This is a genomic window from Bradyrhizobium sp. 157 (assembly GCF_023073815.1).
Classification (GTDB): domain Bacteria; phylum Pseudomonadota; class Alphaproteobacteria; order Rhizobiales; family Xanthobacteraceae; genus Bradyrhizobium.
In genome coordinates this window covers 1-114029 of record NZ_JADPKF010000038.1, presented here as the reverse complement: position 1 = coordinate 114029, position 114029 = coordinate 1, and the positions used below count along the sequence as shown (strand labels likewise).

At 62.8% G+C, this 114029-nt stretch carries 110 protein-coding genes, 1 tRNA gene and 1 pseudogene (1 of these 112 running past the window's edge); 49 read left to right on the top strand and 63 right to left on the bottom strand.

The features are described from left to right. From IVA95_RS09030 to IVA95_RS09015, 4 genes are all read left to right on the top strand, one after another. Positions 1-1713, top strand: partial view of a peroxidase family protein gene (locus IVA95_RS09030; RefSeq protein ID WP_247510192.1) — the 3' portion only. The gene continues 309 nt to the left of window position 1, outside the view; the window shows 1713 of its 2022 coding nt (coding positions 310-2022); its start codon lies off the left edge, out of view; its stop codon occupies positions 1711-1713. A gap of 170 nt (positions 1714-1883) precedes the next feature. Continuing rightward, positions 1884-3125, top strand: coding sequence for an MFS transporter (locus tag IVA95_RS09025; RefSeq protein ID WP_247510191.1), 1242 nt, complete (start codon positions 1884-1886; stop codon positions 3123-3125). 282 nt (positions 3126-3407) lie between these two features. Next, positions 3408-4622, top strand: coding sequence for a multidrug effflux MFS transporter (locus tag IVA95_RS09020; RefSeq protein WP_247510190.1), 1215 nt, complete (start codon positions 3408-3410; stop codon positions 4620-4622). A gap of 533 nt (positions 4623-5155) precedes the next feature. Next, on the top strand, positions 5156-5590 hold the full coding sequence (locus IVA95_RS09015) for a hypothetical protein (protein WP_247510189.1): 435 nt from the start codon (positions 5156-5158) through the stop codon (positions 5588-5590). 226 nt (positions 5591-5816) lie between these two features. Here the strand turns inward: IVA95_RS09015 and IVA95_RS09010 are convergent, their stop codons facing one another. The 3 genes from IVA95_RS09010 to arsB all read right to left on the bottom strand — a co-directional run bounded on the left by IVA95_RS09010 (position 5817) and on the right by arsB (position 9891). Then, on the bottom strand, positions 5817-7370 hold the full coding sequence (locus IVA95_RS09010) for a serine hydrolase (RefSeq protein WP_247510188.1): 1554 nt from the start codon (positions 7368-7370) through the stop codon (positions 5817-5819). Positions 7371-7392: 22 nt separating this feature from the next. Then, on the bottom strand, positions 7393-8652 hold the full coding sequence (locus IVA95_RS09005; protein ID WP_247510187.1) for an adenylate/guanylate cyclase domain-containing protein: 1260 nt from the start codon (positions 8650-8652) through the stop codon (positions 7393-7395). A 183-nt stretch (positions 8653-8835) separates the two neighbouring features. Beyond that, a complete protein-coding gene (gene arsB, locus IVA95_RS09000; RefSeq protein ID WP_247510186.1) occupies positions 8836-9891 on the bottom strand; it encodes an ACR3 family arsenite efflux transporter in 1056 nt (351 codons plus the stop codon). 249 nt (positions 9892-10140) lie between these two features. Here arsB and IVA95_RS08990 point away from each other — a divergent pair, with 249 nt between their 5' ends. From IVA95_RS08990 to IVA95_RS08965, 6 genes are all read left to right on the top strand, one after another. Beyond that, positions 10141-10998, top strand: a complete 858-nt coding sequence (locus IVA95_RS08990; RefSeq protein WP_256470175.1) for a helix-turn-helix domain-containing protein — start codon at positions 10141-10143, stop codon at positions 10996-10998. 11 nt (positions 10999-11009) lie between these two features. Continuing rightward, complete coding sequence (locus IVA95_RS08985; protein ID WP_247510185.1) at positions 11010-12053, top strand: ArsJ-associated glyceraldehyde-3-phosphate dehydrogenase; 1044 nt, start codon at positions 11010-11012, stop codon at positions 12051-12053. A gap of 4 nt (positions 12054-12057) precedes the next feature. Further along, positions 12058-13284 (top strand): organoarsenical effux MFS transporter ArsJ, encoded by a 1227-nt coding sequence (arsJ, locus tag IVA95_RS08980; protein ID WP_247510184.1) that lies wholly within the window; start codon positions 12058-12060, stop codon positions 13282-13284. A gap of 91 nt (positions 13285-13375) precedes the next feature. Further along, positions 13376-13693 (top strand): metalloregulator ArsR/SmtB family transcription factor, encoded by a 318-nt coding sequence (locus IVA95_RS08975; protein ID WP_065754777.1) that lies wholly within the window; start codon positions 13376-13378, stop codon positions 13691-13693. A gap of 53 nt (positions 13694-13746) precedes the next feature. Next, positions 13747-15111, top strand: a complete 1365-nt coding sequence (locus IVA95_RS08970; protein ID WP_247510183.1) for an FAD-dependent oxidoreductase — start codon at positions 13747-13749, stop codon at positions 15109-15111. Positions 15112-15231: 120 nt separating this feature from the next. Further along, positions 15232-16395, top strand: coding sequence for an MFS transporter (locus IVA95_RS08965; protein WP_247510182.1), 1164 nt, complete (start codon positions 15232-15234; stop codon positions 16393-16395). A 2-nt stretch (positions 16396-16397) separates the two neighbouring features. On the opposite strand, the gene IVA95_RS08960 is transcribed toward IVA95_RS08965, so the two are convergent. Beyond that, complete coding sequence (locus tag IVA95_RS08960) at positions 16398-17276, bottom strand: DMT family transporter (protein WP_247510181.1); 879 nt, start codon at positions 17274-17276, stop codon at positions 16398-16400. Between the two features lie 265 nt (positions 17277-17541). Here IVA95_RS08960 and IVA95_RS08955 point away from each other — a divergent pair, with 265 nt between their 5' ends. Together IVA95_RS08955 and IVA95_RS08950 are read left to right on the top strand one after the other, a co-directional pair. Then, positions 17542-18273, top strand: a complete 732-nt coding sequence (locus tag IVA95_RS08955; protein ID WP_247510180.1) for a sulfite exporter TauE/SafE family protein — start codon at positions 17542-17544, stop codon at positions 18271-18273. Between the two features lie 164 nt (positions 18274-18437). Further along, the gene (locus IVA95_RS08950) at positions 18438-18692 is read left to right on the top strand and encodes a hypothetical protein (RefSeq protein ID WP_247510179.1); all 255 of its coding nucleotides are present in this window, start codon (positions 18438-18440) and stop codon (positions 18690-18692) included. Between the two features lie 48 nt (positions 18693-18740). Here the strand turns inward: IVA95_RS08950 and IVA95_RS08945 are convergent, their stop codons facing one another. Together IVA95_RS08945 and IVA95_RS08940 are read right to left on the bottom strand one after the other, a co-directional pair. Further along, positions 18741-19970, bottom strand: coding sequence for an MFS transporter (locus IVA95_RS08945; protein WP_247510178.1), 1230 nt, complete (start codon positions 19968-19970; stop codon positions 18741-18743). A 10-nt stretch (positions 19971-19980) separates the two neighbouring features. After that, positions 19981-20553: a hypothetical protein gene (locus IVA95_RS08940; protein ID WP_247510177.1), complete on the bottom strand. Its 573-nt coding sequence runs from the start codon at positions 20551-20553 to the stop codon at positions 19981-19983. A 363-nt stretch (positions 20554-20916) separates the two neighbouring features. Between IVA95_RS08940 and IVA95_RS08935 the strand changes: the two genes are divergently transcribed. Both IVA95_RS08935 and chrA read left to right on the top strand, forming a co-directional pair. Continuing rightward, entirely contained in the window at positions 20917-21735 is an 819-nt protein-coding gene (locus IVA95_RS08935) for a chromate resistance protein ChrB domain-containing protein (protein WP_247510176.1), read from the top strand. An 11-nt stretch (positions 21736-21746) separates the two neighbouring features. Next, a complete protein-coding gene (chrA, locus tag IVA95_RS08930; RefSeq protein WP_247510241.1) occupies positions 21747-23138 on the top strand; it encodes a chromate efflux transporter in 1392 nt (463 codons plus the stop codon). Between the two features lie 100 nt (positions 23139-23238). Here chrA and IVA95_RS08925 read toward each other — a convergent pair whose 3' ends face one another. From IVA95_RS08925 to rpoZ, 12 genes are all read right to left on the bottom strand, one after another. Continuing rightward, positions 23239-24186, bottom strand: coding sequence for a cation diffusion facilitator family transporter (locus IVA95_RS08925; RefSeq protein WP_247510175.1), 948 nt, complete (start codon positions 24184-24186; stop codon positions 23239-23241). Between the two features lie 198 nt (positions 24187-24384). Continuing rightward, positions 24385-26640, bottom strand: coding sequence for a DNA topoisomerase IV subunit A (parC, locus tag IVA95_RS08920; RefSeq protein WP_247510174.1), 2256 nt, complete (start codon positions 26638-26640; stop codon positions 24385-24387). 67 nt (positions 26641-26707) lie between these two features. Beyond that, on the bottom strand, positions 26708-26857 hold the full coding sequence (locus IVA95_RS08915) for a hypothetical protein (protein WP_213251992.1): 150 nt from the start codon (positions 26855-26857) through the stop codon (positions 26708-26710). 79 nt (positions 26858-26936) lie between these two features. Further along, a complete protein-coding gene (gene recO / locus IVA95_RS08910; RefSeq protein ID WP_247510173.1) occupies positions 26937-27686 on the bottom strand; it encodes a DNA repair protein RecO in 750 nt (249 codons plus the stop codon). Between the two features lie 207 nt (positions 27687-27893). Then, positions 27894-28304 (bottom strand): hypothetical protein, encoded by a 411-nt coding sequence (locus IVA95_RS08905; protein ID WP_247510172.1) that lies wholly within the window; start codon positions 28302-28304, stop codon positions 27894-27896. Between the two features lie 118 nt (positions 28305-28422). Next, the gene (era, locus tag IVA95_RS08900; protein WP_247510171.1) at positions 28423-29349 is read right to left on the bottom strand and encodes a GTPase Era; all 927 of its coding nucleotides are present in this window, start codon (positions 29347-29349) and stop codon (positions 28423-28425) included. Further along, positions 29339-30151: a ribonuclease III gene (rnc, locus tag IVA95_RS08895; protein ID WP_213251996.1), complete on the bottom strand. Its 813-nt coding sequence runs from the start codon at positions 30149-30151 to the stop codon at positions 29339-29341. Before rnc ends, era begins: the two co-directional genes overlap by 11 nt. Then, positions 30148-30906 carry a signal peptidase I gene (gene lepB, locus IVA95_RS08890; protein WP_171582013.1) on the bottom strand — a complete coding sequence of 253 codons (759 nt, stop codon included), beginning with the start codon at positions 30904-30906 and terminating at the stop codon, positions 30148-30150. The genes rnc and lepB overlap by 4 nt, the downstream gene beginning before the upstream one ends. A gap of 282 nt (positions 30907-31188) precedes the next feature. After that, positions 31189-31608, bottom strand: coding sequence for a holo-ACP synthase (gene acpS, locus IVA95_RS08885; protein WP_247510170.1), 420 nt, complete (start codon positions 31606-31608; stop codon positions 31189-31191). Continuing rightward, positions 31605-32369, bottom strand: coding sequence for a pyridoxine 5'-phosphate synthase (locus IVA95_RS08880; protein WP_247510169.1), 765 nt, complete (start codon positions 32367-32369; stop codon positions 31605-31607). Before IVA95_RS08880 ends, acpS begins: the two co-directional genes overlap by 4 nt. Positions 32370-32560: 191 nt before the next feature. After that, positions 32561-34852 carry a bifunctional (p)ppGpp synthetase/guanosine-3',5'-bis(diphosphate) 3'-pyrophosphohydrolase gene (locus tag IVA95_RS08875; RefSeq protein ID WP_247510168.1) on the bottom strand — a complete coding sequence of 764 codons (2292 nt, stop codon included), beginning with the start codon at positions 34850-34852 and terminating at the stop codon, positions 32561-32563. A 292-nt stretch (positions 34853-35144) separates the two neighbouring features. Then, positions 35145-35537, bottom strand: coding sequence for a DNA-directed RNA polymerase subunit omega (gene rpoZ / locus IVA95_RS08870; RefSeq protein ID WP_225678536.1), 393 nt, complete (start codon positions 35535-35537; stop codon positions 35145-35147). 354 nt (positions 35538-35891) lie between these two features. Here rpoZ and IVA95_RS08865 point away from each other — a divergent pair, with 354 nt between their 5' ends. Both IVA95_RS08865 and IVA95_RS08860 read left to right on the top strand, forming a co-directional pair. After that, positions 35892-36521, top strand: coding sequence for an NYN domain-containing protein (locus IVA95_RS08865; RefSeq protein WP_028345653.1), 630 nt, complete (start codon positions 35892-35894; stop codon positions 36519-36521). Between the two features lie 137 nt (positions 36522-36658). Next, a complete protein-coding gene (locus IVA95_RS08860; RefSeq protein ID WP_247510167.1) occupies positions 36659-37312 on the top strand; it encodes a uracil-DNA glycosylase in 654 nt (217 codons plus the stop codon). Positions 37313-37590: 278 nt separating this feature from the next. Here the strand turns inward: IVA95_RS08860 and IVA95_RS08855 are convergent, their stop codons facing one another. The 5 genes from IVA95_RS08855 to IVA95_RS08835 all read right to left on the bottom strand — a co-directional run bounded on the left by IVA95_RS08855 (position 37591) and on the right by IVA95_RS08835 (position 40495). Beyond that, complete coding sequence (locus IVA95_RS08855) at positions 37591-38166, bottom strand: peroxiredoxin (RefSeq protein ID WP_247510166.1); 576 nt, start codon at positions 38164-38166, stop codon at positions 37591-37593. Between the two features lie 120 nt (positions 38167-38286). Further along, positions 38287-38760, bottom strand: coding sequence for an SsrA-binding protein SmpB (gene smpB, locus IVA95_RS08850; RefSeq protein ID WP_247510165.1), 474 nt, complete (start codon positions 38758-38760; stop codon positions 38287-38289). Position 38761: 1 nt separating this feature from the next. Further along, positions 38762-39175, bottom strand: a complete 414-nt coding sequence (mscL, locus tag IVA95_RS08845; protein WP_247510164.1) for a large conductance mechanosensitive channel protein MscL — start codon at positions 39173-39175, stop codon at positions 38762-38764. 42 nt (positions 39176-39217) lie between these two features. Next, positions 39218-40108 carry a 4-hydroxy-tetrahydrodipicolinate synthase gene (gene dapA, locus IVA95_RS08840; RefSeq protein ID WP_247510163.1) on the bottom strand — a complete coding sequence of 297 codons (891 nt, stop codon included), beginning with the start codon at positions 40106-40108 and terminating at the stop codon, positions 39218-39220. Between the two features lie 96 nt (positions 40109-40204). Then, positions 40205-40495 (bottom strand): hypothetical protein, encoded by a 291-nt coding sequence (locus tag IVA95_RS08835; protein ID WP_247510244.1) that lies wholly within the window; start codon positions 40493-40495, stop codon positions 40205-40207. Between IVA95_RS08835 and IVA95_RS08830 the strand changes: the two genes are divergently transcribed. Continuing rightward, positions 40395-42620 carry a lytic transglycosylase domain-containing protein gene (locus tag IVA95_RS08830; protein WP_247510240.1) on the top strand — a complete coding sequence of 742 codons (2226 nt, stop codon included), beginning with the start codon at positions 40395-40397 and terminating at the stop codon, positions 42618-42620. The genes IVA95_RS08835 and IVA95_RS08830 overlap by 101 nt on opposite strands. 198 nt (positions 42621-42818) lie before the next feature. Here IVA95_RS08830 and IVA95_RS08825 read toward each other — a convergent pair whose 3' ends face one another. Further along, a complete protein-coding gene (locus IVA95_RS08825; RefSeq protein ID WP_247510162.1) occupies positions 42819-44348 on the bottom strand; it encodes a porin in 1530 nt (509 codons plus the stop codon). Positions 44349-45237: 889 nt separating this feature from the next. Between IVA95_RS08825 and IVA95_RS08820 the strand changes: the two genes are divergently transcribed. From IVA95_RS08820 to IVA95_RS08810, 3 genes are all read left to right on the top strand, one after another. Further along, a tRNA-Ser gene (locus IVA95_RS08820) sits at positions 45238-45331 on the top strand. Positions 45332-45587: 256 nt separating this feature from the next. Continuing rightward, entirely contained in the window at positions 45588-46025 is a 438-nt protein-coding gene (locus IVA95_RS08815; protein WP_346657990.1) for a DUF1186 domain-containing protein, read from the top strand. A 151-nt stretch (positions 46026-46176) separates the two neighbouring features. Next, on the top strand, positions 46177-46590 hold the full coding sequence (locus IVA95_RS08810; RefSeq protein WP_247510161.1) for an SEC-C metal-binding domain-containing protein: 414 nt from the start codon (positions 46177-46179) through the stop codon (positions 46588-46590). An 18-nt stretch (positions 46591-46608) separates the two neighbouring features. Here the strand turns inward: IVA95_RS08810 and IVA95_RS08805 are convergent, their stop codons facing one another. The 7 genes from IVA95_RS08805 to gatC all read right to left on the bottom strand — a co-directional run bounded on the left by IVA95_RS08805 (position 46609) and on the right by gatC (position 52379). Then, the gene (locus tag IVA95_RS08805; protein ID WP_247510160.1) at positions 46609-46875 is read right to left on the bottom strand and encodes a hypothetical protein; all 267 of its coding nucleotides are present in this window, start codon (positions 46873-46875) and stop codon (positions 46609-46611) included. A 1212-nt stretch (positions 46876-48087) separates the two neighbouring features. Beyond that, positions 48088-48213 (bottom strand): hypothetical protein, encoded by a 126-nt coding sequence (locus IVA95_RS38745; protein ID WP_256470174.1) that lies wholly within the window; start codon positions 48211-48213, stop codon positions 48088-48090. 352 nt (positions 48214-48565) lie between these two features. Then, positions 48566-50050 (bottom strand): Asp-tRNA(Asn)/Glu-tRNA(Gln) amidotransferase subunit GatB, encoded by a 1485-nt coding sequence (gene gatB, locus IVA95_RS08800; protein WP_247510159.1) that lies wholly within the window; start codon positions 50048-50050, stop codon positions 48566-48568. Continuing rightward, a complete protein-coding gene (locus tag IVA95_RS08795) occupies positions 50047-50340 on the bottom strand; it encodes a hypothetical protein (RefSeq protein ID WP_247510158.1) in 294 nt (97 codons plus the stop codon). Before IVA95_RS08795 ends, gatB begins: the two co-directional genes overlap by 4 nt. Position 50341: 1 nt before the next feature. Further along, a complete protein-coding gene (gatA, locus tag IVA95_RS08790) occupies positions 50342-51817 on the bottom strand; it encodes an Asp-tRNA(Asn)/Glu-tRNA(Gln) amidotransferase subunit GatA (protein ID WP_247510157.1) in 1476 nt (491 codons plus the stop codon). Next, positions 51814-52020, bottom strand: a complete 207-nt coding sequence (locus IVA95_RS08785; protein ID WP_171582027.1) for a hypothetical protein — start codon at positions 52018-52020, stop codon at positions 51814-51816. Before IVA95_RS08785 ends, gatA begins: the two co-directional genes overlap by 4 nt. Positions 52021-52091: 71 nt before the next feature. Continuing rightward, the gene (gene gatC / locus IVA95_RS08780; protein WP_247510156.1) at positions 52092-52379 is read right to left on the bottom strand and encodes an Asp-tRNA(Asn)/Glu-tRNA(Gln) amidotransferase subunit GatC; all 288 of its coding nucleotides are present in this window, start codon (positions 52377-52379) and stop codon (positions 52092-52094) included. 371 nt (positions 52380-52750) lie between these two features. Between gatC and IVA95_RS08775 the strand changes: the two genes are divergently transcribed. Then, positions 52751-52930 carry a hypothetical protein gene (locus IVA95_RS08775; protein WP_213252013.1) on the top strand — a complete coding sequence of 60 codons (180 nt, stop codon included), beginning with the start codon at positions 52751-52753 and terminating at the stop codon, positions 52928-52930. Between the two features lie 14 nt (positions 52931-52944). On the opposite strand, the gene IVA95_RS08770 is transcribed toward IVA95_RS08775, so the two are convergent. Further along, positions 52945-54021 (bottom strand): nitronate monooxygenase family protein, encoded by a 1077-nt coding sequence (locus IVA95_RS08770; RefSeq protein WP_247510155.1) that lies wholly within the window; start codon positions 54019-54021, stop codon positions 52945-52947. 126 nt (positions 54022-54147) lie between these two features. After that, complete coding sequence (locus IVA95_RS08765) at positions 54148-55179, bottom strand: nitronate monooxygenase (RefSeq protein WP_247510154.1); 1032 nt, start codon at positions 55177-55179, stop codon at positions 54148-54150. Between the two features lie 102 nt (positions 55180-55281). Between IVA95_RS08765 and IVA95_RS08760 the strand changes: the two genes are divergently transcribed. Continuing rightward, positions 55282-56163 (top strand): LysR family transcriptional regulator, encoded by an 882-nt coding sequence (locus IVA95_RS08760; RefSeq protein WP_247510153.1) that lies wholly within the window; start codon positions 55282-55284, stop codon positions 56161-56163. Positions 56164-56175: 12 nt separating this feature from the next. Here the strand turns inward: IVA95_RS08760 and IVA95_RS08755 are convergent, their stop codons facing one another. Then, the gene (locus tag IVA95_RS08755; RefSeq protein WP_247510152.1) at positions 56176-58338 is read right to left on the bottom strand and encodes a DNA/RNA non-specific endonuclease; all 2163 of its coding nucleotides are present in this window, start codon (positions 58336-58338) and stop codon (positions 56176-56178) included. 166 nt (positions 58339-58504) lie between these two features. Next, positions 58505-58726 carry a hypothetical protein gene (locus tag IVA95_RS08750; protein WP_247510151.1) on the bottom strand — a complete coding sequence of 74 codons (222 nt, stop codon included), beginning with the start codon at positions 58724-58726 and terminating at the stop codon, positions 58505-58507. Between the two features lie 199 nt (positions 58727-58925). Between IVA95_RS08750 and IVA95_RS08745 the strand changes: the two genes are divergently transcribed. The 3 genes from IVA95_RS08745 (at position 58926) to IVA95_RS08735 (ending at position 61361) form a co-directional block, all read left to right on the top strand. Further along, positions 58926-59861: a cyclase family protein gene (locus IVA95_RS08745; RefSeq protein ID WP_247510150.1), complete on the top strand. Its 936-nt coding sequence runs from the start codon at positions 58926-58928 to the stop codon at positions 59859-59861. Positions 59862-59946: 85 nt separating this feature from the next. Beyond that, complete coding sequence (gene ruvX / locus IVA95_RS08740) at positions 59947-60429, top strand: Holliday junction resolvase RuvX (RefSeq protein WP_247510149.1); 483 nt, start codon at positions 59947-59949, stop codon at positions 60427-60429. Positions 60430-60431: 2 nt separating this feature from the next. Further along, entirely contained in the window at positions 60432-61361 is a 930-nt protein-coding gene (locus IVA95_RS08735) for an AEC family transporter (RefSeq protein WP_247510148.1), read from the top strand. On the opposite strand, the gene IVA95_RS08730 is transcribed toward IVA95_RS08735, so the two are convergent. The 3 genes from IVA95_RS08730 to IVA95_RS08720 all read right to left on the bottom strand — a co-directional run bounded on the left by IVA95_RS08730 (position 61358) and on the right by IVA95_RS08720 (position 64737). Then, positions 61358-62140, bottom strand: coding sequence for a type II CAAX endopeptidase family protein (locus IVA95_RS08730; protein WP_247510147.1), 783 nt, complete (start codon positions 62138-62140; stop codon positions 61358-61360). The two genes, IVA95_RS08735 and IVA95_RS08730, sit on opposite strands and share 4 nt — an antisense overlap. Before the next feature lie 187 nt (positions 62141-62327). Then, positions 62328-63968: an isovaleryl-CoA dehydrogenase gene (locus IVA95_RS08725; protein WP_247510146.1), complete on the bottom strand. Its 1641-nt coding sequence runs from the start codon at positions 63966-63968 to the stop codon at positions 62328-62330. A gap of 22 nt (positions 63969-63990) precedes the next feature. Beyond that, positions 63991-64737: a M15 family metallopeptidase gene (locus tag IVA95_RS08720; RefSeq protein ID WP_247510238.1), complete on the bottom strand. Its 747-nt coding sequence runs from the start codon at positions 64735-64737 to the stop codon at positions 63991-63993. Positions 64738-64981: 244 nt separating this feature from the next. On the opposite strand from IVA95_RS08720, the gene IVA95_RS08715 reads away from it, so the two are divergent. The 3 genes from IVA95_RS08715 to plsY are packed head-to-tail and all read left to right on the top strand — an operon-like array spanning position 64982 to position 67868. Beyond that, a complete protein-coding gene (locus tag IVA95_RS08715; protein WP_213252022.1) occupies positions 64982-65935 on the top strand; it encodes an aspartate carbamoyltransferase catalytic subunit in 954 nt (317 codons plus the stop codon). A 4-nt stretch (positions 65936-65939) separates the two neighbouring features. Further along, a complete protein-coding gene (locus IVA95_RS08710) occupies positions 65940-67241 on the top strand; it encodes a dihydroorotase (protein ID WP_247510145.1) in 1302 nt (433 codons plus the stop codon). Between the two features lie 33 nt (positions 67242-67274). Next, a complete protein-coding gene (plsY, locus tag IVA95_RS08705; protein ID WP_247510144.1) occupies positions 67275-67868 on the top strand; it encodes a glycerol-3-phosphate 1-O-acyltransferase PlsY in 594 nt (197 codons plus the stop codon). A gap of 60 nt (positions 67869-67928) precedes the next feature. Here plsY and IVA95_RS08700 read toward each other — a convergent pair whose 3' ends face one another. Then, entirely contained in the window at positions 67929-69182 is a 1254-nt protein-coding gene (locus IVA95_RS08700) for an amidase (RefSeq protein ID WP_247510143.1), read from the bottom strand. Positions 69183-69267: 85 nt separating this feature from the next. Between IVA95_RS08700 and IVA95_RS08695 the strand changes: the two genes are divergently transcribed. Beyond that, positions 69268-69477, top strand: coding sequence for a GDCCVxC domain-containing (seleno)protein (locus IVA95_RS08695; RefSeq protein ID WP_247510142.1), 210 nt, complete (start codon positions 69268-69270; stop codon positions 69475-69477). 67 nt (positions 69478-69544) lie between these two features. Beyond that, positions 69545-70660: a DNA-processing protein DprA gene (gene dprA, locus IVA95_RS08690; protein ID WP_247510141.1), complete on the top strand. Its 1116-nt coding sequence runs from the start codon at positions 69545-69547 to the stop codon at positions 70658-70660. Here dprA and IVA95_RS08685 read toward each other — a convergent pair. Then, positions 70657-71057 (bottom strand): annotated as a pseudogene (locus IVA95_RS08685) (helix-turn-helix domain-containing protein). The gene dprA and the pseudogene IVA95_RS08685 overlap by 4 nt on opposite strands. Before the next feature lie 97 nt (positions 71058-71154). Here IVA95_RS08685 and IVA95_RS08680 point away from each other — a divergent pair. After that, positions 71155-71763 (top strand): FMN-dependent NADH-azoreductase, encoded by a 609-nt coding sequence (locus IVA95_RS08680; protein ID WP_247510140.1) that lies wholly within the window; start codon positions 71155-71157, stop codon positions 71761-71763. A 63-nt stretch (positions 71764-71826) separates the two neighbouring features. On the opposite strand, the gene IVA95_RS08675 is transcribed toward IVA95_RS08680, so the two are convergent. After that, positions 71827-71967, bottom strand: coding sequence for a hypothetical protein (locus tag IVA95_RS08675; protein ID WP_213252031.1), 141 nt, complete (start codon positions 71965-71967; stop codon positions 71827-71829). Between the two features lie 183 nt (positions 71968-72150). Then, positions 72151-72924, bottom strand: a complete 774-nt coding sequence (locus IVA95_RS08670; RefSeq protein ID WP_247510139.1) for an SDR family oxidoreductase — start codon at positions 72922-72924, stop codon at positions 72151-72153. A 113-nt stretch (positions 72925-73037) separates the two neighbouring features. Between IVA95_RS08670 and IVA95_RS08665 the strand changes: the two genes are divergently transcribed. Further along, complete coding sequence (locus IVA95_RS08665) at positions 73038-73514, top strand: helix-turn-helix domain-containing protein (protein ID WP_247510138.1); 477 nt, start codon at positions 73038-73040, stop codon at positions 73512-73514. A 70-nt stretch (positions 73515-73584) separates the two neighbouring features. Here IVA95_RS08665 and IVA95_RS08660 read toward each other — a convergent pair whose 3' ends face one another. Next, on the bottom strand, positions 73585-73989 hold the full coding sequence (locus tag IVA95_RS08660) for a hypothetical protein (protein ID WP_247510137.1): 405 nt from the start codon (positions 73987-73989) through the stop codon (positions 73585-73587). A gap of 74 nt (positions 73990-74063) precedes the next feature. Between IVA95_RS08660 and topA the strand changes: the two genes are divergently transcribed. The 6 genes from topA (at position 74064) to rpmG (ending at position 82243) form a co-directional block, all read left to right on the top strand. Then, complete coding sequence (topA, locus tag IVA95_RS08655) at positions 74064-76832, top strand: type I DNA topoisomerase (RefSeq protein ID WP_247510136.1); 2769 nt, start codon at positions 74064-74066, stop codon at positions 76830-76832. Then, positions 76833-79187, top strand: coding sequence for a ribonuclease R (rnr, locus tag IVA95_RS08650; protein ID WP_247510135.1), 2355 nt, complete (start codon positions 76833-76835; stop codon positions 79185-79187). After that, positions 79175-79612 carry a DUF983 domain-containing protein gene (locus tag IVA95_RS08645; protein ID WP_247510134.1) on the top strand — a complete coding sequence of 146 codons (438 nt, stop codon included), beginning with the start codon at positions 79175-79177 and terminating at the stop codon, positions 79610-79612. Before rnr ends, IVA95_RS08645 begins: the two co-directional genes overlap by 13 nt. Positions 79613-79651: 39 nt before the next feature. Beyond that, positions 79652-80389: an NUDIX hydrolase gene (locus IVA95_RS08640; protein ID WP_247510133.1), complete on the top strand. Its 738-nt coding sequence runs from the start codon at positions 79652-79654 to the stop codon at positions 80387-80389. A 236-nt stretch (positions 80390-80625) separates the two neighbouring features. Next, positions 80626-81951: an LLM class flavin-dependent oxidoreductase gene (locus IVA95_RS08635; RefSeq protein ID WP_247510132.1), complete on the top strand. Its 1326-nt coding sequence runs from the start codon at positions 80626-80628 to the stop codon at positions 81949-81951. Positions 81952-82075: 124 nt separating this feature from the next. After that, complete coding sequence (gene rpmG, locus IVA95_RS08630) at positions 82076-82243, top strand: 50S ribosomal protein L33 (RefSeq protein WP_007603295.1); 168 nt, start codon at positions 82076-82078, stop codon at positions 82241-82243. A gap of 198 nt (positions 82244-82441) precedes the next feature. Here rpmG and IVA95_RS08625 read toward each other — a convergent pair whose 3' ends face one another. Then, on the bottom strand, positions 82442-83674 hold the full coding sequence (locus IVA95_RS08625) for an MFS transporter (protein ID WP_247510131.1): 1233 nt from the start codon (positions 83672-83674) through the stop codon (positions 82442-82444). Between the two features lie 132 nt (positions 83675-83806). Between IVA95_RS08625 and IVA95_RS08620 the strand changes: the two genes are divergently transcribed. Together IVA95_RS08620 and IVA95_RS08615 are read left to right on the top strand one after the other, a co-directional pair. Further along, entirely contained in the window at positions 83807-84424 is a 618-nt protein-coding gene (locus IVA95_RS08620) for a TetR/AcrR family transcriptional regulator (protein WP_247510130.1), read from the top strand. A 171-nt stretch (positions 84425-84595) separates the two neighbouring features. Further along, positions 84596-85822: a serine hydrolase domain-containing protein gene (locus IVA95_RS08615; protein WP_247510129.1), complete on the top strand. Its 1227-nt coding sequence runs from the start codon at positions 84596-84598 to the stop codon at positions 85820-85822. 151 nt (positions 85823-85973) lie between these two features. Here IVA95_RS08615 and IVA95_RS08610 read toward each other — a convergent pair whose 3' ends face one another. Together IVA95_RS08610 and IVA95_RS08605 are read right to left on the bottom strand one after the other, a co-directional pair. After that, positions 85974-87347, bottom strand: a complete 1374-nt coding sequence (locus tag IVA95_RS08610) for a PleD family two-component system response regulator (protein WP_247510128.1) — start codon at positions 87345-87347, stop codon at positions 85974-85976. A gap of 11 nt (positions 87348-87358) precedes the next feature. Next, complete coding sequence (locus IVA95_RS08605) at positions 87359-87724, bottom strand: response regulator (RefSeq protein ID WP_027538546.1); 366 nt, start codon at positions 87722-87724, stop codon at positions 87359-87361. A gap of 231 nt (positions 87725-87955) precedes the next feature. Here IVA95_RS08605 and IVA95_RS08600 point away from each other — a divergent pair, with 231 nt between their 5' ends. Both IVA95_RS08600 and IVA95_RS08595 read left to right on the top strand, forming a co-directional pair. Continuing rightward, positions 87956-88255: a DUF3572 domain-containing protein gene (locus tag IVA95_RS08600; RefSeq protein WP_247510127.1), complete on the top strand. Its 300-nt coding sequence runs from the start codon at positions 87956-87958 to the stop codon at positions 88253-88255. 173 nt (positions 88256-88428) lie between these two features. Next, on the top strand, positions 88429-89724 hold the full coding sequence (locus tag IVA95_RS08595) for a DNA polymerase IV (RefSeq protein WP_213252043.1): 1296 nt from the start codon (positions 88429-88431) through the stop codon (positions 89722-89724). Between the two features lie 143 nt (positions 89725-89867). Here the strand turns inward: IVA95_RS08595 and IVA95_RS08590 are convergent, their stop codons facing one another. The 5 genes from IVA95_RS08590 to IVA95_RS08570 all read right to left on the bottom strand — a co-directional run bounded on the left by IVA95_RS08590 (position 89868) and on the right by IVA95_RS08570 (position 94895). Beyond that, positions 89868-90269 (bottom strand): RidA family protein, encoded by a 402-nt coding sequence (locus IVA95_RS08590; RefSeq protein ID WP_247510126.1) that lies wholly within the window; start codon positions 90267-90269, stop codon positions 89868-89870. Positions 90270-90450: 181 nt separating this feature from the next. Beyond that, a complete protein-coding gene (locus IVA95_RS08585; protein ID WP_247510125.1) occupies positions 90451-91551 on the bottom strand; it encodes a dihydrolipoamide acetyltransferase family protein in 1101 nt (366 codons plus the stop codon). Positions 91552-91570: 19 nt separating this feature from the next. Further along, on the bottom strand, positions 91571-92551 hold the full coding sequence (locus IVA95_RS08580) for an alpha-ketoacid dehydrogenase subunit beta (protein WP_247510124.1): 981 nt from the start codon (positions 92549-92551) through the stop codon (positions 91571-91573). Then, a complete protein-coding gene (gene pdhA / locus IVA95_RS08575; RefSeq protein ID WP_247510123.1) occupies positions 92544-93746 on the bottom strand; it encodes a pyruvate dehydrogenase (acetyl-transferring) E1 component subunit alpha in 1203 nt (400 codons plus the stop codon). Before pdhA ends, IVA95_RS08580 begins: the two co-directional genes overlap by 8 nt. 282 nt (positions 93747-94028) lie before the next feature. Further along, entirely contained in the window at positions 94029-94895 is an 867-nt protein-coding gene (locus IVA95_RS08570) for a cell envelope integrity EipB family protein (RefSeq protein ID WP_247510122.1), read from the bottom strand. Between the two features lie 253 nt (positions 94896-95148). Between IVA95_RS08570 and IVA95_RS08565 the strand changes: the two genes are divergently transcribed. From IVA95_RS08565 to IVA95_RS08550, 4 genes are all read left to right on the top strand, one after another. Next, a complete protein-coding gene (locus IVA95_RS08565; RefSeq protein WP_065732774.1) occupies positions 95149-95616 on the top strand; it encodes a RidA family protein in 468 nt (155 codons plus the stop codon). Positions 95617-95631: 15 nt separating this feature from the next. After that, positions 95632-96384, top strand: coding sequence for a glycerophosphodiester phosphodiesterase (locus tag IVA95_RS08560; protein WP_247510121.1), 753 nt, complete (start codon positions 95632-95634; stop codon positions 96382-96384). 107 nt (positions 96385-96491) lie between these two features. Then, positions 96492-97730 (top strand): GNAT family N-acetyltransferase, encoded by a 1239-nt coding sequence (locus tag IVA95_RS08555; protein ID WP_247510120.1) that lies wholly within the window; start codon positions 96492-96494, stop codon positions 97728-97730. 54 nt (positions 97731-97784) lie between these two features. After that, positions 97785-98207: an HIT domain-containing protein gene (locus IVA95_RS08550; protein ID WP_247510119.1), complete on the top strand. Its 423-nt coding sequence runs from the start codon at positions 97785-97787 to the stop codon at positions 98205-98207. 100 nt (positions 98208-98307) lie between these two features. Here the strand turns inward: IVA95_RS08550 and tsaA are convergent, their stop codons facing one another. The 5 genes from tsaA to IVA95_RS08525 form a co-directional block, all read right to left on the bottom strand. After that, complete coding sequence (gene tsaA / locus IVA95_RS08545) at positions 98308-98799, bottom strand: tRNA (N6-threonylcarbamoyladenosine(37)-N6)-methyltransferase TrmO (protein WP_247510118.1); 492 nt, start codon at positions 98797-98799, stop codon at positions 98308-98310. Between the two features lie 80 nt (positions 98800-98879). Then, complete coding sequence (locus tag IVA95_RS08540) at positions 98880-99224, bottom strand: AzlD domain-containing protein (RefSeq protein ID WP_213252053.1); 345 nt, start codon at positions 99222-99224, stop codon at positions 98880-98882. Continuing rightward, the gene (locus tag IVA95_RS08535) at positions 99221-99964 is read right to left on the bottom strand and encodes an AzlC family ABC transporter permease (RefSeq protein WP_247510117.1); all 744 of its coding nucleotides are present in this window, start codon (positions 99962-99964) and stop codon (positions 99221-99223) included. The genes IVA95_RS08540 and IVA95_RS08535 overlap by 4 nt, the downstream gene beginning before the upstream one ends. A gap of 83 nt (positions 99965-100047) precedes the next feature. Beyond that, complete coding sequence (locus tag IVA95_RS08530) at positions 100048-100548, bottom strand: dual specificity protein phosphatase family protein (RefSeq protein WP_247510116.1); 501 nt, start codon at positions 100546-100548, stop codon at positions 100048-100050. Positions 100549-100605: 57 nt separating this feature from the next. Then, positions 100606-101556, bottom strand: a complete 951-nt coding sequence (locus IVA95_RS08525; protein ID WP_247510115.1) for a lytic transglycosylase domain-containing protein — start codon at positions 101554-101556, stop codon at positions 100606-100608. Between the two features lie 238 nt (positions 101557-101794). On the opposite strand from IVA95_RS08525, the gene IVA95_RS08520 reads away from it, so the two are divergent. After that, positions 101795-102151 (top strand): PilZ domain-containing protein, encoded by a 357-nt coding sequence (locus IVA95_RS08520; RefSeq protein ID WP_247510114.1) that lies wholly within the window; start codon positions 101795-101797, stop codon positions 102149-102151. A gap of 84 nt (positions 102152-102235) precedes the next feature. Here the strand turns inward: IVA95_RS08520 and clpA are convergent, their stop codons facing one another. Both clpA and clpS read right to left on the bottom strand, forming a co-directional pair. Beyond that, positions 102236-104647, bottom strand: a complete 2412-nt coding sequence (gene clpA / locus IVA95_RS08515; RefSeq protein WP_247510113.1) for an ATP-dependent Clp protease ATP-binding subunit ClpA — start codon at positions 104645-104647, stop codon at positions 102236-102238. Between the two features lie 263 nt (positions 104648-104910). Further along, positions 104911-105243: an ATP-dependent Clp protease adapter ClpS gene (gene clpS, locus IVA95_RS08510; protein WP_028345585.1), complete on the bottom strand. Its 333-nt coding sequence runs from the start codon at positions 105241-105243 to the stop codon at positions 104911-104913. 500 nt (positions 105244-105743) lie between these two features. Between clpS and IVA95_RS08505 the strand changes: the two genes are divergently transcribed. Then, positions 105744-107141: a pilus assembly protein gene (locus tag IVA95_RS08505; RefSeq protein WP_247510112.1), complete on the top strand. Its 1398-nt coding sequence runs from the start codon at positions 105744-105746 to the stop codon at positions 107139-107141. 79 nt (positions 107142-107220) lie between these two features. Here the strand turns inward: IVA95_RS08505 and IVA95_RS08500 are convergent, their stop codons facing one another. After that, positions 107221-107559 (bottom strand): phasin family protein, encoded by a 339-nt coding sequence (locus IVA95_RS08500; protein WP_213252073.1) that lies wholly within the window; start codon positions 107557-107559, stop codon positions 107221-107223. A gap of 397 nt (positions 107560-107956) precedes the next feature. On the opposite strand from IVA95_RS08500, the gene IVA95_RS08495 reads away from it, so the two are divergent. Continuing rightward, a complete protein-coding gene (locus IVA95_RS08495) occupies positions 107957-109801 on the top strand; it encodes a D-alanyl-D-alanine carboxypeptidase (protein WP_247510111.1) in 1845 nt (614 codons plus the stop codon). A gap of 253 nt (positions 109802-110054) precedes the next feature. Here the strand turns inward: IVA95_RS08495 and IVA95_RS08490 are convergent, their stop codons facing one another. From IVA95_RS08490 to IVA95_RS08475, 4 genes are all read right to left on the bottom strand, one after another. Further along, entirely contained in the window at positions 110055-110780 is a 726-nt protein-coding gene (locus tag IVA95_RS08490) for a DnaJ domain-containing protein (protein WP_247510110.1), read from the bottom strand. Between the two features lie 67 nt (positions 110781-110847). Further along, on the bottom strand, positions 110848-111612 hold the full coding sequence (locus tag IVA95_RS08485; protein ID WP_247510109.1) for a VWA domain-containing protein: 765 nt from the start codon (positions 111610-111612) through the stop codon (positions 110848-110850). Between the two features lie 184 nt (positions 111613-111796). Next, positions 111797-112612 carry an alpha/beta hydrolase gene (locus IVA95_RS08480; RefSeq protein ID WP_247510108.1) on the bottom strand — a complete coding sequence of 272 codons (816 nt, stop codon included), beginning with the start codon at positions 112610-112612 and terminating at the stop codon, positions 111797-111799. A gap of 325 nt (positions 112613-112937) precedes the next feature. Continuing rightward, entirely contained in the window at positions 112938-113723 is a 786-nt protein-coding gene (locus IVA95_RS08475) for a helix-turn-helix transcriptional regulator (RefSeq protein WP_247510107.1), read from the bottom strand. Positions 113724-114029 lie beyond the last annotated feature (306 nt).

Genomic DNA, 114029 nt, shown 5'->3' with positions numbered 1-114029 from the left:
CCGCGCACCATCAGCAATCTTGTCGTGGGCGCCGGCGACCCGGACGTGGCAAACCCGGAAGGCGTCTCCGCGTTCATGTACGCCTGGGGTCAATTCATCGATCATGACATGACGCTGACCCGAACCGATGGCGTCAACGATATCAGCGTCGCGGTCCCCGCGGGCGATCCCGTGCTTCCCGCCGGCACCATCATCCCGATCACCCGCGCCGTCGTCGATCCCACGACCGGCGCCGGCACGTCCAATCCCGCCATGGCACTCAACTCCAATACCGCCTGGCTGGACGCCTCGATGGTCTATGGATCCAACGCCGCGACCGCCGCCAGCCTGCGCACCGCCGACGGCCACATGTTGACGTCGGCCGGCAACAACCTGCCGATCGTTGACGGCATGGTCGTCGCCGGCGATGTCCGCGCCGCAGAAAATCCGGCGCTTACCGCCCTGCACACGCTGTTCGTGCGCGAACACAATTATTGGGTCGACAGACTGCACCTTGCGCACCCGAAATGGAGTGGCGACCAACTCTACAATCACGCCCGCGCCATCGTGACGGCGGAAATCGCCAACATCACCTACTCGGAGTTCCTGCCCAACCTCGTTGGCAAGAATGCGCTGACGCCCTACGACGGCTATGACCCCAGTGTCGATCCCCACCTGACGCTGGAATTCGTCGCCGCGGCGTTCCGCTTCGGACATTCGATCGTGTCGGGAGAAACCGAAGGGCTTGCGGAAAACGGCGAAGTCATCGCCGGCTCCGAGGAAGACCTGAAAGACGTATTCTTCCAGCCGGCGGCAAACTTCAATGACGATGGCGGTGCCGACGGACAATTGCGCCACCTGGCGGCCGATCCGTCACAAGCACTCGACGCGCGCATCGTCGACGACCTGCGCAATTTTCTTTTCGATCCGCCGGTATCTCTCGATCTCGCCGCGATCAACATCCAGCGCGCGCGCGATCTTGGCCTCGGCACGCTCAACCAGACCCGTGAAGCACTCGGCCTCGAGCCCTACACGGATTTCAGCCAGATCACGAGCGACCCGGAAACGCTGGCCGGACTGAAAGCAGCATACGGCAATGTCAACAATGTCGGCCTGTGGACTGGTGGCCTGTCGGAAAATCATGTGCCTGGCGCGCTCGTCGGCGAAACGTTCCAGGCCATCATCGCGAGGCAGTTCGAGGCCTTGCGCGATGGCGACAGGTTCTGGTTCGAGAATCAGGGGTTTGATTCCAAGACCTTGTCCGAAATCAAAGGCACGACGCTGGCAGATATCATTCTGCGCAACACCGACACCGAGCATATCCAGGACGATGTCTTCGTCACCTATGCGCGGCACACCGGCCTTGCCGGCGGCGTGGAGTCCGAAGATCCCGAAGCGCGCCAGATCGTCATCGGCTCCGACGGCACCGACACGCTGATCGGCGGTCCGCAGAGCGACTATCTGTTCGCCGGGACCGGCAAGCAGACCATGACGGGGAACGGCGGCGCGGATCGCTTCGTGTTTGATTTCGGATCCACCAAAGCTGAGATCACCGACTTCGATCCAGGCATCGACATGCTGGTGTTTGAGAATGCCGGCCGTCTGAACTTTTGTGATGTGAGGATCTGGGGCGACCACGGGAACACGGTGGTCCAGGTCGGCGACGACCGGATCGAACTGACCAGCGTGCGGCCCCATGAACTCACAAAGCACGATTTCCTGTTCGACGTTTGATCCTTCTGCTTGCCGGGCATCCACGCTCTGCCAGCACCCCGACGGAAGTTGACACCTCCATACGTTCGCGTGTGGAGGTTTTTGTTGCAGGGACTTGTCGGGAAACGGGTGGGTTCGATCGTCCTTGGGCCGGACAATGCGGTCAGATCGAGTCATCAGGGAATTTCGTCATGTCCACCGCTACGCCCCCTAACCTGCCCACGACCTTCAACCGTCTGGCCTGGTCGAACCTCGCCGCCCAGTCAGCCGAGCAGATCGCGCTGGCCGCAGCGCCCATCGTCGCGGTGCTCATGCTCGGCGTCGGCGAAGGCCAGACCGGATTATTGCAGACCGCGTTGACATTGCCTTTCATCCTGTTCGCGATCCCCGCAGGTCTCCTTGCCGACCGCATCTCGCGGCGCTGGGTGATGGCGGCCTCCGAAGCGCTGCGCGCGGCTGCGCTTGCGGCGACGCTGCTGCTGATCTGGCTTGGCACAATAACGCTGCCGCTGCTCTCGCTGCTCGGCTTCATCGCGGTTTGCGGCACCGTCGCCTACAGCGTTGCTGCGCCAGCCCTCGTGCCATCGCTGGTCAATTCGGCGCAATTGCCTGCGGCGAACGCGCGGATCGAACTGGCGCGCACGGTCGCGTTTGCGAGCGGTCCGGCGCTCGGCGGCGTGCTGGTCGGATGGGTCGGGGCCGCGCCCGCCTTCGGCTTTGCCGCCGCCTTGTCCGTGATCGCCGTCGTGCTGCTGTCGGGCATCCATGAACCGGTGCGCGCCCCTGCCCCGCGCCGCCATCCCCTGCAGGAGATCAGGGAAGGCGCCGCGTTCGTGTTGCATCACGCTCTGCTGCGGCCCGTGTTCATCACGCAGTTCATCTTCAACACGGCGTCATTCCTGCTGCTGGCCGTGTTCGTGCCCTACGCCGTTCGCCATCTCGGCCTATCGGCCACCGGCGTCGGCCTGACGCTTGGCATGTACGGCGTCGGCATGGTGGTCGGCGCGCTCGTGGCCACGCGCGTGATGCAGCGGCTTGCCTTCGGCACCGTGATCGGGCTCGGACCCGTCACTGGTTTTGTCGCCGCCGCCGTGATGGCGCTGACGACGGTCGTGCCGACGCCGTGGCTGGCAGGCCTGAGCTTCTTCCTGCTCGGCGTCGGTCCGATCCTCTGGGTGATCTCGACCACCACGCTGCGCCAATCGGTGACGCCGCCCTCGCTGCTCGGGCGTGTCTCCGCCATCAACATCATGAGCTATGGCGCTCGCCCGCTCGGCTCGGCGTTGGGCGCCATCGTCGGCGGGCTCTATGGCGCGGAAGCCTGCCTCTATCTGGCAGCCGCGATCTTCGCGGCGCAGGCGCTGGTAATCCTGCTATCGCCCGCCGTCTCGCTCGCGCGCCAGCCGGAGATGGTGGGGGAGCCGGTATGTTAGCCGGCTGATTCATGTGCGAACCGAGGGCGTCATTGCGAGGAGCGAAAGCGACGAAACAATCCATTCTCTCCGCGGAGCAATGGATTGCTTCCGCCTTCGCGCTAAAGCGCTTCGGCGGACTGAAGCCCTGCGAAGCTGCGCAGCAAGCGTAGAAGGGTCGCTGCGCTTGCAATGACCGGGCGAACAGGTGTTTTGTTCCAAAATGTTCTTCGAGGGGCAATTACCGCTTTCCGGCCCCGCTTTGTATGATATACATCATTTCATATAGAAGCGGGAACCCTCATGGCCGACCAGACTGCAGCAATAGACACCCGCCCTCGTTCGGAAGCTTCCTCCACTGTCCTGCAGATCGCGGTGCTCGCGGGCCTCGCAGCCACCGGCACGCTCGCCACCAACATCCTGCTGCCGTCGTTGCCGCAGATGGCTATTTCGCTGAAGGTTTCGAGCGCGGCGGTCACCGCAGCGATCACGGTCTTCCTCGCGGTGTTCGCAGTCGGGCAACTCGTGGTCGGGCCGATCTCGGACCGCTATGGCCGCCGTTGGCCGGTCTTGACCGGATTTGCAATCTTCTTCGCCGGCAGCGTCTGGTGCGGCCTCGCCAGTGATTTGCCGAGCCTGCTGATCGGCCGTGTCATCCAGGCGGCCGGCGCCTGCGCCACCTCCGTGCTGTCCCGCGCCATAGCCCGCGACCTGTTTTCCGGCGCGGCCCTCGCCCGCGCGATGGCGCTGATCATGATCGCGATGTCGGCAGCGCCGGGCTTTTCGCCGCTGCTCGGCGGTGGGCTCGATCACATTTTCGGCTGGCGCTCCGAATTCGCATTCCTCGCAGCTTTCGCCGGGCTCGGCGCCCTCGCCTACGCCGTGGTGTTCGGCGAGACCCACCTCGCGACACGCACCCCGCTCGATCCGTGGGCCATCGCAAAGACGTACCTCGCCCTGCTCCGCGACCGCCGCTTCGTGGTGCCGGCAGCAACCGTCAGCCTGATCCTGGGCGCGCTGTTCTCGATTTTCTCGGCCGCGCCCCGCGTACTGATCGAAGCGATGCATTTTACGCCGATTCAACTCGGCCTGTTCTTTGCGGGCACGGTGCTGATCGTGTTCGCCGCCGGTATGCTCGCGACCCGGTTGGCGCCACGCTATGGGCTCGATCGTTCGATCCGGGGCGGACTGTTCACCGCCGCCGCCGGCAGCCTCGCGATGCTGCTGGTCTCGCTATACAACCCCTCCTTCCTGCCCTTTCTTGCGGCCATGAGCGTATTCCTGCTCGGCATGGGCATCGTCAGCCCGTTAGGCACGGCGCAGGCGCTGTCCCCGTTCGGCGACAAAGCGGGCGCAGCATCGGCGCTCATCGGCTTCTCGCAGATGATGACGGCCGCAATCGGCGTCTGGCTCGCGGCGACGATCTCCCATGACGCGCTGTTTGCGCTCGGCGCGGTGCTGACGGTGTTTTCACTGCTGGCTGTTGGGCTCTACACGCGGCGGCCACCGCCGAGCTAGATCCGGGGCTCGTTAGTGCGCCGTCGCAACCATTCGCCCCAGTTGGATGAGTGCGAGAAACCCTTCAGTTTCCAAATTTCGCAGAGACAAAGAAGCCGGTACACCTTATCATCTGCCGCGCAGGAGCTGGGGGGCCGCCCGATGAGCGAAGCGCACTGGCAGTTAGAGGGATCTGCAGCGGAGCTCTATCAGCGCTACCTCGTGCCCGCGATCACCACCAAATGGGCGGAGGATCTGGTCGCGCGCGCGCAGCCCCGCGTGGGAGATGCCGTTCTGGATGTTGCCTGCGGCACCGGTGTGGTGGCTCGTCTCGCGGCTCACCGTGTGACGGCTGGACAAGTGACAGGTCTCGACCTGAATGCTGGAATGCTGGCGGTCGCCCGAAGCCTCCCGAGCGAGGTGTCGCCGATCAGTTGGGTAGAAGGTAGCGCGCTCAATTTACCGTTTCGCTCGGAAAGTTTCGACGTCGTTCTTTGCCAGCTCGGCCTTCAATTCTTCCCGGATCAGTCCAAAGCGCTCAACGAATGCACCGCGTGCTGCGCAACATGGGACGTGCCGCGCTTAGCGTCTACAGCGCGATCGAGCACACACATGGAGCCGATGCATTCGTGGGCGCGCTGGACGAAGTTCTCGGCAAAGACGCATCCCGGATCAAGCGTGGCGAGCATTCCTTCTCCGACCCTGCGCAGCTCGAAGAACGTTTACGCGAAGCTGACTTCGATGTAGTTGAAGTGCACACCGTCGTGCAAACTATCGTATTTCCCTCCGTACTGGACTATGTTCGGTTCCAACTCCTCGCAACACCAATGACGATCCTGCTTAAAGACAGAACCGAGTCCGAGCGCCAGGCGATTATCTCATCCGTTTCGGCCGGGACCGCGAGCCGATCCACGCCGAAGATGCTCGGCGATGGCAAGTTCACATTTCCGCAACAGGCGTATGTCGCGCTCGCGCAAAAACTGCGTTGACCACATGACGGCGGCTCTGAATGCCTGCCTTTATGCTCGCCAACTTATGAAATGGCTTACCCTGCCAGATACCGCTCGTACTTCCCCCGCCATGATCTCGTCCGCCGTAATATCCGGATCGAGCGTATAAAGATCCTGCGCGCGGCTGATGCCGCGCAGCGCGTAGCGGCCGGTGGAAACCAGATAGTTTCGCCCGACGCATCCAGGCCGGCACAATCCTGCGTGGCTAATCGCCCGACTCTCCGACGGTCGAAACTTCAAGGCCGGCCCTGTCATTGCCACGAAGATTGACCGTCTCGCCGTCGAACCTCAGGGTCCATTTTTGTAGCGGGGCGTCCGCACCCAACATCCGGCGTTCGATCACGAATGTTTGGCCATCCAGCCACCTTCCCTTGGTCGCAGCGACGCCGAAGGCCGTCGGGTCGCTTTTACGAAACAGCCCGTCTAACCCGATCGGGCCAGTAAACTTGAGTGATGGCCTTGCTGGATCCCGGTTATTTAGCTCCAGTTCATAGTGCGGATTCGGACCGGTAAGGGTCAACGAAAGCGACCGCACATTCAGAGCGTTGCCAAGGAACTTGTATGTCTTTCCGGAGATGAAAGACGCGATCTCCGGCGTTGCGCCGACCTCGGTCGGTTTCTCGGTTGATATCTCGTGGATCACGCCGGCAAGCAGATTTGTGCCGGCCGGGTCCGGCGGCAGCGCCGTCTCGGATTTCACGGCGCCGGAAATATCATCAGCCATTTTGCTGAACGGACAAAAGTCTCTGGCCGTCGTCACCGCAACGATATCCAGCTTGGGAAACACCATGATGACCTGGCAATGGTATCCGACCGCCATGTAAACCTGCTTCTTGGGTAGCGCCCAGAAGAAGTTGGAATATCTTAGCTCCGGCTCCCGCTTCGAATTCATGTTCACCGTGGCGTCGCTTGTCCTTTCGACCCAGCCTCGTGGAACAAGCGGCTTACCTTCCCATTCGCCATGCCGCAGATATAGATAGCCGATCTTCGCCATGTCGCGAGGCAGCAACGCCAGACCGTATCCTCCGGTTGAGATACCCTGCGGGTCGCGCCGCCAATTCCACGTGCTGATTCCAAGCGGACCGAAAAGCCTGGCCTTGGCGTAGTCCGACGCATTCAACCCTGTCAGCTTGGTAATGATAGCGGAAAGCAAATGCGAATTGCCGCTATTGTAGTTGAAGATGTCTCTAGGTGCGCTCGACATCTGACGGTCGAGAATGAACTTGATCCAGTCCGGGCTACGCTCCATCGCGATCATCGAAACCGGCCGCCCGCTCAATGACTCTTCCCAGTCTATTCCGGACGTCATGTCCAGCAGGCTCTGGACCGTAATTGCCTTCTTCCTTTCATCCACGTTCGCGACGCTTCTGTCTGCAAAGAAGTCTAACATCCGACGATCCGTGCTATCCAGCAGCCCGTCCTTGGAGGCGATCGCCATTAAGGTGCCGATGACAGCTTTGGTGGCAGAGTTGGTGATGTGGGGAATATCCGCCGCATACGGCGCGTAATAGGCATCGAGAACAATTTTGCCATGCCGGACGATCAGCAAACTGTCGAAGCTGCGGCTTGTTCCGAACTCGACCAGTTTGGCAAGCGCCGCTGGGTCCATGCCCTGCTCTTCCGGCGTGGATGTTGGCCATTGCCTGGTCGGCCAGACAGACTCCGCTGCGCCTTGGGCGTATGCGGCAGCGCTGCAGGTCGAAACCAGCATGATCGCACCGAGAAAAATCCCGGAGACGGCAAACCTTTGATTTTGCATCAGCGCCCCGTGTCGTTGCGAGCTAACCCGCCAGATATCGCTCGTACTTCCCCGCGACCACCTCGTCCGCGGCAATATCCGGATCGAGCGTATAGAGATCCTGCGCGCGGCCGATGCCGCGCAGCGCGTAGCGGCCGGTGGAAACCAGATAGTTTCGCCCCGCCGCATCGAGGCCTTCGCGGAACGCCGAGGACATCAGCAATTCCCGGTCGACCGAGCGGCACATCGAGGCGATGCGGCTGACCTCGTTGACGGCAGGTCCCACCACCGTGAAGTCGAGCCGGTCGTCGCTGCCGATATTGCCGTAAAAGACTTCGCCGACATGCAGGCCGACATGGGCTGATGTGACCGGGCGGTTCTCGGCTGTGCGGCGGGCGTTGAGCGTCCTCATGTTGCGGCGGAAGCGATGTTCGGCGCGCAGCGCCGCGCGATTTGCTTTCGCCATGTTCTCGTGGGTGAACATCGCCAGCACACCGTCGCCGATCAGCTTCAGCACCTCGCCGCCGGCATCATGGATGGCGTCGATCGAGGCCTGCGCATAATCGTTGAGGAACGGGATGATCTCGCCGGGATCGATGCTTTCGCTGATCGCGGTCGAGCCGCGCAGGTCGGAGAACCACAGCACCGTATTGATGCGCTCGGTGACGCCGCGCGTGATGCGGCCGCGCAGCACCTGCTCGGCGGTGTCGCGACCGAGATAGACCCGGCCCAGCGTCTTGGTGATATCAGCCTGCGCCGCAGATTTGATCGCTAGCCCCAGCGTCGGCACGAGCTCGCGGAGCGCCGCGAGCCCCTGCGCGCCAAATCCCTCGTCGCGCCGTGTCACCCAATAGGAATAGACGCAGTCCATCTGTCCCATGGTGCCGGCCTCGCCGAACTGGTGCACATAGGCGACCAGATGCTTGTGACCTTTCTCGGCAAGCTCGCCCATGAATTTGAAGTTGTGTGAGGTGCGATTGGCGAGATCGAGCGGCAGCTCTTCATGGCCGTTTTGGAGCATGTAGTAGAAGATCGAACTCCGCCAGGCCTCCGCGGCTTCGCCCTCGTTGGTCGAGCCGTATTCGAACACGTCGCTTTCGTTGGTCTCGGCGTCGTTCCAGCGAAAACCGCGGCCCTCGAAAATCGGGTGCAGCGTATCGATGAAGACCATGCCGCGCGACAGGCCAAGCCCCTCGGCGCAGCAGCGCTCGCAGAAACCGCGGATCAGGTCGTTTTGAGGCAAGCCGGTGAGGCCCTGGCCGACCAGCCAGTTCATCAGGCGCAGACGGGGTGTGAGTTCCATGCATGCTATTATGGCGTGCAATCGGGGCGAGCGAAAGGCTCGCGCCGCCCGCGCTGGCCAGACCTCGAAGGTCAGAGCGCAGGCTTGCAAATGTCAGGAAATTGTCGAGTCGCACTGTGACAGATCTTCAGGTCTGGACATCATTCGCGTCGTGTAGACCAGACCCCGGCCGCGGTGCGATGCTCACGTCGGCGCGTCATTACTGGCGGCGACGGTTGCGCCACCCGCCTCGTACCAGCCGCGCGAAGCTTTCACCAGATAGACCACCGAAAGCATGACGGGGACTTCAACCAGCACACCGACGACCGTGGCCAACGCGGCTCCGGAATTCAGGCCGAACAGGCTGATGGCGGCGGCGACGGCGAGTTCGAAGAAGTTGCTGGCGCCGATCAGCGCCGCCGGTGCAGCGACGCACCAGGCCACGCCGAAGCGCCTGCTCAGCCAATAGGCCAGGCCGGCGTTGAAATAAACCTGGATCAGGATCGGCACCGCCAGCAACACGATCACCAGCGGTTGCCCGATAATCTGTTCGCCCTGAAAGCCGAACAGCATTACGAGCGTCGTCAGCAGCGCCACCAGCGACACCGGTTGCAGCCTATGCAGCGTCCGCCGCAACGCTGCAGGTCCCGTTCTCAACAGCGCACGGCGCCAAAGCTGTGCCACGATGACTGGGACCACGATATACAGCAGCACCGAAAGCAGAAGCGTCGCCCAAGGCACGGTGATCGAAGCCACGCCGAGCAACAGGCCGACCAGCGGCGCAAACGCAAACACCATGATGACGTCGTTGAGCGCAACCTGGCTCAACGTGTAGTGCGGCTCGCCCTCGCACAGGTTAGACCACACGAACACCATCGCGGTACATGGCGCAGCCGCCAGCAGTATGAGACCGGCGATGTAGGACGGAATTTGTGCCGCGGGCAGCCATGCCGCAAACAGATGCCCGATGAACAGCGAACCCAGCAGCGCCATCGAGAATGGCTTGACCGCCCAGTTGATGAACAGCGTGACGCCGACGCCGCGCCAGTGTTCCCGTACCTGGCCGAGCGCACCGAAATCGATCTTCAGTAGCATCGGGATGATCATCAGCCAGACCAGCGCCGCCACCGGCAGGTTCACCCGCGCGATTTCGGCACTCGAAATGGTCGCGAACAGCCCCGGCAGCAGATGCCCGAGTGCGACACCGGCAACAATGCACAGCGCCACCCAGAGCGACAGATAACGTTCGAACAGGTTCATGGTGGAGACATCCGGGCATGACTTGGAGAGGCACTCTCTCCTGCTATCGCGCGCAGCCGTGACCGTGCGATGACCTCCGATATTGCAGACTCAGCCGGTTCGCAAGAAATATGTCTTGATTTCTCGACGCATTGAAACGAAAATTGCGCCAACACTGCGCAAATCACCGCGCTTTTTTACGTAACGTCATCGAACTGTCACTTAATTTGTCGATAAATATGGACACGATAGCGAGGCCGCGAGAAGTCAATGGAAGCAAATAGTCGCGAAGCCAGCGCCATAGAGGGTTTTGGATCGCTCGCGCAGGCAACCCGACTTGCCGCGGTACGCCACCTGCTCGCCGTCCACCCGCAAAGCCTGCCCGCCGGTGAGATCGCACGACTCTGCGAAGTGCCGCACAACACGATGTCGACGCACCTCGCAATTCTTAGCCGAGCCGGTTTGATCTCCGTCGAGAAGGATGGCCGCTCGATGAACTATCGGGCCGATGTGGACGGATTTAGAGGCTTGCTCGAATTTCTCTCCAGGGACTGCTGCAACGGCCGCCCCGAACTCTGTGGCGATGCCTTCGATCTCCCATCCGAAGCAACGGGGAAGTTCATGACGCCCGCGTTCAACGTCCTCTTTCTGTGCACCCAAAATTCGGCTCGCTCAATCATCGCCGAAGCCCTGCTCGAGAAGATCGGCCGTGGCCGTTTCCGGGCCTATTCCGCCGGATCGGAACCGGCCCGAGAACCCGTTCCCGAAGTCATCGACCGGCTGAAAGCCCTCGGGCACGACGTGTCCCGCCTGCATCCAAAGTCGTGGGATGAGTTTCGAGGTCCGCTCGCTCCCCGAATGGACTTCGTCATCGCGCTCTGCGACGCACCCAACGGTCAGTTTTGTCCGGATCTCGGCGCCCAGTTCGTCACCGGCGCCTGGCCCCTGCCCGACCCGGCGCAGTTCACAGGGTCGCCGGCCGAGCGCACCACGCTCCTGAATGAACTCTACGCCATGATCCGGCGCCGCATCGAAATCTTCACAAGCCTGCCGTTCGACTCGCTGGACCGCATGGCGATCAAGGCGCGCCTGGACGAAATCGGCGATACGACTCGCGTATCCCCTTAAGGAAATTTCTTATGAGAGTTGGAATCAACGGCATGGGCCGCATCGGTAGGCTCGCCCTGCGTGCGGCGCTCGGTGGCATCCGGCGTCCCGAGAGCGATCCGCGCGCCAACAACCGTCTGGAGGTCGTCCATATCAACGAATTGAAAGGTGGCGTGGCGGCGACCGCCCACCTGCTCGAATTCGACAGCATTCACGGACGCTGGCACCAGCGGATCGAAGTTGAGGCCGACAAGACGATTGCGATCGGCAAGCAGCGCATCGGCTTCAGCGAACTGGCACATCCGGGCGATATCCCGTGGGGCGATCTTGGTTGCGACGTGGTGCTCGAATGCACCGGAAAGTTCCTGAAGCCGGACCAGCTGCAGGGCTACTTCGACCGCGGCGTCAAACGCGTGATCGTCGCCGCCCCCGTCAAGGACGAAGCGGCACTCAATATCGTCGTCGGTGTCAACGATCAGCTTTACGACCCTGCCCGGCACCGGCTGTTGACGGCGGCGTCATGCACGACGAACTGCCTGGCACCCGTCGTCAAGGTGATCCATGAATCGATCGGCATCCGCCACGGACAGATTACGACGATTCACGATCCGACCAACACCAACGTCGTCGTCGATGCTCCGCACAAGGATTTGCGGCGCGCACGATCGGCAATGCTGTCGATGCAACCGACCACCACCGGAAGCGCCACCGCCATTTCGCTGATCTATCCAGAACTCAAGGGCAAGCTGAACGGCCACGCCGTACGCGTACCCGTGTTGAACGCCAGTCTCACCGATTGTGTATTCGAGCTGCAACGTTCGACTACCGTTGAGGAGGTCAACCAGCTTTTCAAGTCAGCTTCTGAAAGCGTGCTGGCCGGTATCCTGGGACTGGAGACGCGCGCCCTGGTTTCGGCCGATTACAACAACGATCCCCGCAGCTCGATCGTCGACGCCTTGAGCACGATGGTGACGGATGGGACGCTGCTGAAGGTGTATGCTTGGTACGACAACGAGGTCGGATACGCCTGCCGAATGGTCGACCTCGCCAACATCGTCCGACAAGCGGGCGTATAGACCCATGATCCGAAACTACCTCATCGTCACGGCATCCTACTGGGGCTTCACGCTGGTGGACGGCGCGTTGCGCATGCTGGTCCTGTTTCACTTTTTCCGGCTGGGATATACGCCCTTCACGCTCGCTTTCCTATTTCTCCTCTATGAGGCGGCCGGTATTGCCGCCAATCTCGCGGGCGGCTACTTCGCGTCGCGTTTCGGCATTCCCCGCATGCTCGCGGCCGGCCAGATGCTGCAGATCGCAGGATTGCTGATGCTCTCGGCGCTCAATCCCGGCTGGGGCGCCGCCCTATCGGTCGCATGGGTCGTCGTCGCTCAAGGGATCGCCGGTGTCGCCAAGGACCTGACCAAAACCGCGTCCAAATCCGCCATCAAGGCAACCTCCGGCGAAGGCAGCGGTCAATTATTCCGGTGGGTCGCCTGGTTTACCGGCTCCAAGAACGCCATGAAGGGCATCGGATTCTTCGTCGGCGGCCTGCTGCTCGATCTGGCCGGCTTCACCCATGCGCTATGGCTGATGGCAACGTTGCTCGGCGTGATCTTTGTCGCGGGGCTGCTGTTGCTGCCCGCCCAACTCGGCAAAGCCAAATCATCGAAGACCGTGCGCGAGCTGTTCGGCAAGTCGCGTGGCGTGAATCTGCTGGCCGCCGCGCGCATCTTCATGTTCGGCGCGAGAGACGTCTGGTTCGTCGTCGGTTTGCCAGTGTTTCTCTACGCCAACGGATGGCGTTTTCTGGAGGTGGGCGGATTTCTCGCTGCCTGGACGATTGCCTACGGTGGCGTGCAGGCGATCGCGCCGACGCTGGTGAGCCGCAGCTCCGACGGTCTGAGCCGTGAGGTTCCGGCTGCCCGTCTATGGGCGGCGATTCTCGCCGCCGTGCCGATCGCCCTGCTTCTCATCATGCAAACGGCAACTGTCGACCGTCCCGACCTGATATTGGTCGTCGGACTAGCTCTCTTTGGTTTGCCTTTTGCGGTGAACTCCTCGCTGCACTCGTATTTGATTTTGGCCTATGCTGGGTCCGAAAAGGCAGCCGAGGATGTCGGGTTCTACTACGCCGCCAACGCCGTCGGTCGTCTTCTCGGAATTACACTTTCAGGGGTTCTCTATCAGGTTGGCGGTATCACCGGATGTCTGACTGGTGCGGCGGTCATGTTGCTGCTGTGTTGGTTGATCAGCTTCCTGCTGCCGACCAACGAAGGTCTTTCACCCGCCCACTCGCGTTCATAGCCCACAATCACGTCGGCCTATGGACAGTCGATATTTCCATATTTCTGGAAATATGGTTGACGTGAACGCCTGGTCGTGACACTCTTCCATCATGAAACTCGATGACGCCGCCGCCCATCTCGAAGCGCTGGGCAATCCAACCCGGCTCAAGATCTATCGTGCCCTGATCCGCGCCGGCGGCGCTGGGCTTGCCGTCGGTCGCCTGCAGGAGAAATTGAAGATCGCGCCCTCGACCCTCTCCCACCATATCAAGGCGCTGGTGGTGGTCGGCCTGGTGACGCAGGTGCGCGATGCCACGACGCTGATCTGCCACGCCAACTACGAGGTGATGCGGGAGCTGGTAGGTTTTCTGGTTGCCGAATGCTGCACGGAAAGCGCTGAAACAAAGGATGCCAAGACCGCGGCTTAGCTGCCGCTCTTTCAAGCGTTATTTCGATATTTCTAGTTATATGGGAGAATATCATGAGCGAAGCCACGAAGGTAGCCATTATCGGAGCCGGGCCGGTCGGCCTTGCCGCCGCCGCCCATCTGCTGGAGCGCGGGCTGCAGCCGATCGTGCTGGAAGCCGGCGACAAGGTCGGCCACGCCATGCGGCAATGGGGCCACGTCCAACTGTTCTCGCCCTGGGAATACAATGTCGACAAGGCGGCGGCGCGGCTGCTGGCGACAACGGGATGGAATTCTCCCGAACCGGATCAGTATCCGACCGGCATGGAGATGGTGGAGCACTATCTCGAGCCGCTTGCGGCACACACGGCGCTCAAGCCTCATATCCAGACGTCGAGCCGCGTCACCGCGATCAGCCGGGCCGGGTTCGACAAGATGAAGACCAAGGGCCGCGAAAAGGCGCCGTTCGAAATTCGGTATCAGAACGGACAAGGTCCGAAAGTCGTCAAGGCCGATGCGATCATCGACGCCTCCGGCACCTGGCATTCGCCGAACCCGGCAGGCGCCAATGGCCTTTCCGCTATCGGGGAGGCTGATACCTCCGACCGCATCGCCTATGGTATGCCCGACGTGCTCGGCAGGGACCTCGCACGCTATGCCGGCAAGACCGTCGCGGTGCTGGGCGCGGGACATTCGGCGATCGGCACGCTGATCGATCTGGCAAAACTTGCCGAACAGGCGCCGGGCACCCGGCCGATCTGGCTGCTGCGCGGCAGCGATCCGGCCAAGGCTTTCGGCGGTGGCGCGAACGACAAGCTGGTGGCGCGCGGCGAGCTGGGCGCGGCCTTTGCCGCGCTGGTGAAGGCGGGCAGCATCAGGGTCGAAAGCAACTTTCGCGTTTCGCATCTCGTAGCCGACGGTCCGCACCTCGTCGTCGGCGCCCTGTCCGGCTGCGCCGCCCGGCAGGCCGTGGTCGATGAATTGATCGTCGCGACGGGTTTCCGTCCCGACCTCGATTTCGTGCGCGAGTTACGCATCCGGCTCGATCCTGCGATCGAATGTCCGGTCGCGCTGGCGCCGCTGATCGATCCGAACGAGCATAGCTGCGGCACGGTGCGGCCGCACGGCGCTCGCGAATTGGCGCAGGACGAGCCAGGCTTCTATTTCGCCGGCATGAAAGCTTACGGCCGCGCGCCGACCTTCCTGATGCTCACCGGGTATGAACAGGTGCGCTCGATAGCGGCCGACATCGCCGATGACCGAGCTGCCGCAGAGCGGGTCGAACTGGTGCTGCCCGAGACCGGCGTCTGCAGCCGCTCGCTCGCGCCAGATGCCGGCAATTGCTGTGGCGGCCCTGCATTATCGGATGTTGACGCCTGTTGCGTCGCGGATGAAAAAGCAAAGCAGCAAGGCAAGACGGGATGCGGTTGCGCGTCCTGATCAACAGGGAGTGAGCGGAATCTCGCAAGGCCGATCCGTCATCGTTGCGATGTGCGTGGGGCAGCTCGGCATCCTGCTCGGGCCATTTGCGCTGCTGTGGTCAAGAAGAGAAACGGTCCAGTGAGTCAGCTTCCGATCATCCTCGCTCTCGGCACGACACAGACCCTGGCCTGGGCTTCGAGCTACTATCTGCCAGCGATTCTCGCTGACCCAATCGCGCGCGATCTCGGCATATCCTCGACCTGGATATTTGCCGCTTTTTCCGCCTCGCTGGTGATTTCGGCCCTGATAGGCCCGCGTGTCGGACGGCAGATTGACCTGGTCGGTGGCCGGTCCGTGCTGTCACTATCCAATCTGGTGCTGGCGGCCGGGCTGGCGCTGCTCGGCTTCACATCATCCATCCCCATGCTCGTCATCGCCTGGCTGCTGCTCGGCGTCGGCATGGGCGCGGGCCTTTACGATGCGGCCTTCGCCGCGCTCGGCCGCATCTATGGCGACGCGGCGCGACGCTCGATCACCGGCATCACGCTGCTCGCCGGATTTGCTTCGACCGTGGGATGGCCGCTGTCCGCGTGGGGGCTGGAAACCATCGGCTGGCGCAACACCTGCTTTGCCTGGGCAGCGGCACATATCTTGATCGGCCTGCCGCTCAATCTCTTGATGCTGCCGGCCGTGAAAGGGGCGAAGGCAGCCGTGGCTTCGGCCGTTAAGCCGCATATTCCGATCGACCGCACGATGATCGTGCTCGCCTTCGCGTTCGCCGCGGCCTGGACTGTCACCGGCGCGATGGCGGCGCATCTGCCGCGCATCATGGAAGAAGCGGGCGCGACCACCGCGCAGGCCGTGTTTGCCGGCGCGCTGATCGGCCCGGCGCAGGTGGCCGGGCGGATCTTCGAGGCGGGCTTTCTCAGCCGCTATCATCCGCTGGTCTCGACCAGACTTGCCTGCATCACGCATCCGATCGGCGCGGCCATCCTCGGCTTGGCCGGCGGCGGCGCGGCCAGCGTGTTTGCGCTGTTCCACGGCTCCGGTAATGGCATCCTGACGATTGCGCGCGGCACGCTGCCGCTCGCGATTTTCGGCCCGGAGAATTACGGCTATCGTCTCGGCATCATCGGCGCACCGGCGCGGATGGCACAGGCCGCCGCCCCGCTGCTGTTCGGGCTGCTGATCGAGGTCATGGGCGCGCGGGTTCTGATCGTGTCGTCGGCGCTCAGCATCTCCGCGCTGCTGGCGCTGTTCCTGCTGCGCAAGAGGTCGTCGAAGCCGCTAGTTGATACGTGAGCCTATGGCTTCGCGGTTTCCGATGTCGCGATCCATATGCCCGCAAACACGGCGATCAGCCCGACCACGAGGTTGAGCGTGATCGGCTCACCGACGAGCTGAGTGGCGAGCAGGCCGGCAGCAACCGGATTGACGGTCATGGTATTGGCCACGCGCGTCGGCGACGCCCGCTCTAGCGCCAGCACCCACAGGATGAACGCGAGCGCCCCGCCCGCGACGCCGAGATAGAGCCCGGCGATCCATTGCGGTGTTCCGAACTGGCCGAGCGATGCCACACTGCCGGTCAACGATCCGACCAGGATCAGGGCCGCCGCGCCGGTGCCCATGCCCACGGTCAGGAAACCGAGCGCGCTGGATCGCTGGATGAACGGCCGGGACCAGACATTGTAGAAAGCCATGCACAGAACGGCGCCGGTCATGATCAATTCACCGCGCCACGCGCCCGCCGGCGCGGCCGACAATCCCGTTGCGAGCGCGGCAGCGACACCCAAGACTGCGATGCAGACCCCGATCGACTTTCGTTTCGTCAGCGGCTCGATGCCGAGCAACGCGCCGACCACCATGGTGTGCAGCGGCAGCGTCGCCAGTGCGAGCGAGGCGCGCGCCGCGGTCGTGAACGTCATGGCAATATTGTAGAGAACGAAAAACACGCCGAAGAAACAAAAGCCGAGTGCCGCGACGGCGGGCCAGTCCGCACGCTTCGGCCACCGCGCCTTCATTAGCAGCGCCGCCGGCAGCACGCAGCAGAAGCCGATTCCCCATCGCAGAATCGCGAGCGTGATCGGATCGGTATTACCGGCGAGATAGCGCGTGATCGCCGCGGCGCTGCCGCCGAGGCTGCTCGAGACCAGCGCGATTGCTACCCCGATCCATTCACCCAACGCCGCCCCCTATGGCCGCCTCTATCGCGCGGATCATATGGTGCGGGAAATCGCGCACGCGAGTCTCGATGACGCTCGGATGAATCTTTTCGTCTTGCGCCGCGTGAACTGCACGCAAATGGCGGCAACTGTCAGCAGCCTATGTCGATCTCTCGTCTTGCGCGCGATACCATGATGGGCCTAGCCTGCAACCGGGGAAGTCGCAGCCTCCCCGTTAAATGGCGATCCCATTCAAGCGCTGCTCGCTTTTGTATGGAGCGGGCACATGGATGGAACGACGCTCGAACTGCCGCTGTTTTTTGTCGCGACCTTCGTCGGCGCGCTGGTCGCAGGTCTCTCCGGCTTCGCCTTCGGCCTCGTCGTCTCCGCGATCTGGCTCTACATCCTCACTCCGCTGCAAACGGCAACGCTGATCATCGCGTTCGGGCTGCTCGTGCAGGGCTATTCGGTATGGAAGCTGCGCGGCGCGCTCGACTGGCGAAGGCTCTGGCCGTTCGTGGCGGGTGCTGCACTCGGCGTTCCCGTCGGCGTCGGCGTCCTGACCTGGGCGAACCCTGCCCATGTGCGCGCGGGCGTTGGCGCCTTCCTGGTCCTCTACAGCCTCTACGCGCTGCTGCGACCGGCTGTCCCTGCGGTGGAAGCAGGCGGCGCTGTGGCCGACGCCGCCGTCGGTTTCCTCAACGGCGTACTCGGCGGCATCACCGGGCTTGCCGGAATTTTGGTGACGATCTGGTGCGGCCTGCGCGGCTGGCCCAAGGACGTGCAACGCACGGTGTTTCAGCCGGTAGCCGTTGTGATCTTCGCCATGAGCGCGGTGTGGATCGGCGCCAAAGGCGCGATCACGCAGGACACTATCAAGTTGTTCCTGATCGGATTGCCGGCGTTGTTTGCCGGCACCTGGGTCGGGCTCACGCTGTACGGCTGGCTGGATGAGGCTTCGTTCAGGAAGGTTGTGCTCGTGCTGTTGCTGGTCTCGGGAGCGGTGCTGATGACTTGATCCGCGAACTATCGGTTCAATCCATCCCTAAATTTCAATCAATTGCGTCGAACTGGCATAGCCTCCCGTCAAGAAGTTTTTGTCATGAGAAGCTGACCGGAGCCCCGGTTTCCGGTGGTTTCGAGGCTCCGGCAGGTTGGAGCCTCCAAGCTCTGAGATTGGCTATGAAGGAAGCGAACCGCTTACGCGAACTGGAAGCCGAGTGCCGTCAACGCGCGCTGAGCGAACCCGACAAGAAATGGTATTGGCTGGCCCAAGCCGCCAAATACCAGGTGCAGGTAAGCCAGCAACTCGCGTTTAACTCGGAAGGGGGCAACACGCCCGACACGCCGGAGATCAAGCTGGCGCAATGGTCGCATGTGCGCGACGAGCGGCGCGTGATGGACCCCCTCCCCGACGGACGGCGATCGCCCTGGTAGTCCCGCGAACCGCGTGACGAGCCGGTCTCCGCAGGGTGCGAGAACGCGCTACCGCCCCTGCTCCTCCGGCGGCTTGATATGGCGGAACGAGAACAGCAAAGCGAGGTCATAGGAGATCTTGAGCGTGCCGCAAACCACCAGCGGCAACCCCGTAAACGACGTCATCAACAGCGCGCCCGAAATCGCCGGGCTGACGGCAGATGCGAGGCTGCGCGGCACGGCGGTGACGCTCGCAGCGGCCGGCCGCTCGGCCGGCGTCACCACGGCCATGACATAGGAGGTGCGGGTCGGCACGTCCATTTGCGACAGCGCCGAGCGCAACAGCAGCAAGCCGAGCGCCACATAGAGGTTCGGCGCAAACGCCGCGAGGATCAGGAAGATGCTGGAGGGAATGTGGGTGAACACCATGGTGTTGACAAGGCCGATGCGCTTGGCGATCCAGGCGGCGACCGGATAGGAAAAGGCGCTGAGCGTGCTCGACCAGAAGAAAAACAATCCGGCCGCGGACAATGACAGATCGAAACGCTCGAACAGCCACAGCACCAGCAAGGATTGCGCGACGAAGCCGCCGGCAAAGGAATCGATGCTGAACAGCGCCGCGAGCTTGTAGACGGTGCCTCTCGACGGTCCGAGCGGCGTCTGCGGCGCTCTCTCCTCGCCGCGCTGATGCGGCACGTGGCGATAGAGCACCGCGCAGACGATGCCGAGTGCGGCATAGGCGTAGAACATCAGGCGGAATGCGGCGAGTTGCGTGCTGCCGCCCGCCACGAGCAGATCCGGCAACGATGCCGCAAGCGACCCCGCCGCGGTACATAGCGCGCCGATCAGGCTGTAGCGCGCGAACACCTGGGTGCGGCGCTCATCGGTTGCGCTATGGGCCAGCACTGCGTGCTCGAGCGGCACCAGCACACCGAGATCGCCGCCGGAGGCATTGATGGTGCCGATGAACGCGACGAGCGCGATCAGAACAAAATGCTCGACCGCGGGAAAGGCGATGCCGGTCGCCGCCATCAGGCAGGCGCCCGCTATCAGCAACGGCCGCAGGTCATGGCGCGGCGCGATCCAGCCGGTGATCAGCGTCAGCAGCGCCGTTCCCAACAGCGACGCCGTCGCCACGATGCCGACGGCAATAGCGTCGTATCCCAGCGCGGTCATATAGGCTGGCAGGATGATGACGGCAAAACCGTCGCCGAAGCCGCGCAGGCCACGCGCGACATAGAGCAGCCGGATCAGCGCGTTTCCGATCGAAGCCTTCGGCTCGGTCGCAATGCTCGTCATTCCGGCGTCCTCACGGCAAAGCGGTGATCGTCACCTGATCGAAGCGCGTCACACTGTCGGCTTTGGTCCACAGTGCAACACCACCGGGATCTCTAAACGTATCGTCCTTCGCCTCGAACAGCGTCGCTCCGTCATAGCTCACGGTGAACCGCTCGCCTTCGGCCCGCAGCGTGAGGGTGTGCCATTCATTCGATGTCACGCGAATGTTTGAGGTGCCTAGCTGCTGCCGACGGCCGGCCACGACCCGGTAGAAGCGGACATTGTGCTCGAGCGCGTTGGCGCGGGCGACGTCGTAATTGTCGGGGTCAGTAAGCCGCACGACAATGCCGCCGGCCTGGTCGATCCTGCCCGCAACGGGTTTAAAGCGGATCTGCATGATGAGATTCTTCGCCGAGAAGCTCTCATGTATGGCGAGCGGAAAGCGGTAGTCAGTGCTGTCGGCGCTCTGCTGCTCGATAGCGCGGCCTGTTTTGGCGGTCGCATCGGCAACGACATTCCATTTACCCTCGGCCCCCTGGCCGGTTCGCGCAAACGAGAATCCAGCCGGAGGGGAACCTATAGTCATGCGGTCGATGGCAATCATGACGGCGTCTCCTGCCGTGAAGGCAGGCAGTCCAGTGCATACCAAGGCTACTGCAGAGAGCCCGACGCGCAGTACTGATCTGATGGGACAAAAAATTATCGGCCCTGACCTATCCATGTGCGCTTCTCCCGACACGTCGGGTCTGCGCAGAGCTTGGACGATGGGACCGTCTGACGGGGAGCCTGCTTGTCCCCGGTGAGGGTAGATTAGGCCCGATTGCGTACGGGCGCAAGCACGAGCCGCGAGACCCCGTTGACAGCCGGGCAGCGGCGCGCTTAATTCCGCGCATGGGGATGTTGCGATCTCCCCACGAGGCGACATGCCCAAGTATCGCGTCCCGTTTCTTTTGACGAGGGCGCAGCCATGTCATCCTACACCACGATATCATCAGACAAGCTTTCAAAATTGATCGGCACGGCGAACACGCCTGCCCTGATCGACGTTCGTACCGACGAGGATTTCGCCGCCGATCAGCGGCTGATTCCCGGCGCCGTCAGGCGCAACCACCAGGAAGCCGCCGACTGGGGCGAAGAGTTCGCCGGCCGTTCGGCCATCGTCGTCTGCCTGCGCGGCCAGAAACTGGCGCAGGGCACCGCTGCCTGGTTGCGGCATCTGCACGTCGAAGCTGAAGCGCTGGAAGGCGGCTTTGAAGGCTGGAAAGCCGCCAAACTGCCGCTGGTGCCGGCCGCAAAGCTCCCCGCGCGCGATGCGCAGGGCCGCACCGTCTGGGTCACCCGCGCGCGACCGAAGATCGACCGCATCGCCTGCCCGTGGCTGATCCGCCGGTTCGTCGACCCGAACGCGGTGTTCCTGTTCGTGACGCCGCCGGAGGTGCTTGCCGTCGGTGAGCGTTTCAACGCTGCGCCGTTTGATGTCGAGAACGTGTTCTGGAGCCACCGCGGCGAACTCTGCACATTCGATGTGATGATCGAGGAATTTGGCCTTGCGACGCCGCCCCTGCTGCGGCTGGCGGCGATGGTGCGCGGCGCCGACACCGGGCGGCTCGATTTGTCGCCGGAAGCGCCGGGATTGCTCGCGGCCTCGCTCGGCCTGTCGCGGATGTTCGACGACGATCTCGAACAGCTCGAAGCCGGCATGACGCTGTACGACGCGTTCTACCGATGGTGCCGGGACGCGACTGGCGAGACCCACAATTGGCCGACCAACAAGGCGAAACCGTAATGGGCGCGACGATGAACAAAGTGGCCGAAGCCGATGCCGTCAGGGAAATTGGTCACGGCATCAGCTTCGGTGAAGCCTTTCGCGTTTGGCTGCGGGTCGCCGTGCTCAGTTTCGGCGGCCCAGCCGGGCAGATCGCGGTGATGCACCGCATCTTGGTCGAGGAGAAGAACTGGATCTCGGAGAGCCGGTTTCTGCATGCGCTGAACTACTGCATGCTGCTGCCGGGACCAGAGGCGCAGCAGCTCGCAACCTACATCGGCTGGCTGTTGCACCGGACCGCCGGCGGCATCATGGCCGGTGGCCTGTTCATCCTGCCCGGCATCATCGCCATCATGGCGTTGAGCTATATCTACGCAGCCTACGGCAACGTCGGCTTCGTCGAGGCGGTGTTCTTCGGGCTGAAGGCTGCGGTGCTCGCGATCGTGGTGCGCGCCGTCGTCAGAGTCGGCAAGCGCGCGCTGCGCAACCACGTGATGATAGCGCTTGCTGCGATCGCCTTTGTCGCGATTTTCTTTTTCAACGTCCCCTTCCCGATCATCATTATCGCGGCTGCCGTGATCGGCTATTTCGGCGCGCGCAGCGGCCGGCCGGAATTCACCGCAATCGAACATGGTGGCGGCGGCAACAAGTCGGCAGCGGTCGACAGCCTGCTCGGCGAGGAACTGCCCGACCATATCCGCCCCAGCGTGGGAAGCGCGCTGCGCGTAAGCTCGGTGTGGCTGTTGCTATGGGCGGTGCCGGTCGCGGCCCTGCTGATCGGGCTTGGCCAGGCCAACGTATTCAGCCAGATCGCGCTGTTCTTTTCCAAGATGGCGCTGGTGACGTTCGGCGGCGCCTATGCGGTGCTGGCCTATGTCGCGCAGCAGGCGGTCGAGCATTACCACTGGCTGCAGCCGCGCGAGATGCTCGACGGCCTCGGCATGGCCGAGACGACGCCGGGGCCGTTGATCATGGTGCTGCAGTTCGTCGGCTTCATGGCGGCCTACCGCGATCCCGGCACGCTGTCGCCGATGGTTGCAGCGACGCTCGGCGGATTGCTGGCGACCTGGGTGACCTTCATTCCCTGCTTTCTCTGGATCTTCCTCGGCGCGCCCTACATCGAGACGCTGCGTGGCAACAAAGGGCTTGCGGGCGCGCTCTCCGCGATCACCGCTGCCGTGGTCGGCGTGATCCTGAACCTCTCGATCTGGTTCGGATTGCACACGCTGTTCCGGCAGACCACGCCGGTCCGCTCGCTCGGGCTGTCGTTCGACATGCCGGTGTGGGGAAGCCTGGATGTCGCGGCTTTCGTGCTAGCGGCCGCCGCGGCGACGGCGGTCTTCCGGCTTAACGTCGGCATGCTCTGGGTGCTGGCCGGATCGTGCGTGGCGGGCGTGGCGCTAAGGTTTGCGGGGGTGGCATAGCGCAGCCATCGTCGTAGGATGGGTGGAGCGCAAGCGATACCCATCAATCGCATATTGAGCTGATGCTGGGTATCGCTCCGCTCCACCCATCCTACACGCGCTACACTCGTTCCACCGGCGCCAGCTTGCAGACGGCGGCATCGACCTCGATCTGCAGCGTGCTGTGATGGATGTTGAAACGGTGCGACAGCTCCTCGCAAACGTGATGCAGGAAGGCGTCGTCGGAACCGCCGGGTCGCACCAGATGCGCGGTCAACGCGGTTTCGTTGGTGCTCATGGCCCAGACGTGGAGATCGTGTACCTCAACGACGCCTTCCAGCCCGCCGAGATAATCTTTCACATCGGAGAGCTCGATGCCGCGTGGCACGCCGTCAAGCGCGAGGTTGACGCTGTCGCGCGCCAGACCCCAGCCGCTCCAGAACACCACGGCCGCAATGACAAGGCTGATCGCGGGATCGAGCCACAGCCATCCCGTCAGCATGATGATGAGCGCCGCAATCACCACCCCGAGCGAGACGCCGGCGTCCGCGGCCATATGCAGATAGGCACCGCGGATATTGAGGTCGCCATGGCGGCCGCGCATGAATAAAAGCGCGGTGCCGCCGTTGATGACGACGCCAAGCGCAGCGACCAGGATGACGGTCATGCCCGCGACCGGCGCTGGGGCATAAAGCCGGTTGACGGCCTCGACGACGATGCCGCCGACCGCAACCAGCAGCAGGCCGGCATTGAACAGCGCGGCCAGGATCGAGGCGCGGCGGTATCCGTAAGTGTGCCGCTGCGTCGGCTGCTTCTGCGCGAGCCACGCGGCACCCCACGCCAGCAGCAGTGCGATGACGTCGGAGAGATTGTGGATGGCGTCAGAGATCAGCGCCAGCGAATTGGCGGCATAGCCGAAGATCAGTTCGGCGATGACGAACGCGGTGTTGAGCGTGGCGCCGATGGCGAACGCCCAGCCAAAACTATCCGGCGTATGGCTGTGGCCGGCGTGACCATGGGAATGATCATGCGGGTGGGAGTGATTGTGGTGGTGATGATCGTGCGCCATTCCGCCTCGTTCGGTTCGACGGCGACTTATATAGCGCGTGAAATTGGGAATACTATTACGGGCAGAATCGTAGGGTGGGCAAAGCGACTTGTCCGCCGTAGCTCGACGAGCGAAGGCGGAAGCGCGCCCACCATTCTCAATGAACATGCCGATAGATGGTGGGCACGGCGCTGGTGCGCCTTTGCCCACCTACCTTCTCTACTCCACACCGCGCAAAAACTTGTTCGATTTCGGCAGGCCATGTGCGAGGCGGCCGGCGTCGGCGCGATTGCCGCGCCAGTCGGCCAGTTCCTTGGCGCTCATGCTCTGCTCGCGGCCGGCGGAATCCTTCCAGGTCAGGCCGGCCTTGAACTCGAACACGGCAACGTCTGAGAGCTTGGCGCTGGAATACTTCTGCAAGCGCACGCCGCGGCCACGCGCCATCTCGGGCACCTGTTCCAGCGGGAACAGCACCATCTTGTGGTTGGTGCCGATCGCGGCGACCGTGTCGCCCTGCACGGTCGCAATCGCGCAGGCCTCGTTTGGCATGGTGACGTTGAGCACCTGCTTGCCCTTGCGGGTATTGCTGACGCAATCCTCTTCCTTGACGATAAAGCCCTGACCCTCGCTGCTCGCGATCAGGAACTTTCGCTCGCCCTTGTTGACGAACAGCGAGACGATCGCGGCGTCCTGCTCGAGATCGATGAACATGCGGATCGGCTCGCCATGACCGCGGCCGCCGGGAAGCTTCGCCACGTCGAGCGAATAGAATTTGCCGTTGGTGGCGAACAGCAGCAGTTTTGACGTGGTCTCGGCGAAGAAGGCGTGGTCGAGCTTGTCGTCGGTCTTGAAGGCGAGCCCCGAGATATCCTCGACATGACCCTTCAGCGTGCGCACCCAGCCCTTTTCCGAGATCACGACGGTGACCGGCTCGCGCTCGACAAAGGCTTCCTCGATCGCGGCGAGATCATGCTCGGGCGCGTCGGCGAATTGCGTGCGGCGCTTGCCGAGCGGCGTCTTCGGCCCGAAGATGTCGCGAACCTTGCGGACCTGCTCGCCGACCTTGGACCATTGCTCGGCTTCGGAGCCGAGCAGCGACTTGATGCCCTTCAATTCGTTGCGGAGGTTCTTGTCCTCGGTGCGGATTTCGAACTCTTCCAGCTTGCGCAAGGAGCGCAGGCGCATATTGAGGATGGCGTCGGCCTGAACTTCCGTCAGCTTGAACGCCTTGATCAGCGCCGGCTTCGGCTCATCCTCGGTGCGGATGATCTTGATCACCTTGTCGATGTTCAGATAGGCGATCAGGTAACCGCCGAGTATTTCCAGGCGGTTCTCGATCTGGGTCTTGCGGTAGTTGGAGCGGCGCACCAGCACGTCGCGCAGATGGTCGAGCCATTCGCGCAGGCACTCGGCGAGCCCCACCACCTTGGGGATCTTGCCCTTGATCAGCACGTTGAGGTTCAGCGAAATCTTGCTCTCGAGCTCGGTGAGCCGGAACAGCGATTCCATCATTAGCGCCGGATCGACCGCGCGGGATTTCGGCTCGATCACGAGGCGAACGTCCTCGGCCGATTCATCCCTGACGTCGCCGACCAGCGGCAGCTTCTTCTCGTTGAGCAGTTCGGCGATCTTCTCGACCAGGCGGGATTTCTGCACCAGCCACGGGATCTCGGTGATCACCACGACCCAGGTGCCGCGCGCGCCCTCTTCCTGGGTCCATTTGGCGCGGGTGCGGAACGAGCCGCGCCCGGTCACGTAGGCTTCGGCAATGCTTTCCTTGGAATCGACGATGATGCCGCCGGTCGGGAAGTCCGGGCCCTTGACCCATTTCATCAGCGACTTCGACTTCGCCTCAGGCTTGTCGATCAGGTGCAGCGCCGCGTCGCAGAGCTCGGCGACGTTGTGCGGCGGGATTGAGGTCGCCATGCCGACCGCAATGCCCTGCGCGCCGTTGGCGAGCAGGTTCGGGAAGCCGCCGGGCAGAACAACCGGTTCCTTGCTCTGGCCGTCGTAATTGGGACGGAACTCGACGCCATCCTCGTCGATGCCGTCGAGCAACAGTCGCGCGACCTCGGTCATGCGCGCTTCGGTGTAGCGGTAGGCGGCCGGGTTATCGCCGTCGATGTTGCCGAAATTGCCCTGGCCGTCGACCAGCGGGTAGCGCGAGGCGAAATCCTGGGCGAGACGCACCATGGCGTCGTAGATCGCCTGGTCGCCATGCGGATGGAACGAGCCCATCACGTCGCCGACGATTTTTGCCGATTTCTTGAACGGGGTGCCGGGGTCGAGCCTGAGCAGGCGCATGCCGTAGAGGATCCGCCGGTGCACCGGCTTCAGCCCGTCGCGGGCGTCCGGCAAGGCGCGGTGCATGATGGTCGAGAGCGCGTAGGCGAGATAGCGCTCTTCCAGCGCATCGCGCAGCATGACCTCGTGGATTTCGGCCGGTTCTTCAGGCGGTAGCTGTCGTTTTCCCATGGGGAGGCGTTAAACTTTTGCGGTGAATCGGGCAAGACGCGAACAGGGTAGTTCCACCAACAATTGCTCAGTGCCGGCCGAATATGGCCATCAGCAGGCCTATGCCGCCGAAAAAGGCAATCGGCAGCCAGAACATGATTCGACGGATCAGCGCCCCCTGACGCGCGATCTGCTGCATGCGATACTTCTTCTGCTCCCGCTTGACCGGATCCGTCATGAAGCCTCTAGGTAACGCCTGTGAGGAATGTGCGGCCGAGTCGCAACCACTGTCATTCGCAACTCTGGGGCGCTGGCGGTCACGGAAGCGCCGCTCTGGCGCGCCGCTTCGTCACCGCGTTGATAAACCCGTCCCTAGCATCGGAATGGCCCTGCCCGCGCGGCTCCAGCACGTGGCGGAGCAGGAACAGACCGGTCAGGCGAAAACCGTCCTGCAGGTCCTGGTCGGACCAGCCGTTCGCCCCGCCCTCGCCTTCGCGCAGGAAGGCCGGCAGCCGCAGCAGGCGATCCCGATAGGGCTCGCCGGCCTCCCGCGAGACGGCGCCGCCGGATTTCGGCGAGACGTAGATCAGGTCGGAGGTCGCGCCGGTCGCGGCGCAGTTTTCCAGATCGAGGCCGAAGCCGAGCTCGGCGAGCATCGCGAGCTCGAACCGGATCAGGTGCGCCGCCGCGCCGCCGGCGTCATCAAAGTCGTTCAGCGTGCGGTCGAGCATCTCGTAGATGTCCTCATGCGGGTCGCGCTCTGGCAACAACCGCGCCAGCGCGGCCAGATGGGTGACGCCATAGACCGCATGCGAGGACGCCAGCAGCGTTGCTGCGCGCAGCCGCGTGTCCTCGATGGCGTAGGTGCCGAGATGTTCGTCGAGCCGCGCCCGCCATACGGCGGTGACGCTATTGCCGGGCTGCAGCAGCGGCCGCATCCGCGAGGAGGCACCGCCGCGCACCAGGCCGAGATGCCGGCCATGGCCGCGCGTCAGCAGTTCGACGATGGCGGAGGATTCGCCATGCCGCCGTACGCCCAGTACGATGCCTTCGTCGGTCCATTCCATGGGCGGGAGTTTACAGGATTTGGGTGGGGAGCGCAGCTTTCGCCCGCGCGTTCCCCGGACGCGATGCAGCACCGCAAGCGCGTTTACGCGCGTCTTCGACGCGCTATGGTGCTGCTTCGCTGAGCCGGGGTCCACTCCCAGCCTCATGCGTCCCGGCTCTGCGGCGCACCGCGTCGCGGTGCACCGCGTCCGGGACACGAGAGAACATCACGCGTTGAACCAGCCCACCGCGTCGCCTGTGAACGAAAAATACAATCCGGCCGCGGTCAGCGCGCAGGAGATCACCTCGATGCCGCTGTGGAACTGAATGCCCTTCTCGCCGATGATCTGCAACAGCGAAATCACCGACAGTACCAGGGCTCCCGCCAGCACCCAGCGCGGCCAGTTCTTGCGGTGCTCGGCGGCGAGCCGGACGAAATAGACCAACAGCAGGATCAGGCCGGCCGCCATCAGCGTTCCGGTGCTGATCATCTGTTCCGTCATTTTCGGGGTCGGCGTGCGATCCTGGAACGCCAGCGACACCGCATCCAGGGTCAGCGACAGATACAGCAAAACCTCAAACCGCAGCACGTTCCTTGGTACGGTCGTCGGGCCTGCTCTTGGTAATTGTTGGGTCATGTTCTTGGCCCGTCATTGCCTGCGACAACGCAAGGCATTTGTGTAAGGGAGCAAAGCGACGAAGCAATCCATCTTTCTTGCTGCGGCTGGATGCTTCGCCCGCAAAGACATCCCTCGATCATTCCTTGGGGAATTCCAGCCCCATTTCCCTGTAACGGTCGGGGTCGTCGCCCCAGTTCTCGCGCACCTTGACGAACAGGAACAGGTGCACGGGCACGCCCAAAATCTCCGCGATCTCCTTCCGCGACTCCGCGCCGATCGACTTGATGGTGGCGCCGCCCTTGCCGAGCACGATCTTGCGCTGGCTCTCGCGCTCGACAAAGATCGTCTGTTCGATCCGGACCGACTTGTCCTTGCGCTCGGTCCAGGTGTCGGTCTCAACGGTCGATTGATACGGCAGTTCCTGGTGGAGTTGGCGGTAGATCTTTTCCCGGGTGATTTCCGCCGCCAGATGCCGCAGCGGCGCATCCGACATCTGGTCCTCGGGATAATGAAACGGGCCCGGCGGCACGCTCCTCGCCAGCGTCTTGCGCAGGTCGGCGACACCGTCGCCTGACAGTGCCGAGATCATGAAGGTGTGCTCGAATTTCATCCGCTCATTGGCGGCCTGCGCCAGCGCCAGCAGTTTTTCGCGCGGGATCAGGTCGATCTTGTTCAGCACCAGGATTTTCGGGTGGGCAACCGTCGCGAGCTTGTTCAGGATCGCGTCGGCCTCCTCATCGATTCCGGCCTTGGCGTCGAGCAGCACACAGACGAGATCGGCATCGTGGGCCCCGCTCCAGGCGGTCGACACCATGGCCCGGTCCAGCCGCCGCTTCGGCAAGAAGATGCCGGGCGTGTCGACCAGGATGATCTGCGCATTGTCCTCGATCTGGATACCGCGGATCAGCGCACGCGTTGTCTGTACCTTGCGCGAGACGATGGTGACTTTGGAGCCGACCAGCGCATTGACGAGGGTGGATTTGCCGACGTTGGGGGCGCCGATCAGCGCGACGAAACCGCAGCGGGTCTCGCCAGACGCGCCGGGTGCGGGTTCAACTGTCATTGCTGCCGACGCCTTCGCGTTCGATCATCACGGAGGCTGCAACCTTCTCGGCTGCGCGCTTGGAGCCGCCGACGCCTTCGGCGGGCGCCAGTCCCGGCAAGTCGACAGCGACGCGGAACTGCGGGTCGTGGTGCGGCCCGGTGCGCTCGATCTCGCGATAGACCGGCGTCGGCAAGCCCTTGCTCTGGGCCCATTCCTGCAGCACCGTCTTGGGATCGCGCAGCGGCCGGCGCGGTTTGCGCATCCGCTCCAGCCAGTTGCGCTCGACGAATTGCGACGCCGCCGCATAGCCGCCGTCAAGATAGATCGCCCCAATCACCGCCTCGCAGATATCGCCGAGAACGGATTTGCGCAGGCGCGCGCCCGCCCCTGCGCCCACCGCGCCGAGCTTGATGTCGTCGAGCAAGCCCAGCGATTTGGCGACATCGGCACAGCTTTCTTTGCGCACGAGGTCAGCGAGACGTTTGGACAATTCGCCTTCGTCCGCCCTCGGATAGGCGCGATACAACATGTCGGAGATAATCAGCCCGAGCACGTGGTCGCCGAGGAATTCCAGCCGCTGATAACTGTCGGCGCGATGGCGTGTCGCGGGCTTCAGGGCCGAGACATGGGTAAAGGCCGTCGTCAGCAGCGCCGGATCGGAAAATTTGTAGCCGATGCGCCCCTCGATCGCGGCAGCCGCAGCCTTTGCACCGGCCTTGCCGCGCTTCTTCTTCGGCGCAGCTACGCTCGGCGCATCTGCCTGCTGGCCCGGCTCGCCCGAGGCCGATGTGTCGGGAATGGTCGCTGTCTCGTCGTTCATCGCACGATTGTGAATAGGCGATTCCAGCGCACCGCAGTCGGCCAGCGCCAGAACATCCAGGCGTGTTCGCCCTCGGCAATGGAGAAGAAGATCATCTGCGCCCGGCCGACGATGTTCTCGAACGGCACGTAGCCCACCGCCGACAGCACGCGGCTATCGGTGGAGTTGTCGCGGTTGTCGCCCATCATGAAGAAGTGGCCGGGGGGCACGGTGTAGACGTTGGTGTTGTCGTAGAAACCGTTGTCGACGCAATCGAGCGATTCGTAGCTGACGCCGTTCGGCAGCGTTTCCTTCCAGCGCTTGACGCGCGCGGTGGCGTCGGAGCCGCAGGGGTCCTCGCCTATGAAGTCGGAAAGCCGCTCGCGCTTGACCGGCTTGTCGTTGATGTAGAGCAGCCCTTCCCGCATCTGGATGCGGTCGCCCGGCAAGCCGATCACGCGCTTGATGTAATCGGTGGAGTCGTCCTTCGGCAGGCGGAACACGACGATATCGCCGCGGTTCGGCTCTGAGCCGAAGATGCGGCCCGAGAACAGCGGCGGCGACAGTGGAATGGAATAGTGGCTGTAGCCGTAGGAATATTTCGAGACGAACAGGTAATCGCCGACCAAAAGCGTCGCCTTCATCGATCCCGAGGGGATGTTGAAAGGCTGGAACAGGAAGGTGCGGATCACGAGCGCGATCAGGAGAGCATGGATGACGACGCGGATGGTTTCACCCAAGCCGCTTTCAGATTTTGTGCCGGATGTCACGCTCATCGCTTTCCCAATTCCCGCGAGCCCGAGCCCGCACGGTGGCAGAACGTTTTCCGCACGCGAATCGCCCGATGCGTTCGCGTCAGGAAAATGGTCTAGATAACTGATATTGAGAGCCAATTCTGGCGCTAACCGGAATCGGCCCTGGCTCGAACTCGTCGCTGCCGCGTTTTAGACGGTTGTTCGTGGACGCGCAATCAAGCGCCTTGTCAAAACTTCATAATCCATTGATAAATCAATGATTTTTAGTTTTGGCCGCTTCCCCGGCGCAAACGCCTGCGCGGCTCATGATTTGCCGGGTGCGACCGCCGAAATTATGACGAAGGCCTGCGCCAGCGGCCAGTCGTCGGTGATCGACAGATCGATTCGCGCCTCGAAGCCCTCCGGCGTCAGCGCTTCGAGCCGGGCCAGCGCGCCGTCGGTGAGTTTCATGGTCGGCCGTCCCCCCGGCATGTTCACCACCCCCATGTCCCGCCACCAGACGCCACGCCGGATGCCGGTGCCGAGCGCCTTGGAACAGGCCTCCTTGGCCGCGAATCGCTTGGCATAGGTCGCGACCACCATTTTGTCGCTATTGGCGCGGCGCGCCGCCTTGGCGCGCTCGGTGTCGGTGAAGATGCGGTCGAGAAAGCGGTCGCCATGGCGCTCGATAACCTTGGCAACCCTTGTGATGTCAACCAGGTCGGAGCCGATGCCGATGATCATGGCCGGCCCGCGATTTTCTGGCGGCCGCGGTCCATTGCGGAGCGCATCTGCCGCACCGTCTCGCCAAGGCCGACGAACAAGGCCTCCCCCATCATGAAATAGCCGATGTTGAGTTCGGCGACCTCGGGCAGCGCTGAAATCGTCTCCGCGGTCTGGTAGTCGAGGCCGTGGCCGGCATGGACCTCCAGCCCCGCGGCGCGCGCCAATGCGGCACCCTCAACGATTCGCCGCCATTCCGCCTCGGCCTTTGCCGCATGGCCGTCGACCACGGCGTCGCACCAGCCGCCGGTGTGGATCTCGATCACCGGCGCGCGCAATTTGGCCGCCATCTCGATCTGCGGCGGGTCGGCGGCGATGAACAGCGACACCCGGATGCCGGCATCGTTGAGCCGCGCGATGAATGGGGCCAACGCATTGTGCTGGCCGACGACGTCCAATCCGCCCTCGGTGGTGAGTTCCTCGCGGCGCTCCGGCACCAGGCACACGGCGTGGGGCTTTGTCGCTAGCGAGATCCGCAGCATGTCTTCCGTTGCCGCCATCTCGAAATTCAGCGGTTTTGATATTTCGGCCTTCAGCCGGGCCATGTCGCTGTCGCGGATGTGGCGGCGGTCCTCACGCAAATGCGCGGTAATACCGTCGGCGCCAGCCTCGATCGCCAACAGCGCGGCGCGCACCGGATCCGGCCGCTCGCCGCCCCGCGCGTTGCGCAAGGTGGCGACGTGGTCAACATTGACGCCGAGGCGGAGCGAAGGAACGGGCATGTTGGGACTCGCGGGTATTCTCTGGTGGACGATCCCTCATACTGAGGAGCGGCGTCTTCGCCGCGTCTCGAAGGATGCGGGCCCTACTGTGGCCTCATGGTTCGAGACGGCGGCGCAGTCAAGTATACGCAGACTGCGTAAACTTGTCTGCGTGCGCCTCCTCACCGTGAGGGTCGGCGGCGTGTGAAAGGCTACCCATTGACGCGCTCGACCTTGGCGACGACGGCCTTGGCACGCAATTGAGCGATAATTGCACTGAGATGCTTGAGGTCATAGACCTCGAGATCGATGGTCAGCTCGGTGAAATCGGGCGAGCGGCGCGACATGCTGATATTGTCGATATTGCCGTCGTGCTCGGCGATCACGGTGGCGACCTGGGCGAGGCTGCCGGGCTCGTTGACGTTGTGCACCAGGATCCGCGCCGGGAAACGCTGCGGCATGGTCTCGTCGATGTCCCAGCGCACGTCAAGCCAGCGCTCGGGCTCCTCCTCGAAATCCTTCAGCGCCGGCGACTGGATCGGATAGATCGTGATCCCCTCGCCCGGCGTTACGATGCCGACGATGCGGTCGCCCGGAACCGCGCCGCCGTTCGGCGCAAATTTCACCGGCAAATCGGAATTGATCCCGCGCACCGGGATCACCGAGGCGCTCCGCGCCGGATGCGGCGGCGACTTCAGCTTCAATTTCACCGCGAGGCTCTTCTTGGCCCCGTATTTCACCAACCGCTCTTCCTTGTAGTCCGGGTACATCGCGCGGGCGACATCGGAGGCCTTCAGCTCACCACGTCCGACAGAGGCCATCACGTCCTCGATCGAGGCGCGCGCCAGCCGTGGCAACGCACCCTTCAGCTTGTCGTCGGCGTATTCGATCTTGGCGCGGGCAAACAGGCGATCGACGATGCGGCGGCCAAGTCCCGCATATTGATCGCGCACCGCGGTACGCGTGGCGCGGCGGATCGCGGCGCGGGCCTTGCCGGTGACCGCGAGCGATTCCCAGGCCGAGGGCGGCGCCGACTGCGCCTGCGAGGTCAAAACCTCGACTTCGTCGCCGTTCTGCAATTCGGACGAAAGCGGCGCGAACTTGCCATTGATCTTGCAACCGACTGCCGAGTTGCCGACATCGGTATGCACGGCATAGGCGAAGTCGATCACATTGGCTTGCCGCGGCAGGGCGATCAGTTTGCCCTTCGGGGTGAAGCAGAACACCTGGTCGTGAAACAATTCGAGCTTGGTGTGCTCCAGAAACTCTTCCGGATTGGCACTGTCGGAGAGAATGCCGATAGTATGGCGCAGCCAGGCAAAGGCGTTCGACTCGTGCTTGAGCCGCTCGGTCGGCGAGCCCATGCCTTCCTTGTAGAAGGCATGCGCGGCGATGCCGAACTCGGCAACCTGGTTCATTTCCTCGGTACGGATCTGCAGCTCGACGCGCTGGTTGCCGGGGCCGATCACGGTGGTGTGGAGCGAACGGTAGTCGTTCTGCTTTGGCGTCGAAATGTAGTCCTTGAAGCGTCCGGGCACCACCGGCCAAGTGGTGTGCACCACGCCCAGCGCGCGGTAGCAGGCCTCGAGGTCGCTCAGGATAATGCGGAAGCCGTAGATGTCGGACAGTTGCTCGAAGCCGACCGACTTGCGCTCCATTTTGGTCCAGATCGAGAACGGCTGCTTGCGGCGGCCATAGACGCGCGCAGTGATCCCGTTCTTCTGCAGGTTCTTGGAGAGCTGGCTCTCAATCTCGCCGATAAGATTGCGGTTGCGGTCGGCAAGCGCGTCGAGCCGCTGCTTCACCACCGCATAGGCTTCGGGATCGAGCACGTGGAAGGACAGATCTTCCAGTTCCTCGCGCATCTCATGCATACCCATGCGGCCGGCGAGCGGCGCATAGATATCCAGCGTCTCCTCGGCAATGCGGCGGCGCGAGGCGTGCGGCACGAATTCCAGCGTGCGCATGTTGTGCAGGCGATCGGCGAACTTGATCAGGAGCACGCGAACGTCGTCGGCGATCGCAAGCAAGAGCTTGCGCAGATTCTCGGCCTGTTTGGCTTCGCGCGAGACCAGCTCCAGCCGCTTCAGCTTGGTGAGCCCTTCGACCAGCGCGCCGATCTCGTGGCCGAAGATATTGTCGATCTCGGCGCGCGTCGCCTCGGTATCCTCGATGGTGTCGTGCAGCAGCGCGGCGACAATGGTGGCGTCATCGAGCTTGAGGTTGGTCAGGATCGCCGCGACCTCGAGCGGATGCGAGAAATACGGATCGCCGGACGCGCGCGTCTGCGTGCCATGCGCCTTCATGGCGTAAACATAGGCGCGATTGAGCAGGTCTTCGTTGGTATCCGGATTGTACGAGCGGACGCGCTCGACCAGGTCGTATTGCCGCATCATGCGCGAGCGCGGCGATTTCGGCTTCTCCGCCACAGGCGACCCCGGCGCAACCGCGACCTGGCCGGTCGCGGCCTGCATTTGCCGGGAGCTGCGGCGCCAATACGCCATCACATCACTACCTTCTTCCACCAGACCCGGACGGGTCCCGCCGTTACGTATCTAATGCGTTTTCGAACGGCGATGCACGCCGCGCCGGCCGCGATACGGTTCAATTTCGCTTGGGCCTGCGGCCATCCAACGCCCAACCCGCTGGCCTATCGGCCCGGCGAGTCAGCCGTTTTCGGCCGCGCTGGCCAAGGACGCATTGTAACCGCAAAAATGTCAACAAAAGCAAAGGCCCGGACTGACGTCCGGGCCCTTGGCAGATCGGGGAGTTCGGGACGAACCGGAAGGTTCCGGCCTACTCGTCCTCTTCGGGCTGCTCTTCCGGCGGCGCCAGGCCTTCCAGCCCCTTGAGGAGCTCTTCCTCGGTCATGCGCTCGACCGCGACCTCGGTGTCGTCGGCATCCACGCTGGCGCCGGCCGAGCCGATCAAAGGCACGGTATCGGGCTCAGGCTCGTCGACCTCGACGAATTTCTGCAGGGAATGAACCAGTTCCTCGCGGAGGTCTTCCGGGGAAATAGTGGATTCGGCGATTTCCCGCAGCGAAACGACCGGGTTTTTGTCGTTATCGCGATCAACCGTCAGTTGCGAACCGGACGAAATCATACGGGCGCGATGCGCCGCCAGCAGGACCAGGTCGAACCGGTTGTCGACCTTGTCAATGCAATCTTCCACGGTGACGCGCGCCATAGACTGTCGCTCCGTTAAATGGGGCCAAATATGTCGGTTATGGGCGCTAGTTATAGTGGTAGGGTGCGTTTCGCAAGACCAAATTTGTGATTTGCCTTCCCAATGGGCTCTGATACGCCAAACCTTGGGACCAGAAGGCCGGAGCGTCCAGACGCGGCGGGGTTGCCGTGCCGGACAAGCAAATCTCTTGATTGCACTGTCAAAAGTATAGGTTTTTCGCCCTCGCCTCACCATAATTGCAGTGGTGACTGTCGTGGGGCACGATTCACCGAACTTTAGGCAACAGACCTAGAAAGTGCGCGCGGTCATTGGCCGCTGCGCTAGAAAAGCTAACAACAACGTGAGAACCATTTGATGTCACCAGCTTCCAACAAGATTGCGCTCTTCATCGATGGCGCCAACCTTTACGCAACGGCCAAGACGCTCGGCTTCGACATCGATTACAAGCGCCTTCTTAAGGAATTCCAGAGCCGAGGGACGCTGTTGCGTGCGTTCTACTACACGGCAATCATCGAAGATCAGGAATACTCCTCGATCCGTCCACTGATCGACTGGCTCGACTACAACGGCTACACCGTTGTCACCAAGGCAACGAAGGAATTCATCGACGCATCCGGCCGCCGCAAGGTGAAAGGCAACATGGATATCGAGCTTGCCGTCGATGCCATGGAGCTCGCCGAGCATGTTGATCAGATCGTGTTGTTTTCGGGCGACGGCGATTTCCGCTCGCTGGTGGAAGCGGTGCAGCGTCGCGGCGTTCGCGTTACGGTCGTTTCGACCATTTCAAGCCAGCCGCCGATGATCGCCGACGAACTGCGCCGCCAGGCTGACGTCTTCACCGACCTTGTCGAGCTGCAATCAAAGCTGGGCCGCGATCCCTCCGAGCGTCCTGCCCCGCGCGAGCCGCGCCACCACTCGCCGCAATTCCTGCAGCGCGCGACCACCGTGGCGCCACGAGCCGGCGACGACGATTTCGACGATTGAGCATGAGCCAGTACACTGCTAGAGCCTCGGTTCTGATTGAAAACAGAACCGGGGCTTTTTGTTTTGGCGCGCGCATCTGACGCGAACCGGTATCGATCCCGGATCAGGTCCGTGACTGAAGTTCGCTCGAAGGATAGATGGCTAATCTCCCCGCTCCTGCTGCTGCCGAACCCGACCGCAATTGCCCGCTCTGCCCGAGGCTCGCCGAATTCCGCGCGCAGGCACGTGCCCGCGAGCCGGGTTGGCACAACTCGCCGGTCGCTTCGTTTGGCGATGCCTCCGCGCAACTGTTGATCGTCGGGCTGGCGCCGGGCCTGCAGGGAGCCAACCGGACCGGACGCCCGTTCACCGGCGACTACGCCGGCGATCTCCTGTACGCGACCTTGCTGGAATACGGCTTTGCGAAGGGCGTCTATCAGGCGCGACCGGACGACGGACTGAAGCTCGTCGACTGCCGGATCAGCAACGCGGTGCGTTGCGTGCCACCACAAAACAAGCCATTGCCGGTCGAGATCAACACCTGCCGGCAATTTCTCAGCGCGACCATTGGCACGATGCCCAGACTTCGCGCCATCGTCGCGCTCGGGCGGATCGCCCATGAATCGACATTGAAGGCACTCAGCCTGCGCAATGGCGCCGCCCCCTTTGCGCACGGCGCCGTGCATGAGGCCGGCGCCATCAAGCTCTACGACAGCTATCATTGCTCGCGCTACAACACCAATACCGGGGTGCTGACGCCGAAAATGTTTCGCGAGGTGTTTGCGAAGGTGCGGAAGGATTTGGGGGCATAGATACCATTCAACCCTCATGGTGAGGAGGCGCCAACGGGTCCGCGCGTAGCGCGGCCCGATGACAGACTCTGCGCCGTCTCCAACCACGAGGCCCCCGCCGGTGCCATTCATCCTTCGAGACGCCGCTGCGCGGCTCCTGAGGATGAGGTCAAACAGAAATGTAGGGTGGGCAAAGCGCAGCGTGCCCACCATTGGCGTCGGTGATCTGGATGGTGGGCACGCGGAGCCTGTCATCGGGCGCGCACTGCGCGACCCGTTGGCTTTGCCCGCCCTACAATTTAACCAGGATTTTCCTTCAGCCATGCCAGTACGTCGGCGGCGTTCCGGTCGGGCGGGAAAACCGGATAGAACACGTGGGCAATGCGCCCGTCATCGACGATCAGCGCCAGCCGCTTGATCAACGTCAGTCCCGCTACCTCCATCGTCGGCAAGTTCAGGGCGCGGGTGAGCTTAAGCTTTTCATCCGACAGAACCGGAAACGGCAAATGCAGCCGTGACGCCATCTCGGTCTGGTAGACGTTGTCCTGGGTCGATAGGCCGAACACCTGCCTGGTGCCGGCCGCTTTCAACTCCGCAAACAGATCGCGGAACGAGCAGGTTTGCGGCGTGCAGCCGCGCGCGCCGGGAATCATGTCCCAGTCGTCGACCAGGCTGATCTTGCCCGGCGAGCCGGTGCGGGGATAGGCGAACACCACGGTGCGGCCGGGAAGCGCCGATAGCATCACCGAACTGTCGTCGGTGGCCAGCAGCGTGACCGGCGGAAGCGCCATGCCGACGAGATGCGCCGCCGCGCCGTCGTCGACCGGCGGGGGGATATTACTCCAGTCGACTTCGAGCAGGTTTTTCTGGTTCATCTCAAACCCCTCTGCTTCCGCCGTCATTGCGAGGAGCGAAAGCGACGAAGCAATCCATACTTCCTTGAGGCCCAATGGATTGCTTCGCTTCGCTCGCAATGACGGATAGACATATACCGCCTATCCTCGCGCCCGCATCAGGCGGCCTTTTTCCCGGCCCCAGTCGCGCTTCTTTTCGCTCTCGCGCTTGTCGTGCAGCTTCTTGCCTTTGGCGATCGCCAGCAACAACTTGGCGCGACCGCGCTCGTTGAAATAGAGTTTTAGCGGAATCAGCGTCATGCCTTCGCGATCGACCGCGCCCATCAGCCTGTTGATCTGCTTTCGGTGCAGCAGCAATTTGCGCGGCCGTTTTGGCTCGTGGTTGAAGCGGTTGGCCTGCAGATACTCCGGAATATTGGCGTTGATCAGCCAGATCTCGCCGTCCTTGGAATCCGCATAGGACTCCGCAATGGTGGTCTTGCCATTGCGGATCGACTTCACTTCGGTGCCGGTCAGCGCAATACCGGCCTCAACCGTGTCCTCGATCGCGTAATTGAATCGGGCCTTGCGGTTTTCGGCGACAACCTTGATCGGGCGCTCGTTCTTGTCTGCCACGTTAGCTCTTCTTGAGGAGATCGCGGATCTCGGTCAGCAGTTCTTCCTGGCGGGTCGGCTTCGGCGGCGCGGGTGCTGTCTCGTTCTTGCGCTTCAGCTTGTTCATGGCGCGAATGACCACGAACAGCACGAAAGCGATGATGAGGAAGTTCAGCGTCAGAGTCAGGAAATTGCCCCAAGCCAACACCGCGCCTTGCTTTTTGGCATCCGCCAGATTGTTGGCGGTCACCGCCTTCGACAACGGCGTGAAGTAATTGGAGAAATCGAGACCGCCGGTGATAGCTCCGATGACCGGCATGATGACGTCGCCAACCAGCGAGGTCACGATGGCGCCGAAGGCCGCACCGATGATCACGCCAACCGCGAGGTCGACGACGTTACCCTTCATCGCGAATTCGCGGAATTCCTTCAGCACGTTGGATTCCCCTCTTCGTTCTTCGGGCGAAGCGGAACCGATCTAGTTGATCAGGCCGGCATGGACCATGGCGCTGCGCACGGCGAGGCGCGTCGGCTCGGTAACCGGCACCATCGGCAGCCGCAGCTTCTCGTCGATCTTGCCGAGCAGCGAGAGCGCGTATTTCACCGGCGCCGGATTGCTTTCGATGAAGAGGTTGTTGTGCAGCGGCATCAGCTTGTCGTGCAGCTTGAGCGCGGTGGCGTGATCGCCCTTCTGCCATGCCGCGTGGAATTCCGAGCACAGCCGCGGCGCGACGTTTGATGTGACCGAGATGCAGCCATGGCCGCCATGCGCCATGTAGCCGAGGATGGTGGCGTCCTCGCCCGACAACTGATTGAAGTCCTCGCCCATCGCGGCGCGCTGCTGCGATACCCGCACCATGCTGGCGGTCGCATCCTTCACGCCGGCGATGTTCTTCAGGGCGAACAGGCGCGTCATGGTCTCGACCGACATGTCGATCACGGAACGGCCGGGAATATTGTAGATGATGATCGGAATCCCGATCGCATCGTTGATCGTCTTGAAGTGCTGGTACATGCCTTCCTGGGTGGGCTTGTTGTAGTACGGCGTCACCACCAGCACCGCATCTGCTCCCGCCTTCTCCGCGTGCTCGGCGAGCTCGACCGCTTCCTTGGTCGAGTTGGAGCCCGCGCCCGCAATCACCGGCACCTTGCCCTTGGCCTCGTCGATGCACCATTCGACCACGCGCTTGTGCTCGTCATGACTCAGCGTCGGGCTTTCACCGGTCGTTCCCACCGGGACCAGACCGTGGGTGCCTTCGGCGATTTGCCAGCTCACCAGGCCACGGAAGGCGGCCTCGTCGAGCGAACCGTTCTTGAATGGCGTGACCAAGGCGGTGAACGACCCCCGGAATTTTGTCTTGGCTGCCATGGACTTCCTCCAAACGCTTAAGAAACGGCACGACCGGAACTGGATTTCAATTCATATCGGGTCTGGCGATCAGGCGAAAGGGCCGTGCATAAGGCGCTAGCGCTTTGTTCCGACGCTCTTTCTTGGCTCGCGCCGCCATCTGCCTTCTCGAAGGCCGATGGCCGCGATTTTGCCGCGGTGATGGCGCAAACAGGTCCACCGCGACGTTTTTAGCATTTTGTCCACATATTCAATCAAAATAGGGCTGGAGCGATTGAATGATTCGCCGCCGCAGAGGAAAGCCGTGATCCCTTCCGCCCGCGCCGCCGCGTTGCGATCGACCGCTCTGGCCACAAGCTTGGCGCTGGCGGTCGGACTGACTTCCTTCCCTCTGGAAAGCTGGGCCAAGCCAAAGGTTCCCCTGCCGAAGCCGCGACCGATTGCCCGCAACGTCGTTCCCAAGTCCGCGCCGACGGCGAATACCGCCGCCCCGGCTGCACCGACTGCGCAGGCGCATGCAGCGCCGGCCCCGCCGCCGCCTGTTCTGGCGCCTGCGACCCGCCAGCATGCTGTCGCACCGCCCGCGCGCAGACACGCCCCAGCCGCCGTGGCCGCGACCTCCTCGACGTCTCAGGCCGACAAGGACGCGCTGGAGAACGTCATCGAATTGGTGCGGAAGCAGAAGCCCGGCGATGCAACGCAGGTGCAAGCCACGATCTCGGATCCGGTCGCCCGCAAGCTCGCGGAATGGCTGATCCTGCGCAGCGATAACAACAACGCCTCGGTCGAGCGCTACCGTGCGTTCGTTTCAGCCAATCCGAGTTGGCCGTCGCAGACTTTCCTGCGCCGGCGCATCGAGGCCGCGCTGTGGGATGACCGCCGCGACGATTCGACCGTTTGGTCGTGGTTCGAGAACGAGTCGCCAATCTCGGGCAAGGGCAAGTTCGCGCTGGCGAAGGTGATGCTCGCGCGCGGCGATCGCGCCAATGCCGAACGGCTGGTTCGCGAGGCCTGGCGTCACGACGGCATGTCCGAGGATACCGAGAACGCCGCGCTCGATATGTTCGGCGCGCTGCTGACGGCGGGCGACCACAAGGCACGGATGGAGTCGCTGCTTTACGGCACTGAGCAGGAAACCGGCGGCATGCGCGCCGCCAAACGGCTCGGCTCAGGCCATGTGGCGCTTGCCAAAGCGCGGATCGCGGCCAACAAGAAGTCCTCCAACCTTAGGGCGCTGCTCGAGGCGGTGCCGCGCGAATTGCACGGCGAAACCGGCTACATCTTCGCAAAAATCCAGCTTCTTCGCCGCGAAGAGAAGTTCAATGAGGCCGCACAGCTCATGCTGAGCGCGCCGAAAGACCCGAACCGCCTGCACAATCTCAACGAATGGTGGATCGAGCGGCGCTTGCTGGCGCGCAAGATGCTTGATGTCGGCGAGCATCGCACCGCGTATCTCATCGCGCGGGATGCGGCGCTGCCGACGCGCGACATCTACAAGACCGAGCAGGAATTCACCGCCGGCTGGATTGCGCTGCGGTTCCTGAAAGATCCAGCGGTCGCAGCCCAGCACTTCGCGCGCATCGGCGTCGGCAGCGCGAACCCGACTGCATTGGCGCGCGCCGGCTACTGGCAAGGCCGCGCGGCGGAAGCGGCCGGCCGCGCGCAAGAGGCCCGCGCGGCGTACGGCCGCGCCGCCGAACAATCGACCAGCTATTATGGTCAGCTCGCCCGCGCCAAGCTTGGCCTGCCGCAGCTTCAGTTGAATGGCGCCCCAAGCGCCCGGGGCCGCGGCGCCGAGCGATTCGAGATCGTTCGCGCGGTGCAGTTGCTGTATGACCTCGACGAGCGCGAACTCGCGATCCCGATATTCGCCGACATGGGCGAGAACGGCGATCCCGAAGCCCTGGTAGGCCTGGGCGAGCTCACCTCGCGCCACGGCGATGCCCGCGGCATGCTGCTGCTCGGCAAGGCCGCGCTTAATCGCGGCCTGCCGTTCGACGTCTACGCCTATCCCGTCATCGGCATTCCGCGGTTCAAGCAGATAGGCCCTGAGGTCGAGCCCAGCATCATCTATTCGATCGCGCGGCAGGAAAGCGCCTTCAATCCGGCCGTGGTCTCACCAGCCCAGGCCTACGGGCTGATGCAGGTGACGCCGGACGCCGGGCGCTATGTCTGCAAGCGGGCCGGCGTCAGCTTCGACCTCAATCGGATGAAGACGGACTCCGTCTATAACGCCATGCTTGGCGCCGCCGAGCTCGGCGGGCTGCTCGAGGACTATCGCGGCTCCTACATTCTGACCTTCGCCGGCTACAATGCCGGTCGCGGCAGCGTCAAAAAGTGGATCGAGCGCTACGGCGATCCGCGCGATCCCAAGGTCGACGCGGTCGATTGGGTCGAGCAAATCCCGTTCTCCGAGACGCGGAATTACGTGCAGCGGATCATGGAGAATCTGCAGGTCTATCGCGCGCGGTTCGGCGGCGGGACCAAGCTTCAGATTGAAGCCGACCTGCACCGCGGCGCCAGCGTCGAATAGCAATTTTCAGGCGACACCAAGACTTAGTCGAAATCGAACCATGCCCGCAGAACCGAGCCTGCGGCGTGGCAGCCGCCGTTCGAATTGCGCTGGAAGCGCCCGAAAGGCAGCGGCTCCACCTTGCCCAATTCGAACAACGAAAAACCCCCGGCAGTTTCCTGCCGGGGGCTCTCCTAGAGAAGTGTCAGACGATCGGGATCAGAAGTTACGCTGAGCGCGAACGTTCAGGTACACCGTGTCCTGGTCCTTGAACTCGTAGACAGCGGCCGGCTTCGCTTGGTTGGCGGCGAAGAGGGCTGCCCCCGTGAACTTCTGGTCGAGGTGGAACCAGCCGACTTCAGCCGAGAACGTCAGGTTCTTGACGGGAGTCCAGCGGGTGATGAGACCGAGCTGGGCGGTGTTGAAGTCCGGATTGCAGGAATAACCCGTGCCAGCGACTGGGATGTGGCCAATCCGACCACAGATGGCAGCAGCCGAAACGTCATCATACCGAACTGCAGCGTAGCTGCCGAACAAGCTGGATGACCAATAGGGGCTCCAGTTGTGGTTGAACGCGCCGCGAACACCATAAGCTGTCGTGAGATGGATATTGCCATCGCCACCGAAAGCAGTCGGGAGGAAGGTCGAATCCGTGGTCGCACCGAAGCCAATGCTCTGATAAGCGCCGGCAAGACCGGTATCGCCGTACATCAAGAAGCTCGGCGAACCACCGCTGGTGGAGATCACCTGCTTGGTGTGACCCTTGGCCCAAGTCGCGTCCAACTTGATGTCGTCGCCGGCACCCGTCGGAAGGTTCTTGATCTGCAAGGCAGCCATCACCGAACCGCCCCACTTGGTGTCGGGGTGACCGGTAACTTCTGCGCCAGGAGTACCGCTGATCGCATTGTAGGCCGCGCGGTTCTCATGCAACGAACCTGACAGTTGGAAGAGACCCCAGGCCTGATCGACGCGGATGTTGGCGACGATATCAGGCGTGAAAACTCCGCCGTAGCCCTGGGTGCCCGCGGCGAACGCGTTCACGGTGGTCAGGTTGGCCAGCGTGGTGCGGTGGAACACGACCGGATCATCAAGACCGATGGTGGCCGACACGCCGTTGCCGAACTGCGCGGTGTACTGGATGTTGTTCACACCGGTCACAGTGTCATGACCGCCGAGCAGGAACGAGGTGTTGTTGCCCGGATAACCATGCCACGGCGTTGCGAAGGCCGAAGCAGACTTACCGAAGGTGAACCCGGCGAACTGGATGAACGCGAACTCAACCGCGACATAGCCGCCACCAGCGCTATGAAGCTGGCTCGAGGTGAAAGCGCCGATGGGGGAGAGGGTGGTCGGATTGGTACTGCCGCCAAATGTATCGAACGTGAAGTCACCCTGACCGAAGGTACGGACGACGCCGTATTCGGTGGCGGTGCGGGTATCAACCGTCAGCGCCAGACGAGAACGGGTGAAGAAGTTGTGAACGTAGCGGTTGCCCTGGCCGGCGTCGCCGCTCCACTCCGGCTGACCCTGGGTGCCGGCAGCGTTGAACGTGGTGTCGACGCGCAGATAACCACCGATCTTCATGCAGGTGTCGGTGCCCGGGATATACCAGAAACCAGCACCATACAGGGAGCAGATCCTCACGTACTCGACCGCTTTGGCCTTGACGGGAAGATCGGCCGCCTGCGCCCCGCTCATGGCGATCAGACCCGCCGCTGAGCCGAGAATTAGGCTCTTAACCATCTTCATATTAAACCTCCAAGTTGCTCTGTAGGGAAGGTTCCGGATCCGCTGGGTGAATCACCCTAAGGTTGGTTCCCTTGTCCCCTGAAACCCGCTTAGTCGCTTCGCGCCTTCGGACACTCCCGCATGAACGCGAGGGACTTAAGCGAACCACCTAAAACGGGACGACCTCGGGATGCCCCCCTCCGTCGCCCGATCACAATTACCGAGGACGTCTGCACACGCAACAAAGGAACCGCTCAGAACGGCCCTACCCCGCCCCTTTTCCGAAGGGTGTTGCACAAATAACACGCGTTTGTGATCGAAGTTTTTCTGCAAGCCTTTGTTTCTGATAGATATTTTTGATTAGTTCTATTTGACACGTGAATCGTTGTGCGCGCAGCGCAGCAAGCGGCTTTCCCCCTTCTAGGCATCCCCATCGCGTCGAATCGAACGGCGGGATTCGCCGCATCCATCGAACAAAACGCATAAGAGAAGGCGACGCGGCAGCCGGTTTGGGCGAGAGTCACGACAGCGATGACGAGTATAGATGACAAGTATATAAGTCTGAGGCTGGCGCCCTCGCCGTCATTGGCCCGTTTCGGCCGGCGATCCCCAGGGAACCAGCACGCGAGGAAATGCAAAAGCCCCAGGATCGAGATGCATTTCGCTACGGAGCGAAGGTGACGCTTTATATCTGAATTTGAAGCGCCTGCTTCCCAAGCCACTTAGTCAAGGCTGCATGCCGACGCCGAATCGAATGCGAAGCCTTGAAAAAGAGCGGCGTCACCTGCTCCGCGGGATGCGGGATCGACACGGCAGGAACGCTGGCGGCGGCACCGCCACCAAATGGCCCCGGCGTAACCTGAATCTGCCGCTTGCGGCCCGCCCTCGCGTCGGGCATATCCGCCCTCATGGAGCTGTGGCCGAGTGGCTGAAGGCGGCGGTTTGCTAAACCGTTATAGGGTTGTAAAGCCCTATCGAGGGTTCGAATCCCTCCGGCTCCGCCACCTGCCTTCGCTTGCGCTTCGGCGTGGCATGCCGCGGTGAAGCGCAAATGACGGCGGGTGCCGCGCCAAAGACGCGAAGCAGCGACGGCGGGCCGCACGCCCTCGCGGGCTTCGGCCACCCGAAGGCCGACAGGGTGTCTCCCGAAGCTCCACAGGAGCGCGGGGAGACTGTAACCCCGTGTGGAGTATCGGCGCTGATCGCGAAGCAAGCGACCGCGGGGCTGCCCTTCCCTTCCTCCTCCCTCTGCCATAACCATTGCGCTATTTGCGGCGATGTTCGAGCGTCTCTTGCCGTTGGGAGAGCATCCTATCTGCAGCATCCGCGGCGCGGTGGAGCGCCCGACTCGGTCCGATCGAAGAACACCTTCATGCTGTCGCGACGGAGTCGGAGCTGCCCGATTTCGCGGTCGGCATGTGCGTGGTGAGAATCGAAGAATCCGCGCCGAGCTTGCGCGCTGTCCTGCTGCGGGCCGCGGATGGCGAAGTTCTGTCGGACGATGACAGCCTGCTGCTGTTCCGCGGGCTTCACATCCTGGGCGGAGCGCGCGACCGGGAAGCCTGCCAGCCGCTCCTGCGGCTACTGCGCCGGCCCTTTCAAGACGTCGACGATCTCATCGGCGATATCGTCATTGAAAGCCTGGCCAATATTGTCACTGGCGTGTTCGATGATGATACGACGCCCTGTTCGCCCTAATCATCGATCGCTCAATCGATGGATTGATCCGTGAAGCGTTGTTCGGTGCGGCGACTTTCCTTGCATGGGAGCGCCGCATCCCGCGCGATCGCTTTCGGGACCTGCTTGTTCGGTTCTATGAAGAGCGCTCGGCCGAAGACGGCGATCAGGCGTGAGACGGCGATCAGGCGTGGGCGGGTTGGCTGCAAGCGATCGCCCTGCTTGGAATCGCGACCTGGTGCCGCTCGTCGACAATGCCTTTCGCGAAGAGCGCATACCCGAGGAATGGATCGCCGAGTTCGACGACGAGATTGCCGAAGCCGAACGCGCGCCCGACGACATTGACCGGTTCACGCAAAACAATCTCGGTTACATCGAGGATGTACTCGTGGCGCTGGATTGGACGCGCGGCGCCGAAGACGTCTTCGAAGATGGCGACGACGAAGCCCCGTGGGCCGAATTCGCGTATCCGAGCGAGCCGATCAGGAACCCCTGGCGTAACGTCGGCCGTAACTATCCATGTCCCTGCGGGAGCGGCAAGAAGTTCAAGAAGTGCTGCCTTGCTACAGGAGGGCCGCCGGCCTGATGCCGGCTGCACCTGGCCTCAGTGCGCCGTCATCCACGCACGCGCCTCGCGCTGTGCGGTGGCGATTTCGGCATCCGACATCATCGCGGCGACCTCGCGGCGCATGGCGATCGCATCCGCGCGTCCCTTCAGCGCGGCGAGATTGAACCATTTGTGGGCCGCGACGAGATTGACCACGCCGGAACGGCCGCTCGCCCAGTAAAGGCCGCGCTCGAACAGCACGTCCGGAATCGCGGTCGCCTCCACCGGAATTGCGGTGTCGAGATCGATCTGCCTCTGAAACATCTGTAGCTCCCCTTCTTATTTTGCCGCCCTCCCCCGAGCGCGGCCCCTGTCCACTGTTGAAACATCCCCAACGCCGTTTTCCGGTCTGTTGTTGGGATGATCATGGCCGATCAAATTTGAAGGGCAGTTTAAGGTTTGCGATGAACGGGGCGTAAACGGGCACTTCGCGCCATCGAACGCGGAATCGCAGAAGTATCTGCGGCACAGCGAGAAGTGGCCGATCGTGAAAGTCGGTTTACCCTGCGGTTTCGCGGAACGATAACCATTGCGGGGGATGCCAGTGTCATTATCACCCGTCACCCGATTGGAGCGTTGACGGTTCCAGCAGATGACCAGGCGTCGCGCAGCTCTGCGGCCATGCAGGAGAGTATGATGAAATTGAGTTTGATTGCGACCACGAAGAAGGTGCGCTCCCTCTCCCGCTTGCGGGGGAGGGCTGGGGTGGGGGTATCTCCGCGGGCGACACTGCCCGAGTGGAGAGAGCCCCCACCGGCGCTTCGCGCCGACCTCCCCCGCAAGCGGGAGAGGTGAAGTGCGTCTGCGGCCAAATCGATCAACCAAAAAACATCATGCTCTAGTTCAAGGCGGGTCGGCCACCGAAACGCGCCTGAACCGGCGCGACAGGCGGAACCGGACAGTCGGCGTTTATGAATGATGAAGTGAACTTGGAAAACTTCAGTGCCGAGCGCCTGATGCGCGGGCTGTCGGAGTGCTCCGGCGAAAGCGGGCGTTCCGGGGGCAACTACGCCCCAAGGGAACGAGGGCGTCGGCGAACACGTCAGGACCAGATTTCAAGCCGGGCTTTTGCCCCGGTGAAATTGCGGGCAGTTAAGGATACCCGCACCGAACGAAGAAAACCTGTTTCTTCTGCCGGACCGGTTTGAAAGAGCAAGCTCTTCCGAAATACGATCCAGCCGTTTGACCTGATGTCTCGCCGACACCCTCTTTCGTCGACCAGAGCCTTCAGCGTTTCGTCTTGGGGCTCGGGTGACGTGCCGGCATCGAGCCGCCGGCAATTTTCAAAGAAGCGAACTTACTTCTTCTTCTTGGCGACCTTGCGGGTCTTCTTCGCAGTCTTCTTCACTGCGCTCTTCGCTTTCTTCGCCTTCTTAGCTTTCTTGGCCATGTTGCCCTCCTAATGTAGTGAGATGGCTTAGTCGCTGCGTGCACTCGGGAATCGAGATGCACTACATCCCGAATACACCAACACATTCAAAAAAACAGCGTCCCGCTTAAGGAAGTGTTGACGCGGCAATGTGAGAGCGCGCGCAGCGCTGCAGTCGGCGACGCGACGATATGCTCGCGCATCAATGCAAAAAGTGCCGCAACGACCGCCATCGGCATTTGTCAAGATTGCAAGAAGCGCCTGTGCCGCAGCACTTTCTTGAATTCGCGCAAACCACGTTCGATGCGCAGTCGATGTCGTCGCGACTCACTGGTGCCGTGAAAAAGTCGTGTGCACGGACTCTGAGTCGCAAATTTTGGCAATAAAAAAATTTTCGTGGGCACAGCGTTGGCGTCTCATCGCCGCTCGCCAAAACCGAACTTTTTTGCGAATCGCGGAAGACCGATTCGCAACTGCGCTATCGGGCGCGAGGGTGAATTTTAGATCGCGATCGACGATAGAAACACGCTCGCGCGCATCAATCGCGGCGCCATCAACGACGGAGTCGTCCCGTTACGGGACGCTTCAGATGCCGAGCTTCGCCTTCAGCAGATCGTTGACAGCTTGCGGATTGGCCTTGCCGCCGGACTGCTTCATCACCTGGCCGACGAACCAGCCGGCGAGCTGCGGCTTGGCTTTCGCCTGTGCGACCTTGTCCGGATTGGCGGCGATGATGTCATCGACGACCTTCTCGATCGCACCGAGATCGGTGACCTGCTTCATGCCGCGCGCTTCGACCAGCTCGCGCGGGTCGCCGCCTTCCGTCCAAACGATCTCGAACAAGTCCTTTGCGATCTTGCCGGAGATCGTACCCTCGCCGATCAGGCCAACGATCGCGGCCAACTGCGCCGCCGATACCGGTGAAGCCGCGATATCGCGGCCTTCCTTGTTCAGACGGCCGAACAACTCGTTGATCACCCAGTTCGCTGCGAGCTTGCCGTCGCGTGCCTTATCGGCAAGACCGGCCAGCACGGTCTCATAGAAGACCGCGCTCTCGCGCTCGGCGACCAACACGCCGGCGTCGTAGGGCGACAGGCCGAGGCTCTCGATAAAACGCGCCTTCTTCTGGTCCGGCAGTTCCGGCAGCTTCGCCTTGAGCTCATCGACATAGTCTTGCGTGAACTCGAGCGGCAGCAGGTCGGGATCCGGGAAATAACGATAGTCGTGCGCCTCTTCCTTGGAGCGCATCGATCGCGTTTCGCCCTTGTTGGGGTCGAACAGGCGCGTCTCCTGGTCGATCGTGCCGCCATCCTCGATGATCTCGATCTGGCGCCGCGCCTCGTACTCGATCGCCTGGCCGATGAAGTTGATCGAGTTCATGTTCTTGATTTCGCAGCGGGTGCCGAGCGGCCCGCCCGGCTTTCGCACGGAAACGTTCACATCGGCGCGCAACGAGCCCTTCTCCATGTCGCCGTCGCAGGTGCCGAGATAGCGCAGGATCGAACGAAGTTTTGTCACATAGGCCTTGGCCTGCTCGGCATCGCGGATATCGGGCTTGGACACGATCTCCATCAGCGCCACGCCGGAGCGGTTGAGGTCGACATAGGACATCGTCGGCGACTGGTCGTGCAGCAACTTTGCGGCATCCTGCTCCAGATGCAGCCGCTCGATGCCGATGGTGGCGGTTCTGCCGCCGTCGAGTTCGACCACGATCTCGCCCTCGCCCACCACGGGCGACTTGTACTGGCTGATCTGGTAGCCCTGCGGCGAGTCCGGATAGAAATAGTTCTTGCGGTCGAACACCGAGCGCAGGTTGATCTTGGCGTTGAGGCCGAGCCCGGTTCTGACAGCCTGCTTGACGCATTCCTCGTTGATGACAGGCAGCATGCCCGGCATCGCGGCATCAACCAGCGACACATGGCTGTTCGGCTCGCCGCCGAATTCGGTCGAGGCGCCGGAGAATAGTTTTGATTTCGAGGTGACCTGGGCGTGCACCTCCATCCCGATCACGACTTCCCAGTCGCCGGTCTGGCCCTTGATCAGTTTTCCGGGTTTGATTGACACGTTCATGCTTTTCCACCCCCGAGCAGCGCGGCCACGATCCGCTCCCATTCGGCTTCCAGAGAATCCTTCGCGACCGGCTGGCCGGCCTGACGGTACCAGTAGCCGGCGTTGCCGAGATCGCCTTCGACCCGGTGCAGATAGGCGTGCACCCAGGCGGCGTTCGCATCGCTCTCGTCCTGAACGATCTTGTGCGCCCGGTCCCAGTCGCCCTTGGCAGCCCACCACAACGCGGCCAGCGGCGGTTGCAGGCCCGGCGCTGGCGCGGCATCCGTCAGGCTGGCGCGGAAATCCGTCATATCACCACCAGCGCGGCGGCGTGAAGCGGCCGGCCGCCTGCTCCACGACTTCGCCGAGCGAGAACAGCGTCTCCTCATCGAATGGACGGCCGATCAACTGCAGCCCAAGCGGCAGTCCCTGCGCGTCCTTGCCGGCCGGCACGGCGATGCCCGGCAGCCCCGCCATGTTCACCGTCACCGTAAAGATGTCGTTGAGATACATTTCGACCGGATCAGCGCCGCCCTTTTCGCCGACGCCGAAAGCGGCCGAGGGTGTCGCCGGCGTCAGGATCGCGTTGACGCCCTTGGCGAAGCAGTCCTCAAAATCCTTCTTGATCAGCGTGCGCACTTTTTGCGCGCGCAGATAATAGGCATCGTAATAGCCGGCCGAGAGCACATAAGTGCCGATCATGACGCGGCGGCGCACTTCATCCCCAAACCCTTCCGCGCGGGTGTTCTCGTACAACTCGCCTATGCTGCGGCCCGGCACGCGCAGCCCATAGCGTACGCCATCGTAGCGCGCGAGGTTGGACGAGGCTTCCGCCGGCGCGACGATATAATAGGCCGGCAGCGCGTATTTAGTGTGCGGCAGCGACACCTCGACCAGTTCGGCGCCGGCCGCCTTCAGCCAGCCCGCGCCTTCGGTCCAGAGCTTTTCGATTTCCGCCGGCATGCCGTCGAGGCGATACTCTTTCGGGATACCGATCTTCATCCCTTTCACCGACTTGCCGATCGCGGCTTCATAGTCGGGCACGCCGATGTCGACCGAGGTCGTGTCCTTCGGATCGTGGCCCGCCATCGAGCGCATCAGGATCGCGGAATCGCGCACGGTGCGCGCGATCGGACCGGCCTGGTCGAGGGAGGACGCGAACGCCACGATGCCCCAGCGCGAGCAGCGCCCATAGGTCGGCTTGACGCCGACGGTCGCAGTGAACGCTGCAGGCTGGCGGATCGAACCGCCGGTATCGGTCGCAGTCGCGCCCATGCAGAGCAGCGCCGCCACGGCGGAGGCCGATCCGCCGGACGAGCCGCCCGGCACCAGTGTGGTGTTGGAACCCTCGCGCCGCCATGGATTGACCACCGGGCCGAAGCACGAGGTCTCGTTCGACGAGCCCATCGCGAATTCGTCGTTGTTGAGCTTGCCGAGCATCACGGCGCCATCGCGCCAGAGCTGCGAGGTCACGGTCGATTCGTACGGCGGCACGAAGTTGCCGAGGATCTTTGAGCACGCGGTGGTGCGCACGTCCTTCGTTGCGAACAGATCCTTGATGCCGAGCGGAATGCCGGCAAGCGGCCCACCCTCGCCCTTGGCAATCTTCGCATCGACCGCGCGCGCCATTGCACGCGCCTGGTCGGGCGTTTCCAGCACGAAGGCGTTGAGCGAACGCGCCGCTTCGATCGCGGCAAGATGCGCATCCGTCAGTTCAAGCGAGGTGAAAGACTTGCTCGCGAGGCCGTCCCGGGCCTCCGCGATCGTCAGAGATGTCAGGTCGGTCATTTATTGATCGGGCTGCAGAAGAACGGAGAAAGCGTCTTGTCGTTGGCGGGATCGTTGGCGCGCGCCTTGTCAGCTGCCTCGAGCTGATCAAGGACGGCATCCATCGCCTTGTCGGGATCGGCGGCTTTGCCCTGCCGCTCCATCGCGTCGAGATAGTTCATATAGGCCTGATAGGCCTTTTCATCGTCGCAGAGCAGACACATCGGAAGACTCTTTTGTTTGACGCGTTTTCTTCACGCGAACCGGTACCCACTTCGCTCGAAAACGCTACGCTCTACTCCACCACCTTCGGCACCAGGAAGAAATGGTTTTGCGTCTCCGGCGCATTCCTGACGATGTCGTCGGGAATCTCGCCGTCACTGACCACATCCGGCCGTTTCTTCATTTCCATCGGCGTCACCGAGGTCATCGGCTCAACGCCGTCGATGTTCACTTCCGAAAGCTGCTCCACGAAAGCCAGCATGGCATTCAGCTCGCCCTGCAGATGGGGAACCTCGGCCTCGGTGACCGCAATCCGCGCAAGATGCGCGATGCGGCGAACGGTGGCGGCATCAACGGACATAAATATAAGCCTCAAACGGGGAATTCGCACCCGCCGTATAGCAGAGGCCGCTTTTGCGCCGCAACCGCGGGAACAGGCGCTCGCAGGCCCTTTCGGTCGCCCTTGCAGTGATGCACAAGATTTCGTGTGCGAAGCGCAGATTTCTTGCGCAAAAGCGCCCCGACGAAACCATTTTTACCGATTGACGTAGTCCTGAAACAGTCGGGGATATAGTCGCGGCCGGAACATCGAGAGGCCGTGTCATGTCGACCATCGAAAATGACCGCGCCGGATCGGAAAGCTGGGATCCGCCCTCTGGTCCATCGGGACCGTTCTCGGCGTCGCGATCGTCTACCTCGCCTGCTTAACCTGACCCAAACGGGAGGAGAGCCATGTCCCAGGCTAAAATCTCCCAGGCTAAAATCCTGCGGGAAAAGGCGGAGATGTTCGAACGCCGCGCCGAAAATGCGACCGATCCCATCTCCAGGCAGCACTACAAGGAGATGGCAGCACATTACCGTTCGCTGGCCGCGGAGCACCTGGACGTCAGGCGCGACGAGCCGGCGCACTGAGCAGCGAATGGGATTTATCCGCTTAGCGCCCCGAACCGCGCCAGCGCAGCCCCCGCGAGCGAACGGGTCAATTCCGCCGCCGGCATTTCGCGGCCCATCCGCACCGCCTGCCCGGCCCACAGATTGGTGAAATCGACCTTGCCGAGCTTTTCGGCCGCGGCCTTCAGCGGCCCGAGTGCGGTTGCGGCATGCGGGTATGCCGGCGCATCTGGCGAGATCGGTCCGACCTCGCGCATGACACGATTGGCAACGCCACGCGCAGGACGGCCGGTCATGACATTGGTGATGACGGTGGAATCATCATGCGCCTGGGCCAGCGCCGTGCGCGCGGGTCCGATCACCTTGGACTCCGGACAGCGCAGATAGGCGCTGCCGATCTGCACGCCGGACGCGCCGAGCGCGAAAGCCGCCGCAATGCAGCGCCCGTCGGCGATGCCGCCGGCTGCGACAACAGGCACTTTCACTGCGTCGACTACCTGCGGCACCAGCGCAAACGTGCCGAGCTGCTGGGCGATATTGTCGGTCAGGAACATGCCGCGGTGGCCGCCGGCTTCCGCACCTTGCGCAATGATGACGTCGGCGCCGTTCTCCTCCAGCCAGATTGCTTCCTTCACGATGGTTGCCGAGGACATCACGATGCAGCCCGCCGCCTTGACGCGCTTGACCAGCGCCGGGTCCGGCAGGCCGAAATGGAAGCTGACGATTTCCGGCTTCAGTTCTTCCACCACCGCACACATCGCCTCGTCGAACGGCGCACGGTTGGCGGCGCTGATGGGCGCGGCAGGATCGATACCCAATTCCTTGTAATAAGAGCCAAGCCGCGACTTCCATCCGGCCTCGCGCGCGGGATCGGCATCGACCGGCTTGTGACAGAAGAAGTTCATGTTGAGCGGCGTCGAGACGCGCTGGCGGATGATGTTGACCTGCTCGCGTGCTTTTTCGGCCGAAATCATCGCACACGGCAGCGAGCCGAGCGCCCCACCCTCGGCTGCGGCGATCACGAGCTCGGCGTCCACGGCGCCAGCCATCGGCGCCTGCACGATCGGAAATTCGGTCTTGAAGAGGTCGATGATCCGGCGATCTGGCCACATGGTTGTGCTCGCTAGTTATATTGCTCGGCTGCTGCATCCCCCTCTCCCCTTGTGGGAGAGGGCGTCTCGAATGAGCGAAGCTCATTCGAGACGGGTGAGGGGTTTGTGTCCGCGGAGACAAACCCCTCATCCGGCGCGGATTATGTCCGCGCCACCTTCTCCCACAAGGGGAGAAGGGAAAGAAGAAGTGATCGTCGAGTTACGCCGCCCGCCCAATATCTGCTCCGCCTCGGTGACGATCCTTTCAACGATCTCGCCGGCCGGCGGGATATCGTGAATCAGCCCGACGGCTTCGCCCGCGATGACGGCAGCGATATCGAAATTGCCCGCCGCTCTCGCCGCCGCATATTCGGCAGCGACCGCTTTGATATTCTGCATCAGTTCGACCTCTCGTCCCATCCAGCGTCGCGCATGATCATTGATCAAGCAGCGGCCGGTAAACGGCGCCGGCCAGACATTGTTGCGCGAGAGATCGAAAATGATGCCGCGGACGCTGTTGCCGCTGGTTGCGGTACAGATGCGCCGCTTGGCTTCGTCCGCGCCGTCGCATTCCTGGCTCGCATAAAAGCGGGTGCCGAGCAGCACGCCGGAAGCGCCCAGCATCATCATCGCCGCAAGCCCGCGGCCGTCGGCTATCCCGCCTGCTGCTGCGACTGGCACCCGGCCGGCCGCCAGATCAACAATCGCCGGCACAATGTCGATCGTGGTGCGCGAGGCGCCATGGCCGCCAGCTTCCGTTCCCTGTGCGATCAGAATGTCGGCGTCTGCATCGAGCGCCTGTCGCGCCATATCCTCGTCCTGAACCTGGCAGATCAACAACGCGCCCGATGATTTGACGCGCGGTGCGAAGGGTGTGGGATCGCCGAACGAGAGCATGATCGCTCGCGGACCGGCTTCAAGCGCGACATCCAGTAGCGCCGGCTGCTTCGCAAGGCTCCAGGTGATGAAGCCAATGCCGAAGGGATCGGAGACATCGGCGAGCTTGGCCGCCTCCTGCTCCAACCACGCCCGGTCGCCATAGCCGCCGCCGAGAATGCCGAACCCGCCGGCAGCGCTGACGGCTGACGTTAGGCGCGCGCCCGCAATCACATCCATCGGCGCCGACAGGATCGGATGCTGGATGCCCAGACGGGCGGTCAATGGCGTGGAGATCGGCATGCCCATTCCCTGCAAACTAGACAGGCAGTCTAGGCCGGACTATCATTCTCCAAAAATGAATACTATAGAATTCTCCCATCTCTAGAAAGAAACGGAGCTGCCATGGAGCTGAGCGATCTCGTCACCTTCTCGGCCGTGGCCCGGCTCGGCGGCATCACCCGCGCCGCGGACGAACTCAACACCGTGCAGTCCAACGTCACTCAGCGCGTGAAGGCGCTGGAAGCCGAGATCGGCACCACGTTGTTCGAACGGCACAGCCGCGGCATGACGCTGACCGGCGCCGGCCGCCGCCTGCTTCCCTATGCCGACCGGATGGCGGCGCTGTCGCGCGAGGCGGTGCTGGCCGCGCGCGACGATGGCGAGCCGAAGGGGCCGCTTTCGATTGGCTCGATGGAGACGACGGCCGCGGTACGCCTGCCCTCTTTGCTTGCTGAATTCCATCGCCGCTTTCCGGCGGTGCAATTGAGCCTGCGGACCTCGACAACGGCTGACCTCGTGGCCGGCGTGCTCAACGGCACGTTCGATGGCGCCTTCGTTGCCGGTCCGATCGAGCATGCCGAACTCGACGCGACGGTTGCCTTCCGCGAAGAACTGGTGCTGGTCACGGCACGGCGCTGGCAGAGCCTCGGCGCGTTACGCGCGGGCACGCCGGAATCTGGACCGACCGCGCTGGTGTTCCGCACCGGCTGTACTTACCGGCAGCGGCTCGAACAGGTGTTTTCGGAATTCGGCTGGCCGTCTTCCGCCCGGTTCGAACTCGGCACGCTCGACGGCATGATCGGCTGCGTCGCCGCCGACATGGGCGTCACGCTGCTGCCGCGCGCCGTCGTCGGGCGGAACGACACGGTCAACGTCCACACGCTGAACCCGGCGCAGGCACGCGTCGAGACGCTTTTCATCACCCGTCGCACGGCTCATCAATACAGCGCCCTGCAGGGGTTTGCCGCTTGCCTGGAAAATAGCGGCGAGGTCATCGCCGCCTGATATCTCAACTGGCTAAATTCTGATGTCGTCGAAGGTTTGGATCAGGCGCGGGCCCACTCCGGTTGCTTCGTGGGAATCGGCCTGCGCCAGCTTGCCGAAGTCGAGCTTGGTGAGTTTCGCGATGTCGGAGATCGAGACCTGGAAGACCTCGACGTCCTCAGCAGAAAGCTTCTCCGCGTCGTGGATGCGGTCGATATCCATGATCAGATGACGTTGGCTGACAATGAACGCCGCCGCCTTGAGGCGGCCGTTACCCTTGCTGACCAGTATCTTCCAGAAATATTTCGGGATCGCCAAGCCACCGAAGACCGGGTCCTTGTGCGGTCTGCCCGCCGGATCGGGCAGATCGGCACCGTCGGCATCGGGACCATCGAAGATCGGTCCGGTGATGACCACGCCCTTTTCCCGCCGTTTCAGCAGCTCGTCGCGCGTGTAGTCCTCGAGCCCTGCCCATAATTGCTTGCCTTGGTTGAACGACCAGAACTGCGGGCAGCAATTGGTGAAGTGGAAGGAATCGTCGCCGTGCTCCTTGGCCTGATCGACGCTATTGCCCCAGGTTGCGTCGAGGCGGCGGACCAGATGCCCGCGATCGAACGGATTAGCGCTCCGGTCGGCTTCGAACGTCGATTGCTTGCCATAGAACTCATTGCCGACCTGGAAGTCTTTGTCGATCCGCGGGTCGCGCAGCCAGGAATCGCCCTCGCGCTTGCCGACATCCTGCTGCGCGCCGCCGTCGATGTTAACGGCGGTGAAGAAGGCGAGCTTGCGCACCTTGTTCATGACGACGCTATAGTTGAAGTACTTCAGTTCGGATTTCGAAGGATTCGATTTCAGCGTAGCGATCCTGGATTTCAGGGAGGCCGGGATCTTCGGCAACGGCACCGAGAATTTTCCGGCGCCGATGAAGTTCGGTTTGTAGCCGGACCGCGATCCCAAGGTGGATTGGTCGATATGCACGGACTCCATCGGTCGACCCGTGAGCAGGCCGATGCGCGCTCCGTTCACGGGACCGGCGACTGGTGCCGTGGCCGGCTGGATCGGGCCAGCCTCCGGCAGGATATGGCCGTTCTTCCTGAAGAATGGCACGGGAATGCGCAGAGGAACTACCAGCGAGGTCACGTTGCCGGACTGTTCGAACCACACATCATGATCGCTTCCATTTCCGTTAAGCGGCGGCATCGCGGCCTTTTCCGTCACAGCTGGTAGCGGTGGCTGCACCTCATCGAGTACCGGCTTCACCAACGGATGCGAGCCGACCGTCAACTTGAGATCGGCCACGATGGCGCTAATACGGACTCCCTCGTTGGCGATCCAGTTGATCGAGGTTTCGTCCATCGACGAGTCCCATACCTTCCCGTCCTTAGTGAGAGTGCGGCCCTGCGCATCCTTTTTCGCGATGCCGCTATGGTGGATGGCGATAACTTGCCAGAACCGATTGAACGCCGGAGAGCCCGATGAGCCCGAACTGGTGTCGGTCATGTACCAAGCGAAATCCCCGACATACTTCAGAAGCTTGTTGTCACGGACGCACACTTGCTTCGGCTGCCCGCTGGGATGCTGGATGATCGTCAGATATTCACCCGGATCGCCCTTGCCCGGCTGCCCACTCAGCGGCAGCCAGCCCCAATCGATCAACCTTCGGCCGCCGGCTAGCGAAACCGGCGCCACAGCGACGATCGAGTAGTCGAGCCGGTCATTGGTGTAGAAGAGCTTGTTCGGCTCGAAGCCGAACCGGACGGGCTCCCGCTCCATGCCGGCAATATCCAATTCATAGTCAAAGTCGGCCACGGAATTGATGGCGTCTGCCGGCCGGCCGAATACGTGGTTGTTGGTCATCATCAGACCGGGGCCGATCAAGAAACCCGACGCATAACCGACCAGGTTTGAGCGCGCGTCCTTGAGTTGGATGCGACAGACCGAGCGCGAGGCGACGATACCTTTGGCCAAGTAGTTGATGCTGTCGAGTTCATTGCCGTTGATGATCCGTTCAAGCCCGATCCGCGCCGATACGGTATTATCGGTTTGCGCCAGCAACTGGCGCATGCGGGCCCTCTTTTGCTCGACCGTCATCGGGATTGGTCCGTCGCCGAGTTTCCTGTTCAGGGCGGCTGGCGCGAAGTCTGCTTGCTTGAAACGTCGTTCTGAGGCGTTGATGAGTGCGGGGTTCATAAACATCGTTATCTCCAATCAATAAAGTGGAAACGCGATCCAGTAGTCTCCTGTCGCGATATGCTTGCGAGAGCGTCCATTCGGCCGCGGAGAAAAAAATGTATTTAAAAGGCGTGCTACCTGAATACGATAAACTACCGAACGACAACCATAACGTCAACGCTTGAGCAAACTACGCCCAACCGCACCTGACATACCAGCGCCGCAGCGCGACGCCGGCCCAGATCGCCTCGACCAGCCCGAACGGCCAGGCGCCCTGCAGAAATCCGTACATGGAGCCGAGCGCGCATGCGCCGGCAAAGGCAAGGATGAACCAGTGGCTGCGGTCCTCCAGCGCGTAGGCCACCAGCATCGCGGTCACCGCGAACAAGCCAAACAGGCTAAGCGCATCCACTGAACTGCCCCACGCGTTCCGTTGCGCGAAAATTCCGCTGCCTCAATTCTGCAACACATCGAATTGCGGCGCAGCACTCGCGGCTTTCCATCGCAACACACGCAACAGCTCGAAAAATTTCTAGCCGCCGCGCACCGCTACGTTAGTATGAGCCGCTAGTTACCAAAAACCATAACGTCAACATCTGGGAGGAACTGCGATGCGCAACGCTTTCGTGTTGTGCTGTTCTGCTGCCCTGTTGGGTACGGTCGGAACGGCAAGCGCTCAAGACTGGACGAAATCGAAATGGGGACCCAACGACGAGATCGGCGCTGCCAACTACATGACGCCTGAACTCGTCGTGAAGGCAGCGGGCTTGGTCAAGACCGGCAAGACCTACGCACTCGGCATTCCCGTCGACTCCACGACGCCGGCCTATCCGCCGCGCGCCTTCAAGATCACCGTCGTGCAACCCGGCCAAGCGGGAAGCCCCGGCCTCGGACCGACCAAGACTACCTACAATGACGACCTCATCGACGGCTGGGTTGGCGTCGGCAGCCAACTCGATGGCCTCGGCCATATCGGCGTCGAGCACGTCTACTACAACGGCAACAAGCTAGCTGATTTCGCTGATCCCACCGGGCTGAAGAAGCTCGGCGTCGAGAAGATTCCGCCGATGGTTGCCCGCGGCGTGCTGCTTGACATGGCCGCCCATTACAACACCGACGTGGTCAAGGAAGGCACCGCCTTCAACACCAAGGAGATCGAGGAAGTCGCGAAGAAGCAGGGCGTCGAAATTCGCCAGGGTGACGTCGTGATCTTCCATACCGGCTGGCTCAGCCTGATCGGCAAGGACGACAAGCGTTTCGGCGCCGGTGAACCCGGTCTCGGCGTCGAAGGCGCCAAGTATCTCACCGGCAAGGGCGTCGTCGCTGTTGGCGCCGATACCTGGGGCGTCGAAGCGGTCCCGTTCGAGACCAAGAACGTTTTCGAGGTGCACCAGATATTGTTGCCGATGAACGGCACCTATATCCTCGAAAACATGAACACCGCTGAACTGGCCCGGGACAGGGCCTACGAGTTCCTGTTCGTCCTCGGTCAGCCGCGCTTCAAGGGCGCGGTGCAGAGCATGATCAACCCGGTCGCGATCCGGTAGCACCAAGCGCGGCGTGGCGTTCTCGCATGGATGCCACGCCGCGATCGGCTTTGCCTGGGCGACGCGGCGCGTGTTAAGCGGGGCGATGCGTGCCCCCATCCTCCCCTTGATCGACGCCGTGGCGCACTGGCCCGAGCGTGGCGCCCTGATCGGCCTCGACCTTGGCACCAAGACCATCGGCGTCGCCGTGTCCGACCCCGACCGCCGGCTGGCGACCGGCGTCGAGACCATCCAGCGCAAGGCCTTCAAGGCCGACGCGGCGCGGCTGCTCGCGATATCAGGCGAGCGCAACGCGGTCGGCTTCGTGCTCGGGCTGCCTATCAACATGGACGGCAGCGAGGGGCCGCGCGCGCAATCGACCCGCGCCTTTGCCCGCAATTTCTCCAATCTCACCGGGCTTGCCATTGCCTTATGGGACGAGCGGCTTTCGACCGCGGCGGTCGAGCGCGAGCTGATCGGAATGGACGTTTCCCGCGCCCGCCGCGCCGAGGTGATCGACGAGCACGCCGCGATGTTCATCCTGCAGGGCGCGCTGGACCGGCTCGCAAAACTGCGCAGGAATCGCTGAGCATGGCGGTCGTCATCGCGGCGCTGCTGCCGGTGTTCCTGCTGATCGTGCTCGGCTTCATCCTGAAGCGGACCCTGATCCGGCCCGAGGCGCAATGGCAAGGGCTCGAACGGCTGACCTACTACGTGCTGTTTCCGGTCCTGCTGGTACAGACGCTGGTCAAGGCCGACCTGAGTAAGGTGCCGGTGGCCGGCGTTGGCGGCGCGCTGCTGCTCTCGGTCCTGCTGATGTCGCTGCTCTGCCTGGCGCTACGGCCCTTGCTGGCGCGCCTATCGGTCGACGGTCCGGCTTTCACCTCGATTTTCCAGGGCGCCACTCGCTGGCAGACCTACGTCGCTCTCGCCGTATCCGGCAGCCTGTTCGGCGACCTCGGGTTGGCGCTGGCTTCCGTCGCGATGGTCGCCATCATTCCGCTGGTCAACGTGTTCAGCGTTTCCGTGCTCGCCCACTACGCTTCGCCGGAAAAGCGCTCGGTTGGCACCATCGTCGCGACCGTGGCACTCAATCCTTTTATCTGGGCCTGCGTCATCGGGTTGGCGCTCAACGTCACCCACATCCCGCTTCCCAAACTCTGGCACGAGGTGGCCGATGCGCTCGGACGTTCCTCGCTCGCCATCGGCTTGCTGGTGACCGGCGCCGGCCTGCACCTCGAAGGCATGTTCCGGCCGAGCCTCGCCGCGTCAGTCGCGTTGTTCCTTAAGCTGATCCTGATGCCTGTGATGGCGGTCGCGCTGGCGCTCTGGTTCGGAGTTTCGGGTGCGAACCTTGCCATCGTGACGGCCTGCGCCGCGGTGCCCACCTCTTCCTCGGCTTACGTGCTGGCGCGGCAAATGGGCGGCGACGCACCGCTATTGGCCCAGATCATCACGCTGCAGACCATTCTGGCGGCGGTGACAATGCCGATTGCGATTGCGCTGGCGGCCATGTGCTAGTTGGAGCCGGCCAGCCAGAAAGTCTGGATGGTCGCCGCCAGATTGTTGATGCCGTGCAGGACGATGGTCAGCCAGGTCGAATTGGTGCGGTAGCGCAGATAGCCCAGCAGCAAGCCGATCGAAAACACTTCGCCGAAAAAGAACCAGTCGTATTGCAGGTGCAGCGAGGTCCAGGCTAGCGATGACAGGAAGATGGCGCCGGCGACGCCGAGCCGCGACTCCGACCAGCCGCGATAGAGAAACCCGCGCGCGAAGATCTCTTCCCACATCGGTGCCGCGACGGCGAACGCGATCACCAATAGCCACAGCGCACCTTCGGCCTGCGCTGTTTTCAGAACCTCGCCCATGAAGCCCGGCGTCACCTCGCGCCCGAGCGCGCGCGACAGCAGGTCCCAGCCGCCGACGAGAATAGCCAGCGCGGCGAGACCGACGAAGAAATCGCGCCATGTGGTCCAGCGCAGCGCCAGATAATCGACAAAGGGAATGCGCGTCGGGCGGATCGCGATCCACGTCGCCAGCAGCACGGCAGGCAATCCGAGGATGACGGAGAGCGAGATGGTCAGGCCGGCGCCAATGACCCGGATCGCCTCAGTGATGTCGAACGATCCGCCCTGCCGCAGCACGAAATAGATGATGACCGTGGCTTGGCCGAGGAACACCGCGGCGAAGATGAACAGGCCCCACAGCGTCGTGCCCCAGAATTTCCAGGCGCGTGGCGGCCGCTGATCTGACGTCGCAGGTGGTACGGCAGCGGAACTTGCGGTGGTGAGGGAGTCCATCAAGTGACTTTCTCGTTGTCGTCATGCCCGGCCTTGCCGCCTTCGCTGAAGCTTCGGCGGCCGAGCGCACTTGTGGCCCGGCGAAGCCTTGGCGGAGACGGATGCCGGGCATCCACGTCTTTAGCACCGCGCAAAAGCAGGACGTGGATGGCCGGGTCAAGCCCGGCCATGACGATGAAAAACCTATTCACGGCAGTGCGCGCTCCAGAAGGCCGCGGATGTCGCCGCTATCCAGATCGACCGCGCCATACATGCCGCCGTGATTGCCGCCGAGGCGCGTGGCTGCGAACAGCTCGGCATGGTGCGGCGACACGGCATTGAGCGCGGCAGCAGCCGCGAGCAGCGCCAGCTTTTCGACCGCCAGCCGCGCCACACGCTCGCTGTCCGGCCGGTGGAACGACTTGCCGATGAACGCGGTTGCTTCACCCGCGCCCGGCAATCCGAGCGTCTCGCCGGTCAGTTCATGCACGATGTTGGACGCCGCTTCGGGCTCGCGTGACAGCGCGCGCAGCACGTCGAGACACATCACGTTTCCGGAGCCTTCCCAGATCGCATTGACCGGCGACTCCCGGTAATGCCGCGCCAGAATGCCCTCCTCCACGTAACCATTGCCGCCAAGGCATTCCATCGCTTCATAGAGAAAGCCCGGCGCGCTCTTGCATACCCAGTATTTGATCGCCGGCGTCAGCAGCCGCATATAGGCGGCTTCCTTGGCGTCAGGCGCGCGGTCGAACGAACGGCATAGCCGCATCACCAGCGCGACGGTGGCCTCGACATGCAGCGCCATGTCCGAGAGCACCGCCTGCATCAGCGGCTGATCGGCGAGATGCTTTTGGAATACGCTGCGATGCCTAGCGTGATGCAGCGCATGCGCCAGGCCCGATCGCATCAGCCCGGCGGAGGCGATCGCACAATCCTGCCGCGTCAACTGCACCATCTGGATGATGGTGCGGACGCCCTTGCCTTCGGCGCCGACGCGCTCGGCATGGGCGCCATGAAACTCGACCTCGGAGGAAGCATTGGAGCGGTTGCCAAGCTTGTCCTTCAGCCGCTGGAACCGGATCGCGTTGACGGACCCGTCGGGCGTAAAGCGCGGCATGAAGAAGCAGGTCAATCCCTGCTCGGCCTGCGCCAGTACCAGGAAGGCGTCGCACATCGGCGCCGACATGAACCATTTGTGGCCGGTGATGCGGTAGGCGCTGCCGTCGCGCTCCGCCCGCGTCATGTTGGAGCGCACGTCGGTGCCGCCCTGCTTCTCGGTCATGCCCATGCCGAGCGTCATGCCACGCTTGGTCCACCACGGCGCAAACGCCGGATCGTAAGACCGTGTACCGAGCACCGGCATCACCTTCTCCAATAGGTCAGGCTGTTCCGCGAGCGCAGCAACAGAGGCCCGCGTCATGGTGATCGGGCAGAGATGCCCGGTCTCGACCTGCGCGGCCATGTAGAATTTTGCTGCGCGCACGACTTCGGACGCACCGCCGGCTGGTTTGCCTTCGGCGGTCCAAGTCGAATTGTGCACGCCGGCATGCGCACTATGCGCCATCAATTCGTGATAGGCGGGGTGAAACTCGACCTCGTCGCGGCGATTGCCGCGTGCATCGAAGGTGCGCAGCTTGGGCGTATTCTCGTTGGCGATGCGGCCGCGCTCCGCCATCGCCGCGGAACCCCAATGCTTGCCGAAGTCGGATAGTTCGCCCTCTGTCGCAGCGCCGCCATTGGCGGCGACTGCATCGACCAGCGGCCGGTCGGCCACGTATAGATCGACATCCTCGAACGGCGGCGACTGGTTGAAGACTTCGTGGGTCGAAAATGTTGCCTGGCTCATGGCTGATCCTGGAACCGTTAAGTCATTTCCGCGATGTGATCGGGAAATCATAAGCCTGCCCGCCCGCGCCCGGCAGCGAAAAGTGCCACCACTCCTTCGAATAGTTTACAAATCCTCGCTGCGCCATCACCTCAACCAGCTTCTCGCGCCAGCGCCGCTGGACCGCGGTGATGGATTTCGCTGATGTGTGCGACTTGGGGTCGGAACAATCATAGCCGGTACCCATGTCGACGCTGCCTTCCGGCGCGCGCAGGTTCATGTTGGCGATGCAGTCGGCATAGTCCCTGTTGGGATCGAAGGTGGCCGAATTGTCGGTCTTCAGATCAACCAATGTGAGATCGAGCGCAGCACCGGTCGAATGCCCAGAACGTTCGGCAATATAGCCCAGGCGGAACAAATCGGCCTTGCTGAACGAGGGATTGTAGCGCTTCTGCGCCGGTGTTTCGCGGCCATCGCGCGACCACGCCACCATATCGGCCACCGCGCGCGCCGGGCGGTAACAATCGAACATCTTCAGCGACAGGTTCTGCAGCGCGAGTTCTTCCTGAACGCTCTTCAAGAGCACGCCGACCTCGCGCTTCACCACGCATTCGGCGGCCTGATAGCCCCGCAGCTGCCGGCCGACAAAATTGTTCGAACCGGCGTAGCGGATATCTTGAATGATGGTCGGATCGATATCACGCAGATAGACGAAACCGGCGGGCAATTTTGGCGCCTGCGCGGCTGCGCTTGCGATGCAAGCCACCGCGAATATCGCCGCGAGTGCCATCCGTCTTGCCGCACCCCTGCCGACGGTCACGCCACTGCCCACGTGATCCGAACGCATTGAATGAAATGCCGCACGTTTTCCAAGGTCCGATATACCGCGTGCCGATCCCGGCCATTCTAGTGGAATCCCCAGGCACGAACAGTGGGAGACCCATTTGCCTGCCGTCGAGGCCCTAGGGGATAAGTCCGCACCGGGGATTTGAGACTTGCCCTGCGTGGCATCTCTGCCTATAGCTCTCGCTTTAATGAGCCCTGCATCGAAATCGACCTTCGTCCTCGGACACCGGCATCTGCTGGGAATCGAGGGGCTTTCCGCTGCCGATATTACAGGCTTGCTCGACCTTTCCGAGGAATATGTCGAGCTCAACCGCCAGGTGGACAAAAAGCGCACCTCCTTGCGCGGTCGCACCCAGGTGAACCTGTTTTTCGAGGCCTCGACCCGAACCCAATCCTCGTTCGAACTGGCGGGGAAACGGCTTGGCGCCGACGTCATGAACATGTCGGTGTCCTCGTCCTCGATCCGCAAGGGCGAGACGCTGATGGACACCGCCGTCACGCTGAACGCCATGCACCCGGATATTTTGGTGGTGCGGCACCACGCCTCCGGGGCGGTGGAACTTCTGGCGCGCAAGGTTGACGGTTCCGTGATCAATGCCGGCGACGGCGCGCACGAACATCCGACCCAGGCGCTGCTGGACGCGCTGACCATCCGCCGGAATAAGGGCCGGCTGGAAGGCCTCGTGATCGCGATTTGCGGCGACGTGATGCATTCCCGCGTGGCGCGTTCCAATATCCTCCTGCTCAACACCATGGGTGCTCGCGTCCGCGTTGTCGCTCCCTCCACGCTGCTGCCGCGCGGCATCGAGCGGATGGGCGTCGAGGTCGCGCGCGACATGCGCGAGGGCCTCAATGGCGCCGATATCGTGATGATGCTGCGGCTGCAGCGCGAGCGCATGAACGGCTCGTTCGTGCCGTCGTCGGGCGAATACTTCCACTATTTCGGCCTCGACCAGAAGAAGCTCGCTTACGCCAAGCCGGACGCGCTGGTGATGCATCCCGGCCCGATGAACCGCGGCGTCGAGATCGACTCGATTGTGGCCGACGGCGCGCAATCGCTGATCCGTGAACAAGTGGAAATGGGAGTGGCAGTGCGGATGGCGGTGCTTGAAGCACTCGCCCGCAACCTGCCGAACGCGTGAGATCATGCTGACCGACCGCCGCCCGATCCTGCTCGCCAATGCCCGCGTCGTCGATCCCTCCAGGGACTTTGACGGCCTGGGCGATGTCCTGATTGCCGACGGAACGATCCGTGACTCCAGGCGCGGCATCGGCGCCGCCGGCGTGCCTGAAGGCACCGACATCATCAATTGCGTCGGCAAGATCGTCGCCCCCGGCCTGGTCGACATGCGCGCCTTTGTCGGCGAGCCCGGCGCCAGCCACCGCGAGACCTTTGCGTCCGCAAGCCTTGCGGCGGCCGCCGGCGGCATCACCACGATCATCTGCCAGCCGGATACCTCGCCGGTCATCGATAATTCGGCGACTGTCGATTTCGTGCTGCGCCGCGCCCGCGACACCGCGATCGTCAGTATCCACCCGATGGCGGCTTTGACGAAGGGCCTGCTCGGCCAGGAAATGACCGAGATCGGCCTCTTGAAGGCCGCCGGCGCCGTCGCCTTCACCGACGGCGACAAGAGCGTGACCAATGCGCAGGTGATGCGGCGGGCGCTGACCTATGCGCGGGACTTCGACGCACTCATCGTGCATCACACCGAAGATCCCAACCTAGTCGGCGAAGGCGTGATGAACGAGGGCGAGTTCGCCGCCCGGCTTGGACTCGCCGGCATTCCCAACGCCGCCGAAGCCGTGATGCTGGAGCGCGATATGCGGCTCGTCGCGCTGACCGGCGGGCGCTATCACGCGGCCTCGCTATCGTCGATCGAGTCGCTGGAAATCCTCAAGCGCGCACGCGACGCCGGCCTCGACGTCAGCGCTTCCGTGTCGATCAACCACGTTACGCTCAACGAAAACGACATCGGTCCCTACCGCACCTTCCTGAAACTGTCGCCGCCGCTGCGTACCGAGGAGGACCGCCTCGCGCTGGTCGCAGCCCTCGCCTCCGGTTTGGTCGATGTCGTGATGTCCGATCATAATCCGCAGGACGTCGAGGTGAAACGGCTGCCGTTCGCGGAAGCGGCTTCCGGCGCGGTCGGGCTGCAGACCATGCTGCCGGCGGCGCTGCGGCTAATCCACAACGGCGAGATGGACTTCAAGACGCTGATCCGGGCGATGTCGACCCGCCCTGCGGAGCTTCTCGGCCTGCCCGGCGGCTCGCTGCGGGCGGGTTCCCCGGCCGACGTGATCGTCATCGACCCCGATACGCCCTGGGTGCTCGATCCCGCCGACCTCAAATCGCAGTGCAAGAACACGCCGTTCGACGAAGCCCGCTTCTCGGGACGGGTCGTGCGTACTATCGTGGGCGGGCGGACAGTTTATGAACACGTCTGATTCGTCCGAACCAGCACGCGTGGAGTAACGGCAATGTCACCTGAAGTATGGCTGCCGTTGGCATTCATTCTCGGCTATCTGCTGGGCTCGATTCCCTTCGGGGTGGTGCTGACCACAGTCGCCGGCACGCAGGACCTGCGCTCGATCGGCTCTGGCAACATTGGTGCCACCAACGTATTGCGCACGGGGCGCAAGGGCCTCGCCGCTGCGACGCTGATCGGCGATATGCTCAAGGGCACCGCTGCGGTGATGATCGCAGGCTATTTCGGCGGCGCCGATGCAGCGATCCTGGGCGCGCTCGGCGCCTTCCTCGGTCACCTCTTCCCGGTCTGGCTCAAATTCAACGGCGGCAAAGGCGTCGCCACCTATATCGGCGTGCTGATTGGCCTGTTCTGGCCGGCAGCCGTAATGTTTTGCCTGATCTGGTTAGCCACTGCCGTCACCACGCGCTATTCGTCGCTATCGGCACTGGTCGCTGCGTTCGTCACACCGCTGTTCCTGTGGTGGTTTGGTCACCCCGCGCTGGCCTCCCTGTTCGTCGTGCTGACATTGCTGCTGTTCTGGAAGCACAGCGAGAACATCAAGCGGCTGCAGGCCGGGACTGAGGGACGGATCGGGGCGAGATAGGTGTATTGCCGTAGAGCAGATTAGCGAGATCCGCCGATTGGACCAGACAATTTGGCGAGATTACGCTGCGCTAATCCGTCCTACGAGAGCCTGCTCCACAAATCGCGCCGCGGCCAGTGCTTGGGCATCAGCGCCGTATCTCGCAATCACCTGCACGCCCAGCGGCAAATTGATTTCCGCTACAAGAACCGGAACGTTGACGCAGGGCACGCCCATCAGCGTCCACAGCCGGTTATAACGGGCATCGCCGGTCGAACCCAGTCCCTTTGGCGCCGTGCCAGGCGCCGACAAGGTCAGCAGCACGTCGACATCGTCGAATACTTTTTCCAGCGCCTGTCTGGCACGGTTCGTTGTTCCGATCGCCCCGTCATAAGCGGCGGGCGTTATATCCCTGCTCGCGTCCAGCTTGGCCCGCAAGAGCGGCGCCATCGCGTCGTAATGTTCACGATATTCCCAGGCGAGCGCCCGATGCGCTTCGAATTCCTGCACGATCGGTTGTGCCAGCCATGCCTCGGCAACAATTTTGGGCAAACCCAATGTGCGTACCTGAGCGCCGGCTTTCTCCACCGCCCGCGTCGCCATCCGCAACGCCGCCTCGCCTGACGCTTCCGGCGCACCGGCGAAATTCTGGGTCGCCAGGCCGATGCGTGGTGTTGAAATCGTCGGCGGCAGAAGCAATTCGGGCCGGCCCGTCATCGCGTACAACCCGCGCGCGACATCATCGATGCCGGCCGCGAACAGCCCCACCGTATCAAGCGTCCACGAGTAGCATTTGACGCCAACCGTCGGCAGCAAGCGGTAGGACGGCTTGATCGCGGCGACACCACAGAATGAGGCCGGCCGGATCACCGAACCGCCAGTCTGCGTCCCCAGTGCCAGAGGAATCATGCCGGCCGCCACTGCGGCAGCCGAGCCCGATGACGATCCGCCGGGTGTATGACCCTTGTTGTGCGGATTGAGCGTCGGTGTCGGATCCACGGAGGCGAATGCGGTGGTCGTGGTCTTGCCGATGATGGTCGCGCCCGCCTGCTTCAGCATCATCACCACGGCCGCATCGGCGCGCGGCTGATATCCCCGATAAATCGGCGAACCCATCTCGGTCGGGAAATCCGCCGTATCCATGATATCCTTGATGCCGACCGCAATGCCGCGCAACGGCCCGGCGTTTGCCGCGCGCACATTTTCGGTACGGCAGACGAAAGCGCCGATGGCTTTGTCCTGTGCGGTGATCGCTTCCAGCGACTGCGCGATGGCGTCCTTGGGCGAAAGTTCGCCGGCATCGATGCGGCGCTGCAAGCCGGCGAGCGAGATCACGGGGCGTGGTTCCTGCGGCTTTTGATTGTGGCGGCTGGATGGAATATGATTGATCCGCCGCTGTCAAAGTTATCCGTTACTCCTGATGCAGCTTGAATCCATCCTGACCTGTCCGCGCTGCAGTCATCAAGCCGATGAGCAAATGCCAACGGACGCCTGTCAGTTTTTCTATGTCTGTAAAGGCTGCGGCGAGAGGCTGAAACCGCTGGCGGGCGACTGTTGCGTGTTCTGCTCGTACGGCTCCGTGCCGTGTCCGCCCGTTCAGGAAAGCGGCAAAGGCGCCTGCTGCCGATAACAAGGTCGGGACGTTTTTTCCTCAAACAGGTTGATCGCAATCTCAGGTTGGGCAAAGCTGTATCCGCATGCATGACCGGACGCAACAAACCCTCCACCTCACCGACGCCGAGCGGATAGACCGGCTGCGCCTGATCCGCAGCGACAATGTCGGCCCGCGCACCTTTAACTCGCTCCTCGCCCATTTCGGCAATGCCCGCGCGGCGCTGGAGCGGCTGCCCGATCTGGCGCGGCGTGGCGGCGCTGCGCGTTCAGGGCGCATCTGCAGCGAGGAACAAGCGCGGGCCGAGATCGCGGCGGCGAGCAGGATCGGTGTTTCGCTGGTGGCGCCCGGCGAAGCCGCCTACCCGCCGCGGCTGGCGACGCTCGACGATCCGCCGCCGCTACTCGGCGTGCGCGGTGCGGTCGACGCGCTGATGCGGCCGATGATCGCGATCGTCGGCTCGCGCAACGCTTCCGGCGCGGGGTTGAAATTTGCCGGCCAGTTGGCGCGCGATCTCGGCGACGCCGGGTTCGTTGTCATCTCCGGGCTGGCGCGCGGCATCGATCAGGCCGCGCATCGCGCGACGATCGAAAGCGGCACGGTCGCGGCGCTGGCCGGCGGCCACGACCGGATCTATCCACCGGAGCACGAGGATTTGCTCGCCGCCCTGCTCGAGCATGGCGGAGCGATTTCCGAAATGCCGTTCGGCCACGTGCCGCGCGCACGCGACTTTCCACGCCGCAACCGCCTGATCTCGGGCGCCTCGCTTGGAGTCGTCGTGATCGAGGCCGCGCATCGCTCGGGATCGTTGATCACGGCGCGGATGGCCGCCGAACAGGGCCGCGAAGTATTCGCAGTGCCGGGCTCGCCGCTCGACCCGCGCGCCGCCGGCACCAACGATCTCATCAAGCAGGGCGCGGCGCTGGTCACCGAAGCCAGCGACGTCATCAACGCCATTCAGCCGATCCTGGAGCGACCAGTCATGCTCGAGAGCCGCGAAGGTGACGAGCCGCTCGACTTCGACACCGATCCAGGCGAACGCGAGCGCATCGTTGCGCTGCTGGGACCGAGCCCGGTCAGCCTCGACGATCTGATCCGGATGTCGGAGCTTTCGCCCACCATCGTTCGCACGGTGCTGCTCGAACTAGAACTGGCGGGCCGCCTGGAGCGTCATGGCGGCGGGCTGGTGTCGCTGATTTAGTCCTTCTCGCTGCGCGCATCGAACCTCATCCGCGCGCGTTGGATCTCCGGCTGATGCTCGATCGCCCACTTGCCGAGCGCCTCCACCGGCTTGGAGAGACCACGGCCAAGATCGGTCATTCATAGTCGACGCGCGGCGGAATGGTCGGAAACACCGTTCGCGTCACGAGACCATCGCGCTCCAGTCCGCGCAGCGTCAGCGTCAGCATGCGCTGCGAGATGCCGCCGATCATGCGCTTGATCTCGTTGAAGCGCTTGGGTCCGTCGCCAAGGATCATGATCACGAACACGCTCCATTTGTCGCCGACCCGCGCCAGCACCGAAGCGGCGCCGCGGCAGTCACTGTCGAGGTGAGGGCCGGCTGGCAGGGCAGGCACTTTTTTGTGCTCGGGTCTCATGGATGTGCTCGGGTGTAAAAAATGTGCGTTCTTGCGGGACCTTACGACAGTCACTCATATAGCGCCAGTTACAAACGTATACCAAGGGTGATCACTCATGAAGCTCCTGCATCTCGATTCCAGCGTTCTCGGCCCCCACTCCGTCAGCCGCCAAGTTTCCGCCGCCATCGTCGACCGCCTGCGTCAATCCACCCCCGGCCGCGACGTCAGCTATCGCGATCTCGCAGTGACCCCGCTGGCGCATCTGACCGGTTCACACCTTGCCGCCGGCCAGGGGGCGCCTGTCGAGGCTTCGCTGCAGGCGGACGTCGCCGCCGGCCAAGCCATGCTGGACGAATTTCTCGCCGCCGACATCGTCGTGATCGGCGCGCCCATGTACAATTTCACCATCCCGAGCCAGCTCAAAGCCTGGATCGACCGCATCCTGGTGGCCGGCAAGACTTTCAAATACGGCCCGCAAGGCGTCGAAGGGCTGGCCGGCAACAAGCGCGTCATCGTCGCGATCTCGCGCGGCGGGTTTTACGGGCCCGGCACGCCAGCCGCGGTCGGCGAGCATTTGGAAACCTATTTGCGCTGGGTATTCGGCTTTATCGGCATCAAGAATCCGGAATTCATTTCCGCCGACGGCATTCAGGTCGGCCCGGAGCACCGCGAAAAAGCCGTGGCCGGCGCGCTGAAGGCGGCAAGCGATCTGCACGCGGCTTAGACCAAAACGCTCTCGTTAGAGCGAGAACGGTTGCCGCCGCCAGACGCGGCGGCAGCGGCTCAATCAGAACACGCCGTTGATGCGGAGGATAACGACGATCAGCGAGATCAGCAGACCGACCCCGGAAAACAGGGCGACTGAAACAAATTGAGCGGTATCCGAACTTTGCGACGCCGACGAGGAGATGCCAGCGGTTTTCGGCATGACGGCTCTCCGGTTCTTTGATTGGCAAGAACGCCTGCCTCAAAATGTCCTGCAGTTACACCCCGGGTTCAATGCGCGTTCTGGCTCAGCGCCAATCCGCCGCAGGGCGCCGGAGCCGGCCAACGCGACGGAGATTAGTGGGCATCAGACCGCTGACCGGCTTGGATCGTGCCGGGACCTGCCTTACCCCCGATAGATCGGCGCACCACTCGGAGAGGCCGTAGCGCCGCCGTCGACGAACAACTCCTGGCCCTGCACATGGGCGGAATCGTCGGAAGCGAGGAACAGGACTGTCTTGGAAATATGCTCGGTTTCGCCGATCCGGCCGAGCGGCGTCGACAACGCGATGCGCTTTTCAAACGCCTTTTCGGCTTCCGGCGTTGCGATCGCCGCGCCCCAGATCGGGGTGCGGATCGCGCCGGGCGCCACCACGTTGACGCGGATGCCACGCGGCGACAATTCCGACGCCATGATCCGCGCCATTGCGCGCACGCCAGCCTTGGCCGCGCCATAGGCCGAGTAGCCGGGGATGCCGAGCACCGAGATTACCGAGCCATTGAGGATGATCGAGGCGTTGTCGTTGAGATAGGGTAGCGCGGACTGAACCGTGAAAAATACGCCCGTGAGATTGGTGCTGATGACCTTCTCGAAGGTCTCGATCGTGGCAGCGCCAAGCGGCGTGCCACCGGCGATCCCGGCATTGGCGAACAGGATGTCATACTTGCCGAACTTTTCGGCCCCCTTCCCGATCGCAACTTCGCTCGCCGCGATGTCGGTGGCGTCAGCCGCGAGCGCCAGCGCGTTTGGGCCCAACTCCTTCGCAGCGGCATCGAGCGTCGCCTGATTTCTTCCGGTAATGACGACCCGGGCGCCTTCGGCCACGAACAGCTTTGCGGTCGCAAGCCCGATGCCGCTGTTACCCCCTGTGATCAACGCCGTCTTGTTCGCGAGCCTCATGGCACGTCTCCCGATGGTTGCATTATTAAACTAGATTGATTAGCTAGGGCATCTAGTTTAATATTGCAACCACACAAAGCCGTGATCGGTCTGAAACCCGATCGGAGACTGAAATGGTGAAACGAACGAGCTTTGAGCACGACGATTGCCCGATCGCACGCTCGTTGGATGCGATCGGCGACTGGTGGTCGATGCTGATCATTCGCGAGGCGCTGTTTGGCATCAGCCGCTTCAACGAATTCCAGAAGAGACTGGGGCTCGCCAAGAACATCCTCACGGTGCGGCTGCGCGCACTGGTCGATCAGGGCATCCTGAAGACCGCGCCCGCTTCCGACGGCAGCGCCTATCAAGAATATCTGCTGACGCCGAAAGGCCGCGGCGTTTTTCCTATCCTTGTCGCCCTGCGGCAATGGAGCGAGGAATTCGACGAGCACCCGGAAGAGATCGCGACTATCCTGGTCGACAAGGAAAAGGGTAGGCCGGTTCGCAAGCTCGAACTCTACTCGCAAGACGGGCGGTTATTGGGTGCCGGGGATACCGCGCTGAAGCCGCGGGCGGCGGTGAAGCAAAACCGGCGGGCTACGGCGTAGCCGACTTCTTCTCCCTCTCCCTACGAAGAGCGGGGAAGAGTGCTCGGTGAGCTGCCGTCGGATCGAACTCTCATGACAATTTGCGTTTGCTGCGGGTGCGCAGCCGCTCTTCCGCCTCGAGTTGCGCCATGCCCAGCAGATGGCTGAGCACCTCGAGCCGATGGCGCTCCGCGAGCTTGACCAACTCGGCAACGGTCTCCGCAATGAAGGCCACAGCCTCGTCGGGGCCGCCTTCCTCACCTCGTTCTGGTTCTTCGGTTGGCGATTCCGGTTTCTTGCCGGAAGCCTTCCGCTTCCGGCCGCCCGAAGCTTTACTCAAATAAATTGCATCCCAATGACACAAAGTATTGCCCAGAAATAACCGCTTTATTGGCGCAACTCTAGGGCGCATTTCGCAACTCCTCAGATATAAGTCGGCATCAAAAGGTTCCCTGGCGGCATTTGCCGATTTGACAGGGGCCGCCTCACCACCCATGTTCGGGTCCAATCGGTGGGCCGCGAGTCTCGCGGAACCCGCCTTTATCTTTTCCCGTAAGCCATTGGAATGACATGAATATCGTCATCGTGGAGTCGCCGGCGAAAGCCAAGACGATCAATAAGTATTTGGGCGCCTCCTACGAGGTTCTGGCCTCGTTCGGCCATGTCCGCGACCTCCCCGCCAAGAACGGTTCCGTCGACCCGGACGCCAATTTTCAGATGATCTGGGAGGTCGATCCCAAGGCGGCCGGCCGGCTCAACGACATCGCCAAGGCCCTGAAAGGCGCCAGCCGACTGATTCTCGCAACCGACCCTGATCGCGAGGGCGAAGCGATCTCCTGGCACGTGCTGGAGGTGATGAAGGAGAAACGCGCGCTGAAGGATCAGAAGATCGAGCGCGTGGTGTTCAACGCCATCACCAAGCAGGCGGTGACGGACGCCATGAAGGCGCCGCGCCAGATCGACGGGGCGCTGGTCGACGCCTATATGGCGCGCCGCGCGCTGGACTATCTGGTCGGCTTCACGCTCTCACCCGTGCTGTGGCGCAAGCTGCCGGGCGCGCGCTCGGCCGGCCGCGTACAGTCGGTCGCGCTGCGGCTGGTCTGCGACCGCGAACTCGAAATCGAAAAATTCGTCCCGCGCGAATACTGGTCGCTGGTCGCGACCCTGACCACGCCGCGCGGCGACAGCTTTGAGGCGCGCCTCGTTGGCGCCGACGGCAAGAAGATTCAGCGGCTCGACATCGGCTCCGGTGCCGAAGCCGAAGACCTCAAGAAGGCCATTGAAGCGGCGAACTTCACGGTTTCGACCGTCGAAGCAAAACCCGCGCGCCGCAATCCGCAGGCACCCTTCACCACCTCGACGCTGCAGCAGGAAGCCAGCCGCAAGCTCGGCTTTGCGCCGGCGCACACCATGCGGATCGCGCAGCGGCTCTATGAAGGTATCGACATCGGCGGCGAGACCACCGGCCTCATCACCTATATGCGAACCGACGGCGTGCAGATCGACGGCTCGGCGATCACCCAGGCCCGCAAGGTGATCGGCGAGGATTACGGCAACGCCTACGTCCCCGACGCGCCGCGCCAGTACCAGACCAAGGCCAAGAACGCGCAGGAAGCGCACGAAGCGATCCGCCCGACCGATCTGTCGCGCCGGCCCGCCGAGATGCGCCGCCGCCTCGATCCCGATCAGGCGAAACTCTATGAACTGATCTGGATCCGCACTATTGCGAGCCAGATGGAATCGGCCGAACTCGAACGCACCACCGTGGACATCGCGGCGAAAGCCGGCTCCCGCGTGTTGGAGTTGCGCGCTTCGGGCCAGGTCATCAAGTTCGACGGCTTCCTCGCGCTCTATCAGGAAGGCAAGGACGACGACGGTGACGACGAGGATTCCCGCCGCCTCCCCACCATGAGCGAGGGCGAAGCCCTGAAGCGGCAGGCGCTTGCCGTCACCCAGCACTTCACCGAGCCGCCGCCACGCTTCTCGGAAGCCTCGCTGGTGAAGCGAATGGAAGAGCTCGGCATCGGCCGTCCCTCGACCTACGCCTCGATCCTGCAGGTCCTGAAAGACCGCGGTTACGTCAAGCTGGAGAAAAAGCGGCTGCACGGCGAGGACAAGGGCCGCGTCGTGGTCGCGTTCCTCGAAAACTTCTTCTTGCGCTATGTGGAGTATGACTTCACCGCCGCGCTGGAAGAACAGCTCGACCGCATCTCCAACAACGAGATTTCCTGGCAGCAGGTGCTGCAGGATTTCTGGAAAGACTTCATCGCCGCGGTCAACGACATCAAGGATCTGCGCGTCGCCGAAGTGCTGGATGCGCTCGATGATATGCTGGGTCCGCATATCTACCCCGCCCGCGCCGATGGCGGCGACGTCAGGCAGTGCCCGAGCTGCGGCACCGGCAGGCTCAATTTGAAGGCCGGAAAGTTCGGCGCCTTTGTCGGCTGCTCGAATTATCCGGAATGCCGTTACACGCGGCCCTTGGCCACCGATGGCGAGGCCAGCGCCGACCGCATCCTCGGCCAGGATCCCGACACCGGTCTCGATGTCGTCGTGAAAGCCGGCCGCTTCGGCCCCTACATCCAGCTCGGCGAACAGAAGGATTACGCCGAAGGCGAGAAGCCGAAACGCGCGGGCATTCCGAAGAACATGTCGCCTGGCGATATCGAGCTTGAACTCGCCTTGAAACTGCTGTCGCTGCCGCGCGAGATCGGGAAACACCCCGAGACCGGCGAGCCGATTACTGCCGGTATCGGTCGCTTCGGGCCATTCGTAAAACACGAGAAGACCTATGCGAGCCTGGAAGCCGGCGACGAGGTGTTCGACATTGGCCTCAATCGCGCAGTGACGCTGATTGCCGAGAAGATTGCAAAAGGCCCGAGCGGCCGCCGTTTCGGCGCCGACCCAGGCAAGCCGCTCGGCGAGCATCCGAGCCTTGGCGGCGTCGCTGTCAAGAACGGCCGCTATGGCGCCTATGTCACCGCTGGCGGCGTCAACGCCACGATCCCGAGCGATAAGACGCCGGACACGATCACGCTCCCTGAAGCCATCGCGCTGATCGATGAGCGCGCCGCCAAGGGCGGCGGCAAACCGAAACGCGGCGGCAAGAAGGCCGCGCCGAAGAAGGCCACCGCCAAGACTGCCACCAAGGCTGCCGACGCCGACGCGCCAAAACCTGTCAAGAAAGCAGCAGCGAAGAAAGCCGTAGCAAAGCCGAAATCAGGAGCCGTCAGCAAGGCGCGCGCGCCGGTCGCATCCGCGGCCAAGACATCGGCGGCCAAGCTCGCCGCTCAATCCAAAACGCCCGCGAAGAAAAGCGTGGGCAAGGCGCGAGGATAAGTGAAGAGAAAACACGACCATGGCTTTCCGGCCCGGGACGCCATCGTCACCTTTATTCGTGCGCATCCAGGCAAGATCGGCACGCGGGAAATCGCCCGCGAGTTCGGCCTGAAGAATGCCGACCGCGCCGAACTGAAACGTATCCTGCGCGAGCTCGCCGACGAAGGCGCCATCGCCAAACGCGGCCGGAAGATTCACGAGACGGCTGTCCTGCCCCCGACCGTGATCGCAGACATCACTGGGCGCGACACCGACGGCGAACTGCTCGCCACTCCCACTGAATGGGACACTGAACAGAGCGGGCCCGCGCCGCAGATTCGCATCCACGTTCCACGCCGTCTGCAACCCGGCACGGCAGCAGGTGTCGGCGACCGAGCCCTGTTGCGGATCGAAAAGGCTGATGATGCCGAAGGCGCCCCTTATCGCGGGCGTATCATCAAGATCATCGATCAGGCCCGCACGCGCGTGCTCGGCATCTTCCGCAAACTACCTGGCGGCGGCGGCCTGCTCGTTCCCGTCGACAAGAAGCAGGCCGGGCGCGAATTGAACATCGCGCCATCGGACACCGCGGGCGCCGAGGATGGCGACCTCATCAGCGTCGATCTGGTGCGCTCGCGCGGCTATGGCCTCGCCTCCGGCAAGGTGAAGGAGCGGCTCGGCTCGTTGTCGAGCGAAAAGGCGATCAGCCTGATCGCGATCCACGCCCACGAAATCCCGCAAGCGTTTTCACCATCCGCCTTGCGCGAGGCTGAGGCCGCGCAGCCTGCTGACCTGAAAGGCCGCGAGGATTGGCGCGATTTGCCGTTGGTGACCATCGATCCGCCTGATGCGAAGGACCATGACGACGCGGTGCACGCCGCGCCCGATTCCGATCCGAACAACAAGGGCGGCTATATCGTCCATGTCGCGATTGCCGACGTCGCCTTCTATGTGCGGCCGAGCTCAGCGCTGGACCGCGAAGCGGTGACGCGCGGCAACTCGGTGTATTTTCCGGACCGCGTGGTGCCGATGCTGCCCGAGCGCATCTCCAACGATCTCTGCTCGCTGGTGCCGGGCGAAGCGCGCGGCGCGCTCGCGGTGCGGCTCGTCATTGGCCCCGACGGCCGCAAACGCTCGCACAGCTTTCATCGCGTGCTGATGCGCTCGGCTGCAAAACTGCACTACGCGCAGGCGCAGGCCGCAATTGACGGGCGACCCGACGATATCACCGACCCGCTGCTCGAACCGATCCTGAAGCCGCTCTACGCCGCCTATGCGCTGGTGAAGCTCGCACGCGACGAGCGTGACCCGCTCGATCTCGATCTGCCCGAGCGGAAAATCCTGCTCAAGCCCGACGGAACGGTCGACCGCGTCATCGTGCCGGAGCGTCTCGATGCGCACCGTTTGATCGAGGAGTTCATGATCCTCGCCAACGTCGCCGCAGCCGAAATGCTTGAAAAGAAGGCGTTGCCGCTTATCTATCGGGTGCATGACGAACCGACCTTGGAGAAGGTTCATAATCTCCAGGAATTTCTGAAGACGCTCGACCTGCCGTTTGCGAAGACCGGCGCGTTACGGCCCGCGCTGTTTAATCGGGTGCTGGGCCAGGTCCGCGGCGAGGATTACGAGCTGCTGGTCAACGAGGTCGTGCTGCGCTCGCAGGCGCAGGCGGAATACTCGTCGGAGAATTACGGCCATTTCGGCCTCAACCTGCGCCGCTACGCGCATTTCACCTCGCCGATCAGGCGATACGCTGATTTGATCGTGCATCGCGCGCTGATCCGCGCGCTCGGTCTCGGCGAAGGCGCGTTGCCGGAGAGCGAGACGCTGGAGACACTGAGCGAGATCGCGGCGCAGATTTCGCTGACCGAGCGGCGCGCCATGAAGGCGGAACGCGAAACCGCGGACCGGCTGATCGCGCATTTCCTCGCCGACCGTATCGGCGCAACGTTTCAGGGCCGCATCTCAGGCGTTACCCGCGCCGGCCTGTTTGTAAAACTTTCGGATACCGGCGCCGACGGGCTGATCCCAATCCGCACGCTCGGCACCGAATACTACAATTATGACGAGACGCGTCACGCGCTCGTCGGCTCGCGCAGCGGTGCCATGCACCGGTTGGGTGACGTTGTCGACGTGCGTCTGGTAGAAGCTGCACCGGTGGCCGGCGCGTTGCGGTTCGAGCTCTTGTCGGAAGGCCAGGTGGAAGGCAAGGTCATTCCGCGCGGCAGAAAACGCGAGGGCTCGAAGGCATCGGCAAAGCCGACGAAATCGCATCCGTGCCGCAGCCCGCGCGACAAGGTTCGCAAGCCCCACAAGGGCAAGTCGGGCAAAGCCAAGCCCGGCAAATCGAAGAAGGGCAAGTCATGGAAACGGTGAACGCCGCGACGACATGGACCCGGGACACCGCGCAGGCCGAAAAGCGCGATCTCTGGAGTGCGATGAAGCGCGGCTTCCGTTGCCGCTGTCCGCGTTGCGGCGAAGGCAAGATGTTTCGCGCTTTCCTGAAGACTTCCGATAATTGCGCGAAGTGCGGGCTCGATTTTACCCCGCACCGCGCCGACGATCTGCCGGCCTATCTCGTCATCGTCATCGTCGGCCACATCGTAGTACCGGCGGCGCTGTGGATCGAAACCAACTATTCGCCCGCGGTATGGCTGCAACTGGCGATGTATCTGCCGCTGACTTTTGTTTCATCGCTCGCGCTGCTGCAGCCGATCAAGGGTGCGGTGGTCGGCATCCAATGGGCGCTGCGCATGCACGGCTTCGACGAAAATGCCCCTAGCGACATTCCGCCGGTCTAGCTAAACCGGGAGCAACAAGAGCACTAAAATGGGGATGGAATGAACGACGCCGCGACCGCCGTAAGAGAAGAAAAAGAAGCCGATCATCATCCCTATTTCCGGCCCAAGGATGCAGCGACGCTGATCCTGATCGATCGCTCCGGCGACAAGCCGAAGGTTCTGGTTGGCAAGCGCCACGACAAGGTGGTGTTCATGCCGGGCAAATATGTTTTTCCCGGCGGCCGCGTCGATAAGTCGGACAACCGCATCCCCGTCGCCGCTCCGATTTCTCCAGAGCTCGAGGCCAATCTGCTCAAAGGCAGTCCGAAGATCGCGCCTTCGCGGGCGCGCGCGCTGGCGGTCGCCGCAATCCGCGAAGCCTGCGAGGAAACCGGCCTCTGCCTCGGATGCAAAGTCGACAAACCCGTCAAGCTCGACGGCGCCTGGAAGCCGTTTGCGGAAGCTGGCCTCTTGCCCGATCCGTCCGGCCTGTTCCTGATCGCACGCGCGATCACCCCGCCCGGCCGCGTCCGCCGTTTTGATACGCGTTTCTTCACCGCCGACGCGTCAGCCATCGCCCACCGCGTCGAAGGCGTGATCCACGCCGACGCCGAACTGGTCGAGTTGGTGTGGGTCGAGATCGGCTCGCAACCGCTGGCCGACGCCCATGCCATGACCAAGAACGTGCTCGCCGAACTCGACCGTCGGCTCGCCACCGGCCCCTTGCGCCACGACGCGCCGGTGCCGTTCTTTCATTTCTACGGCGGCAAAATGCAGAAGGATGTGTTGGGGGCGTAGGGTCTCCCCGCTCTCTCCCCGTCATTGCGAGGAGCGTTAGCGACGAAGCAATCCATATCAGTGCTTGCGGCGCCATGGATTGCTTCGCTTGCGCTCGCAATGACGGTATTGGCGTCACAGCAAATATCCTCCTCCAATCCCTTTAATTGCAAAATTCTTCTCAGGCCGCCCTGTTGGCGCTCGCCTAATCGCCTCCCTATCTCTTTCCCAACAACAACAGCTACGGAAACGGGGCAATGGCACAACGGCAACTCAAGCTCGGCGCATTCATGCGGCCGGTCTCCATCCATACCGGCGCGTGGCGCTATCCCGGCGCCTGGCCTGATGCCAATTTCAATTTTCCGCGCATCAAGCAACTGATCCAGAAGCTGGAGGCCGGCAAGTTCGACGCCTTCTTCATGGCCGATCATCTGGCCGTGCTGAACATGCCAATCAATGCGCTCAAGCGCAGTCATACCGTCACTTCGTTCGAGCCGTTCACGCTGTTATCGGCGCTATCAGCCGTGACAGAGCATATCGGCCTGATCGCGACGGGATCGACGACCTTTGACGAGCCCTACCATGTGGCCCGGCGCTTCGCCTCGCTCGATCACATCTCAGGCGGACGCGCCGGGTGGAATATCGTCACCACCTCCAATCCGGACGCAGCGCTCAATTTCGGGCTCGACGATCACATGGAGCACGCCGAGCGCTACAAGCGGGCGCGCGAGTTTTATGACGTGGTGACGGGTCTGTGGGATTCCTTTACCGACGACGCCTTCGTGCGCGACGTCGAACAAGGCCTCTATTTCGATCCCGCCAAAATGCATGTGCTCAATCACAAGGGCAAATATCTCTCCGTGCGCGGGCCGCTCAACATTGCCCGCCCCGTGCAGGGCTGGCCGCTGATCGTGCAGGCCGGCGCGTCCGAGGACGGCAAGCAGCTCGCGGCGGAAACGGCAGAAGCCGTGTTCACCGGCGGCGGCAGCCTCGCCGATGGACAAAAGCTTTACGCCGACATCAAAGGCCGCATGGAGAAGATCGGCCGTAACCCCGAGCACCTGAAAATCCTGCCCGGCGCCTTTGTTGTCGTCGGCGACGGTGTCGAGGAAGCCAAGGAGAAAAGGGCCAAGCTCGACAGCATGGTGCATTACGACAGCGCCATCGCCTCACTCTCGGTGCAGCTCGGCACCGACGCCTCCGGCTTTGATCCCGATGGCCCGTTGCCGGAAATCCCCGAGACCAACGCCAGCAAGAGCGGCCGTCAGCGCCTGATCGATCTCGCCGCGCGCGACAAGCTCACCGTGCGCCAGCTCGCCCAGCGCGTCGGCGGCTATGGCGGACTGTCCTTTGTCGGCACGCCGCAAACCATCGCCGACCAGATGGAGGAATGGCTGATGAGCCGCGGCAGCGATGGTTTTAACATCATGTTCCCGTTCCTCCCGACAGGCCTGGACGACTTCGTCGATAAGGTGGTGCCGGAACTGCAGAGGCGCGGGATTTTCCGGAACGAGTATGAGGGCAAGACGCTGCGGGAGAATTTGGGGCTGCCGAGACCGAAAAACCGGTTCTTTGAGGGTTAAGACCCCCGATTCAGGTCAGTTTTTGCCCCGAAAACCTTGACTTTGGACGGATCGAAGCTAGGTTGCGCGGCAAATGCAGGCCGGTTTGGCCGGCGCCTGACACCCCCATTTTGAGGTTCTGAACATGGCCAAAGCGGTCACCATCAAGGTCAAGCTCGTTTCCTCGGCGGATACCGGCTTCTATTACGTCGCCAAGAAGAATTCGCGCACCATGACCGACAAGCTGGTCAAGAAGAAGTACGACCCGGTCGCGCGCAAGCACGTCGAATTCCGCGAAGCGAAGATCAAGTAAGCGAGCCAATCGCTGACGGTTTTAACGGGGCCCTGCGGCCCCGTTTTTGATTCCTGGCTATCGGTGTCCCGGACGCGGCGCAGCGTTCTTCACGCTGCTCCGCAGAGCCGGGACCCACGGTGGCCGCGGATGGACCCCGGATCAGCAGCGCACCACGCCGCTAAAAGCGGCGCGCTGCGCAGCATCCGGGGAACGAGACTACGCCGCTTGCATCTGCGGCGGCCCACTCGGCCGGATCAACGCGAAGGCAACCTGGACGATGCCGCCGGCTAACCCAAGCGCGACGCCGATCCGCCAGGCCATGGTGTAGGAGCCGAGCGCGTCGTAGAGCACGCCGCCCCCGAATGCGCCGAGGAAGCTGCCGATTTGGTGGCTCATGAAGGCGAGCCCCTGGATCATCGCCTGCCATTTCAGGCCGAACATTTCCGCCACCGCGCCCGCGACCAGCGGGCCGACGCCCATCCACAGAAAGCCCATGATGGCGCCGAACAGCAGCGTGGTTGCCGGCGTCGGCGGCAGCGTGAAATACCAGGCGAGCGCGATCGAGCGAAAGATGTAGATGCCGCCGAGCAGCGCCAGCTTGTTCCAGCGCTGGCCGGCCCAGCCGAAGAAGATGCTGCCGAGCACGTTGAAGCCGCCGATCATGCCGAGCGTCTGCGCACTGAGCATCGGGTCCATGCCGCAGATCGCGAGATAGGACGGCAGGTGCGTGGTGAGAAAGACGAGCTGCATGCCGCAGACGAAATAGGCGCCGGTCATCACCACGAAGGACGCGTTGGAGAATGCTATCTTCGTTGCGGCGGTGGCCGAAGTGTCGCCGATCTCGTCGTCCGACGGCTTGGGCAACGGGATTTTGTCCACTCTGCCCGCATACCAGGCCGCGGGAATCATCAGGAGCGACAGCACCACGAAGCCGACCAGCCCCATTCGCCAGCCGTAACCTTCATTGAGCATCTGCCCGATTGGCGCCGACAATAGCGCGCCGAGGGAGCCGGCGCCCGACACCAGGCCGAGCACCGTCGAGCGTACCGACGTAGGAACGGCGCGGGCTGCAACCGACATCGCAATCGCTGCCGCGGTGCATGCCAGCGACGTGCCGATCAACACGCCGCCGCCGATCATCACGGCGAGAACGCCGTTCGCAGCCGCCATCAAGGCAAGGCCGGCGACATAGAGCAGCGCGCCGACCACCATGATGGCGCGAAAGCCGTAGCGCACTGTCAGCGCCCCGGCGAGCGGCTGCAAAAATCCCCAAGCGAGGTTTTGCACCGCGATCGCCAGCGTGAAGTCGGAAATCGATATTCTGATATCCTGCGTCAGCGGCTGCATGAAAATGCCGAGCGACTGCCGCAGCCCCATGCTCAGCGTCAGCATGATGGATGCGCCGATCAGAATGGGCAACGTCGGACGCAGGATTTGCAGCAGCGCCATTGTTTTTATTCTCCCGAAGGGGCGCGATTCGAACGCCGCGTCCTGCAATCGACATCTGAAATGGGTACACAGACCTGTGTAACTGAGCTATAAGGCGCGCTGCTGTCAAGCAAACAGGCCCCTCGCAATCGCATGGCTCCCCTGCCCGCCAAACCGGCGATGAAGGAACGGATTCTGGAAACCGCAGATAGGCTGTTCTATCTGCAGGGGATTCGCGCAGTCGGCGTCGACACCATCGCCGCCGAAATCGGCATCAGCAAGCGCACGCTCTACAATCATTTTCCCTCCAAGGACGCGCTGATCTCGGCCTATCTGGCGCGGCGCTTCGTGGCGCCGCGGCCGTCAGACAAGTCGCCGGTCGAGCAGATTCTCGGCACTTTCGATTCGCTGGAGCGGCGTTTTTCGTCGAAGGATTTTCGCGGCTGCCCGTTCGTCAACGCAGTCGCAGAACTCGGCGAAGACCGGTCGGTCCGAAAGGCTGCGGTCGAGTTCAAGGAAAGCCGCCGCCTCTGGTTTCGCGACCTGCTGGTGCAGCTCGGCGTCGCGGAAGCGGACGCGCTGGCGACGCAGCTCGCTCTGCTCGTCGACGGCTCGATCGCGCAGGATCTCGTCCGCAACGATCCCGCGATGGCGCGCGCGGCAAAGGAAGCGGCAACGGTGCTGCTCAGGAATGCGGGGGTGAAGGTGGGCGGGACCAGTATGGCCGCGAAGAAAAGGACGAAGAAGCCCCGGCACTCGTCAATTGCATAAGGCTGGCAACCCGTCACACCGTCGTCCCTGCGAACGCAGGGGACCCATACGCCGTGGCTTTTCAATGGGCCGATGTGGTAATCACCTTTGCTACAAGCAGCATCGGTGGTTATGGGTCCCTGCGTTCGCAAGGGACGACGCCATAGAAAGCGGCGACAAGTGGGAGTGAAAATGGAAGACCTGAAAGTGACCGCCAAGGGTTACGACTTCAAACCGGCACGCGCGGCCATGCAGCGCTATATCGATAACAACCTGCTGTCAGGCATTTCCTGGGCGGTCATGGTCGGGCGCGACCTCGTCGACGTGAATTGCGTCGGCTGGGCCGACAAGGAAGCGCAGACGCCGCTCCGCACCGATCACATCTTCCGCGTTTTCTCCAACACCAAGCTGATCACCTCCTGCGCCGTGCTCTTGCTGTTCGAGGAAGGTAAACTCAAGCTCGACGACGCAATCGAAAAATTCATTCCGCAGCTCGGAAATCGCAAGGTGCTGCGGCCCGGCGCCACCTCGCTTGACGACACCGAACCGGCGAAGAGCTCGATCACCATTCGTCAGTTGCTCAGCCACAGTTCAGGCCTGAGTTACGGCTTCTTCGATCCGGGCACTGCCATCTACAAGGCGCTCAACGAGCGCGGCGTCCATAATCCCATAACGACGCTGGCTGATATGGTGGAGGTGCTGGCCGACCTGCCGCTGATCTATCAACCTGGCACGTCGTGGGAATATTCGCTTGCCACCGACGTGCTGTCGCGGCTGGTCGAAGTCATCAGCGGCCAGAGTTTTGACAAGTTCATCCGGGCGCGGATTCTCGACCCGCTCGGCATGGTCGACACCGGCTTCGTCGTGCCGGAAAAGGATCAGGGACGGCTCGTCGCCTATTACGCCGGTGAGGACCTGATGGAGCCGATGAAGCCGGGATTGACCCGAACCGACAGCGCGCCGTTCCCCGGCGCTTATCTGCGCCCGATCGCAAGACTGAGCGGCGGCGGCGGTCTGGTCTCAACCCTGCCCGACATGGTCGCGCTGATCCGAAGCCTGCTGCCCGGCGGGCCGACCTTGCTCAAGCCCGAGACGATCGCGTTGATGCTGACCAACCAATTGCCCGAGGGCCAGTGGATCCGCTTTGCCATGATGGGAGAGCAGCCCGGAAAGGCCTATACTCTGGCTGGTGGATTGATCCTGAAGCCCTCGGCGTTCGATCACCCCGACGCTGCAGGTGAACTGTATTGGGGCGGCGTTGCCGGCACCCAATGGTGGATCTCGCCGAAGCGCAACATGGCCGGCGTGATGATGGCGCAGCGCCAGATGGCGTTCGTCCATCCATTCTCGTTCGAGTTCAAGCGGCTGGCCTATGAGGCGGTGAAGCAGAACGCTGAAGGGATGCGCGTGTCGGCGTAACGTCCGCACAAAGGCTGTCGTCACCCGCGAAAGCGGGTGACCCAGTATTCCAGAGACGCTAGTTATTGAACGGAGACGCTGCGGCGTACTGGATACCCCGCCTTCGCGGGGTATGACGACCGAGTAAGGCGGTGCAACTGCGCGATGAAGACTACGCCGCCGCCGATACCACCCGGTTCCGCCCGTCGTGCTTGGCGCGGTAGAGCGCGGTGTCGGCGCGCTTGAGCACGTCGGCGACCGGCTCTCCCTTGCGGTCCAGCGTCGCCAGGCCGATCGAGATCGTGACGTCGATCCGCTTGGCGCCCTTGTTGACGGCAAAGGTTTCGCCGGCGATCGAGCGGCGCAGGCGCTCGGCGACCATACCGGCGACGGTCAGGTCGGTTTCCGGCATCACGATGACGAATTCCTCGCCGCCATAGCGGCAGGCGAGATCGATGCCGCGGATCGATTTGCGGATGCGCACGGCGAACTCGCGCAACACGTCGTCGCCGGCGTCGTGGCCGTAGGTGTCGTTGATGGATTTGAAGAAGTCGATGTCGAGGATCATCAGCGCCAGCGGCTTGCCGCGGCTCGAGGCCTGCTCGGCGAGCGTCGAGAGATGGCTTTCCATGTAGCGGCGGTTGTGCAGGCCGGTCAGCGCGTCGGTGATCGCCATTTCGATCGAGTTCTGCACGTTGTCGCGGAGATGATCGGTATAGCGCCGCTTTCGGATCTGGGTGCGCGCCCGCGCCAGCAACTCGTTCTTGTCGACGGGACGAAGCAGATAATCGTTGACGCCGATCTCGAGCCCGCGCAGCAGCCGCGCGTTATTGTCGGCGTCGGAGATGGCGAGAATGGGCAGCTGGCGAGTGCGCTCCAGCGAGCGCGCCTGGCTGCACAGCCGCAGGCCGTCGTAATTTTCCAGGCTGAGAGAGACGATCAGCAAATCGTAGTTGCCGTCAGCGGCGTGAAACAGCGCTTCCGCTGGATTGACTTCGACGTCGACGGTGTGCTCGGCGGCAAGGATCGGCGCCAGCCGCTCGTACGACGACGGCCGGTCGTCGACCAAAAGGATCCGCCCGCCGACGCCCTTGTCGGCAATCGCGCTGCGCTCGGGCGCTTCCATGCCGATCTCGAGCGAGGTGATGGCGCGCATGCGCAGCTCATCGGTCATCATCTTCAGCCGCGTCAGTGACCGAACGCGCGCGATCAGAACGATGTCGGATACCGGCTTGGTGAGAAAGTCGTCGGCCCCGGATTCCAGCCCGCGGACGCGATCAGACGGGCTGTCAAGCGCGGTGACGATCACGACGGGAATGAAATGGGTGGCGGGGTTGGATTTCAGCCGCCGACAGACCTCGAAACCGTCCATGTCCGGCATCATGACGTCGAGCAGGATGATGTCGCATTCGGAGCGCGAACAGAGGTCGAGCGCCTCGGCGCCGTTGGAAGCGGTCAGCACATCAAAATATTCGGCTGACAGCCGGGCTTCCAGCAGCTTGACGTTTGCCGGAACGTCATCGACGACAAGGATACGCGCAGACATCGAAACTCACCCTACCCGATAAAACGCCGCACGGTTTCAATAAACTTGCCGACGGAAATTGGTTTGGACAGATACGCCTCGCAGCCGCCTTCGCGGATGCGCTCTTCATCGCCCTTCATCGCAAACGCGGTGACGGCAACCACCGGAATGGCGCGCAACTCCGGATCGTCCTTGATCCAGCGCGTCACTTCCAGGCCCGATACCTGCGGAAGCTGGATATCCATCAGGATCAGATCAGGGCGCAGCTTGCGGACGAGATCGAGCGCCTCGAAACCATTGCTGGTGCCGGAGGTTTGATAGCCGTGCGCTTCCAACAGATCGCGAAAGAGCTTCATGTTGAGCTCGTTGTCCTCCACGATCAGGACGGTTTTCGCCATCCCGTCCCTCCCTCACCTTAAGAAAACAAGTCCGGCCTTTCGGCACGTCCTGCACCGCCGCCGCCCCCTGTCGAAAACTGAATTCAAACTAGCGCCAGATTCGCTCTAAGCCGTTAAATCGATGCGCCAACTTTTACGAAGCGGTTTCCAATTGCTTGAACGCACTCCGCAGACTCGGGCATGATGGTTCCAAATTAGAGCCCATAAGTTAACGGAAAGGCAAATGATCTGTTGAAAAAGCCTGTTCACAACCCCCGCGAAGTGGCTGAAATCGTTGCGGTTCAGGCGCTGAGTTTTATTGCCGGCGATCCTGAAAGGCTAGGCTTGTTCCTGGCTGAAAGCGGCATCGGTCCGGAGACGCTGCGCACCGCGGCCGCCGACCCGCAATTTCTGGCCTCCGTGCTCGATTTCGTGCTGCGCGACGACGCAACCGTGAAGGCGTTTGCGAGCGTATCACAACTACACCCGACCAACATTGCCGCCGCCCGTCAGGTGCTTGGCGATCCGCACTGGGAGCGCGACGTGCCGTGAGGCGCCCGCGGCATCACCAGTGCGGCGAATTTGAAGTTCCTACCAGACTCGCAGTAACCTCTTCGTAGGAACTTCAAATTCTAAGAGCCGCACTGGCAAACATCATTTGCTGGTGCTCCTTGTCATTCCGCAGTTCGCATAAGGTGGTGCGGCAAATGCGTGCGAACTGCGGAATGGGAGCACCAGACGGTCCGCGCGCGTTCTGCCGGGATTGCCTCAGCGACCTCGATATCAAGGCAAGGCGATGCAATGAATGCGGTTCCCCGCGCCTGGTCCGCCACCATGCCCTGCCCTCGCTGACCCTGGCGCATATCGATTGCGACGCGTTCTATGCCACGGTTGAGAAGCGCGACAATCCGGAACTTGCCGACAAGCCCGTGATCATCGGCGGCGGCAAGCGCGGCGTCGTGTCGGCTGCCTGTTATGTCTCGCGGACTTATGGCGTGCGCTCAGCAATGCCGATGTTTAAAGCGCTGGCGCTCTGCCCCCAGGCAGCCGTGATCCCGCCAAATATGGCCAAATATGTCCGCGTCGGCCGCGAGGTGCGGCACGCCATGCAGACGCTGACGCCGCTGGTGGAACCGCTCTCGATCGACGAGGCGTTTCTCGATCTTTCCGGCACGCAGCGTGTTCACGGCATGATCCCCGCAAAAGTGCTGGCGCGCTTTGCCCGCGAGGTCGAGCGCGACATCGGCATCACGGTTTCGGTCGGCCTGTCCTGCAACAAGTTCTTGGCCAAGATCGCCTCCGATCTCGACAAGCCGCGCGGCTTTGCCGCCCTCGACCAGATCGAAGCGCGCGAGATGCTCGCCGACAAGCCGGTCGGCTTCATCTACGGCGTCGGCCCGGCGACCCAGGAAAAGCTGCTGCAGCGCGGCTTTCGCACCATTGCCGATCTGCAGCGCGCCGACGAGGTCGAGCTGATGAAGCAGTTCGGCGGCGAAGGTCGCCGGCTGTGGCGGCTGGCGCGCGGCATCGACGACCGCAGCGTGGTGCCTGACCGCGGCGCCAAGACGATATCGAGCGAAACCACGTTCGAAAACGACATCCGCGATTTCGCCACGCTCGAACGGCTGTTGTGGCGGCTGTCGGAAAAGGTGTCGTCACGGCTGAAGAACGGCAACCTGGCCGGCTGCACCATCACGCTGAAGCTGAAGACCGCCGATTTCAGGCAGCGCACCCGCTCGCAATCGATTCAGGCGCCGACCCAACTCGCCGCGAAAATCTTTGCGGTGTCGCGCGAAATGCTGGCAAAGGAGATCGACGGCACCGCCTTCCGCCTGATGGGCACCGGCGTCAGCGCCTTGCGCGAGGGATCGCGAGGAGACGACAGCGACATGCTCGACCGCCGCTCGGCCCACGCCGAGCGCGCGATGGATGACTTGCGGAAAAAGTTCGGCAATGCCGCGGTGATCCGGGGCATCGCGTATAATGGGCCCGCGCAGGAAGAAGATGAGGAGGAGGGGTAGATTACTCTCTCCCCGTCATTGCGAGCCACCCGGTCGGCGCAAAGCGCCGCCGGATGACAGGCTCCGCGAAGCAATCCATAGCGCCACAAGGGGAGAGATGGATTGCTTCGTCGCTATCGCTCCTCGCAATGACGGAAAAAAGCTCAATCGACGACGGCCACTGCCTCAATCTCGATCAGCCATTCCGGGGCCGCGAGCGCCGTTACACCGACGAGCGTGCTCGCCGGCGGCTCGATGCCCTCAAAGAAGGCCGAGCGCGCCTTGCCGATGATCGGACGGAGCTCAGGCTTGTAGCCGACGACGAAGGTCGTGATCTTCACGATATCAGCATAACTCGCGCCGGCGGCTTTCAGCGCCAGGCCAATATTGTGCATCACCTGCGTCGTTTGCGCGGCTATGTCACCCTCGCCGACCACCCGCCCCTCCTCATCGGTGGAGACCTGTCCCGCGATGTAGATCGTGCGCGCGCCCGAGGCGGCGACGACGTGGGAGTAAGCCGGATTGTGGTGAAGGCCGCTTGGCCGAAGTTTTTCGAGCTTGCTCATGTTTGCGCCTCCCTGACGTGCATGGTTCGGCCGAAGCGTACCCGGGTCCGGTGCTCTCGACCAGACTGGTTCTCGCAATGCTCAGGGCCGTTTCCAGGACCTGACTGGTAGCCGCAACATGTTCTGAGGGCCGTGAGGACGAACCCCCTCATTATATACCATATGGGGCCGCACGGCTGTCTCACGAAAACTGCTCAAGGTCCGCTTTGAGCGCTACCAGGAAGCGAGCGGCTTCACCGCCTGTCACAACGCGATGGTCAAACGTGAGCGACAACGGCAGCACGCGCCTCACCGCCGGCTGGCCCCGATACGCGACAACGCCCTGGCTAATACGCCCCGCGCCTATGATTGCCACTTGCGGCGGTACCACGATCAGGTTGGCGAAACGGCCTCCGATCATCCCGAAGTTCGACAGCGTAATCGTGGCGCCGCGCAGCTCTCCCGGAGGTATTGAGCGCGCGACTGCGTCCGCCCGCATCCGGTCAAGCCCGGTTCGCAAGTCCTTGACGTCGCGCTCTGCGACATTGCGCAACACAGGAACAATAAGCCCACCGCCGGTATCGACGGCGATACCGAGATCGATACGGTCGATCAGACGCCGTTCACCAGCGCCGGAATTGTACCAGGCATTGAGCGAAGGCTGTGCCTTGCAGGCGACAGCGATCGCGCGTACCAGTCGGATGGTCACGTCCTCGCCGGTTCGCCAATCGTCGATATCGGCCTGGTCGGTGACGCTGGCCGGGACGATCTCGGCGTGAGCCGCCGCCATGCGCTGAGCCATCGCGCGCCGCAAACCGCGCAAGGGTTCGGCACGTCCGGTATGGGGCAAGCCCTTGGCAGCCCGTTCCACATCCGCACGCGTGATGGTGCCGCCGGGTCCTGTGGTTTCGACCAGATCGAGATCGACATCGAGTTTGCGGGCGAGCGCGCGTACCGCCGGAAACACCTGGGCTTTCTGTCCAGCCGCTGGCCCGGAAGTTGTCGCTGCCGCCGCCGGCGGCTCGCCACCGCCAAGTTCGCCGACAATGGTGCCGGTGTCTTGCTCGGGGCCTTCGGCAAACTCGACAAGCGGCGCGCCCACCTTCACCACATCTCCCTTGGCGCCAAACAGATGCAGGATGCGTCCGCTCGAAGGTGACGGCACCTCGACGACGGCTTTGTCGGTTTCGACCGAAACCAGCGGCTGATCGGTAACGACGTGATCGCCTTCGTTGACATACCAGTTCACGATCTCCGCCTCTTCGAGACCCTCTCCCAGATCCGGCAATACGAACTGGCGCATGGGACAAACTCGCTTGCAATCAACTGAACTGGCACGCTTTGCGCGCGGCAGTGACGATACGACCGACCGATGGCATCATGTGTTGCTCAAGCCGCGCCATCGGAATGACCGTATCGTAGCCGGTGACGCGGGCCACCGGTGCGAGCAGAGAGGTCAGAGCGCGCTCGGCGATCAGCGCCGCGATCTCGGCGCCGAATCCGCCGGTGCGTGTCGCCTCGTGCACGATGACACACCGCCCTGTTTTTGCGACCGAACCGAGCACCGTGGCTTCATCGTAAGGCTTGAGCGTGGCAAGATCGATCACCTCGGCGGCGATGCCGTCGGCGGCCAGCGCGTCGGCAGCCGCCATGGTTTCTTTCAGCATTGCCCCCCAACTGATCAGCGTGACGTCGCGGCCCTCCCGCAGGACAAAGGCGACATCCAGCGGCAAAGCCTCACCATTGTCTTCCACCTCGCCTTTCGCCGCACGGTAGATGCGGGTCGGCTCCAGAAACACCACCGGATCTGGATCGCGTATCGCGGCGAGCAGCAGTCCGTATGCGCGATCCGGCGATGAGGGAATCACGACGCGCAAGCCTGGGATATGGGCGAGCATCGCCTCGGTGCTTTCGGAATGATGTTCCGGCGCGCGAATGCCGGCGCCGTGCGGCGTACGCAGAACCATTGGGCAGGTGAGCCGTCCCTGGGTGCGGTTGCGGATTCGGGAGGCATGGTTCACCAGTTGATCGATGCAGGGATACAGAAATCCCATGAACTGGATCTCGCCAACAGGCTTCAACCCCTGCGCCGCCATGCCGACGCAGAGTCCGCTGATCAGGAGTTCGGCAAGCGGCGTATCAAGGACGCGCTCGGGGCCGAAACGCGCTTGCAGCCCGACGGTCGCGCGGAAGACGCCGCCATTGATGCCGACATCTTCGCCAAGCACAACGACATCAGGATCATCTTCCATCGCGCGGGCGAGCGCCAGATTGACGGCTTCGACCAACGTCATTTCAGCCATCGCCCTCTCCCGCGAGTTCGCGGCGCTGCGCGGCGTAGACCCCGGGCAGTTCGGCATAGAGATGATCGAACATGGTTTCGGATCGGCGTGGCTCTGTTGCCAGGTAACGCTCGACCGCCGCCTCGACGCGCTCATGACACTCCGCGGCGAGCTGTTCTTCCTCCGCCTTGCTCCACATTTTTTGGCCGACGAGATAGCTCCTCAGGCGCGTAATCGGCTCTTCCTTCCAACGGGCCTGGACTTCGTCAGCCGAACGATAGCGTAACGCGTCATCGGAGGTCGTATGATCGCCGAGCCGGTAGGTGACTGCCTCGATGAAGCGCGGGCCCTGGCCCTCCCGGGCGGCGGCAATGGCATCTTCGGCCGCGGCGCGCATCGCAACAACATCGCTGCCGTCCACCTGCTCGCCGATGAAGCCGGCCGCGATGGCTTTCTGCGCCAGCGTTTCGCAACCGGTCTGTAGTCGTAACGGAACGGAAATAGCCCATTGATTATTGGTGGCCACGAACACGACCGGCAATTTGTGCACCCCGGCAAAATTCATCGCCTCGTAGACATCACCCTTCGAAGTAGCGCCATCGCCGAACATGCATACGGCGACACGCGGCTGCTTGCGAAGCTTGAAGGCATAGGCAACGCCGGCGGCATGCGGCGCCTGCGATCCCACTGGAACGCAAAACGGAAAATCCTGAACCGGTCCGGAGAAGTGATTGCCCCGCTCGTCCCCTCCCCAGAACAGCAGAATTTCCTCCAGCTTGACCCCACGCCAGATCAGCGCACCATTGTCGCGATAGGAGGGCAACAGGACGTCCTCTTCGCGCATCGCACTGGCTACGCCAACCGACACCGCCTCCTGGCCGAGTGAAACAGCGTATGTCCCAAGCCGGCCGGTGCGCTGCAACGCAACAGCCTTTCGGTCGAAGTTGCGCAGCAGCATCATCGCTCGATAGAGCGCCGTGAGGAGGCCGGCATCGGAGGCGAATGGGGGGAGCGGTCGGTTAATCGAGCCGTCTGGCGCGAGGTAATTGCGGTGGCGCACTTCAAAGTGCGCGATGACCGGAAGTCCTCCGTCTGGCATTTTTTTGCTGGCCACGTCCTCGCTCCCAGAGCGATTCTGCATCCCACCATTCGTAATTGGTGCTGGGCCGGAACAATACAAGATGGGCGCGCCGATCTCGGATGGCCGTTGCTGCACCGCGGGCTCACGGGGATGGTCAGGTTGTCCTCGTGACGACTGAACCGTTAGGAGACGGTTCGCCCGTTCGTTCGGTTACCATCTAGAGCGGGATGGGTTGGAGTCGAATCGATTCGCCATTAGCGCGAAGCTAACGATCTCCTGTCCCGGACGCAGTGCAGATACTCTTCGGCGGTACACCGCAGGGCCTAGACGCAAAATCGCGAAAACAACCCCATGCAAAGTAGAATGGACCCCGGCTCGCGCATCGGTCTTCCGGGCGCGAACGTCTCGAGGGGGCCGTCACTTACACGGCTTGGAATCCCTCACGTCGAGCCGGCCCATGGCACCCGCAATCACGAAATCGTTGTAATCGAGCACCAGCGCGCGGGAGACGCCGTTCTCAAAGAGCTCGAACGACATCGCGTAAACCGGCGTCTGCTCGCCGTCTTTCGCCTTGGCGTCGCGGTCGTAATAGCTCACGGTCACGGGCCAGCGGGTCAGCGCCTTCATCTGGTCGTTGGCGGTCGACGGGTCGGGCGATGTAATGCTTTGGGTGCCCGGGATCGGCTTCCCGATCACCGACAGCGTGTTGTAGACCTTCTCGCCATTATCCGAGCCGTCATAGACCATCAGCTCCAGCACCGATTTACCCGCGCGCGCGGCGGCGATGATGTGCTGGATCTGCTCGGTCGGGAACACGACCTTGCCGTCGAGCTCGAACGTCTTCGCAACCGGCTTTTTCAGCTTGACCGTGATGCGGTCGCCGACCCGTTCCGCCACGCCGTCGATCGGCGCGGAGTCGGTATCGTTCATGCGGGTGTCGATCTTGAAGCGATAGCTCTTGCCGGCGGCATCTTCCCAGGAATGCGAGCGAAGATCGCTCAACGTCAGCCTGCCCTCGCCGCTGTCGAGTTCGGATACCTGGCGGAATTCGGAGGTGTAGCCCTCGCAGGCGCTGCCTGAAAAATTGTAGAGAATGCGCCCGCGCGCACCCGATATCGCATTGGATCCGCGCGACTTGACCAGCTTCAATTCATACAGCGCCTGGTGGGCGAGAAACGGCCCGCTGGCACCAGCCAGCACCGGACCGCTTGTGAAACCCGAGAGCAAAGTGGCCGCAGCCGAAAACACCAAAGCACGAACCGGAATCGGGAACGAGCTAGCCATGTTCTGTTTTTTCCTCGAGGGAGATTCGACTACATTAGTGACTGGTCCATTGCGTCGCAACTAGGGCAGTGCCACGAAAACGCAAGAATTCGAGGCCGAGGCGCGCCGCTTTTTGCCTTTTCGGGCACGATCCGCCTCGATCGCCAAGTTGGACGCAGCTCCACCGTCGCTTGCAAGAGAATGCGCGATGCGCGAAACAATGCGCGCCTGACCGCAGGTCAGGGAATGGTCACATCAAGCGGGGACGAAAAACATGGCGGGTACGGTCGAACAGAAGCTGGCGGCACAAGGCATCACGCTGAACGAGCCGCGCACCCCCATGGCGAACTATGTCGGCTTCGTGCGCTCGGGAAACCTGCTGTTCGTCTCCGGCCAGGTCTGCGCCAACGCGGAAGGCAAGCTGATCGCCAAGGGCAAGCTCGGGGCCGGCGTCACGATCGAACAGGGCTACGCCGCAGCGCAGGGCTGTGGCGTCAACCTGCTGGCCCAAGTCAAAGCGGCGCTCGGCGATCTCGACAAGGTGGTCCGCGTGGTCAGGCTCGGCGGCTTCATCAATTCCGCGCCTGACTTCCTCGACGGGCCCAAGGTGCTCAACGGCGCCTCCGACCTGATGGTCACCGCATTCGGCGACAAGGGCCGGCACGCCCGCACCACCGTCGGCGTCGCCTCGCTGCCATCGGATGCCGCTGTTGAGGTGGATGCCATCTTCGAAGTGTCCTGAAGCGGAGCGGATCCCGTGCGCGCGCCGGACTGGCTAACGGCAAGGCCGGTCGCCCATCGCGGCCTGCATGACATTTCGCGCGGCATCGTCGAAAACATGCCGGCGGCCGCGCAGGCCGCCATCGACGGTAATTTCGCCATCGAATGCGACATCCAGCTTTCGTCCGATGGCGAGGCGATGGTCCATCACGACAATGCGCTCGGTCGCCTCACCGAGGGATCGGGCGCGTTACTCGGCATGACCGCGTCCGAACTTAAGGCCGTCAATTTCAAGAACACGCCGGAACGGATGATGACGCTTGGCGACCTCTGCGCGCTGGTCGCCGGCCGCGTGCCGCTGGTGATCGAGGTGAAAAGCCATTTCGACGGCGATCGTCGGCTGGTGAAACGGATGGCGGAGGTGCTCGCCTCGTATGACGGCCCTGCGGTCGGCATGTCCTTCGATCCGGATCAGGTGGTGGCGTTGCGCGAACTGATCCCCGACCGCGCGCGCGGCATTGTGGCCGAACATGACTATACCGCCGAGGAGTGGCCGGATGCGTCAGCGGAACAGCGCCGCGGCATGACGCATCTGCGCCATGCCTTCCGCACCCGGCCGCATTTCGTCGCCTATTGGGTGAATGAGCTGCCCGCGGCCGCGCCCTGGATCGCCCGCAACGTCTTCGGCCTGCCGCTGCTCGCCTGGACCGTGCGCACGCCCGAGCAGCGCGCACGCGCCGCGCGCTATGCCGACCAGATCATCTTCGAGGAGTTCCTGCCGGGAACCTGATACGCGGCCGCCCACCTTGAACTCGCCCGCTTGATGCACGATCTTTGCAAGGCGTTGGTCACATGGGCGATGGCTGATCGCATGATGGGACCGGTTTGAATTTCTAGATGGCGTCATCCGAAATCACCCTCGAAGCCGTCCCCTCCGTCAGCGACATCAAGGCTGCGGATTGGGACGCCTGCGCCAATCCGAAGCCGAATCCGCACAGTCTCGACAATTTCGACACGCTGGCGGCAAATGGGTCTCAAAGCGATCCCTGCAAGCCTGCCTATAACCCCTTTGTTTCCCACGCGTTTTTTGCCGCCGCCGAGGCTTCCGGCTCGGCCTGCGCCCGCACCGGATGGGGTCCCCGGCATCTTCTGGCACGGCTCAATGGCGAGATCGTCGGCATCGTGCCCTGCTATCTGAAGACACATTCGCAGGGCGAATACGTCTTCGACCGCGGCTGGGCCGACGCTTATGAGCGCGCCGGCGGACGTTATTATCCAAAACTGCAGGTCTCGGTGCCGTTCACGCCCGCCACCGGCCCCCGGCTGTTGATCCGCGATGGCGTTGACCGCCAACAGATCGGCTCAGCGCTGGCACGCGGGCTGATGGCGCTGTGCAGCGCAACCAATGCTTCCTCCGTGCACGTAACTTTTGCCCGCGAGCAGGAAGCGAAGTTGTTGGGTCAGCACGGCTTTCTACAGCGGAACGACCAGCAGTTTCACTGGCACAATGAAGGCTACGGTAGTTTTGACGATTTTCTTAACTCGCTGAATTCGCGCCACCGCAAGGCAATCAAGCGCGAACGCCGCGAGGCAGTGGCCGCCGGGATCACCATCCACCACCTGACCGGAGCCGATATCACGGAGGAAGCCTGGGACGCATTCTTCGCGTTCTATATGGAGACCGGCTCGCGCAAATGGGGCCGCCCCTACCTCACCCGCAAATTCTTCTCGATGATCGGCGAGAGCATGAGCCGCGACGTGCTCCTGGTGATGGCCAAACGCAAAGGCCGCTGGATCGCGGGCGCCATCAATTTCATCGGATCGGACACACTGTTCGGCCGTAATTGGGGCGCCGTCGAGCATCATCCATTCTTGCATTTCGAGGTCTGCTACTATCAGGCGATCGATTTTGCGATCCAGCGCGGCCTGAAGGTCGTCGAGGCCGGCGCGCAAGGCGAGCACAAACTGGCGCGCGGTTACCTGCCGCAAACCACCTACTCCGCGCACTTCATCGCCGATCCCGATTTGCGCCGCGCGATCGCCGACTACCTAAAGCGCGAGCGTGCCTATGTCGCCGAGGTCGGACGCGAACTGGCGGAAGCCGGTCCATTCCGCAAGGCCGCCGACGAGACTTGACCGGTTGAGCTGGCGACGTGAGATTTGAGATCAAACCTTGAGGAAAAGAGGCCCATGCCCGCCTACGACGCCAACAACCCCTTTGCAAAAATCCTGCGCGGCGAGTTTCCCTGCCACAAGGTCTACGAGGACGACCATGTGCTGGCGTTCCTCGACATCATGCCGCGTTCGCCGGGCCATACGCTGGTGATCCCAAAAGCCCCTGCCCGCAACATCCTCGACATCAGTCCCGAGGATTACGCCCACGTCGCGCGCGCCGCCCACAAGATCGCCGCCGCCGCGATGAAGGCCTTCAACGCCGATGGCATCACCGTGCAGCAATTCAACGAGCCAGCCGGCGGGCAAGTCGTGTTCCATTTGCACATGCACGTCATGCCCCGCCATGACGGCGTGGCGCTGCTGCCGCCCGCAAGTCGCAAGGAAGATGTGAAGGTACTGGAGGACAACGCGACCAAGCTGATCGCGGCGTTGGGGTAGTCTACGTAGCCCGGATGGAGCGAAGCGTAATCCGGGGAATTATGCGACGTTTGCAACACCGGCCCCGGATTGCGCTTCGCTCCATCCGGGCTACGCGTAACTACTCCGTCTCGAAATCCCCGCTCTTCGGCTGCGCCAGCGGCGAGAACTCGCAGCGGTCCGGCTTGACGTCCAGCAGCGGCGTTTCGTCGAGGCAGTCAAGGCCGCGCACCAGGATCGTGTTGCCCTCGACGGCGACGAACTTCACGATTGAGGTGCCGATCGGATTGGGCCGCACCGGCGAGCGCAGCGAGAACGTGCCGCGGGTTTTCCGGTTGTTCTTCGGGCTCTGCAGCACCAGATCGCGGCGCGAGTGATGCAGCCAATAGATCACTTCGAGATTTTCGTAGAAGTCGACGCCCTTGATCGCAGGTACCCAGGGTTCGAAAATCTCCAGGCGACAGACCGGGCCGTCGTGGCGGCCCTGCCGCGGCGTCTCCAGCCGTGATTTCCAGGGCGTGCGGATGCGGCCGATGAACACCAGCCCCGCGTCGCGGGCCGCTGGCATATTGACGGCAACTTCGCCCTCGCGGAGTTTGGTGTCCTGAACCATTGCCTAATCCAGTGAGATGGGCACCGATCGCGCGCAACTTTTCTTGCGCGCGGAACAGTACCGGATTATGGGCCATGCAATCAACCGAGCCACCATTTCCCGGCCAGAAGGATGATCTCGCCGGAGACCACGCCGGCAAAGATCGAGCGTCGCGTCAGCATGAACACCGCAAAGCCGGCAGCGACCGCGCCGTAGCGCAGCCAGTCCGGCACGCCGGCCAGCGCGCCTGGCGGCTGCACCAGGATTTGCGCGATAACACCGGCGAGGATCGCGGTCGCCACCGCCCTGACCCACACCAGGACTTCCGAGCCCTCATCGACGCCGGCGCCGAACCACAGCCCGGCCATCCGCCAGACCTCGTTAGGCAGAAAACCCGCGAGCACGAGGACCAACAGCGCGTGCGGGCTGCCGAAAAACTCGCTCATGCGCGCGTCCTCTCCCGCCACCAGTGCACGCCGTAGGCAATGCTGCCAGCCGTGACACCGCTAATCAGGATATCGACGCCGGTATGCAGCATCGACACCAGCGGAAACAACGCCAGACCCAGCACCAGCGCCAGCACATCCGATATCTGCTTGCAGTTGCGCGCCGTCGAAAGCAGGAACGCCAACGGCGTCAGCAGCAGGATCGCCGCCGCGAACAACGGCGGCAGTTTGGCGGCAAGTGCGTAGCCAAGCGTAGTGGCGATCATGCATACAGAGACAAGTCCGCAGCCGAGGCCGTGCGTGAACGCAATCCGCCGCTCGCGCGGCACTTTTGGCAGCAGCCGATAGCATTCGACCCAAAGCGTGACGGCAATGAAATGCGTCACCAGCACGAGGTGGCGGCGCCTGGTCTTGGGCGTCTTCATCAGCGGCAGCACCGACACCACCATTGGAAATAGGCGGATCGCGCTCACCGTCACCGCAATCGCCGCCTGGACCGCGGTCGCCCCGGAGCCGAGCGTCGAAATCAGGATGATCTGCGCCGGACCAGCCCAGACCAGCAATGTGCTGCCGAGCACCCAGCCGAGGCTGAAGTGGCTGTCATGGGCCAGCGCGCCGATGCCGAGATAGGTCGCAAACAGCACCAGCGTCAGCACCGTGGAGGCGACCGAGCTCATGCCCCACGCGAAGGCGCGGACAGGGCTTTTCCATTGAGGAGAAGAGAGTGGAGGCAGTGCCACGGATGACCGGATGGAAGTTTGAGACGTCGCGGGCATAGGGCTGATGAATGCGGGGCGCGTCAACCAAGCTCCGCTCAGGGCGGCTATGCGATCTGCGGCGATGCTCGGCTGGCCTTGTCAAAGGCGATTACCCAGTCACGTTGCTCCTCGGTGTCCGGCACGATCACACCACGAGCTGCTTTGATCAAAGCAAGCGCTTCGCCGACCTCGATTCCCCGACAGGTCATTGCGCACGCGGCGATAATGGACGCTCTGCCGATCCCTGCCCTGCAGTGAACCGCGATCGAACGGCCGTCGGCAAGACCGCCAGCGATGGACCGCGCAATACCCAACGCCTGCTGAATCTCCGGCACGCCACGATCAGGAATCGGAAAGGAGATGAATTCAATTCCACTCGCGCGGCAAAGCTCAGCTTCCCGCTGCAACCCAAGTTCGGTGACCTCGTCCGGCTCAAGGAGACTTATGACCAGATGGACGCCGCAAGTTTTCCATTCACCAACGTCCACTTCCAACCAATCATTGGCGCGAGGACGGGCCATGATGGCGAGCCGACCCGCCATCTCAATCCAGTGCAATCGGGACATTCAAGATCGCCTCGGAATCCAGCTGGTGTTCAAGCTAACCGCCAAGTCGCCACTTCTTCAACCCGGCACACCCCGGTTTCTCAGCACAAAACACGCGCCGCCCGCCTTGCGAATGCGGTTGCAGAGATCGTCGGCCTCGCCGCGTGTGTCTGCGCCGAAGCGCACCTGGTAGAATGTCGCCGGGCCGCGGCTGCGCAGGCGCGAGGCGAGGATGCTGGGGTCGCGATTGCCGATCAGGCTCGCAAGCCGCGAGACCGCGCGCCCATACATCGCGAGCGCCTTGTCGCGGGAAAAGCCGGCGGCGAGCTGCACGCCCCACACCTTCGCGGCCGCCAGCTTCACGCGCTGCTCCAGCCCGGCGATAAAGGGATTGGGCGCCTGTTTCAAGAGCGCCATCAATTCGCGGCAGCTCGATGCCTTGATACGTTCGGGCTGCTTGCCGTCCTTTCCCGCCTTCGCCCACTCCTCAACCGTGGAGCCTGTGATGGCGACGACGTAGTTGCGGGTCTCCTGCGGCATCCCGCCAGTGCCGGCCAACCATTCCTGCACGCGCCTAGGACCGGCATTATAGGCTGCCGCCGCGAGCCCGAGATTGCCGAATTGCTGGCGCAACTCGTCGAGAAACTCAGCCGACTTCGGCAGCGCCTGGACGGGATTGAAGGGATCGAGCAGGCCGCGTTCGTTGGCCGTTCCCGGCATGAACTGCGCAATACCCTGCGCCCGCGCCCCGCTCCGCGTCACCGGCCCAACCGCATCCGGCTGAAAGCGGCTCTCCTGCCAGATCACGCGCGCGAAGAACTCCAGCGGCAGGTCCGACGCCCTCGCCGCCGACTCGATCATCAGGCACATCGCTTCGCGCGCCTCGCTCTCGCGCGCGGTGGGCGGCTTTTGGCTAGCCGTCGCGCTCGACCGGGTAGCCTCGCCCGCGTCCTCCGCGAAGGCGTTCGCAACTGAGCACAAAAGCGACACCGTGCACCATAGGGCGCGAAGAAACCGACCTTTTTGCATGGCAGTTTGAAATCCGGGATTGCGCATTGCGGTGGAAACGTTAATCAAACGATCATGGCTTGCAGGTGGATCCGCCGCCCCTCCGCTGCGCGCGGCCTTTTTTGCGTTGCAATTGCTCCGAAAATACCCGCCATCGGAACCGCCGTTAATTTACGTTAACGCCGCATTTTGCGTCCGCCGGACTTTTACGGGCAACAAAGCGGGGTAAAAGTCTCCTCACTTCTTTGGGAGACTTTCAATGCGGGAACGGCGCGAGAGGGTGCGCGACAAGGTGATGTATGGCGGCGTCGCCGAGATCGGCGAACGCGGCGCGACGCACGAATGCATCGTCCGCAATATTTCCGATCACGGCGCTACAATCGAATTCAGCAATGACGTCCAGTTGCCGAAAGAACAGCTCTCGCTGCGCATCGCGCGCAAGGGTCGCTCTTTCCTCGCCAGGGTCATTTGGTGGCGCGACAATTTTGTCGGCGTCGCATTCAGGGCGGAAAGCCCGGCCGAGCCGGTCTCCGATCTCGAGGAGCGGCTGCGCCGAAGCGAGATCAAGAAGCGGCAGCTCCAGCGCCGGATCGACGAACTGCTCGGCGAGCGCTGAAGCTGCAAGGCGGTACAAAAAAAGGCCGGCTGTCGAGCCGGCCTTTTTTGCATTCTCTCGTCGCGTCTCTCGGTCGAACCGCGATCAGACCTTGACCAGCGGGCCCTTCGAGGCCGGCCCCTTGGAGCCGCCACCGCCGTTGGGGCCGCCCGGCTTCGGTTTGCGCTTGCGCGCCACCGGCAGCTTTTCCGGCTTGGGCGTGACCGGCCCTTCGACGAACTCAAAGCCGATCTTGTCCTTGCCTTCCCCGGCGGCCTCGTCCTTGACCAGCACGACGCGGACATGGCCACCGCCCTTGAGCTGACCGAACAGCACCTCATCAGCGAGCGGCTTCTTGATGTGCTCCTGAATCACGCGCGCCATCGGCCGCGCGCCCATCTGCTCGTCATAGCCATGCTCGATCAGCCAGGCCTTGGCGGGCTCGGACAGCTCGATGGTGACGTCGCGATCGGCGAGCTGCGCCTCAAGCTGCAGCACGAACTTCTCGACCACCATGCCGATGACGTCGGCGTTGAGATGGGCGAACGAGACGATCGCGTCCAGCCGGTTGCGGAATTCCGGCGCGAACTGCCGGTTGATCGCCTCGTGGTCGTCGCCTTCCCGCTTGTTGCGCGTGAAGCCGAAGGCCTGACGCGCGAGGTCGGCGGCGCCCGCATTCGTGGTCATGATCAGGATCACGTTGCGGAAGTTGACCTGCTTGCCGTTATGGTCGGTGAGCCGGCCGTGGTCCATGATCTGCAGCAGCACGTTGTAGAGATCCGGATGCGCCTTCTCGATTTCGTCGAGCAGCACGACGCAATGCGGATGCTGGTCCACGCCGTCGGTCAACAGCCCGCCCTGGTCGAAGCCGACATAGCCGGGAGGCGCGCCGATCAGGCGCGACACCGTGTGCCGCTCCATATATTCGGACATGTCGAAGCGCAGCAACTCGACGCCGAGCGAGGCCGCAAGCTGTTTTGCAACTTCGGTCTTGCCGACGCCGGTCGGCCCGGAGAACAGGTATGAACCGATCGGCTTCTCCGGCTCGCGCAGGCCGGCGCGCGCCAGCTTGATCGAGGCCGATAGCGACTCGATCGCCTTGTCCTGGCCGAACACCACGCGCTTCAAGGTCTGCTCGAGATGTTTCAGCACCTCGGCATCGTTCTTTGACACGCTCTTGGGCGGAATTCGCGCCATGGTCGCGATCGTGGTCTCGATTTCCTTGATGCCGATGGTCTTCTTGCGCCGGTTCTCCGCGACCAGCATCTGCGCCGCGCCCGACTCGTCGATCACGTCGATCGCCTTGTCCGGCAGCTTGCGGTCGTGGATGTAGCGCGACGACAATTGCACCGCCGCCTCGATCGCCTCATTGGTGTATTTCAGCCGGTGATAATCCTCGAAATAGGGCTTCAACCCCTTCAGGATCGCAATCGCGTCCTCCACCGTCGGCTCGTTGACGTCGATCTTCTGGAACCGGCGCACCAGCGCGCGGTCCTTCTCGAAATGCTGACGGTATTCCTTGTAGGTCGTCGAACCCATGCAGCGGATCGTGCCGGAAGCCAGCGCCGGCTTCAGCAAGTTCGACGCGTCCATCGCGCCGCCGGAGGTGGCGCCGGCGCCGATCACGGTGTGGATTTCATCGATGAACAGGATGGCGTTCGGGTGCGCCTCCAGTTCCTTCAAAACCTGCTTCAGCCGCTCCTCGAAATCGCCGCGGTAGCGGGTGCCGGCGAGCAGCGTGCCCATGTCGAGCGAGAACACGGTGGCGGCAGCCAGCACCTCGGGCACTTCGGAATCGACGATACGCTTGGCGAGCCCTTCCGCAATCGCGGTCTTGCCGACGCCGGCCTCGCCCACGAACAGCGGATTGTTCTTCTGCCGGCGGCACAACACCTGGATGGCACGGTTAATCTCGGCATTGCGCCCGATCACCGGATCGATCTTGCCGTCCCGCGCCTTCTTGTTGAGGTTGACGCAATAGGTCTCGAGCGCTTCGCCCTTCTTCTTGGCGTCCTCGTTGCCCTTGGCCTCGGTCTCCTCGTCGACGCCGCGCACGGGGCGCGCTTCGGAGACGCCCGGCCGCTTGGCGATGCCATGGCTGATGTAATTAACAGCGTCGTACCGCGTCATGTCCTGCTCCTGCAGGAAATAGGCGGCGTGACTTTCGCGCTCCGCGAAAATCGCGATCAGCACGTTGGCACCGGTCACTTCCTCGCGCCCCGATGACTGAACGTGTATCACCGCGCGCTGGATCACGCGCTGGAAACCGGCCGTCGGCTTCGCGTCATCGGCTCCGTCAGTCACCAGATTCTCGAATTCGGTCTCGAGATAATTGACGAGGCTGGTGCGCAGCTTGTCGAGATCGACGCTGCAGGCGCGCATCACCGCAGCCGCATCCGAGTCATCGATCAGCGACAGCAGAAGATGTTCGAGCGTCGCATATTGATGATGGCGCTCGTTTGCAATCGCCAATGCACGATGCAGGGATTGTTCAAGGCTTTGGGAAAAAGTTGGCATTCGCGTCCTCTATGGCCCCCGGTCATCATGATCGCCATTACCCGGTGAGGCAACAACAACCTTCGTCATCCCTGTCATATAGTTACACACGATCGTGGCGAAAGACCGGTTCCGCAAGCGTGGTTTTCCTCTAAATTCGCGGCACCACGACGGCGGCACGCGACCTCCCCCCGAAAAATTATCGGGAATACGGTCGGCCTCCGTCAACACCGATCAATGCAATCCCGTTCCTTATCTCCGGCCGGATCGAGAGCCACGCGCGGCTATTTCTTTTCCATCACACATTGCAGTGGATGCTGGTGCTTGCGCGCAAAGTCCATCACCTGCGTGACCTTGGTCTCGGCAATTTCGTAGGTGAACACGCCGCACTCACCGATCCCGTGGTGATGGACATGGAGCATGATCTTGGTGGCCGCTTCGGCGTCCTTCTGGAAGAATTTCTCCAGCACATGAACGACGAACTCCATCGGCGTGTAGTCATCGTTCAGAATAAGGACGCGATAGAGGTTCGGACGCTTGGTCTTCGGCTTGACCTTGGTGATGACCGACGTTGATGGTCCGCCGGTTCCGGCGTTGCGGTTCTCGTCATTGCTCATTCGGGGAGCAGAAGATGACTTTGCCGGCACGGACGGACAAGCTTTGAAGGTTGACTGCAACATGGCTCAGGCGTTCGAAATTCCAAAAGGGATGACCGGAGAGCGCATCCTAGCCCACACGCGATCGGCTCTGACGTGAGCCACCGCCTGGTACCCAGTAACGCTTATTCCAGATCGCCGCTCCCGGTCCGACCCGTTGGCCGGATCGGCACCTGGAATATGGGTCCGTCGCCGGATCGCCGCAAGCGCATGATTTCGCCCTGCCACGTCCCGCGACCGGCCCGATTCCCGGCTCGGCTCTCCCAACCAAGGTTAATCGTTTCTGTCGGATTTGACAAAGGACGGCGACGTGCCGTTTAGCCGCCGTTGAGCATACCGGGGTCTTTTGGCGACCGGTCCGGCGGTGCACCGGCTTTGACCTGTTTTTAGCGGAACCGGTTTACCGCCTGTTTAGCGGCCCGGGCGGAAATGCCCGTAGAAATCACATTTGCGGTGAGGCCATGCTCGATACAGTCGTATTCCGTCGCATTCGCGCGGCTGCCAGCCGGTTTGCCGGCGCCAATGAGGGCAACATCGCGATCCTGTTCGGGATCGCGGTACTCCCGATCATCGCTTTCGTCGGCGCGGCAGTTGATTACACCCGCGCCAACAGCGCCCGCTCCTCGATGCAGGCCGCCCTCGATTCCACCGCGCTGATGCTCGCGAAGGACCTGACCGCGGGCACCATCACGACCTCGGAAATCCCGGCGAAGGCAGACGCGTATTTCAAGGCCCTCTATACCAACCCGGAAGCCAAATCGATCACGATCTCGGCAAGCTATACCCAAACCTCCGGCAGCGGCTCGACCATCCTGATTAACGGCTCGGGCGCCGTGGATACCACTCTCATGCGGGTCGCCGGTTTCCCGACCATGGGCTTCAATACCAGTTCCACCTCGGCCTGGGGTAACGTGCGCATGCGGGTCGCGATGGCGCTCGACGTGACGGGATCGATGCAGAACGACGGCAAGATGCCCGCGATGCAGGAGGCCGCCAAGAGCTTAGTCGATCAATTGAGCAAGCTCGCAAAGAATACCGGCGACATCTACATTTCGATCGTTCCCTTCGCCAAGGACGTCAACCTTGGCACCAGCTACAAGGACGAGAGCTGGATCGACTGGGATTTCTGGAGCACTCAGAACCCGACCTGGGGGACGTGCAGCCAAGCCAGCAAGACGACCAAGAGTTCCTGCGTGGACGCCGGCAAGGTCTGGACGCCCGACAAGACCAAGTGGACCGGCTGCGTCACCGACCGCACGCAGGATTACGACACCAAGAACACCGCGCCGAGTTCGAGCAACGCGCCGACGATGGTTGTAGCCGAAGAATATGTTACAAAAAAATGGGACGGGACCGTCAACGAACAATACTGCAAGTCGAGCAACAGTCCCTATATGCCGCCGATCATGCCGCTGAGCTATGACTGGACGGCGCTCAAGACGTTGATCGGCAACCTGCAGCCCACCGGTAATACCAACCAGGGCATCGGTATGGCGTGGGCCTGGCTGACGCTCGGTGTAGGCGCGCCGCCATTCAATGCCCCGGCCAAGGACACGGCGAACTATGAGTATAAGGATGCTATCGTCCTGCTGTCGGACGGCCTGAACACGCAGAATCGCTGGTACTCGAACGCGTCGCAGATCGATGCCCGCCAGAAGATCCTGTGCGCAAACGCCAAGGCGGCCGAGATCACGATCTACACCGTCCAGGTCAATACCGGCGGGGATGCCGAGTCTACCGTGCTCAAGGAATGCGCCAGCAGTCCGGACAAGTTCTATCACATCAAGTCCGCCGGCGAGACTGCATCGGCGTTCAATTCGATCGGCCAGTCGCTGGCCAAGCTGCGCGTCGCGAAATAAGCGCACTACAGGCGTCAAGAAAAAGCCCGGCCGCAATGGCCGGGCTTTTTTATTGTGGGAATATCAGATCGCGAACGAATTAATGCGCGGCCGGCGTGAACTTCGCGACCAGGCCTTCGTACGGCTTGTAGGTCTGCTTGGCGAGGTCAGTGTAGAGGCCGGCAATCTTCTGCGACTCTGCGACAAAGGTTTCGTAGGAAGAACGCGCAAATTCGGTCTGGGCTTCGAGAGCCTTGTCCAGCGACTTCACGCCGGAGAGCTTTTCGACAAACGACTTGGTGTCTTCGAACGACTTCTTGGCGTAGTCGCCGTAGGCGCTCGCGATCGCCTGAACGCCGCTCTGCAGGTTGGTTGCGGAAGCGGCAACCGATTCGAGATGCTCTTTGCCGTAGTTCTGAATGTCTTCAATCTTGACCATCATGGAGTCCTTTTCCCAGACTGAGCGTTTCGATTGCCGGGAGGTCCCGGCCCCCTGACATGCTTCTTATATGTGCACTGCACAATAAAGTCAACGATTGTTGTGCGACGCACAAATGCGGCCAATTAACGGAAAACTCCGGGGTCTTACGCAACGGTTAATTAATCTTTTGGAAACTCGCTCGGCCTAACCTGATTCCTCGACTTGTTCGCCTTCCGACAGACAGCCCGAAAGCTGTTTGTGAACAGCATCTTAGCTAGAACAGCGACCTGATCGGCCACTCCAGCCTTGCCTCATGGCCGGACCGGTACTTCGAACGGGGAACCATCAGCGGCTGGTGGGCACAATTTTGCCTCACGGGCCGGTGATCAAGACAGAAATTGGGACGGGGAAGTAAATGCTTCGTACAACCTTCGCTTCCTCGCGCGCCCTGCGAGTATGCGCCCTCGGGCTGGTTACCTTCACGACAGCACTACTGATCTCGAGCGAGAGCGCCGAAGCGCGCCGCTACAAGCACCGTCGTCATCAAGTCGCGCGCGAAAGCTACAGCCCGCAATTCTCCTCCATCATCGTAGACGGCAATTCAGGCACGGTGCTCGCATCCAACAACCCCGACGGTATCCGCCGCCCGGCGTCGCTGACCAAGATCATGACGCTCTATCTGCTGTTCGAGCGCCTCGAATCCGGCAAGATGAAGCTCGACACCGAAATGGAGGTCTCCGAGCACGCCTCCGAGCAGGCGCCGACCAAGCTCGGCCTGCGCCCGGGCCAAACCCTGAAGGTCGAGGACGCCATCAAGGGCCTTGTGACGCGTTCCGCCAATGACGCCGCCGTCGTGGTCGCCGAAGCGATTGCCGGCGATGAAGCCGAATTCGCCAGGCTGATGACGCGCAAGGCACGCGCGCTCGGCATGAGCAAGACCACCTACCGCAACGCCTCCGGCCTCCCCAATGACGAGCAACTGACCACCGCGCGCGATCAGGCGACCCTCGGCCGCGCCATCCAGGACCGCTTCCCGCGCTACTACCGCTACTTCGCGACCTCGGTGTTCAATTATCGGGGACAATCGATCCGCAATCACAATCGCCTGCTCGGCAATGTCGAAGGCGTCGATGGCATCAAGACCGGCTACACCCGCGCGTCCGGCTTCAACCTCGTAAGCTCGATGCGCCGCGGCAACCGCCACCTGATCGGCGTGGTGCTGGGCGGCCGCAGCGGCGGTTCGCGCGATGCCACCATGCGCAACCTGCTGGCCGAAAACCTCGAGAAGGGCGCGACCAAGCGCACCGTCGCCGCGATCACCGAGCGCAATCCCGCCGACGGCACCGTCGATGTCGCCGCAGCCGAGACCGTTGCGCGTCCGGCCGAAACGGCTCAGCCCGGCGGCGCCTTCGCCGCCGCCGAACCGGGGCTCGCCGCCATGCCGGCAACCCGCTCGATCGCGCCGGCCAAGCCGTCGCTGATGGCGGCGGCCGCCGCTGCCCTGCCCCCGCCGCCCGCCAAGGTCGAACAGAACAAGTTCGAGCCGCAAGCCAAGCCCGAACCCGCACCATTGACTAACGGCGTCATCCAGACCCAGCCGATCTCAGCGATCCCCGGCTCGGCTGAGCCGATGAAGCCGGTCAAGGTCAAGACAGTACAGGTCAAGGCCGGGCCGATGAAGCTCGCTTCAGCCGGCCCCTCGCAGCCCGCGGCGCCGCCGATCACCAACACCATTCCGGCCCGCCCTGAAATCGCCGAGACCTCCAGCGCCGTCGTCGCAAAAGCCGCGGAGACCAAGGCCGAAGCCGCCAGGGTCGCGATGCCGCCGCAGCCGGCCAATCACGGCACCGGACAAGGCGTGCTCGGCGTGTTGCCCGCTTCCAGCCTGACACAGCCCCCCTCGCAAGCCACGCACTCGCAGGCGCTGGCCTACGCCGAACCGGCGTCCCACGCCCAACCGCCGGCCGTGCAGCAAAACAGCGCCGTCAAGCCGGCCGCGCCGGCGGTGGTCCGCACCGGCTGGATCATTCAGGTGGGTGCGCTTGAAAGCGAAAGCGAGGCCAAGCAGCGGATCGATCTCGCCCGCGCCAAGGCCAGCGCCCTGCTCAGCAAGGCCGATCCCTTCACCGAGCCCGTGGTCGCCAAGGACAACCGCACGCTCTACCGGGCCCGCTTCGCCGGCCTCGAGCGCGATCAGGCCGAAGCGGTATGCAAGACCCTCAAGCGCGCCGATATTTCCTGCATCACCGTTCGCAACTGATCCGGACGTTTCTTTGAATTTGGCAAAGCCGGCGCCGCAAGCGCCGGCTATGTTGCTTTCCAAACACAGTCGCGACGGCGCTCGCGAGATCGCGCCCAGGGCGGTCCGCGAAAACTTCTCGTCAAGAATTTCCGGTTAGGTTTCCCTGCAATGAACGATCGACCGCGCCGAACAATGGCGGGCGATATGGGGCGTCAGTCAGAGAACGGAAGCAACTCGCGGTTTGTAGCGTCGGTGGCGTGAGCCGGAGTAGCTAGAGATGCGTGCGAAGAAGAGTATCCTTGGCCTCGTTTACGCGGGCAGCGAGGTACGTCGAGCCCCCTTGGTCGGGATGCAGTTTCTTCATCAGGGCGCGGTGCGCCCGGCTGATGTCGTCACGTCCCGCCCCCGGCTGCAAGCCAAGGATCTGATAGGCTTCCTCGTCCGTCATTTTTCCGCTCGCCGCCGTGCGGCGCTGCCCCCCTGCCGCATCGCCTTGCGCGTTCTGACGCCAAGCGGGAAACCGGCGGTCAAGATAGCTTTCAAGTAACGCGACGCTCTCAGCGTCGAAGGTCGGTATCATCGCGATCAATTGCCGCAGGTCGAATTCGCCGAGCGAACGCCCGGCATTCGGCCCGTCCATGATCCGCCCCGACAGCTCGCCGCTGTCGTGATCGAGACTCATGTCGAGAAACTGCGAACGGACGCGCGAGGTCTGCCCCGACGAACGCTGCGCGCCGCCGCCGAAGATCCCGCCGATATTGCTGAAGCCGCCTGGCCCGAATGGCGACCAGCCGAGCAGGCCAGCGCCGAAGATGCCGAGCGGAATGGCAACCGCAAGCTCGCCGCGCAGCCCGGTGAAAGCTGCGACCGCCAGCGCCACCACGCCGCCCACGATCTTGATAGCGCGCGCAAGCACGACCGGGTTGGCCGCACGAAACATCTGCAGCAGCAAGTACAGAACGACAACGGCGACGACGCCGGCAATCAGGGTTGCCATGGCTCTAATATAGCGATCCCGCAGACGAAAAGCATGATGCTCGCCCGGTCGCAAACCAAAGTCGTAATCACTTCATCTGCCCGATCAGTGCGGCCGCGCCGCTTGTGGTCTTCGACAGCCGCAGCAGCGCTTCGCGCCCGCCGGCAGCGTAGGCTGCGGCGGCGCGCAGCAGCTCGCGCAACTGCGCCGCGGCGCCGGGGTCGAACCTGCACCATGCGCCGCCGGTGAGCCGCGCAATTTCCCGGAACGCCTGCTCGGCGGTCGGATCGTGGCCTTCCTGGAACATGAACACGGGCACCTTGAGCAAGCCGAGCTCGCCGGCCTTGGCGCAGAGGTCGTCGACGGATTCCTCCATGGCGTCGCCGACAAACACCATGGCGCGCACGCCGGACGCCACCGCCTCGCGGCGCGCTTCCGACAGCACCTTGCCGATCTGGGTATTGCCGCCCCGGCAATCGATCTTGCCCATCAGCCGTGCCAGTTGCGCGGAATCGGAGATCCAGCCCGTGGCGCGGCATTCGTTGAAGCCGCGGTAATAGACCAGCCTGATATCGAGGCTGCCGAGCGAGGCCGCCTCGCGAAACATGTCGGCCTGCAGCGCGCAGGCCATGTCCCAGGTCGGCTGCCGGCTCATGGTGGCGTCGAGCGCAAACACCAGCCTTCCCCTGGCGTCCGGGCGGTGCGGCGACATCGCGCGCGCTTTCGCCACGAAGGCTGCGATGTCCTCCGACGCCGACGGCTTGGTCTCCGGCAACGGGCGGCCTTTGCGCGCCTCGGCTCTTGCCGAAGCAACCTCGTCTGCCGATTTGGGTTTGGTGGGTTCGCCGGCCATGAGCGCTCGCGAGTAACAGCAAGCTCTATTTGGGACGGCGCCTACAGCGGGTCAATGCGCCAACTGATGACGCAGCCGCAAAATGCACGATAGCGGTCGGTTATCTAGTTCGTGACCGGCTTGTTCTTCGGCGGCGGATTGCTGGCCAGCGGCACGGACAACGGCACCGGTCCCGGGCTGCTGGTCAGAAGTCAGGCACCTTGGCGGGCACGGGCTTGAGCGCGCTTCTGTCGGACTCGTCAAGGAACCTGTCGAGCATCGACTGGATCGAGGACTTGGCCGCGTCAGGCCCGGTGTCGCGCATGTCGTTATGCTGGAAGCCGGTGTTCACGACCGTGATGCCGGCCTGCTCGCACTGCTCGTCGTCGGGCACGACGCCGGGGTCGGGCTTGAAATGCGTATCCGTGGAGCGGAACGACAGGATCTTGAACTTGCCTTCGGTGAGGAACGGCACACGCAGATTGTCCAGCGTTACGACCTTCTTGATCTCGTCGGGATACTGCTTGGCGAAATACATCGAGATGTCGCCGCCCATCGAGTGGCCGACCATCGTCACCTTTTCATAGTCGGCGTTGGGCTGGACCTTCCTCATTTCGTGGATAGCGAAATGGATGTTGGCGACGCCGCGCTGAATCTGCGGCAGACGGCCGACATAAGGCTCGCCGATCTTGGTCACCATCGGCGGATCGGTCGGTAGATCGTGCTGCGGGCTGACCGCAAGATAGCCGCGCCAGGCGAACACGGTCGACAGGAATGAATACTCGGTGTTCTTGACGGTGTTGCCGTGATTGAGGACCGCAACCGGCAGCTTGATCAAGCCGGCATTGGCCTGCATTTCCTTGTCGCGGCGGACGGCAATATGCACCGCGACCAAGCGGTTGTCGCGGACGGGATCATGAAACGCGATCGTCTCGTGCCGGATCGCCCACTTGTTCGCGGTGAAATACGCGACAGCGACCAGCACCGAGAGTGAAAGCAGAACGAGAATTCCACGTTTCATATTCGTCCTCGCGCCCCATGAGGGGCCCAACCCTGTTTGAGACTCTTCGGTCCCTTGTTGATGATATATGTCACGATGGCGTGACATAAAGGCCAAATGTTGTGTATTGAGCGCCTGATCATTGTGCGATGCACCCATCCATTGTGCAGTCGCTCGGTTCCACAAATTCGGCCTCCTTTTACTTACGACGCCTCCTTTCAAGCTTCGGTTCGAGCATCCGATAAAAGTCTAATGAAAACGGCGTACTGCATGACCGGTTCCCGGGAACCGCTGCGTCACAGTGCGTCACGGTGCGTCAATACCCGCGGCGGGTCCCAGTGGGGACTTAAACCGTCGTGTAGATGACAAGCTTCAAAGCCGGGTCGTCATTGGCCTGGAAACTCGCATACTCCAGTTTGAGCTGCCCCTTTTTGGGATGAGTCAAGGATTTCCGTCCTGCCGCGACGCCGCTGACATCATGGGCCTCCCACCAGCCAATAAATTCCGGACAGCCTTCGCGCAGGCGCGCCAGCAGGTCGCGAAAGGCAGGATCGCCGGCCCACAGGTCATGCGTCGCCCTGAACTGGGCAACCATGCGCCGGGCCTCATCTGCCCATGACGCACCGAACAGCCGCTTCGTCGCGGGATTGGTCAGTACCGAGAGCAGGCTGTTGCGATCGGCTTCTGCAAGCCGGCTGAACGCAAAGATTTCGTCGGCGGCCGCATTCCAAGCGAGAATGTCCCAGCGTCGGCCGGTGACATAGGCCGGCAGGTTGAGTTGCTCGACCGTGCGGCGGACCGCGGACGGAACGGTCTCGCGGACAAAGGCACGCCGGTCGGTATTTTGCGTCAGCTCCTTCAGATGCCGGTGTTCGGCCCTAGTCAGCCGCAGCGCGCGCGCCAGTGCATCGATCGTTGCTGCGGAAGGGCTGACGGATCGTCCCTGCTCGAGGCGGATGTACCAGTCGACGCCGATACCGGCGAGGTCGGCCACTTCCTCCCGCCGCAGGCCGGGCGTGCGCCGCCGCCGGCCGCCGGATAGGCCGACCGCCTTCGGCGTCAGTTTCTGCCGCCGCGAGCGCAGGAAGTCTCCGAGTTCGCTTTGCCTTGAATTCGTGCCTGGTTCTGCCATGCGCGCCGCGCCCCGTGGAAGGGTTCTTCAATCCTAGGATAATACCAGGTCTTGTTGGGGCAATGAAGCCTGCGAGAATGCGACTTCGTCGAAACGAGGAGACCCCATGAAGGCTGCCGTTCTGAACGCGTTCGGATCGCCGCTTGCGATCGAGACGCTTCCCGACCCGCTGCTCGGCACCGGCGAGGTTATCGTCGACGTCATTGCTGTCGATGTTCACTAATTCGCTGATTGGATCGCGGTGGTCTTGGTAGCGGCGAAGGCCTTGGGAGTTTGCCCTGCCAAGGCCTGATGGGGTCTGTGGTT

Coding starts and splice junctions, on each gene's coding strand:
- IVA95_RS08745 (WP_247510150.1), top strand. CDS start 58,926: ATGCGCAACGCTTTCGTGTTGTGCTGTTCTGCTGCCCTGTTGGGTACG.
- IVA95_RS09025 (WP_247510191.1), top strand. CDS start 1,884: ATGTCCACCGCTACGCCCCCTAACCTGCCCACGACCTTCAACCGTCTG.
- IVA95_RS08985 (WP_247510185.1), top strand. CDS start 11,010: ATGAGAGTTGGAATCAACGGCATGGGCCGCATCGGTAGGCTCGCCCTG.
- IVA95_RS08735 (WP_247510148.1), top strand. CDS start 60,432: ATGGCGGTCGTCATCGCGGCGCTGCTGCCGGTGTTCCTGCTGATCGTG.
- IVA95_RS08550 (WP_247510119.1), top strand. CDS start 97,785: ATGCCCGCCTACGACGCCAACAACCCCTTTGCAAAAATCCTGCGCGGC.
- IVA95_RS08775 (WP_213252013.1), top strand. CDS start 52,751: ATGTCCCAGGCTAAAATCTCCCAGGCTAAAATCCTGCGGGAAAAGGCG.
- IVA95_RS08665 (WP_247510138.1), top strand. CDS start 73,038: ATGGTGAAACGAACGAGCTTTGAGCACGACGATTGCCCGATCGCACGC.
- IVA95_RS08615 (WP_247510129.1), top strand. CDS start 84,596: ATGGAAGACCTGAAAGTGACCGCCAAGGGTTACGACTTCAAACCGGCA.
- IVA95_RS08605 (WP_027538546.1), bottom strand. CDS start 87,724: ATGGCGAAAACCGTCCTGATCGTGGAGGACAACGAGCTCAACATGAAG.
- IVA95_RS08755 (WP_247510152.1), bottom strand. CDS start 58,338: ATGTTTATGAACCCCGCACTCATCAACGCCTCAGAACGACGTTTCAAG.
- IVA95_RS08670 (WP_247510139.1), bottom strand. CDS start 72,924: ATGAGGCTCGCGAACAAGACGGCGTTGATCACAGGGGGTAACAGCGGC.
- rpoZ (WP_225678536.1), bottom strand. CDS start 35,537: ATGGCGCGCGTCACCGTGGAAGATTGCATTGACAAGGTCGACAACCGG.
- clpA (WP_247510113.1), bottom strand. CDS start 104,647: ATGCCAACTTTTTCCCAAAGCCTTGAACAATCCCTGCATCGTGCATTG.
- IVA95_RS08555 (WP_247510120.1), top strand. CDS start 96,492: ATGGCGTCATCCGAAATCACCCTCGAAGCCGTCCCCTCCGTCAGCGAC.
- IVA95_RS08805 (WP_247510160.1), bottom strand. CDS start 46,875: ATGTTTCAGAGGCAGATCGATCTCGACACCGCAATTCCGGTGGAGGCG.
- IVA95_RS08580 (WP_247510124.1), bottom strand. CDS start 92,551: ATGGCTGAAATGACGTTGGTCGAAGCCGTCAATCTGGCGCTCGCCCGC.
- IVA95_RS08595 (WP_213252043.1), top strand. CDS start 88,429: ATGGGAGCACCAGACGGTCCGCGCGCGTTCTGCCGGGATTGCCTCAGC.
- IVA95_RS08945 (WP_247510178.1), bottom strand. CDS start 19,970: ATGACGAGCATTGCGACCGAGCCGAAGGCTTCGATCGGAAACGCGCTG.
- IVA95_RS08645 (WP_247510134.1), top strand. CDS start 79,175: ATGGAAACGGTGAACGCCGCGACGACATGGACCCGGGACACCGCGCAG.
- rpmG (WP_007603295.1), top strand. CDS start 82,076: ATGGCCAAAGCGGTCACCATCAAGGTCAAGCTCGTTTCCTCGGCGGAT.
- IVA95_RS08725 (WP_247510146.1), bottom strand. CDS start 63,968: ATGAGCCAGGCAACATTTTCGACCCACGAAGTCTTCAACCAGTCGCCG.
- ruvX (WP_247510149.1), top strand. CDS start 59,947: ATGCGTGCCCCCATCCTCCCCTTGATCGACGCCGTGGCGCACTGGCCC.
- IVA95_RS08795 (WP_247510158.1), bottom strand. CDS start 50,340: ATGACGGATTTCCGCGCCAGCCTGACGGATGCCGCGCCAGCGCCGGGC.
- IVA95_RS08710 (WP_247510145.1), top strand. CDS start 65,940: ATGCTGACCGACCGCCGCCCGATCCTGCTCGCCAATGCCCGCGTCGTC.
- gatA (WP_247510157.1), bottom strand. CDS start 51,817: ATGACCGACCTGACATCTCTGACGATCGCGGAGGCCCGGGACGGCCTC.
- IVA95_RS08720 (WP_247510238.1), bottom strand. CDS start 64,737: ATGGCACTCGCGGCGATATTCGCGGTGGCTTGCATCGCAAGCGCAGCC.
- IVA95_RS08860 (WP_247510167.1), top strand. CDS start 36,659: ATGGCTAATCTCCCCGCTCCTGCTGCTGCCGAACCCGACCGCAATTGC.
- IVA95_RS08915 (WP_213251992.1), bottom strand. CDS start 26,857: ATGACGGATCCGGTCAAGCGGGAGCAGAAGAAGTATCGCATGCAGCAG.
- IVA95_RS08590 (WP_247510126.1), bottom strand. CDS start 90,269: ATGAGCAAGCTCGAAAAACTTCGGCCAAGCGGCCTTCACCACAATCCG.
- IVA95_RS08530 (WP_247510116.1), bottom strand. CDS start 100,548: ATGTCCCGATTGCACTGGATTGAGATGGCGGGTCGGCTCGCCATCATG.
- clpS (WP_028345585.1), bottom strand. CDS start 105,243: ATGAGCAATGACGAGAACCGCAACGCCGGAACCGGCGGACCATCAACG.
- parC (WP_247510174.1), bottom strand. CDS start 26,640: ATGGGAAAACGACAGCTACCGCCTGAAGAACCGGCCGAAATCCACGAG.
- IVA95_RS08520 (WP_247510114.1), top strand. CDS start 101,795: ATGCGGGAACGGCGCGAGAGGGTGCGCGACAAGGTGATGTATGGCGGC.
- IVA95_RS08765 (WP_247510154.1), bottom strand. CDS start 55,179: ATGCCGATCTCCACGCCATTGACCGCCCGTCTGGGCATCCAGCATCCG.
- IVA95_RS08855 (WP_247510166.1), bottom strand. CDS start 38,166: ATGAACCAGAAAAACCTGCTCGAAGTCGACTGGAGTAATATCCCCCCG.
- IVA95_RS08785 (WP_171582027.1), bottom strand. CDS start 52,020: ATGTGTCTGCTCTGCGACGATGAAAAGGCCTATCAGGCCTATATGAAC.
- gatB (WP_247510159.1), bottom strand. CDS start 50,050: ATGAACGTGTCAATCAAACCCGGAAAACTGATCAAGGGCCAGACCGGC.
- tsaA (WP_247510118.1), bottom strand. CDS start 98,799: ATGGTTCAGGACACCAAACTCCGCGAGGGCGAAGTTGCCGTCAATATG.
- recO (WP_247510173.1), bottom strand. CDS start 27,686: ATGGAATGGACCGACGAAGGCATCGTACTGGGCGTACGGCGGCATGGC.
- IVA95_RS08540 (WP_213252053.1), bottom strand. CDS start 99,224: ATGAGCGAGTTTTTCGGCAGCCCGCACGCGCTGTTGGTCCTCGTGCTC.
- IVA95_RS08905 (WP_247510172.1), bottom strand. CDS start 28,304: ATGACCCAACAATTACCAAGAGCAGGCCCGACGACCGTACCAAGGAAC.
- IVA95_RS08975 (WP_065754777.1), top strand. CDS start 13,376: ATGAAACTCGATGACGCCGCCGCCCATCTCGAAGCGCTGGGCAATCCA.
- IVA95_RS08715 (WP_213252022.1), top strand. CDS start 64,982: ATGAGCCCTGCATCGAAATCGACCTTCGTCCTCGGACACCGGCATCTG.
- IVA95_RS08875 (WP_247510168.1), bottom strand. CDS start 34,852: ATGGCGTATTGGCGCCGCAGCTCCCGGCAAATGCAGGCCGCGACCGGC.
- IVA95_RS08585 (WP_247510125.1), bottom strand. CDS start 91,551: ATGCGCCAGTTCGTATTGCCGGATCTGGGAGAGGGTCTCGAAGAGGCG.
- lepB (WP_171582013.1), bottom strand. CDS start 30,906: ATGAGCGTGACATCCGGCACAAAATCTGAAAGCGGCTTGGGTGAAACC.
- IVA95_RS09010 (WP_247510188.1), bottom strand. CDS start 7,370: ATGCAAAATCAAAGGTTTGCCGTCTCCGGGATTTTTCTCGGTGCGATC.
- IVA95_RS08940 (WP_247510177.1), bottom strand. CDS start 20,553: ATGATTGCCATCGACCGCATGACTATAGGTTCCCCTCCGGCTGGATTC.
- IVA95_RS08570 (WP_247510122.1), bottom strand. CDS start 94,895: ATGGCTAGCTCGTTCCCGATTCCGGTTCGTGCTTTGGTGTTTTCGGCT.
- IVA95_RS08695 (WP_247510142.1), top strand. CDS start 69,268: ATGCAGCTTGAATCCATCCTGACCTGTCCGCGCTGCAGTCATCAAGCC.
- dprA (WP_247510141.1), top strand. CDS start 69,545: ATGCATGACCGGACGCAACAAACCCTCCACCTCACCGACGCCGAGCGG.
- IVA95_RS08880 (WP_247510169.1), bottom strand. CDS start 32,369: ATGCCCGTTCCTTCGCTCCGCCTCGGCGTCAATGTTGACCACGTCGCC.
- IVA95_RS08495 (WP_247510111.1), top strand. CDS start 107,957: ATGCTTCGTACAACCTTCGCTTCCTCGCGCGCCCTGCGAGTATGCGCC.
- IVA95_RS08610 (WP_247510128.1), bottom strand. CDS start 87,347: ATGTCTGCGCGTATCCTTGTCGTCGATGACGTTCCGGCAAACGTCAAG.
- dapA (WP_247510163.1), bottom strand. CDS start 40,108: ATGGCAGCCAAGACAAAATTCCGGGGGTCGTTCACCGCCTTGGTCACG.
- IVA95_RS08480 (WP_247510108.1), bottom strand. CDS start 112,612: ATGAAACGTGGAATTCTCGTTCTGCTTTCACTCTCGGTGCTGGTCGCT.
- IVA95_RS08635 (WP_247510132.1), top strand. CDS start 80,626: ATGGCACAACGGCAACTCAAGCTCGGCGCATTCATGCGGCCGGTCTCC.
- IVA95_RS08760 (WP_247510153.1), top strand. CDS start 55,282: ATGGAGCTGAGCGATCTCGTCACCTTCTCGGCCGTGGCCCGGCTCGGC.
- IVA95_RS08640 (WP_247510133.1), top strand. CDS start 79,652: ATGAACGACGCCGCGACCGCCGTAAGAGAAGAAAAAGAAGCCGATCAT.
- IVA95_RS08475 (WP_247510107.1), bottom strand. CDS start 113,723: ATGGCAGAACCAGGCACGAATTCAAGGCAAAGCGAACTCGGAGACTTC.
- IVA95_RS08955 (WP_247510180.1), top strand. CDS start 17,542: ATGGATGGAACGACGCTCGAACTGCCGCTGTTTTTTGTCGCGACCTTC.
- IVA95_RS08565 (WP_065732774.1), top strand. CDS start 95,149: ATGGCGGGTACGGTCGAACAGAAGCTGGCGGCACAAGGCATCACGCTG.
- IVA95_RS08825 (WP_247510162.1), bottom strand. CDS start 44,348: ATGAAGATGGTTAAGAGCCTAATTCTCGGCTCAGCGGCGGGTCTGATC.
- IVA95_RS08500 (WP_213252073.1), bottom strand. CDS start 107,559: ATGGTCAAGATTGAAGACATTCAGAACTACGGCAAAGAGCATCTCGAA.
- IVA95_RS08990 (WP_256470175.1), top strand. CDS start 10,141: ATGGAAGCAAATAGTCGCGAAGCCAGCGCCATAGAGGGTTTTGGATCG.
- IVA95_RS08730 (WP_247510147.1), bottom strand. CDS start 62,140: ATGGACTCCCTCACCACCGCAAGTTCCGCTGCCGTACCACCTGCGACG.
- gatC (WP_247510156.1), bottom strand. CDS start 52,379: ATGTCCGTTGATGCCGCCACCGTTCGCCGCATCGCGCATCTTGCGCGG.
- IVA95_RS08525 (WP_247510115.1), bottom strand. CDS start 101,556: ATGCAAAAAGGTCGGTTTCTTCGCGCCCTATGGTGCACGGTGTCGCTT.
- rnc (WP_213251996.1), bottom strand. CDS start 30,151: ATGAACGACGAGACAGCGACCATTCCCGACACATCGGCCTCGGGCGAG.
- IVA95_RS08770 (WP_247510155.1), bottom strand. CDS start 54,021: ATGTGGCCAGATCGCCGGATCATCGACCTCTTCAAGACCGAATTTCCG.
- plsY (WP_247510144.1), top strand. CDS start 67,275: ATGTCACCTGAAGTATGGCTGCCGTTGGCATTCATTCTCGGCTATCTG.
- IVA95_RS08680 (WP_247510140.1), top strand. CDS start 71,155: ATGAAGCTCCTGCATCTCGATTCCAGCGTTCTCGGCCCCCACTCCGTC.
- IVA95_RS08620 (WP_247510130.1), top strand. CDS start 83,807: ATGGCTCCCCTGCCCGCCAAACCGGCGATGAAGGAACGGATTCTGGAA.
- IVA95_RS08485 (WP_247510109.1), bottom strand. CDS start 111,612: ATGGCCGGCGAACCCACCAAACCCAAATCGGCAGACGAGGTTGCTTCG.
- IVA95_RS08505 (WP_247510112.1), top strand. CDS start 105,744: ATGCTCGATACAGTCGTATTCCGTCGCATTCGCGCGGCTGCCAGCCGG.
- chrA (WP_247510241.1), top strand. CDS start 21,747: ATGAACAAAGTGGCCGAAGCCGATGCCGTCAGGGAAATTGGTCACGGC.
- IVA95_RS08925 (WP_247510175.1), bottom strand. CDS start 24,186: ATGGCGCACGATCATCACCACCACAATCACTCCCACCCGCATGATCAT.
- IVA95_RS08660 (WP_247510137.1), bottom strand. CDS start 73,989: ATGGGTGGTGAGGCGGCCCCTGTCAAATCGGCAAATGCCGCCAGGGAA.
- IVA95_RS09020 (WP_247510190.1), top strand. CDS start 3,408: ATGGCCGACCAGACTGCAGCAATAGACACCCGCCCTCGTTCGGAAGCT.
- IVA95_RS08950 (WP_247510179.1), top strand. CDS start 18,438: ATGAAGGAAGCGAACCGCTTACGCGAACTGGAAGCCGAGTGCCGTCAA.
- IVA95_RS08935 (WP_247510176.1), top strand. CDS start 20,917: ATGTCATCCTACACCACGATATCATCAGACAAGCTTTCAAAATTGATC.
- IVA95_RS08970 (WP_247510183.1), top strand. CDS start 13,747: ATGAGCGAAGCCACGAAGGTAGCCATTATCGGAGCCGGGCCGGTCGGC.
- IVA95_RS38745 (WP_256470174.1), bottom strand. CDS start 48,213: ATGGCGGTCGTTGCGGCACTTTTTGCATTGATGCGCGAGCATATCGTC.
- IVA95_RS09005 (WP_247510187.1), bottom strand. CDS start 8,652: ATGGAACTCACACCCCGTCTGCGCCTGATGAACTGGCTGGTCGGCCAG.
- IVA95_RS08490 (WP_247510110.1), bottom strand. CDS start 110,780: ATGGCAACCCTGATTGCCGGCGTCGTCGCCGTTGTCGTTCTGTACTTG.
- arsB (WP_247510186.1), bottom strand. CDS start 9,891: ATGAACCTGTTCGAACGTTATCTGTCGCTCTGGGTGGCGCTGTGCATT.
- IVA95_RS08675 (WP_213252031.1), bottom strand. CDS start 71,967: ATGCCGAAAACCGCTGGCATCTCCTCGTCGGCGTCGCAAAGTTCGGAT.
- acpS (WP_247510170.1), bottom strand. CDS start 31,608: ATGATCATCGGCATCGGCTCCGACCTGGTTGACATCACAAGGGTTGCC.
- IVA95_RS08625 (WP_247510131.1), bottom strand. CDS start 83,674: ATGGCGCTGCTGCAAATCCTGCGTCCGACGTTGCCCATTCTGATCGGC.
- IVA95_RS08865 (WP_028345653.1), top strand. CDS start 35,892: ATGTCACCAGCTTCCAACAAGATTGCGCTCTTCATCGATGGCGCCAAC.
- arsJ (WP_247510184.1), top strand. CDS start 12,058: ATGATCCGAAACTACCTCATCGTCACGGCATCCTACTGGGGCTTCACG.
- era (WP_247510171.1), bottom strand. CDS start 29,349: ATGACAGTTGAACCCGCACCCGGCGCGTCTGGCGAGACCCGCTGCGGT.
- topA (WP_247510136.1), top strand. CDS start 74,064: ATGAATATCGTCATCGTGGAGTCGCCGGCGAAAGCCAAGACGATCAAT.